Source organism: Comamonas terrae, from assembly GCF_001544075.1.
Classification (GTDB): domain Bacteria; phylum Pseudomonadota; class Gammaproteobacteria; order Burkholderiales; family Burkholderiaceae_C; genus Comamonas; species Comamonas terrae.
The window spans coordinates 1-111536 of record NZ_BCNT01000008.1 but is presented as its reverse complement, the minus strand read 5'-3'; the positions used below and the strand labels follow the sequence as shown (position 1 = coordinate 111536).

Genomic DNA, 111536 nt, shown 5'->3' with positions numbered 1-111536 from the left:
CCGCACGCTGAAGATGGTCGAGCACATGAGCGACGACGAGATCTGGGCGCTGCGCCGCGGCGGCCACGATGCGCAGAAGGTCTATGCGGCCTTCCATGCCGCCAACAACGCCAAGGGCCAGCCTACCGTGCTGCTGGTCAAGACCGTCAAGGGTTTCGGCATGGGCAAGGTCGGCGAAGGCAAGAACAACGTTCACCAGACCAAGAAGCTCGATGACGACGCGATCCGCGAGTTCCGCGACCGCTTCAACATTCCGATCCCGGACAGCCAGCTGGCCGACCTGCCGTTTTACAAGCCGGCCGACGATACCCCGGAAATGAAGTACCTGCACGAGCGCCGCAAGGCCCTGGGCGGCTACCTGCCCAAGCGCCGCGAGAAGGCGGACGAGCAGTTCACCGTGCCGCCGCTGGACACCTTCAAGGCCGTGCTCGAACCCACACCCGAAGGCCGCGAGATCTCGACGACCCAGGCCTATGTGCGTTTCCTGACGCAGCTGCTGCGCGACAAGGAAATCGGCCCCCGCGTGGTGCCCATCCTGGTGGACGAGGCCCGTACCTTCGGCATGGAAGGCCTGTTCCGCCAGATCGGCATCTACAACCCCCATGGCCAGCAGTACACCCCGGTCGACAAGGACCAGGTGATGTACTACAAGGAAGACAAGGCCGGCCAGATCCTGCAGGAAGGCATCAACGAAGCGGGCGGCATGTCCAGCTGGATTGCCGCGGCGACCAGCTACAGCCACAGCAACCGCATCATGATCCCGTTCTACATCTACTATTCGATGTTCGGGTTCCAGCGCATCGGCGACCTGGCCTGGGCGGCCGGCGACCTGCAGGCGCGCGGCTTCCTGCTGGGCGGCACTTCGGGCCGCACCACGCTGAACGGCGAAGGCCTGCAGCACGAAGACGGCCACAGCCACATCCTGGCCAACACCATCCCGAACTGCATCTCCTACGATCCGACCTTCGCCCATGAAGTGGCCGTGATCATGCAGGAAGGCCTGCGCCGCATGGTGCAGAACCAGGAAAACGTCTTCTACTACCTGACGCTGCTGAACGAAAACTACGCCATGCCCGGCCTGACCCCCGGCACGGAACAGCAGATCCTCAAGGGCATGTACATGTGCAAGCCCGGCCAGAAGGTTCCCGAAAGCGGCCTGCGCGTGCAGTTGCTGGGCTCGGGCACCATCCTGCGCGAATCCTTCTTCGCCCAGGAACTGCTGCTGGCCGACTGGGGCATCGCTGCCGACGTGTGGAGCTGCCCGTCGTTCAACGAACTGACCCGCGATGGCCAGGACGCCGAGCGCTGGAACATGCTGCACCCGCTGGAGGCCGCCAAGGTCCCGTTCGTCACGCAGCAGCTGCAGGGCCATGCCGGTCCGGTCGTCGCCTCGACCGACTACATGAAGGCCTATGCCGAACAGATCCGTCCTTACATCCCCAAGGACCGCGTCTACAAGGTGCTGGGCACCGACGGTTTCGGCCGCTCGGACTTCCGCGCCAAGCTGCGCGAGCACTTCGAGGTGAACCGCCACTACATCGTGGTCGCAGCCCTGCGTGCTCTGGCCGACGAAGGCAAGATCAACGCCACCACCGTGGCCGAAGCTATCAAGAAGTACGGCATCCAGGCTGACAAGGTCAACCCGCTGTACGCCTAAGAACCACCGGAGACATTCAATATGGCATTGACAGAAATCAAAGTCCCCGACATCGGTGACTTCGCCGAAGTCGGCGTGATCGAAGTGCTGGTCAAGGTGGGTGACACCATCAAGGTCGAGCAGTCGCTGATTACCGTGGAGTCCGACAAGGCCTCCATGGAGATTCCCTCCAGCCATGCCGGCGTGCTCAAGGAGCTCAAGGTCAACCTGGGCGACAAAGTGGCCGAAGGCACGGTGATCGCCGTGGTGGAAACCGCCGACACGGCAGCGGCTCCCGCGCCGGCCGCAGCTCCTGCCCCTGCGGCCGCTGCACCGGCTACCGCCGCAGCCCCTGTGGCAGCCGCCGCTCCTGCGGCCGCTGCTCCCGCGGCAGCCAGCACGCTGGACATCAAGGTGCCCGATATCGGCGACTTCAAGGACGTGGCCGTCATCGAGATCCTGGTCAAGGCGGGCGATACCGTGACGGCCGAGCAGTCGCTGTTCACCGTGGAGTCCGACAAGGCATCGATGGAGATTCCGTCCCCCGCTGCCGGCACCATCACGGCCCTGAGCATCAAGATCGGCGACAAGGTCAACGTGGGCGACGTCGTCGGCCAGATGAGCGTGCAGGGCGCTGCGCCCGCACAGGCGGCGGCCCCTGCGGCTGCTCCGGCTGCCGCCCCCGCTGCTGCGGTGGCAGCTCCCGTGGCCACAGCCGCACCGGCTGCTGCCCCAGTGGCTGCGCCGGCTGCCATGCCTGCGCACAATCCCACCGTGGCACCTACCGGCAGCCTGCCTTACGCATCGCCTTCCGTGCGCAAGTTCGCCCGCGAACTGGGCGTGCCGCTGGCCGAGGTCAAGGGCTCGGGCAACAAGGGCCGCATCACCCAGGAGGACGTGCAGGCCTTCACCAAGTCGGTGATGGCAGGTGCCGTGCAGACGCTGGCGCAGCAGGCCGCTGCTCCGAAGTCGGGCGGTTCCGGCGTCGGCCTGGACCTGCTGCCCTGGCCCAAGGTCGACTTCGCCAAGTTCGGCCCCATCGAACGCAAGGAGCTGTCGCGGATCAAGAAGATCAGCGGCGCGAACCTGACGCGCAACGCGATCATGATTCCGGCCGTCACCAACCATGACGACGCCGACATCACCGATCTCGAAGCCTTCCGCGTCTCCACCAACAAGGAGAACGAAAAGAGCGGCATCAAGGTCACGATGCTGGCCTTCCTGATCAAGGCCTGCGTGGCCGCGCTCAAGAAGTTCCCCGAGTTCAACAGCTCGCTGGACGGCGATGCGCTGATCTACAAGCAGTACTACCACATCGGCTTCGCGGCCGATACGCCCAACGGCCTGGTCGTTCCCGTCATCAAGGACGCCGACAAGAAGGGCGTGCTGCAGATCAGCCAGGAAATGGGCGAACTGGCGAAGAAGGCCCGCGACGGCAAGCTCGGCCCGGCCGACATGACCGGCGCCACCTTCACCATCTCGTCGCTGGGCGGCATCGGCGGGCGCTACTTCACGCCCATCATCAATGCGCCCGAAGTGGCCATCCTGGGCGTGTGCCGCTCCAACATCGAGCCCGTGTGGGACGGCAAGGCCTTCCAGCCGCGCCTGATGCTGCCGCTGTCGCTGACCTGGGATCACCGCGTGATCGACGGTGCCGCTGCCGCGCGCTTCAACGCCTACCTCGGCCAGATCCTGGCGGATTTCCGCCGCATCCTGCTCTAAGAAGCGGCTGACAGGCAGGCCGATTTTTAGTGAAATCGGCCTGTAGCGCTTATCTGAACTGCGCAAGCAGCTATCTTTTTAGATGCATTGCGCTTCACCTTGCCAGCCCTTTAGCGACATGAGTGAGATGAAGAACCTGAGACAGCATCCCATCGAGCATCTGCGTGGCGTCATTCCCGGTATCCGGCCTTTTCCGGATGCGGCTGACGTCTTCGCCGAGCCGGTCGAGAAGTACGCGCGGCATTTTCTGCCGCTGGTCACCATCGACCTGGCCTTGCTCGACGATGCCTGGAGCGGGCCTATTCATCTTGTCGCCCCCTGCGAGCCCTACGAAGGGCAAGTCGGGGAATGGGGGGGCGAGGAGTTTGGCAACGCGCTGCTCAAGCCTGACTGGCTGGCTTTCAAGCTCAACGAACAAGGCAAGTACGAGCTGCTGGGCGACTGGCGCTACTTCATGCTGGAGCAGGATAGGGCCGACTGGGCGGAAAAATCGCTCGACTGGCGCGAGGTGCGCACCCAGCATCGTGAACTGGTCAAACTGGGCGTGGAGCCACCGTTCGAACTGCACCACGAGGCCAAGTACTCATGGCGCGATGTGATGGAGTTGCATTACGCAACCCAGCACGCGGCATATGAGCAGGCCAGGCGGGACTTTCTGGCCCATGGCTGGAATGCTGCGAACGAGTGGGACGACCCCGCTGAAGTTGCCAAGCTGCCACTGTATGAGCCAGGCACCGATTGCTACGAAACCAGTTCCGGGCGATATCTGCTCGGCGTGCTGGGCGGCCCTTCCTGGGGCGGCAACTGGAGCAATCTGACGAATGAGCTGCTGAGCGACATCGGCACGGACGATGGCATTCACCCCATCCACCCCGAAACCGGCGCGCATTTCGAGTTCATCTGCAGTGCCAATGCCGATGCGTTTGCCGCAACCGGCACCGAAACCCTGCTTTTCTACGAGCCTGAAAGCCGTACTGTATTGCTGACTTTTGACTGGAGCTAAGGCGTCAGCCGCCAGGCTTCAACCCGGAAATACCGTTTTCAGCTGCCCGAGCGAATCGGGCGGCGCAGAGACAAAAACCAAGATAGGAGCGCATATGAGCCTCATCGATATCAAGGTGCCCGACATCGGCGACTTCGCCGAAGTGGGCGTGATCGAACTGCTGGTGCAGCCCGGTGACACCGTGGCCGTGGACCAGTCCCTGATCACCGTGGAGAGCGACAAGGCCTCCATGGAAATTCCTTCGAGCCACGCCGGCGTGGTCAAGGAGATCAAGGTCAAGATCGGCGACAAGGTCAGTGAAGGTTCGGTGATCCTCGCACTGGAAGCCTCCGATGCAGGCGCTGCAGCACCGGCTCCGGCCGCTGCAGCTCCTGCACCTGCGGCCGCTCCTGCACAGACGCCCGCCGTGGCGGCACCTGTCGCAGCGCCTGTCGCCGGCAACTACAGCGGCCAGGTGGATGAAGACTGCGACGTGGTGGTGCTCGGCGGCGGCCCTGGCGGCTACTCCGCCGCCTTCCGCGCGGCGGACCTGGGCCTGAAGGTCGTGCTGGTCGAGCGCTACAAGACGCTGGGCGGCGTGTGCCTGAACGTGGGCTGCATTCCCTCCAAGGCGCTGCTGCACGTGGCCGCCGTCATGGACGAGGTCAAGCACCTGGAAGTGGCCGGCATCAAGTTCGGCGCGCCCGAAGTGTCCATCGACACGCTGCGTGGCCACAAGGAGAAGGTCATCGGCAAGCTGACCGGCGGCCTGGGCCAGATGGCCAAGATGCGCAAGGTCACCATCGTGCGCGGCTACGGCAACTTCGTGAGCGCCAACCACATCGAAGTGCAGGAAACCTCCGGCGACGGCCAGGAAAAGACCGGCACCAAGAAGGTCGTGCAGTTCAAGAAGGCCATCATCGCTGCGGGCTCCGAGGCCGTGCACCTGCCTTTCCTGCCCAAGGACGAGCGCATCGTCGACTCGACCGGTGCCCTGGCCCTCAAGAGCGTGCCCAAGCGCATGCTGATCCTGGGCGGCGGCATCATCGGCCTGGAGATGGGCACCGTCTACAGCACGCTGGGCGCACGCCTGGACGTGGTGGAAATGATGGACGGCCTGATGCAGGGCGCCGATCGCGACCTGGTCAAGGTCTGGCAGAAGATGAACGCGCCGCGCTTCGACAACATCATGGTCAACACCAAGACCGTGGGTGCCGAAGCCACGCCCGAAGGCATCAAGGTCACGTTCGAGCCTGCCAAGGATGGCGTCACCGTGCCCGAGCCGCAGACTTACGACCTGGTACTGCAGGCCGTGGGACGCACGCCCAACGGCAAGAAGATCGGTGCCGAGGCGGCCGGCGTGGCCGTGACCGACCGTGGCTTCATCAACGTCGACATCCAGATGCGCACCAACGTGCCCCACATCTTCGCGATCGGCGACATCGTGGGCCAGCCCATGCTGGCACACAAGGCCGTGCACGAAGCGCACGTGGCTGCCGAAGTCATCGCCGGTGAACTGCAAGGCAACAAGGAGCTGGCCTCGGCCGCCTTCAACGCCCGCGTGATCCCCAGCGTGGCCTATACCGACCCCGAAGTGGCCTGGGTGGGCCTGACCGAGGACCAGGCCAAGGCGCAGGGCATCAAGGTCAAGAAGGGCCTGTTCCCCTGGGCTGCTTCCGGCCGCGCCATCGCCAATGGCCGCGACGAAGGCTTCACCAAGCTGCTGTTCGACGATTCGCCGGAAGCCCACGGCCATGGCCGCATCCTGGGCGGCGGTATCGTCGGCACGCATGCGGGCGACATGATCGGCGAGATCGCCCTGGCCATCGAGATGGGGGCCGACACCGTGGACATCGGCAAGACCATCCATCCCCACCCGACCCTGGGCGAGAGCATCGGCATGGCCGCTGAAGTGGCGCACGGTTCCTGCACGGACGTGCCTCCGGCACGCAAGTAAGCGTTTCAACGCTTGCTGAAGCAAAGGCAGCCTTCGGGCTGCCTTTTTTCGTTTGAAATGGCTGCCTGTGCCGGTTGATTTCCTGATCGGGAAATATGATTGCTTTCCGCCGTGTCTGCTTACATAATTTCCCGAACGGGAATTTTCATCTCCGATCACATATGACCACCATCCATACGGCAGACCAACTGGGCACAGCCCTGCGCACGGCCCGCAAACAACTGGGGCTGACTCAGCCGCAACTGGCGCTGGCAGCCGGGGTGGGCACGCGTTTTATTGTGGATCTGGAGTCAGGCAAGCCGACGGTGCGGCTGGAACATGTGCTGCGCGTGATTGATGCACTGGGGGGGGAGTTGCAGCTGGCTGGCTTGCCGGTTGCTGCGCCTGAAGGCACTGCAGAACGAGCCGCCGCGGTTGAGGAAAGGAGGGGCCATGGCGTATGAACTGGAAGTCTGGCTGTTTGAACGGCGCGTCGGCAGTCTGTCGCTGGTGAACGGGCGGCTGAGCTTTACCTATGCGCCCGACTGGTTGGCGTTGCCGCAGGCTACCGCCTTGTCCCAATCTCTGCCCTTGCAGGCCCAGTCGTTTGACGACCACCAGACTCGGCCTTTCTTTGCGGGATTGCTGCCCGAAGGGCAGATGCGCAGGCTGATTGCCCGGCAGTTTCAGGTGTCGGGCCAGAACGATTTCGCGCTGCTGGACCATATCGGCGGCGAATGCGCGGGAGCCGTGACTTTTCTGGAGCCGGGGTATGCGTCGCCTCGGATTGGCGCGGTTGACGATGTGGAGTGGCTCGGCGATGACAGACTGCTCGCTTTGCTGGATGAGCTGCCGCGCCGCCCCATGCTGGCCGGAGATGACGGGTTGCGGCTGTCACTGGCCGGGGCGCAGGACAAGCTGCCCGTGGTTTTCGACGGCCGGCGCTTTGGCCTGCCGCGCAACGGCGCACCCAGTTCGCATATCTTGAAACCCCCCATCCATGCGGTGGAGGACAGCGTGGCCAATGAGGGCTTTTGCATGCTGCTGGCCGAAGCGATGGGGCTGCGCCCGGCGCAAGCCCGTATCCACCAGGTGCGGGGCCGTTCCTTTCTGCTGGTGGAGCGCTATGACAGGGCCCTGAATGATGCAGGGTTGCGCCAGCGCCTGCATCAGGAAGACTTTTGCCAGGCGTTGGGCGTGGCGCCCGAGATGAAATATCAGAACGAGGGGGGCCCGGACTTGGGGCAGTGCTTTGCACTGCTGCGTGGTGTGACCCGTCCCAGCGCGCCGCAGGTGCTGAGGCTGCTGGATGGCGTGATCTTCAATGCCCTGATCGGCAACCATGATGCGCACGGCAAGAACTTTTCACTGCTCTATGGGGGCAAGTCTCCCGTGCTGGCACCGTTTTACGACCTGCTTTCGACGGCGATCTACCCGACGCTGACGCCCAGGATGGCGATGAAAATCGGCAGCAAATACAAATTCAGCGAGGTGGAGGCTCGCCACTGGGAGCAGTTTGCAGAAAGTGCCGGGTTGGCCAAGGCCGCAACCCGAAAGCGTCTGCAGACCTTCGCAAAGGAGCTGCCCCTGGTCGCGCGGCAGCTGCAGGGAGCCCCGCAGCACGGTTTTGCGGGCAATGCGGTGGTCGAGCAGATTGCCGGGCTCATTGAGCAACGCTGCGCCTTGACGGCGAAGCGGCTGGCGACTGGCGAATTAAACGCCTGATCTGCAACAAAGTTACCCAAAGGACTTCTTGCAAAAAAATTCCTGATCGGGAATTTTTTTAGTCAAAGAGGCACTCAAGAGTGAATATTTCCTGATCGGTAAATATTCACCTTTTCCTGGAAACCTCGGATCAGCGACCACGCAATCCGCCAAGGTGGCGGACGCAAAGAGCCGAGACTTGGCTCAAGCCGCAATCACCTTGACCTCGTAGCCCTTGCCTGTGGCAATGACCTGCAGCAGGCGGTCGATATTCGGATGGGATCCGGGGTGGGCCCTGGCATCTTCGGTGTGCTCGGCAAAAAGCTCCAGGCCTTCCTGGGCCGCGGCGGCGTTGATGCTGCCGTGCTTGGCCGCAAGGGCGTTGTAGACCGTGACCGAACCGGCCTTGCCCGGGGTGTTCGGAATGGTGGCGGCGAGCTGGCCGTCCGTGTCTATCAGCTGCAGTTCGGCGATATGGGCAATGGGCGGCAGTGCGCGCAGGTTGTCAGCAAAGGCCATGGTGTTCAGGCTTGTAAAACGAAAAGCGCTTATTGTGGGGGATGCCGGCGGTTCAGTTATCGAACCGGCCGTCATGGCCCCAGCCCATGCCAAGATGCTGATACCTGGGTTGGAGACGGTGAACGCATGCCGAATCTGTGCTGCTTGCCTTTTTTGCTTCCAATTGGATAGCTGCTGGCGCTTGTAGGGCGGGCGCTGGAGCCTGATTTGATCAAAGTGCCTCGGCATCCCCAGCCGGCAGATGGGGTTCCAGCTGGCGGAGGGCAGCCTGCAGGCGCTGCTGCTGTGCGTCGTCGGCATGGTCGCTGTCGTGCAGCTCGGCGATCTGTTCTTCAATCGTCGCATGCATGGCCTTGGCCAGTGCCTGCCAGTCGCCGGGGGCTGCCAGCTGCCGGGCGGCCTGGGGCAGATCGCAGGCCGGCGAGCAGGCCAGCGACAGCTTGCGCACTGCGTTGAGCGCAAACGGCGGACACAGCAGGATCTGGATGGCGACGGAGCGCGCGGTCCGGGCCTCGGTATGGCCCAGACGGCCGTGGCGCACGCAGAGCAGGGCCAGCCACAGGGTACTCAGGTAGATCAGCGCCAGCGCCACAAGCTGCGCCGTCTCCGAATGCAAGACGAAGAAGGAGGCCGGCAGTGCGCCGAACAGAAGCAGTGCCAGGAGGTACAGCGGCAGGACAAAGGGCGCAAAGCTGGCGGCATGCCGGGCCAGTTCCTGCACGGCCGGGGATTCGTCCGGCAGCCGGATATGGCCCGGGTTCCAGCGCAGCCGGTAGACAGGCTGGTGTGGCTGCAGCACGGGCGGCCACAGCAGATAGGCGCGGCGCAGCTCGAAGCCCTGCGTGGCCAGTTGCGCACGCCAGCTGTTGCTGCGGGTACGGCGCAGCAGGCCTTCGCCGGCCTGCAGGCCCACGGCGGCGTCGTACAGGTAGAAAATGCAGATCGCCAGAAGAATCTGCGCCTCCGCGCTCACGGTGAAATACACGGCAATCGGACTTTCGCAATGAAGAGGCTGCCCCGCTGAACCAAGGGGCGGAAAAGGCAAACCCCGCGATCTTAGCGATGCGCGGGGCCGGAAGCTGCGGTGCAGGCGGGACTTATGCGGCGTTCTTGTCGCGCTTGAAGAACTTGCCGATGCCGGCGAACAGCGCCACGAAGGCGGCGGCAATCAGTTTCCAGGCGCCGGCCAGGAAGCCGCCGATCACGGCCCACAGGCCTTTCTTGGTGGCCACGGCCGCGGCTCCGCCCAGCACCAGCGCACCCAGGCCGATGGTGGCCAGCTTGTCGCCGTTCTTGAATTCGGAGTAGGCCAGGCCGCTGTTGTAGCTGAATCCCGTCAGCACCTTCTTGAATTCGTCGGTGTTCTTGGCCAGAGCCTCGGTATCGGAGACCAGGGTGGCGCTCATCACGCCGGTGCGGCCCAGGATGCGCGAGGTGTAGTTCACATTGCGCTGGCCCGACTCATCGCGCAGGCGCAAGCCCCATTCCAGACGGCGCGTGCCTTCGTCGTAGTGGGGCGGCACCTGCCAGCCTTCGGTGTACAGCGCTTCCAGGCCCAGCTTCTTGCGCTCCTTGTTGCCGGCCTCGTCGCCGGCCTGCATGGACTTGAGCAGCGCCGCCGCGTCGATCTTCTCGTCGTCCTTGATATAGCCGGTCTCGTCGAACGAGAACACGGCGAACCAGTCCAGCGACCTGGGCGCGATCAGAAAATGCTCGCTGGTCGGCGGGTTGCCATACATCTGCAGCAGCTTGGAGGTGTCCTGCTCGCCCAGAAAGGCATAGCCGGCAGGAATCTTCACGCTGGCCTTGCCGGCAATCTCGCCTTCGCCCTTGTCGATCCAGTGCAAGGCCTTGATCTGCTCGGGCAGCTGCTGGCTGTCGTCATTCTGGGCCCAGAGGCCGAAAGACATGGAAAGGCCCACAATCGCGGCTGCGATGGATTTGAACATGGTGATTTTCCCCGTTGTTATGAGTTGGTATGCGTTGTGCCGCGGCAAGGCCGCAGGCGCGCCTGGCGCCTGGCTGTACCGGCCTGACACAGGACTGGTGCGCGATTTATAAACGCAGAACGCGGCCCGAAAGTGGTTGGCAAAGCAAATAATCATGGCGTCCCTGTAGGCGCTTTTCGCCAGTTGGCGCTGGGCGCCGCAGATCCGATGCCGGGCGCGAAATGGGCAGGAAGGGGCCAGCCGCACGGGCTTTGGCTGAAACACTGCTGACCGATTCGCAATATTGATAGCTGCCACCGCTTGCACAATGGGCCGCACGACCCCAAAGGCTTGAAATGTGCAGAGCCGGGCCGCCTCCATGGAGATTGCTATGTCCACCACCAACGAATCCTCGCCGCTGCCGTTCCTCGAAGGGCGCGCGCATCTGGGCCTGGGCTCCTGGCATCTGGGCCAGGGGCGTCGTGACTGGGATACCGAAATGCAGGCGCTGATTGCCGGCGTGCAGCTGGGCCTGAGCGTGATCGACACGGCCGAAATGTATGGCGATGGCCTGTCGGAAGAATTGATCGGCGATGCGCTGCGCCAGCTGCCCCCAGGCAGCGGGCAGCCCTTTCTGGTGAGCAAGGTGCTGCCCCACAACGCCAGCCGCCGCGGCGTGGTGCGTGCCTTCGAGGCCAGCCGCCAGCGCCTGGGCGTCAGGTGCATAGACCTGTATCTGCTGCATTGGCGCGGCAGCACCCCGCTGGCCGAGACGGTGGCTGCATTCGAGGAGCTCAAGGCCGAAGGCAAGATCAGGCACTGGGGTGTTTCCAATTTCGACACCGATGACATGCAGGAGCTGTGGCGCATTCCCCAGGGCCGCAACTGCGTGGTCAACCAGGTGCTCTACAACGTGCAAAGCCGCGGCATCGAGTACGACCTGCTGCCCTGGTGCAGGGAGCACGGCGTGGGCGTGATGGCCTATTGCCCGCTGGGCCACAGCGACCTGATCGGCGACCCGCTGCTGGCCGAGATCGGCGACAGGCACGGCGTCGGCGGCACGGCCGTGGCCCTGGCATGGGCGATGCGCAGCGGACAGGTGATCGCGATTCCCGAAAGCGGGTCGGCCGAGCATATCCATGACAATGCCGCCGCGCTTTCGCTCAAGCTCGATGCCGATGACCTGGCACGGATCGACGCCGCCTCGCCGCCGCCGCGGCGCAAGCAGCCGCTGGATATTCTTTGAGTCAGAGGAACAGCGCTCCCGCCAGCGCGCCCAGGCCCACCACGGATATGGGCGCGGCGCGCCCCCAGACCAGCAGGCCGAAGCACAGCAGGGCCAGCGCCATGTCGGCGCGGCCGTGGATGGCGCTGGTCCACACCGGGTCGTACAAGGCTGCCGCCAGAATGCCGACGACGGCGGCATTGATGCCGGCCAGCGCCTTGCGCACGCCCAGGTTGTCGCGCAGGCTTTCCCAGAATGGCAGTGCGCCCAGCACCAGCAGCGCCGCGGGAACGAAAATGCAGACCAGGGCCAGCAGCCCGCCGGGCCAGCCGCGCAGGCCGGCGTCCAGCGGCAGCACGGCGCCCAGATAGGCGGCCAGCGTGAACAAGGGGCCGGGCACGGCCTGGGCCGCGGCATAGCCGGCCAGGAAGCGGTCGGCATCGATCCAGCCGGGCTCCACGACTCCGGCCTGCAGCAGGGGCAGCACCACATGGCCGCCGCCAAAGACCAGCGAGCCGGCCTGGTAGAACACGGCCGCAGCCTGCACGGGCAGAGAGGGATGCCGCCAGGCCACCAGGGGCAGCAGCACGAGCAGGGCCAGAAACAGCGTCAGCAGCACGGCTCCGGCTGTTCTGGAAATACCGAAATCGATCGATGCGGTCCGGGCCGTCACGGCCGGGGGCGGCAGCAGGCAATAGCCCGTCGCGGCCGCTGCGGCGATGACGGCGCCCTGTGTCCAGGCCCCGGGCCACAGCAACAGCAGGGCGGCGCACAGCACGGCCAGGCCGGCGCGCGGCCGGTCGGGGCACAGGTTCTTGCCCATGCCGTGAACCGCCTGGGTGACCACGGCCACGGCCACGATCTTGAGGCCGTGCAGCACGCCGGGCGTCAGCCAGTGCGCGCTGCCGGCCGCGCCCAGTGCCAGGGCCAGCAGCAGCAGGGCCGAGGGCAGCGTGAATGCCAGCCAGGCCAGCAATGCGCCGCCCCAGCCCGCGCGCAGCATGCCCAGGGCCATGCCCACCTGGCTGCTGGCCGGGCCGGGGAGGAACTGGCACAGCGCGACCAGGTCGGCGTATTGCGCATCGCCGAGCCAGCGGCGGCGCTCGACGAATTCCGAGCGGAAGTAGCCGAGATGGGCGATCGGCCCGCCGAACGAGGTCAGCCCCAGCTTGAGAAAGGCCAGGCCGACCTCGCCAAGGCGATGCCGGGGTGCTGGCGCAGAAGAAACGGGCTCTGGCATGTGGGTGTCGGGTTGTTGGACAGTGCCCGCTAGTGTGCCCAAATATGCCGGGCACAAAATGCTGGCGAACCGGCCGCCCGTTTGCCCTATGCTTCAAGTGATTGACATATCAGCTACAACCAAGGCGCTGCAAGGAAAATGGTGAAGGAAACAGGACGGGAAACAGGGCCGAAGAACGGGTTGAATCCCTCATGGATCGTGGTGGGGGCCGGCGTGAGCGTGGCCCTGCATGTGGGCAAGCTGCCGCCAGCCGTCGCCGCGCTGCAGCGCGAGCTGGGCATATCCCTGGTGCAGGCAGGATTCCTGCTCTCCACCGTGCAGGTGGCCGGTATGTTGCTGGGCCTGGCGGTCGGCCTGGGTGCGGACCGCTGGGGGCTGCGGCGCAGCATGCTGTGGGGGTTGGCATTGGTGGGGCTCTCCAGCATGCTGGGGGCTGCAGCAACGGGTTTTGGGGGATTGCTGGGATTGCGCGCGCTGGAAGGCCTGGGTTTTCTGCTGGTGGCCATGCCGGGGCCTGGGCTGATACGCCGCCACGTAGCGGCCCGCGAGCTCAGCGCGCGCATGGGATGGTGGGGGACCTACATGCCGCTTGGCAGCGCGCTGGGGCTGCTGCTCGGGCCCTGGGTGCTGCAGGCCGCGTCATGGCAGAGCTGGTGGTTGCTATTGGGCGCCGTTTCCCTGTGCGCGGCGCTGGCCGTCTGGCGCGGGGTGCCGGCCGATCCGCGGGCAGGGGGCGAGCCTGCGCATGCCGGGGCAGGCGTGGGGTGGCGTCCGCGCCTGGCACTGACGCTGCGCAGCCCCGGCCCCTGGCTGGTGGCTTTGAGCTTTGCCGTGTACTCGGGCCAGTGGATGGGCGTCATCGGCTTTCTGCCCACCATGTATGCGCAGGCCGGCATGGGCACCAGGCTGGCCGGCATGCTCACGGCGCTGGTGGCAGCGGCCAATATGGTGGGCAACATCGCCTCGGGCCGGCTGCTGCAGCGCGGCTGGCCGGTGCGGCGTTCGCTGCAGACGGGCTTTGTTCTCATGGGCCTGAGCGCGCTGCTGGCTTATGTGCAGTTCGATGGGCAGCCCCTGGCGCCGCTGTGGCTGCGCTTTACAGCCGTGATGGTGTTTTCGGCAGCCGGTGGCCTGATTCCCGGCACCTTGTTCACCTCGGCCGTGCATCTGGCGCCCAGCCAGAACACGGTATCCACCACGGTGGGCTTCATGCAGCAATGGTCCTGCGTGGGCCAGTTTGCCGGCCCGCCCGCCGTGGCGGCCGTGGCCACCCTCATGGGCGGCTGGCAGTGGACCTGGGCCGTTACGGGCCTGATGTGCGCGGCGGGCTGGCTGCTGGCCCTGGGCGTGCAGCGGATCTGGCTCATGCGCTCCGCACCTGCCCCCTGATTTCGAAGAGGTTTTGATCTGCCTCTGAAGACGGCCAGGCGGGTTTTCCCGGTTTGCGGTTAGGCTGGACGGGTTGTGAAACCGGGAGACTTCCATGCACAAACGCCAGTTTCTGATGACCGTCGCCGCATCGGGCGCCAGCCGCGCAGCCTTGCCGGTGTCGGCACTTCTGGGCGCCTGCGCCACCGGTGCCGGCAATGGCACAGCGGATGCCATCTACTTCGGCGGCCCGATCCTGACCATGAACGATGCGCAGCCCCAGGTCGAGGCCGTGGCCGTGGCGGGCGGCGTGATCCGGGCCGTGGGCAGGCGGGAGGCCGTCTTCGGACTGCGCGGCCCGGCGACGCGCATGGTGGACCTGCAGGGACGGACGCTGATTCCGGGTTTCGTGGATCCGCACAGCCACCTGGGCGGTGTGGGCCTGCAGGCCATTTCGGCCAATCTGCTGCCGCCGCCCGATGGCGACAATTCCTCCATCGCCGGGCTTCAGCAGACCTTTCGCCGCTACCTGCGGGAGTCGAAGGAGCCGGCGCAGCTGGGCATGGTGTTCGGTTTTGGCTACGACGACTCGCAGCTGGAGGAAAGGCGCCATCCCACGCGCGAGGATCTGGACCAGGTGTCGATGCAGCTGCCCGTGGTGGCCATCCATCAGTCGGGGCACTTCGGCGCCTTGAACTCGGTGGCGCTGGCGCGGGCGGGCATCACGGCCGGGACGCCGGACCCCGAAGGCGGCGTGATTCGGCGCCAGGCCGGCAGCCGCGAACCCGATGGCGTGCTGGAGGAGAATGCCTTTTTCCGGACCCTGGGCCGCCTCATGCCCCGGCTCACCACCGAGCAGGCGGTAGGCTGGCTGGAGCAGGCGCAGCAGCTATATCTGCAGTACGGCTACACCACGGTGCAGGACGGGCGGGCCGACCCGCAGGCCGTGGCCACGGCCATTGCCGCCGCGGAACGCGGCAGGCTGCTGGTGGATGTGGTGTCCTACCCGGACATCCTGCAGCTGGGCGAAGGCGCTTTCATGACCGGAGCGTACTATGGCCGCACATACAAGAACCGTTTGCGCATCGGCGGCGTCAAGCTCACGCTGGACGGCTCGCCCCAGGGCAAGACGGCCTGGCTGACCCAGCCGTATCGGGTGCCTCCGGCCGGGCAGCCGCCGGGCTACAAAGGCTATGGCGTGCTCAGCGATGCCCAGGCGCATGCGGCGGTGGCCAGGGCAGTGGAGCATGGCTGGCAGATCCTGGTGCATGCGAACGGGGATGCGGCCATCGACCAGTTCATCGGCGCAGTACGGGCCGCGGGGCCGCAAGTCAGGGCCCGGGACATGCGGCCGGTGCTCATCCATGGCCAGACGTTGCGGCGGGACCAGGTATCAATGCTCAAGGAACTGGGCATCTTCCCGTCGCTGTTTCCCATGCACACCTTCTACTGGGGCGACTGGCACCGCGATTCCGTGCTGGGCGATCCGCGCGCGCAGAACATCTCGCCCACGGGCTGGGTGCTGGAGGCGGGCCTGCGCTTCACCTCGCACCACGATGCACCGGTGGCGCTGCCGTCCTCCATTCGGGTTCTCGATGCCACGGTGAACCGCACCACCCGTTCGGGCAGGGTGCTGGGGCCCGAGCACCGGGTATCGCCCTGGACTGCGCTGCAGGCGCAGACCCTCTGGTCGGCCTACCAGCATTTCGAGGAAGACCGCAAGGGATCGATCGAGCCGGGCAAGCTGGCCGACCTCGTCGTTCTCTCGGACAACCCCATGACGGTGGAGCGCCACAAGCTGGCATCGATCCAGGTGCTGGAGACCATCAAGCAGGGGCGCAGCGTCTACCGCGCCAATGCTTGAGGTGCTCCCGATAGGGGAACGTCCGGCGCTTTTGCAGAATGCGCTGCAGCCCGTTTTGAGCTGAGGCTTACGCATCGCGCGAGCCGATCAGTGCACGCAGCGCGTTTTCAAGCAACTGGGCATTGTCCCGCGCCAGCGCCCATTCGGGTGCCAGGCCGCTCGAGCCCTCGGTGATTTCGGAGGGGCGTGGCGGCATGAAGGCCAGCGGGTCGTCGGCCTTGAGCGCCACGACGGTGTCCTGCTCGGCCAGATGGATGCAGCTGGCGACCAGCCAGCGGCAATAGCCGAGCAGCCCGGCCGGCGGCGGGGCCTGGGTATGGGAAAGGCCGCGGTTGAGGCTTTCGGCCAGCAGCAGGCAGGTGGCGTACAGGCGCACCGCATGGCGGTCGTAGCGGCGCGCGACAAAGGCCAGCCGGTCCGCATTGAGTCGGCCGCGCAGCGACCAGCGCCGGGAACTGTGGGCCTGGCCCACGGCTGCGCGCAGGGCCGCCAGCGATTCCTGTGCCAGCGAGAGCTGGCCCATGGCGGTTTCGGCTGCCGCCGGTTGGGCCTGTTCGCAGGCGTTCAGCGTCAGCTCCAGACCGTTGGCCAGCTGCTTGAGGAAGGTGGAGGCCGTGCGGCCCATGTCCTTGATGGGATCGGAGGTGAACAGCACCTGGCTGCACAGCAGTCCCACGCTGGCCCCGACCAGCACATCCAGCAGGCGCGCGCCGCCGGCCATGCCGGGGCCCATGACCAGCACCAGCACCACGGATACGCCGGCCTGGATGGGAACCACGGGCGCGGGCCCGATGGCGGCCCCGAGCAGGATGGACAGAAAGGTGGCCAGGCTGAGCAGCAACAGAGGATGCTGGGATGGCAGCTGCCAGACCAGATCGCCGATGACGATGCCCAGCGTGCAGCCGACCAGCAGATTGCGCGCCTGCTTGAGATGGCTGGGCAGGCCGGGCGCCAGGCAGATCACGGCCGTGACCACGGCAAACGCGGGCCGGGGATGGTTCCACAGGCGCTGGGCCAGTATCCACGACAGCGAACAGGCCAGCGCGGCGGCGACGGCATCGCGCATGGCCAGGCGAGCGCGCGAGGGCAGGGTGGTGCGGGCACGTCGCCACGCCAGCGAGATCGGGGAAGTCCAGCGCACGCAAGGTCTCCGGTGGGCAGGCAGGATTGCGTGCCCAGCATCGTATTACGGCTGGCGGGGCATGGCTGTAAGGCGGATCCGCCGATCTCACAGCCTGCGAAAACACAGGCGCACGGCGCATGGCCGGCCAGCGCCTGCACCTGTTTTCGCGGGCCAGCCCTTACCCGATCTCCTCGCGGTACTGGGGCGCCGCGCTGCGAAAGCCCCCTGTGACGATGCCCAGATAGCACAGTCCCAGCGTGCCCCAGACCAGGCCCGAGATCAGCGAGGTGGGTTCCACCTCGAGCCACATGGCTCCCACGCTGACAAAGCCCAGAACCGGCGTGACAACGTAGCGGAGCACATCGCGCAGCGTGCGCCAGCGGCCCTGGCGCCAGACGTATTCGGCCATCACCGAGAGATTCACGAAGCTGAAGGCCGTGAGCGCACCGAAGCTGATCAGCGCCACCACGTATTCCAGGCTCAGGAAACCGGCGGTCAGGGCCACGGCGCCCACCAGCAGGATGTTGTACGACGGCGTGAAGGATCTGGGACTGATATGGCCGAAGAAGCGCTTGTGGATCACGCCGTCGCGCCCCATCACATACATCAGGCGCGAGACGCCGGCATGGGCGGCAATGCCCGAGGCCATCACCGTCACGATGGCAAAGGCCAGCACCACGGACTGGAACAGCGCGCCGCCGACCAGGTAGAGGATTTCGGGCTGGGTTTCGTCCACGGCCTTGAAGTACTGCCGGGGATCGCCGGGAAAGTACAGCTGCAGGAAATAGGTGGCGGCGATGAAGATCAGCCCGGAGATCAGGGCCGTGAGGAAGATGGCCTTGGGCAGTGTGCTCTCGGTGTTGCGGGTTTCCTCGGCCAGCGAACTGAGCGAGTCGAAGCCGGTGAAGGAAAAGCACAGAATGGTTGCGCCCGTTATCAGGGCGCCGATGTCCGCCTGGCTGCTCCAGAACGGCGCAAGGCTCCACAGGCCGTGGCCGCCGCTTTCGGCAATGGCCCCCAGGGCGTTCTGGCCCGCCCGGAGCTGGTGCCAGACCATGAAGGTGAAGATGGCAATGACCAGCAGCTGGAAAAAGACGATGAGCCCGTTGAGATTGGCCACGAAGCGGATGCCGCGCAGGTTTACGCCCACCATCAGCGCCGTCAGCCCGACGATCCAGACCCAGTGGTTGACCTCGGGAAAGATGGCCGTGAGGTAGATTCTGGCCAGCAGAATGTTGACCATGGGCGAGAGCAGATAGTCCAGCAGCGAGGACCAGCCCACCATGAAGCCCACATTGGGGTGGATGGCCTTTTGCGCATAGGTGTAGGCCGAGCCCGAGGACGGATAGCGGCGGATCATGTGGCCGTAGCTCAGCGAGGTCAGCAGCACGGCCAGCAGCGCCACGAAGTAGGAGGTGGGCACATGCTGCAGCGAATCGCGCGAGACCATGCCGAAGGTGTCCAGCAGCGTCATGGGCTGGATATAGGCCAGGCCGATGATGACCACATGCCACAGCAGCAGCGTCTTTTGCAGGCGCACGGGAGAGGGGGCCGGACGAGCGTTCGCGGAGGCAGGCGCGCAGTCGGTCAATGCATTCATCCTTTGCAAGAACAAAGGCCGGACAAGCCGGCCTGAAACGAGAGATGCGTGGCGATGCCGGCCACGCAGCGTGCCACGGTGTCGTGAATCTTCCGAACCCGGATCCGCCTGGCAGAAGATGGCGATAGGTGCAGGGCCGCGGTCTGCAAATAGGCGCGCGGTGCCCGTCCTGCCGGCGAAAAACCCGCAATTATCGTGGCTGGCCCGGAATCGGGCTTGGCCTGCCGCAAATGCCTGCAGCTGCGACGGACTAAGCGGGCAAGAGCAGTCCGTCTTCGGTCAGCGGCCCTGGAGCAGGCCTTCGATCACCTGCCACTCCTCGGTGCTGACCGGCGTGATGGACAGGCGGTTGCCTTTTTGCAGCACGCGCATGTGGGCCAGTGCAGGCTGCTCGCGCAGCTCCGCGATCAGCAGCGGGCGCGTCTTGCGCAGCGCCTGTACATCCAGCGTCAGCCAGCGTGGCTTGTCGGGTGAGGATTTGGGATCGTAGTAGGGGTCGGCCGGGTCGAATTGCGAAGGGTCCACGCGCAGATTGCCTGCAATGCGCGCAATGCCGTAGATGCCCGGCTCGGCGCAGCTCGAATGCCAGTACAGCACGCCGTCGCCCACCTGCATGTCGTCGCGCATGAAATTGCGGGCCTGATAGTTGCGCACGCCGTTCCACGCAATGGTGGCATCGGGGGCGCTCAGCGCATGGTCTATCGAATATTCGTCGGGCTCGTTCTTCATGAGCCAGAAGCGGCGTGTGTCTTGGGAGGCAGGCATGGCGGAGATCATAGCCGTGCTTGCGTTGCGCCTTAAAGCGCCGGGTCGTCGGAGCGCTTGCGGCGGCCCCAGGGGCCGCGATCGGGCAGTTGCCAGTTGCGCGGCGGCCTGGCGCCTGGATCGGAAGGCGTGACGCGGTCGCGCAGATGTTCCCAGGTGTCGTCGAGGTCGGCGCTGCTGCGCTTGACGGTATGCGCGGCACGGCGCAGGCGGGCGGGAATGTCGAGCTCGGCATGCTCGACCACGCGGATGCAGTCCTGGATATGGCGCTCGCCCAGGTAGCGCAAGGTGGCATAGCCCAGGGCGGCGGCGGCCACCTGGCCTGCCAGCGGCACATAGCGCGCGGCCTGCCTGGTCGTCATGCGCATGCCGGCCACGCGCGCCAGGCGCATGACCACGTCGCGCGTGATGAACTTGCCGATCACCACCGAGCCGACCATGGCCACGGCCTTCTGCACCTGCTCGCGCTTGCCGGGGCTGAGTTCGTCGAGCTGCTCGGGGGTCAGGCCGAATTCCTTGTTGATGCGCGGCAGCAGGCGTGCGAGCAGCGCGGCATCGACCGCCCAGTCCAGCCCCGGAATGGGCAGAGAGCTGGCGGCCGCGCCGATCAGGGCGCGCTTCTTGAGCAGGCTGCGCGCGCGCTCGGCGGCCTGGGCGACATCCTGGCGGCCGCTATGTACCGAAGGGATGGGGGAAGTGGGTTCGGACTTGCGAGGCCACATAGAGATCCAGCGGGGAAATCAGGGGGAAAACGGTGCGACGGTGACGGCGCTGCAGGGCAAGGGGCGGGGCCGACGCACCGATCATGGACCAGTGCGCCGGAAAGAAGAAGTGCGGAATGCCTGCAATCAGGTTTTGCTGCGCACTGCGTTGTAGATCAGCAGCAATACCACGGCACCGATGACCGAGGCGATCCAGCCCGCGGACTCGCCGGCCTGGTACCAGTTGAGGGCGACACCGATGTAGGTGGCGACGAAGGAACCGGCGACCCCCAGCAGGATGGTCATGATCCAGCCCATGCTGTCATTGCCCGGCTTGATGGCGCGCGCGATCAGGCCCACGATGAGGCCGATGAAGAGTGTGCCTATGATGGACATGGCGGGTATTTCCTTCAGGAGTCAGTGCGATGAAACGACTCTAGGTTTGCCCCTTCCGGCCTCCTGTCGGACACCACGCTTTGTGCACGTGTATGCGGGCCTGATTCTTGCAGGGATCTTTCGGGCTGGCTTCCGGCAACCTAAAGTACGGCGTTTGCCAAAACAAAAAAGCCTGCGGCTGCAGGCTTTTTCGGGAAGGTGTCCGCTGCAGGTTTACTGCTGGGCAGAGGCCGCCATGCTCAATGCGGCAGTGGCCGTGTCCGCGCCTTCGGCGCCTTCCACACGGCGGGCTCCGTCGAAGCGGCGGGCCCAGTAGGCAGTCTGCATGCTTTCCACGCGCACGCTGGCGCCGGTGCGGGGAGCGTGGATGAACTTGCCTTCGCCCACGTAGATGCCCACATGGCTGAAGGCGCGGCGCATGGTGTTGAAGAACACCAGATCGCCGGGCTTGAGCTCGTTGCGGTCGATGTGCTGGGCGACCTGGGCCTGTTCCTCGGCACGGCGGGGCAGCATCTTGCCCACGGTTTGCGAGTAGATGGCGCGCACGAAGCCGCTGCAGTCGAAGCCGGTCTCGGCATTGTTGCCGCCAAAGCGGTAGGGCACCCCGAGGAAGCCCATGGCCGTGACGACCAGATCCGAGGTTTTCTCGGCCACGTTCTGGCGGGCTTCGCGGACAAAGTCGGAAGTCCGCTCGGCAACGGCGTGGCGCGCTTCGCGCAGCTGGGTGATAAGGCCGCGGTTGACCAGCAACTGGGCAGAGTCGTCGTCACGAGGCTCGCCGGGTGCGGCGTGGGCGGTGACGCTGACGAACAATAGAGCAATGAGCCATCGAGACATGGGGCGAGAGGGTAGCAGGTTTTTTTGTAGGACAGGGCTGATAAATCCCCCGAACCCTGCAGGTTTTTGGTTTCTCGGCAAATACGGGGCTGAACCAAGTCCCGCAAGCGACAGCAGCTAGCAAAAACAAAGTTGTAGTCGGCCGAACATGTGGGCCCGGCTCCTACAGCGCAGGCGCTCCAAAAGGGCGCGCCGCGCAGGCGTCCGTGGCGGGCGACAGCTGCGACAATAGGCGATTGCTGCCGGGCTGTCGCGCCCGGCCTGTCCACAGATCCATGGAATTGCAGAGGCCGGCTGCCGGCCTTCGCAAGCCCTACCTCCCGAAAGAATCAGCCATGCTATTGGAAGCATCCGAGTCGCAACTCGTCCTGGTGGACTACCAGGACAAGCTCATGCCCGTGATCCACGAAGGCCCGCTGGCCCTGGGCAATGCCATCAAGCTCGCCAAGATGGCCCAGTTGCTGGAAGTGCCCGTGTGGGGCACGGAGCAGAATCCCTCGCGCCTGGGTGCCAACAACGCCGAACTCAAGGCCCTGTGCCGCAAGACGCTCGAGAAGATGTACTTCAGTGCCGTGCCCGAAGGACTGGGCGAATGGCTGCGCCCACCGGCCAAGCCCCAGGGCGGCAATGCACGCAGCCTGCCCAAGCATCTGCAAAAGCCCCAGCAGCAGGCACCCGAGCGCAACATGGTGGTGATTGCGGGCTGCGAGACCCATGTCTGCCTGCTGCAGACGGCGCTGGAGCTGCTGGAGGACGAGTTCGACGTGTGGGTGGTGACGGATGCCTGCGGCTCGCGCACAGAGCGCAACCGCGACGCGGCCTTCGACCGCCTGGCCGGGGCCGGCGCCGAACTGGTGACCACCGAGATGGTGCTGTTCGAGTGGCTGCGCAGCTGCGAGCATCCGGATTTCAAGGACATGCTGACGCTGATCAAATGAAGGCATGGCCCATGTATGGCCTGCGGGGCCGACACGGGCCGATCAGCAAACAGAAAGCACCTTCGGGTGCTTTTTTTGTATCTTGTGTTCCTGTGCGGACGGGCCGGGAGCCAAGCCGGCAGGGGCGGCTGTCAGTTTTCGGCAAGTCTGTGATGAATAATTATGAATGCAGAAGGCTTTCCGCCAAGCATGGAGAGCCAAGGAGACAAGCGATGAGCACGCGTTTTGAAGAGTTCTACCGCCGGTCCATCGAGGACCGCGAGGGTTTCTGGGCCGAGCAGGCCCAACTGATCGAGTGGCACCGGCCGCCGCAGCAGATCTGCGATTACGGCCATCCGCCGTTTGCCCGATGGTTTGCCGGCGGGCTGACCAATCTGTGCCACAACGCGGTGGACCGGCATCTGGCCGCACGCGCCGGCCAGAACGCGCTGATTGCCATCTCCACCGAAACCGGCGCCGAAAAGGCCTACAGCTACCAGGAGTTGCATGCCGAGGTCAACCGCATGGCGGCGGTGCTGAAGGCGCTGGGTGTGCAAAAGGGCGACCGCGTGCAGATCTACATGCCCATGATTGCCGAGGCGGCCTTTGCCATGCTGGCCTGTGCACGCCTGGGCGCCATCCATTCGGTGGTGTTCGGCGGCTTTGCCTCGGGAGCGCTGGCCTCGCGCATCGACGATGCGCAGCCCAAGGTCATCGTGAGCGCCGATGCGGGCTCGCGCGGCGGCCGCGTGGTGGCCTACAAGCCTTTGCTGGACGAAGCGCTGCAACTGTCCGCACACCGGCCCGCGGCCGTGCTGATCGTGGACCGGGGCCTGGCGCCGGCGCCCATGCGCGCGGGGCGCGACCACGACTGGGCCTCCCTGCGCGCGCTGCACATGGATGCGCAGGTGCCTTGCGAATGGGTGGATGCGACGCACCCCAGCTACACGCTCTACACCAGCGGCACCACGGGCCGTCCCAAGGGCGTTCAGCGCGACACGGGCGGCTATACCGTGGCGCTGGCGGCCAGCATGAAGCACATCTTCGCTGCCCAGCCGGGCCAGACCTTCTTTTGCACCAGCGACATCGGCTGGGTCGTGGGCCACAGCTACATCATCTATGCGCCGCTGATCAACGGCATGGCCACGGTGCTCTACGAAGGCCTGCCGGTGCGGCCCGATGCCGGCACCTGGTGGGGAATCGTCGAGAAATACCGGGTCACGCACATGTTCTCGGCACCCACGGCGATACGCGTGCTCAAGAAGCACGACGCAGCGCATCTGCACCGCCACGACCTGTCCAGCCTCAAGGCGCTGTGGCTGGCCGGAGAGCCGCTGGACGAGCCCACGGCCGCCTGGATCAGCGATGCCATCGGCAAGCCCATCATCGACAACTACTGGCAGACGGAGACCGGCTGGCCCATCCTGACGCTGTGCAACGGCGTGGAAAAGCAGGACACCCGCTTCGGCAGCCCCGGCAAGGCCGTGTACGGCTACAACGTCAAGCTGATCGACGACGCCACGGGCCAGGAGTTGACGCAGGCGAACCAGAAAGGCGTGCTCGCCATCGAGGGGCCGCTGCCGCCGGGCTGCATGCAGACTGTCTGGCGCGACGACGAGCGCTTCGTCAACACCTACTGGAAGAGCATTCCGGGCCGGCTGATCTACAGCACTTTCGACTGGGGCATACGCGACGAGGATGGCTATTACTTCATCCTGGGCCGCACCGACGACGTGATCAACGTGGCCGGCCACCGCCTGGGCACGCGCGAGATCGAGGAAAGCATCGCCGCCCATGCACAGATCGCTGAAGTGGCCGTGGTCGGCGTGGCCGACAGCCTCAAGGGCCAGGTGGCACTGGCCTTTGCCGTGGTGCGCGATGCGGCGCTGACGGACGACGCGCCGGCGCGCCAGGCGCTGGAGGCCGAGATCATGAAGCTGGTCGATTCGCGGCTGGGCGCGGTGGCGCGGCCCTCGCGCGTGCTGTTCGTCGCCGCCTTGCCCAAGACGCGCAGCGGCAAGCTGCTGCGACGTGCCCTGCAGGCGGTGGCCGAAGGGCGCGATCCCGGCGACCTGAGCACCATGGAAGATCCGGCCGCGCTGGCCCAGGTGCAGCAGCAGCTGTAAATATCGGGTGCCTCGCCGGGCGCCGCGAATCCAGGGCCCGCGGCTGTGAAGCGCGGGCCTTGTTGTTTGCAGCCTAAAATCGGCCGATTACATTGCGCGGGCCAGTGCCTTGCGCCATGGGATTGAAACGCTACGAGAAAGACCCGCCGTGCAAGTTGCATCCTCCATCTTCAAAGCCTATGACATCCGCGGCATCGTGCCGGCTACCCTGACCGAAGAGGTCGCCAGGGGCATAGGCCGCGCGTTCGGCATGGCGGCCCTGGCCGAGGGCGAGACCACGGTGGCCGTGGGCCGCGACGGCCGCATCTCGGGCCCGGCGCTGTCCTCGGCGCTGATGCAGGGCCTGACCGACGTGGGCGTGCAGGTGATCGACATCGGCATGGCAACCACGCCCATGCTGTACTTTGCAGCCTCCACGCTGTGCAGGAGCGGCATCCAGGTCACGGGCAGCCACAACCCCAAGGACTACAACGGCTTCAAGATGGTGCTGGCCGGCCGCGCCATCCATGGCGAAGAAATTCAGGCGCTGCGCCAGCGCATGGAGCGTGACGACTGGACCATCACGGGCAGCGGCCGGATTCGCCAGGCCGATGTGCTGGCCGACTACACGGCACGCATCCTGGGCGATGTGAAAATCTCTCGCCCCATGAAGGTCGTCGTGGACTGCGGCAACGGCGTGGCCGGCGCCTCGGCACCGGCCATTTTCCGCCAGCTCGGCTGCGAGGTGATCGAGCTGTTTTCCGAAGTCGACGGCGATTTTCCCAACCACCACCCCGACCCCAGCAAGCCCGAGAACCTGCGCGATGTGATCAAGACGCTGCAGACCACCGATGCCGAACTGGGCCTGGCCTTCGATGGCGACGGCGATCGCCTGGGCATCGTGACCAAGGACGGCCAGACGATTTTCCCCGACCGCCAGATGATGCTGTTTGCCCGCGATGTGCTGTCGCGCGTGCCCGGCGCGCCGATTCTGTTCGACGTGAAGTGCACGCAGCGCCTGGCGCCGGCCATCGAAGCTGCGGGCGGCCAGCCCGTGATGTACAAGACCGGACACTCGCTGGTGAAGGCCCGCATGAAGGAGCTTGATGCGCCCCTGGGTGGCGAGATGAGCGGCCATATCTTCTTCAAGGAGCGCTGGTACGGCTTCGACGACGGTACCTACGCCGGTTGCCGCCTGCTGGAAATCCTGAGCCGCGACGCCGATCCCAGCGCCGTGCTCAATGCGCTGCCCACCAGCCATTCCACGCCGGAACTCAATGTGGGCTGCGCCGAGGGCGAGCCGCACCGCCTGGCGGCCGAACTGCAGGCCCTGGCGGCCAGCGAATTTGCAGCGCCGGCCCAGGTCAGCACCATCGATGGCCTGCGCGTGGACTGGCCCGACGGCTTCGGCCTGATCCGCGCCAGCAACACCACGCCGGTGCTGGTGCTGCGCTTCGAGGGCCACAGCGAAACCGCGCTGCAGCGTATCGAGGAACGCATGCTGGCGCTGCTCAAGCGCGTCAAGCCCGATGCGCAGGTGGGCGGCGCTGCCCATTGACGCGTTCGATCTTCCGGCCTTCGGTATGCCCAGGGCGTTCCTGACTCCGGCGCGCTGCGCCTACAGTGCTCTGGTCTGGCTGGCCCAGCCCCTGCTGCGCCGCAAGCTGCGCCGCCGCGCCGTGGCCGAGCCCGGCTATGGTGTGGCGGTGCCCGAGCGATTCGGCCGCTACGCGCCGGCCGATCTGGGACGGGACGGGCGCGGGCAATGGGTGTGGATCCATTCGGTGTCCCTGGGCGAGACGCGTGCGGCCGCCATTCTGGTCAGGGCCTTGCGCGAGCGCCTGCCCGGCATGCGGTTGCTGCTCACCCACAGCACGGCCACGGGCCGCGAAGAGGGCGCCCGGCTGCTGGCCGAGGGAGACATCCAGGTCTGGCTGCCCTGGGATACGCTGGACGCCACGCGGCGTTTCATTGAACAGTTCCGTCCCGCCGTGGGCGTGCTCATGGAAACCGAGGTCTGGCCCAATCTGATCGCGGCCTGCGCCGATGCCGGCGTGCCGCTGGCGCTGGCCAACGCGCGGCTCAATGCCAAATCCGAAGCCGGGGCCCTGCGCATGGCGCCGATTGCCCGGCCCGCCTATGGCGCGCTGGCCGCCGTCTGGGCCCAGTCCGAGGAGGATGCTCAGCGCCTGCACAATGTGGGGGCGAAGGTGGATGCGGTGCTGGGCAACCTCAAGTTCGATGTGCTGCCCGACGCGGCCCAGCTGTCGCTCGCGGCCGGCTGGCGCCTGCATCTCACGAAACCTGTGGTGGTGCTGGCCAGCAGTCGCGAGGGCGAGGAGGCGCTGCTGCTGGCGCAGCTGAAGCAACTGGGGGCTGCAGCGCAGGCGGTGCAATGGCTGATCGTGCCCCGCCATCCGCAGCGCTTCGATGCCGTGGCGCAGCTGATCACCGACGCGGGCTTCGGCCTGTCGCGGCGCAGCCGGTGGGAAGGCGAGCCGCCCGGGCAACAGGGCGCCGTCTGGCTCGGTGATTCGCTGGGCGAGATGCCTTTGTATTACCGCCTGGCGGCCGTGGCCTTGATGGGGGGCAGCTTCGAGCCGCTGGGCGGGCAGAACCTGATCGAATCCCTGGCCTGCGGCACGCCCGTGGTGCTGGGGCCGCATACCTTCAATTTCAGCCAGGCTTCCGAGATGGCGGTACAGGCCGGCGCCGCCGTGCGCAGCGCCGATATGGCGGTCGGCGTACAGGATGCACTGGCCCTGGTGCAGGCGCCGGGGAAGCTGGGTGACGCCGAGGCATGCGCACGCGACTTCATGCACCGCCATCGCGGGGCCGCGGCAGCCACGGCCCGGGCCATCGAGCAGCTGATGCGCTCGAATGCTCCCATATCAGGAGCTGCTAGCGCCCGATCTGCCTGATATTCGGATTGAAATATCCATGAAAAAGCCGCCAGGCAAGCGCTGGCGGCTTTTGTTTTGATAGTGCACTCAGCGTTTGGCCGACCTGGCTGGCAGCTTGGGCGCGGCGGCGCCGGAGACAGCAGCCGGCGCGCTGCCCGGCGCGGGGGCAATGGCCGGAGCGATGGTCAGCGCATCGATGCCGCGCAGGTCGTCGTCGCCGAGCACGCCCGCGGCCTGGCGCAGCTTGAGCTGGCCCAGCAGCACCTGGTAGCGTGCATTGGCCAGATCGCGTTCGGTCTGGTAGACCTGACTCTGGGCATTGAGCACATCGATATTGATGCGCACCCCCACGTCGTAGCCCACCTGGTTGGCTTCCAGCGCGCTTTCGCTCGAGGCCAGCGCGGCTTCCAGGGCTCTGACCTGGGCCTGGCCCGACTGCACGCCCAGAAAGGCCGTGCGCGTGGCCTGCTCCACATTGCGGCGTGCGTCATCGAGCTGGGCGCGGGCCTTTTCTTCGAGGGCCACGGTTTCCTTGATGCGGTTCTGCACTGCAAAGCCGGCGAACAGCGGCATGTTCATGACCACGCCGATGCTGGCCGCATTCGTGCGATAGCCCAGCGGAATCGCGGGCGTCATGCTGCCGTCCGGATAACGGTTGACCTGGTAGCCGGCCTGCAGGTCCACCGTGGGCTTGTGGCCGGCCTCGGCCTTCTGGATATCGAGCCTGGCGATGTCCAGGGCCAGCTGGGCCTGGCGGATCTGGGGCTGGTTGCCCAGGGCCGTATCCACCCAGGCCTGCATGTCGGCGGGCTGCAGCGGCGGCAGGGTCACGGGCCTGGCCATGGGCGTGGGCTGCACGCCGGCGCGGCCCACCAGCTGGTCCAGTGCCACGCGCTTGACCTGCAGGTCGTTCTCGGCCGCAATTTCCTGTGCCGTGACCAGGTCGAAGCGGGCCTGGGCTTCGCGCGAATCGGTGATCGTGGCCGTGCCCACCTCGAAATTGCGTTTGGCCGATTCCAGCTGCTGGGTGATGGCCTTTTTCTGGGCCCGGGCCACGTTCAGCGAATCCTGCGCGGCCAGCACATCGAAATAGGCCTGGGCCACGCGCACGATCAGGCCCTGGGCCGCGCTGTCGAGCTGGGCACGCGCCACATCCATGCCGCGCTGGCCCTGCTCGTAGGCGATCTTGTTGGCCGGGCGGTACAGGGGCTGCTGGGCGCTGAGCTGCAGGTTCTGCTGGTTGGTGTTCATGCTGCCCGGCACCTGCATGGTGGGCGGCAGCGCGCCCGAGACATGCACGTCCACATGCGTGCGGGTGGCGCCGGCCTGCAGGCCCACGCTGGGCAGCAGGCCCGACAGTGCCTGGTCGGCGCGGCTGGTGGCGGCGCGGGCATCGGCCTGCTGCGCCTGCCATTGCGGATCGAAGCCGCGGGCCTGGGCCACCAGTTCCGACAGCGTCTGCGCGCCGGCGGCCGCGCTGAGCAGCCAGGCGGCCATGCCCGCAGCCCTGGCGGCCCATGCAGGGGCCGTGGCCGCCGCCTTCCTGCCGGACCTGGGCCGCCGCGCTGGTTGCGGCGTGCCGAGGGCATCGAGGTCTTGAGGAAGAGGGCTTGGCCGGGGCTGTGTCATAAGGTGGTATGGGGGCAGGTCTCGGTCAACAGGTGAAGGTGTCAGTAGCGTGGCACGCCGGCATCGCGCTCGCGGGACCAGGCATCGATGCCGCCCGTGATGTTGGCGACGTTCTCGAAGCCGTTGTTGAGGAGGTAGACGGCCACGTTCATGCTGCGGGCGCCATGATGGCACAGGCAGGCGATCGGCTGGTCCGGGTCCAGCTCCTGCAGGCGCGAGGGAATCTCGCCCATGGGAATGCAGCGCAGCTCGAACCGGTCGGCCTGGCCGTCGCCGCGCACATGGGCCTGGGCGACTTCCCAGGGCTCGCGCACGTCGAGCAGCACGGGGCGGGACGGCCCGGTGCCGTGGGCGGCCAGCCAGTCGTCGAATTGGGAGGGGGAGACCTGTGGCAGCATGTGCAATTTCCTGTAGCGGCTGGCGGCCGGGCCGTCGGGAACGGCTGCCAGCTGCTGGTGAGAGAGGGCAGAGGGCGGCTGCCTGCCCTGCCGAAGAATCCGCCTGTTACCGGGCCTGCGCGGCGGGCCGGTGCGGCTGCGGCGGCTTAGAACGAGAAGCGCGAAGGCTCTTCGAAGTTTTCCAGGCGCGAGGCCAGGGTGTCCCAGGGCTGGCGCACCTGGACCTGGTGGCCCTTTTTCTCCGCCACGGTGAAGCGCATCACCGGCAACTGGCCGACGATGGCGCCCAGGCGGCCGCCGTCCCTGAGCAGATCGACCAGGGCATCCGGCACCTTGGCCACGGAGCCGCTGAGCACGATGACATCGAACTGGCCCAGGGCCGCAGCGGCGCTGGCACCGTCGGCCAGCTGCACTTCCGCATTCTTGACGCCGGCGCCCAGCAGATTCTCGCGGGCCATTTCGGCCAGCTCGGGCACGATTTCCAGCGTCACCACTTCCTTGGCGCGGGCGGCCAGCAGCGCGGCCATGTAGCCGGAGCCGGAGCCGATCTCGAGCACGCGGTCGCCGGGCTTGACGGCCAGGTCCTGCAGCATGCGCGCCTCGATGCGGGGCGCCAGCATGTGCCAGCCCTTGGCGGCGGCTTCCTCGGGCGAGCCCAGCAGCGGGATCTCGATGTCCATGTAGGCCATGTTCACGTACTCGGGCGGCACGAAGTCTTCACGGCGCACCTGGCCCAGCAGTTCCAGCACCTCCTCGTCCAGCACGTTCCAGGGGCGGATTTGCTGTTCGATCATGTTGAAGCGGGCCTGCGCGTGCACATCGCGCGGGTCGACTTGGCTGTTCATAGGCAGAGCCATGGGGGAAATCTCCGGAGAAAGACTTATCAGGACAAACCAGGGATTCTACGAGCCTCCGGGGCCTTGTGGATGAGTGGGCGGTTTTTTGTTGCCGGGCCGCGGCCCAGGCAAAAAGCCGCCCCCTCGCGGGCTGCAAAGACACGGAATGACAGGGCCTGGGCTATTGCTTGTCGGCGTACAGGCGCCGCCTGCACCAGGCCGCCAGGTCGTCCAGGTAGCAATAGACCACCGGCACGACCACCAGCGTCAGCAGCGAGGAGGTGATCACGCCGCCGATCACGGCCTGGCCCATGGGGGCGCGCTGCTCCGAACCTTCGGTCACGGCAAAGGCCAGCGGCACCATGCCGAAGATCATGGCCAGCGTGGTCATCAGGATCGGGCGCAGGCGCACGCGGGCGGCCAGCAGCAGGGCTTCGGCGCGCGGCAGGCCGGGCACGATGGCGCCCGTAGCGGGATCGGCGTGGGGCTCGCGTGCGCGGATCGCGAAGTCCACCAGCAAGATGGCATTCTTGGTCACCAGGCCCATGAGCATGACCACGCCGATGATGGAGAACATGGACAGGGCCGAGCCGAACATCAGCAGGGCCAGCACCACGCCGATCAGCGTCAGCGGCAGCGAGGTCATCAGGGCCAGCGGCTGCAGAAAGCTCTTGAACTGGCTGGCCAGGATCATGTAGATGAAGATGACGGCCAGCGCCAGGGCCGAGACCGCATAGCCGAAGGATTCGGCCATGTTCTTGGCCGCGCCGCTGAACTGGTAGCGGTAGCCGGGCGGCAGCGGCAGGTCGGCCAGCGCCTGGCGGATGTCGGCCGTGACCTCGCCGGCCGAGCGCATGTAGACATTGGCATTGAGCGCGACTTCGCGGTTGAGGTCGCGGCGGTTGATCTGCGTCGGCCCGCTGCCCTCCACCACGCTGGCCACCTGGTTGAGCCGCACGATGCGCGTGCCGCCATCCGTTGCGGCCAGGGCGAACGGCAGCCGTTCCAGGTCCTGCGGCGTGCTGCGCGACTCGGGCGGCAGGCGCACGTTCACGTCATAGGTCTGGTCGTCGCTGGCGCGCCAGTTGCCCACGGTCTGGCCGGCCACCCAGGTGCGCAGGGCGCTGCCCATGCTGCCCACGCTCAGGCCCAGGTCGGCTGCGGCATCCCGGTGCACCGCGATCTGGATCAGCGGCTTGTCGGGCTTGAGGCTGGAGTCCAGGTCCACCAGGCCGGCAATGGGGCGTATGCGGCGCTGCACTTCGGCGCTCAGGCGGCCCAGCTCCTCCAGGTCCGGGCCCAGCAGCGAGAATTCGATCTGCTTCTGACCGCCCACGGGCTCGCGCAGGCCCACATGCGTGACCTCGATGCCGGCGATGCCGCGCAGCTTCTCGCGCAGCTCGGCCGAGATCGCATCCACATTGCGGCTGCGCTGGCTGCGGTCGTTCAGGCGCACATAGATGCTGGCGTAGTTCTTGCCCTGGGCCGTGCCGGTGTTGATCGTGGTCAGCGTGTAGCGCACCTCGGGCAGGGCGCGGATGACGGCATTGGCCTGGCGGGCCTTGGCCTCGGTGGCCTCGATGGAAGTGCCGGCCGGCGTGTTGAAGCTGACCGTGGTCTCGGAAAAATCGGCCTTGGGCACGAATTCCGTGCCCAGCAGCGGCACCAGGGCCAGGCTGGTGATGAAGATCAGCACCGCGGCGATCAGCGTCGACAGCCTGTGCGCAAGCGACCACCGCAGCAGCGACTGGTAGAGCTCCGAGAGCCGGTCCGTGCTGCGCTCCACCCAGGCCGTGAGGCGGCCCAGCGTGCGGCCGTAGAGGCTGGTGTCGCCATGCTCGCCATGCGCATGGATGGCCGGGTCATACCAGACGCTGGATAGCATCGGGTCCAGCGTGAAGCTCACGAACATGGAAATGAGCACCGCTGCCACGATGGTGATGCCGAACTCGTGGAAGAACTTGCCGATGATGCCGCCCATGAAGCCTATGGGCAGGAACACGGCCACGATGGACAGCGTGGTGGCCAGAACGGCCAGGCCGATCTCCTGCGTGCCGTCCATGGCGGCCGCGTAGGGCGGTTTGCCCATCTGCACATGGCGCACGATGTTCTCGCGCACCACGATGGCGTCGTCGATCAGCAGGCCCACGCACAGCGACAGCGCCATCAGCGTCACCATGTTGATCGAAAAGCCGAACACGTACATGAACAGGAAGGTGCCGATCAGCGCAATGGGCAGCGTCAGCCCCGTGATCACCGTGGAGCGCCAGGAGTTCAGGAACAGGAACACGATGAGCACTGTCAGCACGGCGCCTTCGATCAGGGTCTGGCGCACGTTCTCCACCCCCACGCGGATGGAGCGCGAGTTGTCGGCAATGGCCTGCAGGTGCACGCCGGGCGGCAGCTCGGCCCCCAGGGCCGCGATGGCGGCATTGAGCGCGTCGACCACGTCGATGGTGTTTTCGTCCTGGGCCTTTTGCACCGACAGCAGCAGCGTGCGTTCGCCGTTGTACAGGGCCAGCGACTCCAGCTCCTGGGCGCTGTCCTGCACGCGCGCCAGCTGGCCCACGCGCACGGGGGCACCGTTGCGTTGGGCCACGATGATGCTGCCGAAGGCCTCGGGATTCTGGATGCGGGCATCGATCTGCACCACGCGCTCCTGGGCCAGGGAGCGTATGGCGCCTATGGGCAGCTCCTGGTTCTCGGCGCGTATGGCATTGGCCACCTGCTCGGGCGTGATGGCATAGGCCTCCAGCGCCTGCGGCTGCAGGTAGATGTTGATCTCGCGCCGCGTGGCGCCCACCAGATTGACGGCGCCCACGCCGCGCACGTTCTCCAGGCGCTTCTTGAGCACCTGGTCGGCCCAGCTCGTAAGGCCGATAGGGTCCAGAGACGCCTGGCCGGGCTGCGCATCCGCCAGCACCGCCACCGACCATACGGCCGTGCTGGCCGGGTCGAAGCGCATCACGCGCGGCTCCTTGACCTCGTCGCGCAGGTTGGGGCGCACGGCGGCCACCTTCTCGCGCACGTCGTCGGCGGCGCGGCGGCCGTCCACCTGCAGCTGGAACTCGATGATGACGACGCTGGAGCCCTCGTAGCTGCGCGAGGTCAGCGCATTGATGCCGGCGATCGAGTTCACGCTTTCCTCGATCTTCTTGGTGACTTCGCTCTCGACGATCTCGGGCGAAGCGCCGGGGTAGGCCACCGAGACCACGACCACGGGAAACTCGATGTTCGGAAACTGGTCGACCTTGAGCCGCTGGTAGGAAAAGACGCCCAGCACCACGAAGGCCAGCATCAGCATGGTGGCCAGCACGGGGTTCCTGAGGCTGATGCGCGTGAACCACATGGTCAGCGGCCTCCAGGGGAAGAGCCGGAAGGCGCCGGGGCTGCAGCCTCGTCCACGATCACGGCCGTGCCTTCGCGCAGGCCGCCGGCGCTGCCGCCCAGCACCAGGCTGCCGGCTGCAAGGCCTGAGGTGATCTGCACCCAGGTGGTGCCGTCCAGCGAAGTCTGCCGGCCCAGTTGCACAAAGCGGTGGGCCACGCGCTGGAACGCGGCGCTGCCCGGTTCATTGCCGGGTTTGCCTTCCGCCGTGTCCGGCTGCAGCACCTGCACATAGGGCCGGGGCCTGTCAGTGCGCACGGCGGTCAGCGGCAGGGCCAACTGCTCGGCCTGGCCGGTTACGATGAATCCTTGCAGAAAAAGCCCGGGACGCATATCTGCCAAGAGCAGGCTGCTACTGTTTTTGCTGCCTTCGGCAGGGGTGGGCGGCAACATGCTCAGATAGGCGGTCACGGTGCGCGAGCCAGCCTGGGCGCTGGGGTTGATGCGCGCCACCCTGGCCTGGACCGGGGCCAGATCGGCCGCGGCGCCCGGCACCTGCAGCTGTGCCATCTGGCCCACTCGGACCTGCACGGAATCGGCGGGCGCGAGCTGGACCACGATTTCCAGCTGGCTCGGGTCCACGATCTCCACGATGCGCGCCTCCACGCCCACGCGTTCGCCAGTCTGTACAAAGCGCTGGGCGACCTGGCCGTTCATGGGGCTGGTGATCGCCGTATCGCGCACGCTTTTGCGGGCGCCATCGGCCGCCGCCTGGGCCGCGGCCAGATTGGCCTGCGCGGCATCGAGGTTGGCGCGCGAGGTCGCCAGTGCCGTATCGGAGATGAAGCCCTTCTTCACCAAGGCCTGGTTGTTGTCATGCTGGCGTTGGGCGATGGCCAGCTGCGCGCGTGCCGCATCGGCCTGCTGCTGGGCCTGGCGCCAGCGGGCATCGACCTCGGTGGCGTCGATGCGGGCCAGCAACTGGCCTTTCTTCACGGCATCGCCCTCGCGTACCGTCAGTCCGCGCAGTTCACCGGCCACATAGGCCTTGACCACGGCGGAGTGGACGGCCTGGACCACGCCGCTGGCAGGTACGGTCAGCGCCATGGCGCGCGGCTGGGCGGCGATCACTTCCTGGCCGGAAACATGGATGGGCAGTTCCCGGGATTGCGTGGCCTCGGTCGTCGCGCGTTGCTTTTTCTGATAGTTGCCGGCAACGCGGATGCCGAGGGCCGCGAGCAGGGCAACCGTCAACAAACCGATGAGCCAGCGGCCGTAGCGCTTCATGAAATGGGGTTCCTTGGGGACTGGATGGGGAAGGCCTGCCTTGTCCCGGCTTTCCCGGGAAAGCCTGTTTCGGGCAAAACCCCGCCATCCTAGCGGGGGCGGCTGCGGCGGTCACGCGGGTCGGCCCCCGGACTGCGGCAAATCTGCATCGCGGCGTAAGCCATGGCCTTTGCACGCTGCGGCCGGCAGATCGTTGCAGATGCGCTAACCTCACGGGATGCCCGGAAAAGGTGTCCGGGTGGGGGATGACGATGGCCATTGAGACGATTTATCTGGGCGGAGGGTGCTTCTGGTGCACCGAGGCCGTGTTCGACCGCGTGCGCGGTGTGACGGATGTGGAAAGCGGCTATGCCAACGGCCATCTGGAGCATCCGAGCTACGAGGCCGTGTGCACCGGCGCCACCGGCCATGCCGAGGTGATCCGTGTGCAGTTCGATCCGGCCGTGATCGGCCTCAGGGATCTGCTGCTGATCTTCTTCGGCACGCACGATCCGACCACCCTGAACCGCCAGGGCAACGACGTGGGCACGCAATACCGCAGCGGCATTTACACCACCACGCCCGGGCAGGCAGAGATTGCCCGCGGCCTGATTGCCGAGCTGCAGGCCGCCAAGGCCTACGATGCGCCCATCGTGACCGAGGTGCAGCCGCTGCAAAGCTACTGGCCGGCCGAGGACTACCACCAGAACTATTTCCTCCAGCATCCGCAGCAGGGCTACTGCGCCTTTGTGGTCGGCCCGAAGGTGCAGAAATTCCGCCATGCCTTCGGCAAATGGCAAAAGGACTGAGCCCGCGGGCTTGGGCGGTGGATCGAGCACCGGCAGCTGTCGGCAATCGGCTTACACTACGGGTCCCTACCAGCGCAGCTTCGCCGCTTGGAACTGCGCTTTGCATAGTCCCGTCCCTTGAAACCGCCTTTCTTTTCCCAAGCCCGCGCTGCGGCGGCTGACCGGCCGCCTGGGGCATTGCGCGTGCATGCTGGAGGAGGGCACGCACGACTGGACCGCTATGGGCTGATGCTGTGGCTGCTGCTGGCCCTGGTGCTTGGCCCGTTGCTGGGGCAGATGCACCGCGTGGTGCATGCCACGGGTCTGCATGCGGTACAGGCCGGTACCGCCGGCCTGGCGACTGCGGACGGCTGCAAGGCCGCTTCGGCGGATGCCGGTGCCGCAGGCTGTGTACCGCACTCCTGGGTCCATGCTCTGTTCGGCGGCCACGGTCCGGCAGAGTGCCAGCTGCTGGACCAGCTCAACCACAGCTATGCGGGCCCGCCGACGGTGGCCTGCTTCGAACCCGTCGCTCCCGAAAGTGCGCTGCCGCTGCCGCATGCACAGGCGGCGCCGGACCATCTACCTGCCGCGTTCTTCGACGCGCGCGCTCCTCCCGCCCTTCGCCTGCGCAAGATATAGCCGCCTGCCGCTCCAGAGCGGTTGCACGCTGCATGCCTGTCCTTGCCGACAGCACATGGCCGTGCCATCCGCTGCCCATGCCGAGCTTTCCGCAGGCAACAGGGCCGGCGCGCTTTTCTTGCAACTTCACATTTCGTAGCTGGCTGTGCTTGTTTTACGGGCTCTGCAGCCGGTTTAGCTTGATATCCGCACAGGCCTGATCGCTGGATTGCCGCGATTGGAAGGCGTGTGCCTTGTGGAGTCTGCAATGCAGTCACCTGTTCGTTTCTTTCCTGTTTTCTCTTCTCCTTGCGAGGCTTTCTCTCTGCAGGCTGCCGCGCAGCGCAATACCCGCAACCTGCCCCCGGCCGCGCTGCGCCCCGTCGTGCTGGCCGGCCTTGGCCTGTGCGCGCTGATCTGCGCCTCGCCGGCCATGGCTCAGTCCGCCGCTGAGGCCCCCGCCGCTCCAGCCGCGACCCAGGCGGGCACCGGCGATGGCGCCACCCTGGGCGAGGTCACGGTGTCCGCCACCGGCATGGCTGCATCGGACATGGCCACGCCGGTGCAGGTGCTCGACGCCGACGCGCTGCTCAAGCGCCAGGCCGCGACGCTCGGCGAGACGCTGGCGGCCGAGCCCGGCATCAATGCCAGCCATTTCGGCGCCGGCGCAAGCCGACCCATCATCCGCGGCATGGACGGCGCGCGCGTGTCCATCCTGAGCGACGGCTCGGACCTGCAGGACGCCTCCACCGTCAGCCCCGACCACGCGGTGACCAGCGAGCCCATGCTGGCCCGACAAATGGAAGTGTTGCGCGGCCCCTCCGCCCTGCTGTACAGCGCGGGCGCCATGGGCGGCGTGGTCAATGTGCTGGACAACAAGATTCCCACCGCCGTGCCTGCCAACGGCATCGAAGGCTCGGCCCAGCTGCAGGGCAGCACGGCCGATGGCCAGGCGGCGGGCGCGTTCTCGCTGACCGGCGCCACGCCTGCGAAAAGCGGTGCCGGCACCCTGGTGCTGCATGCCGAAGGCGTGGCACGCAACGCCGGCGACTACCGCGTGGGCAGCGGCTGGAGCCAGGGCGGCAAGGTGGCCGGCAGCTTCAACCGCACCGATACGGGCAGCCTGGGCCTTTCCTGGGTCACGGATAAAGGCTACCTGGGCCTGGCCTACACGCGCCAGGCGGCGAACTATGGCCTGCCGGGCCACAACCACAGTTTTGAAGGATGCCATGCGCATGACGACCATCTGCACTGCGGCGCCCACGACGGTGGCGACGGGCACGACCATGCTGCAGGGGGCGGCGACGCCGGCGGCGTGCCCGTTGTGAAGCTGCTCAGCGAACGCTGGGATCTGCGTGGCGAATGGCGTCAGCCCACCGCAGGGATCGCGGCCGTGCGCCTGCGCGGCGGTTTCACCGACTACCACCACGACGAGGTGGAGGATGGCCAGGTGGCCACCAGCTTCAAGAACCGCGCGCACGATCTGCGCATGGAAGTGGAGCACGAACCCATTGCAGGCTGGCGTGGCACGCTGGGTCTGCAGACCATGCAGCGGCGCTTCAGCGCCCAGGGCGAGGAAGCCTATATCCAGCCTACGGACACGCGCCGCGACAGCCTGTACCTGCTGGAGGAATACCGCTGGCAGGACTGGAGCCTGCAGGCCGCGCTGCGCCATGACCGCCAGAGCATCGAGGCCCAGGCCAGCGACGAAAAGCGCAGCCACCGGGCCACGTCCCTGTCGCTGGGCACGGTGTGGAAATTCATGCCGGGCTACAGCGCCACGGCGTCCTATACCAACGGCAGCCGCATGCCCACGGCCGAGGAACTGTTCGCCAACGGCCTGCACATGGCCACCTCCACCTACGAGCGCGGCAATGCCGATCTCAAGCGCGAGCGTTCCCAGGCGCTGGATCTGAGCGTAGGCAAGAACGCAGGCGACACGACCTGGAAGCTCAGTGCCTACCACTACCGCATCAAGGACTACATTTACGGCACCACGCTGGATGAGCTCGATGGCCTGCAACTGCTGCAATACACCCAGGGCGATGCGCGCTTCACGGGCTGGGAAGCCCAGTTGCGCCAACGCCTGTCCAGCCAGTGGGCCGTGACGGTGTTCGGGGACGGCGTGCGTGCGCGGCTGGACAACGGTTCGCCGCTGCCGCGCATTCCGGCCCAGCGCTGGGGCCTGCGGGTGGACGGTCGCATCCAGGGCTGGGACACCATGGCCGAGTGGGTGCAGGTGCTCAGGCAGAACCGCACGGCTGCCTATGAGAGCGAAACCCCTGCCTATGGCGTGCTCAACCTTGGCGCGAGCTACCGCTGGAAGTCCGGCGCCAATACCTGGCAGGTCTATGTGAAGGGCCAGAACCTGACCAACAGGCTGGCCTACGCCGCCACGTCGTTCATCAAGATGCAGGCGCCGCTGATGGGCCGCAACCTGACGGCCGGTGTGAAGGTGGACTTCTAAAGCCGGAGCCCCCGGGCTGGGGCGTTGATCTGCATGCTACAGATAGTGTTGCAGGTGGCGCAGGGCCCGTGTGCTTTCCACGCCGATCTGTGCAATGACTTCGAGCTCGGGGCGTCCGGCGCGCAGCCATTGCACGATGGCGGTATTGCGCAGTACCTGCGGGCCTACGCGCTGCAGCGGCGCCTTCTGGGCATCCTCGGGCTGGGCCTGGTGCGCGCGCTGGATGATCTGCGAAGCCACATGGAACAGCATGCGCACCGACAAAGGCCCGCCGCGGCGCGAATAGAACACCAGTGCATCTGCTTCCACGACGCCCGGGCCGCGCTGGGCGCTGCTGAAGCGGCGCCAGTCGGCCAGGGCGCCGGCAGTGTTTTCGGGCAGCGGCAGCATGCGCTGCTGGGCGGCCCGGGCGCCGTCTATGCGCAATGCCGCAGGCCGTTCCCGTCCCGATGCAGGAGACCAGGGCTGCTGGTCGGCATCGAGCAGGTCGCGCCACAGCAACGCTCGCACTTCCTCGGGCGCCAGCGCCAGTTCATACAGCAGCAGCACAATGGCCCGGTCGCGCGCATTCTGGTAGCCATCGGCGGGAGGAAAGTGGCGCGGCAGACTTTGCCAGAGCAGGGGAGGCAGGCAATGCCCCTTGCCGTCTTCGGCGGGTGGGCGATCATCCGGTTCCAGGCCGGAAGCCGGATTGGCCGTGATCCAGCCATGCGCAAGCGCATGTTCGTAGACGCGCTCCAGCAGGCGCCAATAGCGCCTGCGCGTCACGTCGCTGATCTGCCTGTCTGGCTGATGATGGGCCTGTTGACCAGCGCGCATCTGGAGAAAACGCTGCACATCGACGGCCGTTGCCTCATGCCAGGCCTTGCTATTCCTTGTGGAAGAAGCGGTTGGACGAGGAGTTTTCGGCCTTGCGGTGAGGGTGGGGCCCATGCCCTGACGCTTGCCTGGATGGCGGGCGGCGGCCAGATGCCCCAGCCAGGCCATCCAGACATGCTCATAGCCGCCGTCCGGCGAGGTGTCCAGCGGATTCCAGCTTTTGCTGCCTTCATGGGTCAGCCAGTCCTGAAAAAGCTCCAGTCCGTTCGGAAGAGAGGCTGAAGAGGCAGAACTATCCTGGGACATCGATGCATCGTTCATGCAGGAATTTTAATGTAACTTACATGAATATTTCAATCCATCTTCACTCACGAAAAGGGACGTTTCTGCCATTTCTGTCTCCAGTAAGGAGGGGCTTTCAAGCTGTGCCATGGAAGAGCTGTGTCTTCGAACAAAGGCCCTGCACAAGGGCCTTTGTTCTCTTGCCCCGATTCAGGGCGCCAGGCGCTCGCGCAGCCAGACGCCATCTTCCAGACGGTAGCAGAGACGGTCGTGCAGGCGGCTTTTGCGACCTTGCCAGAATTCCCAGCGATCGGGCATCAGGCGGAAACCGCCCCAATGCGGAGGACGGGGCGGATTCAGCAGGAACTGCGCACCGTACTTGGCGGCATTGGTCACCAGCACGCTGCGGCTGCTGATCACCTGGCTTTGCGGGCTGGCCCAGGCACCTATGCGGGAATCGAGCGGGCGGCTGTTGTAGTAGGCGTCGCTTTCCTCGGCACTGACCTGCTCCACGCGGCCTTCGATGCGTACCACGCGCTCCAGTTCCACCCAGTGGAACTGCAGGGCCGCAAACGGATTGCCGGCCAGTTCCCGGCCCTTGCGGCTGTCGTAGTTCGTGTACCAGACGATGCCACGCTCGTCATAGCCCTTGATCAGCACGATGCGCGTGCTGGGGCGCATGTCGCCGCCCACGGTGGCCACCGTCATGGCATTGGGCTCGGGCACCTGGGCGCGCAGGGCTTCCTGCAGCCATTGGTCGAATTGCTGCAGGGGATCGGTATGGGAGGCGGATTCGCTGAGCTCGGCGCGTTCGTAGCTTTTGCGCAGATCGGCGATGGAAGAAGATAAGCTGCTCATGTTCTGCATTGTGCCGCGCCTGCCGCTTCAGATGCCCGCATGCAAATCCGAAAGCCATGAACTCATCCCTGCCCACACCACCCTGCATCCTGATACTCGCCGCCGGCAGGGGAGAGCGCTTTCGCGCCTCGGGCGGCAGCACACACAAGCTCGACGCCCTGCTGGGCGGCCCGGGCAGCCCCACGGTACTTGAAAACATACTGGCCGGCGTGCAGGCCAGCGGCCTGCCCTGGCATCTGGAGCGGGGGCCGCATCCCGGCATGGGCGACAGCATTGCCGCGGCCGTGCGGGCCACGGCCGGCTCCGCGGGCTGGCTCATTCTTCCGGCCGATCTTCCTCTGGTACAGCCCGCCACCCTGCGCATCGTTGCCCGGGCGCTGGTGGAGGCCTCGGCGCAGCATCCCGAGGCGCTCACCGTGATCCAGCCCCGGTTCCAGGGCCGAAAAGGCCATCCGGTTGCTTTTTCCGCCGCGGCCGGGCCCGCCCTGATGCAGCTGACCGGCGACCAGGGCGCCGCCAGTGTGGTCCGCGAGGCCATGGCTGCCGGCTTGTGCACAGCGCTGCCGACATTCGACGAAGGTTGCGTGCTCGATGTCGACACGGTCGAGGCCATGGAACAGGCGCGCGCTCTCTGGGCACGGCAGCAGATACCGGGGAGGGAATGAAAAAAAGCGTGCCCCGGAGCACGCTTTCTCAGGGAAAGAGCCGGATCTCAGGCGCCGCGCTCGATCACCGCGCAGGCCACGCGCGCGCCGGAATTGCCCGTGGGCTGGGTGGTGTAGTCGTCAGGGTCGTTGTGCACGATCAGGCCGCGGCCCAGAATGCCGCTGGTGCCGCGGTCCAGGGCAATGCTGCGGCTGGTGAAGTCGATCGTGGCCGTGCCCTGGGCGTCGGCCGTCAGGCTGGGCAGATCGCCCGCGTGGTGGACGGCTCCATCGAACTTGCCATGGGCCTGCTGGCCCGGATTGAAGTGGCCGCCCGCGCTCAGGCCGTCGCCGCTGGAGCAGTCGCCTTTTTCATGGATATGGAAGCCATGCACGCTGTTGGGCGCCAGGCCCTGGACCGTGCCCTTGACCTGGACCGAGCCATCGCCGCGCGGGAAGAACTGCACCACGCCGTTGACCGAACTGCCCTTGGTCGGCTCCAGCCTTGCGATCGCCTGCACGCCCTTGCCGCCCGATGCACCAGGCGCGGCCGCCATGCCGTCGCCCGAGGCGGAGCCCGCCGGTTTCGGGGCCGAGGTCGAGCAGGCAGCAAGCGCCAGGACGGAGCCCAGCAGCAGGCCGGCAAGAAGAGGGCGCGGGCTTGCGCCGCGGGAGGATGTCAACGACGGGTTCAAACGCATGCTTGTTCCTTTCATGAACTGGTTGGTATTACACGTCCATCAAGAATCCCAAGCTTAACGGGCTTGCACGATTGATTTGCAATATCTTGTGCCAAGGCCTGCAGCTATGGAAATGCAAGTAGGCAGCGCTTGTTAGATAAGGTTTCTGGCATCTTTTAGCCTTAAATGCCCAATGCAGATTGCGCTGAAAGCTATTATTTGTGCAGCAAAAATCCTACGCCTGCCGCTGAGACTGGGGCCTGTCGGCCTGCACACCGATCGCCGGGGCATTGGCGGCGGCCGCCGCCGCCATGGTGCCGCAATGGTCGTCATAGCCCAGCAGGCGCTCCAGCGCACGGTCATTGATGCCCATGCGCATCAGCTCTTCGAAAGTGGCGCGCGCATAGTCCCGCGTCGTGCCGTAGATGCCTCGCGCCTGGGCAAAGATGCGGCGGTATTCTTCGGGCGCCAGTTCGCCGGTGTGGTGCGGGCTCTGGCGCGACAGCGTGAAGGCCAGTGCCCTGACGGGCCCCTGCGCCGTCTGGCACGGCAGCCAGCGCGGGTCGTACACCGCATTGGGCATTTCCCGCTGCCACAGCTGCTGCATGACGGACGGGCCCTGCTCGCGCGGAATGCGGAACACCATGCCCTGGCAGCTGCCGCCCGACAGAATGCCGAATACCAGCCCCGGGCATTGCGGCGTGCCGCGGTTGATGGTGCTCCACATCTTGAGCGCCCGATGCCAGCCGTAGACGCGCGCCGGGCGCCGCTCCGTGAATTCGAAATCGGGACGCCAGATCAGGGAGGCGTAGCCGAATACCCACAGGTCCTCCTGCCCGCCCCATTGCGCCATCACCTCCTGCAACATGGGTGTGGCGTCGCGATAAACGGCAGAGGACAAGGGCAGGGCAGACATAGAAACTCCATCAGGCACTGCCCGGGCCCGGCATCAGCCGCCATGCGGACAGGACAGTTCAAAGCATATGCCTTGTTCAACGCACGTTCACCTTCCCGGTGCACACGGCGGGGCGGCCGTTCACTAAAAAACAACATCTGCATCCCGATACGCAGGCTGGCCCTGGCCTCGCGGTCCGCCTCGCTCCACGCCTTGGACGGCCCAGGCCCTACAATCGCTTGTTTTTGCAGCCGGGCCGGCGTGGGAGACGCCTGCTGTTGCTGCCGCAGGACATCTGCTTCATCACTTTCGACAACCACGGAGGATTTTTCATCCATGTCTTTCAACAGCTCCGACGACGACAGCCAACAACGTTTTGCCCTGGGCTTTCTGTTTGCCCTGATCGCCCTGGTCGTTTCCACCGTGGTGGGCGTTGTCGTCTACCAGCGCGGCATCCCGCATGCGCCCAAGGCAGCCGCCGACGCCGCGGCCGGCAGTGCCACCAACGTACCCGTGGTGGTCGAGGAAGACGTGGCCACCGTGGTGGTCGAGAACGGCGTGGTCAAGTTCTACTTCGCCTCCAGCAAGTCCGAACTGGCCGAAGGCGCAAATGCTGCGCTGGCCGATGTGGTCAAGGGCGTGCAGGAAGGCAAGCGCGCCGTGATCTCCGGCTACCACGATGCCACCGGCAGCGCTGAAGCCAATGCCGAGCTGGCCAAGCAGCGCGCCCAGGCCGTGCAGGCGGCCCTGATTGCGCTGGGTGTGGCCGAAGACAGGATCGAGCTCAACAAGCCCGAACAGACGCAAGCCAGCGGCAGCAATGCCGAGGCCCGCCGCGTGGAAGTGATTCTGGCCGAGTGAAACGCAGGGGCTGGCCCTGAACAGGGCCGGCCGGAAAAGCAAAACGCCCCGGTGCCAGTCGGCATCGGGGCGTTTTTCATTGAGGCCTTATTCAGGCATTGCGCAGTGGATCGCTTCCATGGCTGCGCGAATTTTCCTGAATTAGCTCGATCTTGTAGCCATCGGGATCGGTCACGAAGGCGATCACCGTGGAGCCGCCCTTGACCGGACCGGCCTCGCGGGTCACGTTGCCACCGGCTGCCTTGATTTTTTCGCAGGCCGCGTAGGCGTCGGGAACACCCAGCGCGATATGGCCGTAGGCCGTACCCAGCTCGTAGCTGTCGGTGCCCCAGTTGTAGGTGAGCTCGATCTCGGCCTGGCCGGGATTGCCCCCATCGAACCCCAGGAACGCCAGGGAGTATTTGTACTCGGGGTTCTCGGAGGTACGCAGCAGCTGCATGCCCAGAACCTTGGTGTAGAAGTCAATAGAGCGCTGGAGGTTGCCAACGCGCAGCATCGTGTGAAGGAATCTCATGCACTTATTGTGCCGCAAGTGCCGATAGCGGTACCTCGGGAAGGGAACCACGTCCGGATGCCCATCCACAGGCACTGCGGCCGCTCCAGGCAGCCACTGGTCTTGGCTGGGTTCTCGATCCTGGCTGCGATCGGCTCGGGCAGGACCGCGACGCATGGGGCACTCCATGCGAGCACGGATTGTGTCTTGCATGAAGTCTTCTCCAAGAGCGTGCGTTAGTGCGAGAGCCGGGACAGCACGGCGCGAGTCAGCAGCTCAACCCCCAGCAGGAAATCTTCCATCTCCATGGCTTCATGGGGGTTGTGCGAACCGTTTTCGTTGCGGATGAATACCATGGCCGACGGTACGCCGGCATTGGCAAACACGGCCGCATCGTGGCCAGCGCCGCTGGCCATGCGCTCCAGCTTCATCCCTGGCGGCGCAGCTGCCTCGATGCGGCGCAGCCAGGCCGCATCCATGGTGGCCGGCTCCGTGAACAGGCGCTCATCGAATTCAAAGCGCACACCACGGGCACGCTCTATGGCCTGGCACTCTTCGCGCATGAGGGTGTAGAACCTCTCCAGTGTCTGCGTATCCTGGCTGCGCACCTCGAAGCTGAAGGCCACTTCCCCGGGAATGACGGATACAGCATGCGACTGCGCAGAGGTCGAGCAGATGCCCGTGGTCATCACCATGTCCATGCCCATCTGCAGCAGCACGCGCCAGTGTTCGTCCATGCGCGAAAGCAGCTCGGCAACCGCGAGCAGGGCGTCCTTGCGCAGCCAGCGCGGCACGGCGCCGGAGTGCCCGGTTTCGCCGATACAGCGGATCAGGTTGTGGCGGACATTGCCGCGAATTCCGGTGACCAGTGCCACGGGCCAGCCGCGATTGACCATGATCGGGCCCTGCTCGATATGCAATTCCAGATAGGCCGCGATATCGGTGAGATCAATCAGCGGCTGCGCCCGTTGGATGGCCTCGATATCGGCGCCGCAGCGCGACATGGCTTCGCTGAGCAGGCCGACCCCATCGCGGTGAGGCCGCTTCAGGGTTGCGGGAGGAAGTTTGCCCAGCAGGGACAGCGAGCCGAGGTAGGCCTTGCCGTACCAGGCGCTTTCCTCGCCGCGCAGGGCCAGCACACGCAGCGGCGGAGCATCTTCATGGCGGCCGCGCAGCGCAAGCAGCATCAGCATGCCGGCCACAATGCCCGCCAGTCCGTCGAAGTTGCCGCCTTGCGGGACCGAATCCGCATGCGAACCGATCACCAGAAAAGGGGCATTCCGCGTTTCCTCCGGCAAGCTCAGCCACAGATTGCCGGCCCGATCCCATTCATGGCGCAGACCCAGTTCTTCGGCCCGCTCCTCCAGAAGGCGCAGCGCGGCAGTCTCGCCTGCGCCATAGCTTTCACGCGTGACGCCCAGACCGTCACGGGTCGCTCCGTGGACCTCGGCCAGCAGGGACTGCGCCAGCGCAGGGATATCCACCAAGGTATTGCAGGCCATCATGCTCCGGTACCTCCATGGCGGATGGACCAGGCCACGGGTGACGCCGAGAAGTCCGCGAGCGTGGTCTTCTGTTCTGCGCCGAGCTGCCCGCTGGCCAGCAGGGCGGCGTGCAGGTGGTTCCATGTCGCCAGGGCATGCAAGGACAGGGCCTGGCCTGCCTCTGTGCCTGCCTGCGGGGCATAGAGGGCATAGTCGAGCAGCACCAGCACATCCTCGACCACCGGGCCTGCCCGGCGCAGGGCAGCAACGGTACCGGCCTTGGAACGACCATCGGTCGTCACATCGTCCACCAGCAGTACTTTGGCATCGGCCGGCAGACGGCCTTCGAGCTGGGCCGTGATATCCCATCCGACGGGGCGTTTGCGCAGATAGAGCATGGGCAGCTCCAGCCGCTCGGCCAGCCATGCGGCAAATGCGATACCCGAGCTTTCGGTGCCTACGATGGCATTGATGCCGCGATTGGCAATCACCGGCCGCACCAGGCGGGCCGCGATGTCCATGATTTCGCGGCGCAGCGCAACATCCGATATCAGGACTCGCGCATCCACGTAAACCGGGCTGGCCCAGCCCGAGGTATAGATGAACGGTTGGTGCGAGGCGATGCGTACGGCACCAAGGTCCACCAGGGCCTGGGCTACGCGCGGTGCGTCGGAATCGGAAAGAAGCATGGGCATGTCCGTGTCAAAACGGGCATGTTAAGAATGCACGCCTTCGGCAAGAAGTGTCTAAAATTCCTCGAGCCGTTCCAAAACGTGATGGCTCGAGCGGCATGTAGGCATGCCGCACACTTGATATTTCATCCAGCGCCTCCTGCCCGGAACTGCTCCCCGTCGCGTGAGCTTCCGGCTTCCCTTGCCCATGTCCGAATTCGCCTCATCGCGCAGCTTTTTGCGCCAGATCGATCTTTCCTCCCTGGATCTGTTCGTATTGATCTGCGAGTGCGGGAGCATTGCACGTGCGGGGGAGCGCGGCGGCATGGTGGCTTCTGCGGTGAGCAAGCGTGTTGCAGAGCTGGAGTCCCTGGCCCGCACACCTTTGCTGCTGCGCCATGCTCGCGGGGTACGACCCACTCCTGCAGGAGAGCTGCTGCTCGAGCATGCGCGCACGATTTTGCTGGGTGTCGAACATTTGCGCGATGACCTTGGCGAATATGCGCGCGGCATACGCGGACTGGTCCGCCTGAGCGCCAATGCCTCCGCCGTGGAGCAGTTCCTTCCCGAGGATATTGCAGTCTTCGTGAAGCGCCATCCCGATATCCGAATCGATTTGCGCCAGGCAACCAGCCGGTCTGTTGCACGCGCCGTGCGCGACCACATGGCTGATCTGGGCGTCTGCAGTCCCAGTGATGAGGTCGAAGGGCTGGAGTCCATGCCTTACCGGCGCGAGCGCATGGTGCTGATCATGCCCCGCGACCACGCTTTGGCGAGCCATCGGAACCTTGCCTATGAAGAAGCGCTGGACTATGCCCAGGTCGGGCTGCGCGACAGCAGCCTTGTTCAGGAAATGCTCGACAGGGAGGCCCGTGCCGGCCGGCGCATGCTGCGCCAGCGCATCGAGGTCGACAGCCTGAGTGCCATGTGTCGCATGATCGAATGTGGACTGGGCGTGGGCGTCATGCCCGAAGGTGCCTACCAGAGGCTGGGGGAGGCGCGAGCCCTGCATGCGGTGCCGCTGACCGATACCTGGGCCGAGCGCAGTCTCAATCTGTATGCGATCCGCTTTGCCGATCTGTCTGCACCAGCCCGGCACTTTGCCGCAGCGCTGGTGCAGGAGTGCTGATCCGGGGTGGGTCGCAAGCGCTGCCGCCCGTTTTGCCTACACCACCGGCAAGTCCATCGCGGCCGAAGGCGGCTTGGATCCGGCCCCGGTTGACTACCGCTACGGCTGCCGCAGCGGGTTGTACCAAGCCCTGCGGATCGACACCCATAGGCGGTGCCGTCGGCTTTGTGGCCCCAGAGAAGCACCGAAAGCGAACTGCCTGCAGCCGAGAAGCCCGGCATGCTCGTCGAGCATCGGGCTCAGACCGTGAGCAGCGCGGAGGGCGGACAACTGGGCCTTCAGTGCGCCGGCGTTTCGCACTTCAATGCGTCCTGGAGAAAGGGCCAAGAGCGTGCGCATGGCTCGTGCAGACAAGAGCCTTGCCACGCCCTTGCTTCTTACTTGCCCATGCCATCCTTCGACATGGAGTCTTTAGCCATCCCATCCTTGGTCATTTTGTCCATGGACGATTGACTCTCCTTGCTTGTGGTGCTCTTGCTCATTCCTTTGTCCATGCTCATGGCGTCCTTGTGCTTGGCATTCTTGTCCATGGAGGACTTTTCCATGCCCATTGGGTCCTTGCCCATGGCGTCCTTGGTCATGGCGTCGGCCGCGAAGACCGTGGGGGCGCCCAGAGCCAGACACATGGTGAGCGCGGTGGTGGTGAATACGTTTTTCATGATGGTGCTTTCTAGGTTGCGGTGGAAAAAGGCGGCATGCGCCGCGGGGGAACCGGGGAAGCCGGGTCAAGCATTTCGTCAGCTGCCGCCGAACCAGTTGTAGCCCTGGTCCTCCCAGTAGCCGCGGTTGAAGGTGTTGCTCACGAAGATGGCATGTATATGCTTGGGGTTCTTGTAGCCCAGCTTGGTGGGCATGCGCAGCTTCATCGGGAAGCCGTACTTTGGCGGTAGCGGCCGTCCATCCCAGTCGAGTGCCAGCAGCGTCTGGGGGTGCAGGGCCGTCGCCATGTCGATGCTGGTGTAGTAGTCGTCCGCGCATTGGAAGCCCACGTAGCGTGCACTCAGGTCCGCACCCACGGCGCGCAGAAAGTCGCCAAAGCGTGGGCCGCCCCATTTGCCGATGGCGCTCCAGCCTTCCACGCAGATGTGGCGCGTGACTTGCGTGTACTGCGGCAGTGCGCGCAGCTCTTGCAGCCTCCAGCGGCGCTTGTCGGACACGAGACCCGTGACTTCCAGAAGAAAGCTTGTCGCATCGACGTGCGGCACCTTGTCTTCGCCGTAGAAGGCGTTGAATGGAAAGGGCCGGGTGATCATGGAGTCGGGGTAGGTGGGTGCCAGGCGTGAGGAGCTGAACAGCCAGCCCTGTACCTGATCGTTGAAGCGGGAGATCCTCATCAGCGCCGCTTCGGCAGTCGCGCTGTCGTCGATGCGGCAGCCGCTCAGCAGCCCCAGGCCGCCCAGCGTAAGGCCGCGTGCCAGAAACCGCCGGCGCGAGGTCAGCGGCAGTTGCTTGGCGAGCAGGCTGCGGGCCTCGGCAACCACGGCCTCGGCGTTCTCCCGCTGCCAGATGGAGGTACTCATGACGTGGTCTCCTTGGCGGTTGAGCGCAGGGTGGTGCGCCCCAGCAGCATGACGAGCAGCGAGCGCGGCACGAGTACGACCATGAGAAGGTGTATCGCAACAAAGCAGACGATGGCCGCCATGCAATAGAAATGGATGTGCCGGGCCATGTCGTAGCCACCCAGAAGCTCGCGCAGCAGCGGGAACTGCACCGATTTCCAGGTCACCAGGCCGCTTGCCACCAGCAGCATCAGGTCCGCCACGGCAAACAGATAGGCAGCACGCTGCACCTGGTTGTAATGGCGTATGTCCGCATGCGACAGGCGGGCCGTCAGCGCGAGCCAGGCGTCGCGCAGCACACCGCGTGCCGTGACGGGAAGCATGCGGCGCGCAAACCTGCCGGTGACCAGGTTGAGCGCCAGGTAGGCCAGCCCGTTAAGCACCAGCAGCCACATGCCGGCGAAGTGCCATTGCAGCGCTCCGCCCAGCCAGCCGCCCAGCCAGCCGCCCAGCGTGATGCTGCCGGGAAAGGCGAAGTCGAAAATCGGCGAGGCGTTGTAGATGCGCCAGCCGCTCATCACCATGACCACAGTGGCCACGGCATTGAGCCAGTGGGTGATGCGCAGCCACAGCGGTTGCGGCGGGGCGCTACGTTTCGAGGGTGGATGGTCAAGGGATGGCATGGGCGCATTGTTCGGCGCGTCTGGTCCCCAAATCCTCACCGAAAGTTCAAAAAAACGTGATACCTCGGCCTGCCTCGCTGCGGGAGAATGTTCCGATGGACACCCCGAAACGCATCCTGATCGTCGAGGACGATGACAACATTGCCGAGCTGTTGCGCATGCACCTTAGCGACGAGGGCTATGACGTCGAGCATGTTGCCGACGGGCGGCTGGGCCTGGCCGCGGTGGAGCGCGGCGGCTGGCATGCGCTGGTGCTGGACCTGATGCTGCCAGGAGTGGATGGTCTGGAGATTTGCCGGCGTGCACGCGCCATGACTTTTTATGTCCCCATCATCATCACCAGTGCCCGCTCCAGCGAGGTGCATCGCATTCTGGGCCTGGAACTGGGAGCCGACGACTACCTGGCCAAGCCTTTTTCCGTGATGGAGCTGGTGGCGCGGGTGCGCGCGCTTTTGCGGCGCAGCGAGGCGCTGGCCCGCAATGCCAGGCTGGAGGCCGGCGTGCTCTCGCTGGGCGGACTCAGCATCGATCCGATTGCGCGCGAAGCCCGGGTGGATGGCCAGCCCATTGAACTGACGCCGCGCGAGTTCGATCTGCTGTATTTCTTTGCCCGCCAGCCCGGCAAGGTGTTTTCGCGGCTGGATCTGCTCAATCAGGTCTGGGGCTACCGGCACGACGGCTATGAGCACACGGTGAATACGCATATCAACCGGCTGCGCACCAAGATCGAGAGAAACCCGGCCGACCCCAAGCGCATTCTCACCGTATGGGGCCGAGGCTACAAACTTGCGGAGGATGCACTGTGATGTTGCAGCGACTCTCGCTTTCGCAGCGGCTGTCGGCCGTATTCGTGGCGTTGCTGCTGGCTTGCTGCGCGGCTTCGGTGGCGCTGCAGCTGCGCGGCAGCGAAAAGCACGAGCAGGAGGTCATCCAGCGGCTCTCGCAAGACCTGGCTCCGCAGATTGCACGCTACCCGGAGCTGATAGAGCCGCAGGGCCTGAACCCTTCGGCCGTACATGGGCTGTTCGACAAGCTCATGGCCGTGAATCCAAGTGTCGAGGTCTACCTGCTGGATGAGCGCGGACGCATCCAGTCCTATTCAGCGCCGGAGGGGGCGGTCAAGCGCTCGCAAGTGAACCTGGCGCCGGTGCGCCAGTTGCTGAGCGGCGGCGCACTGCCTGTCTTCGGGGACGATCCACGCAGTCCCGATGGCAAGAAGGTCTTCAGCGTCGCGCCGCTGAAAGCCGCAGGCCGCGATGCGGGCTATGTCTACGTGATTCTTCAAGGTGAGAATCGCGAATCCCTGGCCTCTCACGTGAACACGGGCAGTGCGGCGAACACCATGCTGAGATCCATGGCTCTGGTCGCGCTGCTCGGCATGGTGGCGGGGCTGGCGGCGTTTCGCCTCATCACCCGGCCATTGCGCACGCTGACGCAAGCCGTGCGCGGCCTGGAAACCCACGGCATGTCCTGGCTGCCGCAGGCCCGGCCGCTGCTGCGGCAGGCCGCGCGAGGAGGCAGCGAGATTGAACTGCTGAGCCAGAGTTTCGAGCGGCTTGCGCAACGCACACAGGAGCAGTGGCAGGCACTTCGCAACCAGGACCAGCAGCGGCGCGAGCTCTTTGCCAACCTGTCACATGATCTGCGCACGCCGCTGACTTCGCTGCATGGCTATCTGGAGACCTTGCGCATGAAGTCCGAAGTGCTGGAGCCGCAGGAGCAGTGCCGTTATCTCGACATCGCACTGGAGCAAAGCTGCAAGGTCGGTCGTCTGGCCCAGGAAATGTTCGAGCTTGCCCGGCTGGAGTACGGTGTGGTCAAGCCGGAGATGGAGCAGTTTTTTCTTGCCGACCTGTTGCAGGACGTGTTCCAGAAGTTCGAGCTTGCGGTGGAGGCCAAGAAACAGCGTCTGATGGCAGACATTGCTCCGGGGCTGCCTCCAGTCACGGCCGATCTGGCCATGATCGAGCGCGTGCTGGTCAATCTGATCGACAACGCGATACGGGCTACCGCCGAGGGCGGAGCGATCACTGTGCAGTTGCAGCCCCATGGACAGGGCGGTACCGAGGTCATGGTGAGGGACACCGGTCCAGGCGTCTCTTCTGCATTGCAGGCGTATCTGTTCGAGCGCCCTGTATTTACGGGGACCGTAGGGCAGGACGCACGCTCGGGGGGCTTTGGGCTCATGATTGTGCATCGCATCCTGCAGCTGCACAAAAGCACGATCCAGCTGATGTCTCAGCCCGGCGCAGGGGCGGTGTTCCGGTTTGTGCTTCGCTGAGCCGCCATTGCTCTTGGCCTTTGTCCGGGAGATGATTCAGGCCTCTTCGACTGAAGAGGTTTGCCCGGAAAGGCCAACCCACGGTTTCAACTGCCGCGGTGTGAACAGGGATGATTGCTGGGCTGCCTCGCATGCATCTTGCACGCGGCTTGACGTATTTGTCGCTCAACGCTTGACAATCCTTGACCTTGAGCCTTAACGACAGGCGTGAAACACGCTGTAACATTCTGCCGCATGCGGCATGTCGCATCGGCCAGCACCGGATTCCAGACAAGGCTGCACGTACGCTCCAGCTTCTTCGAAGCGGCAAATGGTTGCTGTGCCACCGTCGCTTGTTCCCATGTACCAGCCTGTTTATGCCCGCAACCCTGCTTGAATGGTCTGTGCCCGCAGCAATCCTCTTGTGCGCTATTGGACTCTGTGCCGCACACTTCGTTGGTTTCAGAACCCTCCAGTGGGGAGCCGCGCTTGGCTGCCTGAGCATTGGGTACGCCATCATGCTGGTGCAGGCCAGCGAATTTTCCCCCTACAAACAGGCCGTCGAGGATGCCTTCATTCTGTGCGGCGTCATGTTGGCATGCCGCGCGCTGCAGAGCCGTCGCTGCAGGCAGACCTCTCTGTACGTTGATATTGCGGTTCTGCTGGCTTCAACAGCGATGGTAATCGTCTCGGTGGTCCTGTTTGCCAGTGCCAAACTGGAATCGTTCTTCGTCCAGGCCTTTTGCGCATTGGTGATCTGGCGAGCCACGCTCTCCTTCTCAAGACGGATTGCAACTGCGTCCGACAAGGTGCTTACCGTCGCATTTCTCTTCATCGCGTTAGTGCTGACTGGTCAATGCATCTTGTATATCGCTGCTCCGACACCTGATCTGGCATTGGGAGAATGGAGACTTTCCGTCTGGGGGACTTTGATCCAATACACGGGACTGCTCGGAAGCATTGTCCTGACCTTTGCAGTCTTCATAGCCACGAGTTACGACGCCATAGAGAAATATCGTCACCAGGCACATACCGATGCATTGACGGGCCTGCTGAACCGGCAGGGTCTTGATAGTCGACTCGACTCTGTTTTCAGGCCTGCCTTTCCAGAGGCTGCGACGCCGACGGGAGTGATCATGGCCGACATCGACAATTTCAAACGCATTAACGATATCTTCGGCCACGCGTTTGGCGACATGGTACTGGCGCGATTTGGCTCTCTTCTGCGGCAGGAAGCAGACCCGCAAGCATGCGCTGCCAGGATGGGGGGAGAAGAATTTCTGTTGCTGTTGCCCGGCGCAGACCTGGAAAGCGCTACTGCCGTCGCCGAGGAGATCCGTGCAAGTTTCGTATCTCTGCGCTGGGCCCCGCACGCTCCCGATGCACGTTTCACGGCCAGCATGGGCGTGACCGTGGTCGAAGCAGATGAACCTTTCGCCAGCGCGCTCAAGCGCGCGGACGATTTGCTCTACGCAGCAAAGCGACGCGGGCGCAATTGTACGGTTTGGAATGTCTAGGGTGTGGCGCGCCAGGGTCTTGTGTTTCGGGCGGATTCAGGCGCAAACAGCCGCGGTGCAAAGATGAGCCAGGATGCGATTCACAGGGGAAATAGAACCATAACGTTTCCTGTGCGATCTCAGCCACGGTGGCGCCACAACGTCACGGCTTCTGGAATCCGCGTCAACTGGCCCACTGGAATGACTCCGTCAATGCGATGCTGGTAGAGCACGGGGCAGGCGCCACCCACCCATAGCTGGATCGACTGCGGCAGCTGATGGCGCAAAGCTCGCAGATTGTCTTGCACAAAGCGTGCCGAGTTCACGTTACTGAAACTCAGCGCGATGACGTCTGCACGATGAGCGAGTGCTGCATCTGTCAACTCTTCCAAAGGCGTCTGCGTACCCAGCGACACACACTCACAACCTTCAAGCGTCAGCAAGGCCTCGACCATGAGCAGACCAAGACCGTGCTGTTCTTGCGGCAATGTGGTCAGAAGCACTTTGGGGTACTGCGCATTCGATAGAGGAGTGAGCGAAGTGATCGTCTCTCGAAGCAAAGAGCTGACCACCTCGGTGTAGAAGTGCTCTTCGAAGACCTTGAAACGCCCTTGCGCCCAGGCTTCGCCGACCGCTTCGCTCAACGGGGCGACCAGCTCGGTGACAAACGGTGCGACCCCCATCCGCATCTGCGCATGGGCCAGCGCATGGCGAAGTGCCAGGGCCGAATGCTCGCCAATCAGGTCCAGAAGGGCAGAAACCGTGGAATCCGTCTGCACAAAACCATTTTTTGTCTTGGACAGACTCGGTGCAACGGTGTAACCGCTTTCAGCGAGCAATTGCGCCAGGTCGGTGGCACTGAGGCCCACGACCTTGCCAGGTCGCATGCCGGCATCGAGCAGGCGCCGGATCTGCTTCAACTGCAAGACCTGGCTGGAGTCGTACACCCGGTCCCCTGTGGAATCACGGGAGGGCCGTGGAAAGCCATAGCGTTTTTCCCAGATCCGCAGCGTGTCCTTTGCGATACCCGTCTCCCGCTCGACTGCAGCAATCCGCAGCATTGGGGAGGCATCTCGCAGCGTCTGGCTGCAGTCAAAGGTAGCTTGAATAGGCATAGGCAATTCAGGGGATAGCGAAAATTGTCTAGGACAAAAAATGATTTGTCCAGTACATTGATTGTTACAAAGTTTGACAACCTGTCTGCGCTCCGTGCCCGTTGTCCCTCGATGGCTCGGCAGGCTATCTCGCCATCTTGTGCTTCCACAGCTTGCGCAATTTCAGATGCGCGGCGCAATGCAGATGCCTCACGCAAAGCGCCAGCCGGCGCGTCGATGGCTTGTCAATTTTTTCAACCGACCGGATGAATTGCCTTCTTCCTCGCAGACCATATTTCCAAATGTCAATAAAAAACAAGCTGCTATTGTCTTTTGGGTTTCTTATGCTGATTCTTTTCGGACTATCTGGAATGGCCGTGCGCACCATCGCATCCACCCAGGAGAGTTTCGAGCACTTTGTCTCCAATGATTTTCGGCGCGCTGGCTTAGCGCGCGAAGTACAGGCCGCGGCCGATGCTCGCGCGGTTGCCGCCCGCAATCTGCTGCTGGTGTCTGAAGATACCGACATTGCTGTGGAGAAAAATGCCGTAGCGCAAGCACACGAACGTATGCAGGAGCGCTTGGGCCAGCTACGTGCGCTGCTGCAAGCCCCGGATGTTTCCGCTGAGGAGCGCAAGCTGTTTGAGTCCCTGGAGCAGATCGAAGCCCGCTATGGCGTGGTGGCCCAGGCTATCGTCGAGTTGACCTTGCAAGGTCAGCGCGAAGCTGCCATTCACAAGCTGACTTATGAATGCAGGCCTTTGCTGGCCGAATTGATGCGCAAGACCAGCGCCTATGTGGCATATATCCGTGGCTTGGGCGAGTCGAATGTGGAAGCTGCGGCGCGGATGTATGCGGCCGAAAAGACATTTTTGCTGTCCGCGTGCGGCCTGGCCCTCGCGATTGCTGCTGTCCTTGCCTGGCGCATCACCCACGGCCTGATGCGTGCGTTGGGCGCCGATCCTTCGGAACTGCGCGCGGTGGCCAGGCGCGTTGCGGCAGGCGAACTGAGCGAAATAGTGCTCGATGAGAAGGTACACCAAAGCAGTGTATTGGCTTCTTTGGCGGACATGCAGGTGGCACTGGCGCGGATCGTGCGCAGAGTGCGCTCCTCGGCAGAAACTATTGCAGCAAGCTCGGCTCAAATTGATTCAAGCAATACTGATCTTGCACAGCGCACCGAGCAGCAGGCTACCCGGCTACAGCACAGTTCGTCGACCATGGAGCAATTGCACGGCACTGTAGTGCAGAACGCCGAACATGCTCACCAGGCCACCGCTCTTGCGTCTACCGCGAGCCAGTCCGCAGAACATGGAGGCCAGGTGGTACGCGAAGTAGTGCAGACCATGGAGGACATTGCTGCGAGTTCGCGCCGCATCGAGAACATCATTGGAGTGATTGACGGGATTGCTTTCCAGACAAACCTCTTGGCTCTGAATGCTGCAGTGGAGGCTGCACGCGCGGGCGAACAAGGGCGCGGGTTCAGCGTGGTCGCCTCGGAAGTGCGCGTGCTTGCGCAGCGCAGCGCAGAAGCTGCAAAGGAGATCAAGCAGTTGATTGACGCCAGCATGTCCAAGGTAACCCAAGGTGTGACGCATGTTCAGGACGCTGGCGTAACCATGGAACAACTGGTGCACGAGGTCAAAAGCGTAGCAGGCTTGATCGCCGAAATCAGTGGGGCTTCGCGAGCACAGACGCAAGGGATTGGTGAAGTGACGGCCTCGGTTTCAGAGCTTGATATTGCGACCCAGCAGAACGCTTCTCTGGTGGAGGAAATGGCCGGCGCATCGAGTAGCCTGCGGGACCAGGCCAAGCAGCTAATGGCCGCCGTTTCGTTGTTCAATGTGAACCAGACTGCCATTCCAGGAGATAGTGGCGAGCTTCCGAACATGCAGTACAGGTCGATGCCGACATCAACTGCGGCAAAGGCTTTCGCTGCGCCAGGAGCGGTGTGATTCCTGTCAGCCCCATCAAACCGCTGTGGCGCAAAGCGTGCGTGCCCTGGGAATGGCCGCCAGCATCTGGCGCACGCCCTCCGCATACGGCGTCTTGCGGATCGGCCCGATCAGCTGCTGCAATGCCGAGTCGTCCATGATGAGCGGCTCGGTCATCAGGTAGTTCATCTCGACCATCTCGCGCATGAAGGGATTGAACAGGCCGATCAGGCGCAGCATCGTCTTGCCCGCGACGCGCAGTTGGAGCTTGTGGCCGGTCTGGCGCTCCATCTCCGCGACCAGTTCGCGCTGGGTTATGGCGCCGGCACCGGCAAGGTGCCAGATCCTGCCGAACGCGGCAGGCGTATCGACCAGCCGTGCCACTACCGGCCCCACGTCCGGCACGAAGACGAACTCATGGGGCCGATTGAGCGGGCCCACCATGTCGGCCGTGCCGCCGTTCACCGCCGCCAGCGCGGCGCGGTGCAGCAGGCTGGCCTCCACGCCGGGGCCGTAGAAGTCCGGCAGGCGCAGCACCGTGGCGCGGATGCGGCCGTCGGCGTGGGCCTGCATCAGCAAGTCCTCCTGCGCCTTGCGCATGCGGCCCTTGAAGGTGTGCGGCTCGCGGGGATGGTCTTCGCGCACCGGGTTCGACTGGGCCCGGCCGTAGGGATACACCGTGCCGATCAGGATCAGGTGCTTGACCCCGGCGGCTACCGCGCCCTCCAGCGTCTTGCGCATTAACTCGGGGTGCAGCTCGAACTGCCAGTAGTTCACGCCCACCATGTAGACCAGCGTGTCCACGCCCTCGGCGGCGGTGCGCACCGAAGCGGGTGATTCCGGATTCCAGGTGACGACCTCGGCCAGCGGATCGGTAGCGAAAGCCTTGCGCAGGCTTGATTCACTGCGGCCCACGACGCGGTAGGGACGGCCCTTGGCACCGAGCGCGGCGGCGATGCTATGACCGATGACGCCGGCGGCGCCGAACAATGCGACTTTGGACATGGTGATTTTTCCTTTCTGAAGAAGAGGTTCAGCGGGGCAGTGAGACCACCCGTCCGACGACTGCTTGCAGATAGCCGTCCAACAGTGGCCGGACCGGCACATGCAGCCATGCCTCCAGCGCCAGGGCGGTGAGCGCCGCGACCGCAGCGCCCAGAAGCGGGGCCTGGGCCGGTGCCCCGTAGCGGGGACGGGGCGATGGCGGCGGCTTGGTTCATCAAAGACTCCTGGACATGGGGTGGTTGGGCTGCGAATGGCTGCAGTGTGCGCAGGAGCAGGTAAAAAGAAAATTGCCTAGAATTCGCTAGCAGCTATAGAAATTTGCATACCATGGCCAATAACGAACCGAACTGGGAGTGGTACCGGAGCTTTCTCCAGGTGCTGGAGACTGGCTCGCTGTCAGCCGCGGGCCGGGCGCTGGGCCTGACGCAGCCGACCGTGGGCCGGCACATCGACAGCCTGGAGGCGGCGCTGGGGCTCAAGCTCTTCACCCGCTCCTTCGACGGCTTCGCGCCTACGGACGCCGCCGAGGAGCTGAGGCCCTATGCAGCCGGCATCGCCGCCACGGCCGCGGCCCTGCGCCGGGCGGCCAGCGGCCATGGGTCAGGCGTTCGCGGCACGGTGCGGCTGACGGCCAGCGAGGTCATTGGCGTCGAGGTCCTGCCGCCCATCCTCGCGGCGCTGCACGGCGAACATCCGGAACTGGTCATCGAGCTGGTGCTGTCCAACCGGGCCGACGATCTGCTGCACCGCGAGGCGGACATCGCGGTACGCATGTTCCAGCCGGTGCAGGAGGCGCTGGTGGTCCAGCGCATCGGCGGTATCGAGCTGGGCCTGCACGCCCACCAGCGCTACCTGGCGGCCCGCGGCATGCCCAAGTCGATGGAGGCCTTGTCCCGCCACGTGGTCATCGGCTTTGACCACGAGAATGCCTACATTCGCAGCCTTCGAGAGAAGATTCCTGCCTTCTCGCGGGATCGCTTCGCATTCCGGGCCGACAGCGACCTGGCGCAGCTGGCGGCAATCCGCGCAGGCATCGGCATCGGCATCTGCCAGTCGGCACTGGCCGCCCGGGACAAGCAACTGGTGCGGGTGCTGCGCAGCCAGTTTTCGCTGACGATGGACACTTGGATCGCCATGCACGAAGACCTGCGGTCCAGCGCGCGCTGCGCGGTGACTTTCGCGGCACTGGCGGCGGGCTTGGCGGCATACATCAGCGCTGATTCGCCTCGAAATGCCGTGTAAGAGCCTGCTATGGTGCTGAAGTGGGGCAGATACGCGGGTAAGGTGCTCTGAACATCATTAGAAAGCCGCAGGGTATGCGGCTGGATGCTTTGGTAGTCCTGGGAGAAGTACTCTCAGTTTAGGAGCGACAGTTATTAAACATAATATACAAACCTCCTTGGGCTGCAGCCGTGCCAATGGCCCCTGCGGCGAGGGCGGTACCTATGAGAAATTTGCGCACCATGCGCGATTTGCAGGCGCTTTCTCGTTCGCCCTCTAGGGCTGCAATCACCATCCATTTTTGAGCGTCTTCACCTAATTCTTCTGCCAGTGCGCCGGCAATCGAAGGGCTCAAATTGCCTCTCTGCTTTGCAGAATTGAGGGCATTTCTCGAAAGATTTAAGCGTTTCGCCCAGCCTCCTGCTGAGTCCTTGTCTAGGGCTCTTTGCAGTAGTTCCATGGTCGTTTGCATCTTTTCTCCTTGTTTGTTGCGTACTCGCTACGTGTACATGCTAATACTTAGTTTGTACATGTGACGAGTACATGCTAAGTTTCGGGCCGTCTGTACATGTCAAGTGTACGTTTTAGGAGCGGCCATGCCTCAAAACACTTCCCCTAGTTACGTCCCCGGCGCCGATGAGGGCACCGCCGAAGGCTTGGCCGCTCCAGGCCGTGCTGGTGCCGGGGGCACCAACAGTAGCGTGAGTGTTCTTGCCATCGTCGGCGAGTTGGGCTTGCTGCTTTTCATGTTGCTGGGTTGCCTTCTGATTCTGGGGGTCAACTGCTATTTCCTTGGTCTGGTGTTGCGGGCGCTGCTTGTACGTCTGTTTGGGTGGGGTCTGTGATGGCACTCATTCCTTCTCATGCTCCAGCTGCTGGTCGCAATGAGGGCCAATGGCTTTCCATTGCTGACTTCCTGGCCCGTCAAAACCTGCGCGCAGTGCTGCAGCAAAGGGCGCGTAGCGCCGCCGCGCCAGCTTTAGCTGGCGGGAGCGGCGCGGCAGCGCTCAAAACCCTCCCCGTTGGTAATCACGGGGAGATCGTTGCCAAGGAGCGGAGCGTATGACCCGTCCCGTTTTGGTCATGGACGGTAATGAAGTCAAGCTCCGCCTGCAGGCTGAGCGTCGTCACTCCGGTGGCCTCGTGCACGTGGACTGGCTCCGCTTTACTTGCGAGCTGCGCTATGCACCTGTGCCCCAGATGGAAGTGCTGTTCCCTTCTCCGGTCGCAGATACGCTGGAGAACCCGCGCAGCATCGCTGAGGTGGAGCATGCCAACTATCGGCGCGCCAAGATGTTCCGCATCCTGCGCGATATGCCTGATGTGGATTTTGCGGCCAGCGCCCAGGCCCACGCCCTGGCGCAAAAGGTCTGCAAGTGCCTCGGCCCTGAGTTCAGCATTGAGCCTGAGCTGAAAAAGGGTCATGACTTCTATCGCTTCCGCTGGTCGATCATCCGCAACGATGCCGAGGTCGCCTGGGTCGGCTTCCTGGCCTCGGGCGACAGTCCACGCCAGCAAGCCCAGGCCAAGACCATCCACGCCAACATCTACGGCTCGGCCTGCACTTTCGCCCGTGGCGACTGGCGCCATCGCATGGCGAACCTGATTGAAGAGGTCGAAGGCAAGCTGACTCGAATCGACTACGCCCTCGACTTCTTCGACGGCATCCGGGGTGGCCTGGAGCGAATCCGTGATGACTGGCATGCAGGTCTCATGGACGTGAACGGGCGCAGGCCCAAAGCCAATACGGTCGGCCCCTGGGTCGATGGCGGTCGCGGTCGTTCTTTCTACTTCGGCAGCAAGGAAGCCGGCAAGCAAACCAATGTCTACGAAAAAGGCGTGCAGCTCTTTGGCGAGCTGGATGCCACCAATTGGGAGCGCGTGGAGCTGCGCTACGGCAACAAGCTGCGTGATCTTCCGGTAGATATGCTTCGCCGCCCTGAGGATTTCTTCGCGGGTGCCTCTGACTGGCACCAAAAGATGCTTGCCGAACACGGCGAATACAACGAAGGCGAGGGTGTCAAGGTACGCCCCAAGCAAGCCATTGAAAGCGTCCGCGCCGAAGTTACGCGCGCCGTGCGCTGGCTCACAAATACCGCAGGTGCAAGCGTTGCGCTCGCATTCGAATTTCTGGGCGCTGATGAGTTCATGGAAATCGTCACCGGCCGTAAAAAGCCCGGTCGTCTTTCAAAGTTCTCCAACGAAGAAATACGCGCTGCATGTGCAGCGCTGAACCCCCAAGTTTTTCAACCCAAAGTCCGGTCTATCGGACTGCCAGCCTAAAGGAGCGGCTCCACCATGAAGATGAAAAGCGATGCACTGCTGTTCGGTATCGAATCCAGCAAGGGCGATTTTGAAGGCACCAAGTACGACTCGACTAAGTTCCACCTATCGGTCGACCTGGGCCAAAAGGGCAATGGCGAAACCATCGGCATCGTCACGCGCCCGTTCAAGTTCGGCGACAGCACCGAACTGCTGAAGTGGAAGCACCTCGGCCAGTACATGAGCGCTGGCAAGCCTGTGCCGGTTGAGTGTGAATTCGATGTTGTCGCGAGCGCTGACGGCGTGAAGCTGACCCTCTTGGGCATCAAACCTGCCACGCAGGCCAGCGGCAAGGCCGCTGCAGCTCAAGCCTGATATGCCGCGCTACGTCATCCAGTCGGCCGCAACTGGCCGCTTTCTAACGGCGGACCCTGAGGGCGGTGAGCCCATGTGGGTCTCTCTGCTTCAACAGGCGGGCGGCGGCGTGACGGATGACCGTGAGCGCGTTGCCCAGCTTATGGCCGATTACTGCGAGCCCGAGGACTTCCCGCAAGTCGTGGACCTAGACCGGCTCGGCACTGCCAACGATTACACGTGAAGGAGAAATGAAATGGACGCGTTTTGCTGTGAGGGTTGCGGTATCCCGCTGACTCAAGACATGTTGGTCGATGCGGATGGCATTGAGGAAATGGAGGAGCACGAAGCTTCGAATATGCCCGGGGCTTGTCCTGAGTGCGGACAGATTCAGTGGGATACGTGGTGAGAGTGTTCTGCAAGCCTCGCGTGCGGGGCTTGCGGGTCCGCTCTTGGGCCTATCAATCGAAAAGGAAATTCCTATGTTCAAGAAAATCGCTTCCCGCATCGCTGCTGCATCCGCTGTCCTGGCCGTCACGGCCGGCCAGGCCATGGCCGAACTGCCCACTGAAGTGAGCGGCGCTGTCACTACCTACAAGACTGACGCGACTTCCGCTATTGGTATGGTGATGGGTGCCGGTGTGGTCATCTGGGGTCTGAAGAAGCTCGGCCAGAAGATGGGCTGGCTGTAATCAGCGAGGGGGCTGGTATGTCCGATACGCAAACCATCGTCGTGCAGGTCACGCCGGCCCCGCCGAATCCGGAAACCCTGGCTGATCTGTCCGATCTCGCAATGCTTTTTTTCGTGGCCTGCGCCGCGATTTTTTGCCTGCGGCGGCTGCTCGGCCTGTTCTCAACTGATTCACATCGTGATTAATGCCAAGCTCTATCGAAATCTTATTCGCGCTGGGGTTGTCGCTGCTGCTTTGGGTCACGTGGCATTGAGCCACGCTGGATATACGCAGCTCTCTGCGCCTGTCGGTTGGAGCCCCGGCGTGGGTGCTGCTGCGACGTATAGCGTTTCAAAGTCTGCGGCTGAAGTTGCTATAGCAGAGTTGGGGCGCATCAATGCCAATGCTGCTCTTTCGGTTAATGGCAAAACGGTATCTATACCTGCGAAGTTGCCTTTGGCTAGAGAGGCTGTGAAAAAAGTGGCAGCTGTTGCAATCTTTACGCATCCAGCTTTGCGTACTGCCGCAGCTGTTGCGACGTGGCTTGGCGCTGCCAATCTCGCATACGATGTGGCAAAGGGATGGACGCAGCAGCAGCCGGCCGAGGTCGGCTCGTGGTATATCAATGGCAAAGGGCCGTACGGAAGTGCGGAGGCTGCTTGTCGTGCATATATTACGGAGTCGTCTTACACCCCTGGGCGCATGATTTTCGATCACGTCCAAGCTGTTAATAGCGATACCTACAACTGCTATCAAAAAGATACGTATTCGCCTAATGCGCCTCCATCTGTTGTAAGTCGTCAAGCTACTCGAGGGGGTACTGATCTTCGCTGTCCTGATAAGTGGTCTTTGAGCGGTAGTACTTGTGTTAGTCCAGCCTTGGATCAGCCTAAGTTTGTTGAGATCCTGCAGCCTGATCCGCGCGTCGATGTTGATGATTTGCCTAACGTTGTGTGGCCTGCATCTTGGCCGGTGAAGCTGCCTGAAGTTCAGCCTACATTCATACCAACTGGGAACCCTGTTCCTAACCCTAAATACAATCCTAATCAGGCTCCTAGTACGACAAATCAGCCATATACGCAGCCGGGCGTGAATGTTGTCCCTGCGCCTACGGCGTCGAATCCTTGGCAAGTGGATGTGCAGCCTGTTAATCGGCCAGTTCCGGGCCCTGAAGCTAAGCCGGAACCGACACCGAACGTTAATCCAGATGGTAGTGCGAAGCCAGATCCTGGCGATCAGCAGCGCGAACCGAAAGATGAGGATAAGCAGGACCTGTGCGAAAAGCATCCTGACATCCTTGCCTGTCAAAAGGTCGATACCGATGTGCCCGACGACAAGATACCGAAGGCGCAAAAGAGCATTACCTTTGCGCCGGAAAACGCTTTCGGCGGTGGCTCCTGTCCGGCTGATCAATACGCGACTGTAGGTGGTCAGCAGCTCAAGGTCGTTGATTGGTCGCGCGATTGTCAATACATCGTCGCCAACGTGCGGCCTTTGGCTTTTGCGATCACTGCTTTGATTGTTGCGGGCATCTTGGTGGGGGCGCTCAAGCCATGAAAGTTGCAGCTTTCCTCATGTCGCTGGTGGAGCCGCTTTTCGCCCGGCTACTCGCTGCGCTGGGCTTCTCGGTGGTCTCCATCGTCGGCGTCACGGCGTCCATTGACGCTATCAAGACCCAGTTGGTCAATAGCGTCAATTCGCTGCCTGCGGACATGCTCAATCTCTTCTTGCTGGCCGGTGGCGGTTACTGCCTGGGCATGATCTTGGGTGCGATAGCCTTTCGCGTCACGCTCTGGCAAATACAGAGCGCTACAAAAGTCCTTGGAGTGAACCCAGGATGATTACCGTAATTACCGGCACGCCCGGCGCGGGCAAGACCCTCTACACGATTGAAAAATTGCTGCTGCCCCAGGTCGGAAAAACCATCAAGGGCAGGGACGAGGAGGGCAACGAGATTGAGCATCCGCGCACCATCTATACCAACATCAATGGCCTGCAGATTGACCATGAGCTGATTGACGGCGGTGATGTAGAGGGCCTGCGCGATTGGCACAAATGGGCAAAGCCCGGCGCTCTCATCGTGTTTGACGAAGTGCAGAAAGTCTGGCCGCCGCGGCCGAATGGCGCCAAGATTCCTGAGGACGTGCAGGCCCTGGACACGCACCGCCACATGGGCGTTGACTTCATCCTTATCACCCAGAACGTCCTTAATGTCGATCGCCATATTCACGCCCTTGGTGGCCGGCATTTGCACGTGCGTCGCGTGGCAAACATGCCGCTGGCCACGGTGTACGAATGGGATCATGTCAGCCGTGGCTTGCTGTATTCCAAGGCCATGACAAAGTCGCCCTGGAAGTACAGCCGCAAGGTGTTCAAGCTCTACAAGTCAAGCGAGTTGCACACAAAGCAGCCGCGCAAGATACCGGGCCTCGTGTGGTTCATCCTGGCCGGTTTTGCGAGTGTGGCCTACCTTGCTCCGACCACGTTGGAACGGATCGGCGGCCGTATCAGTGGTAAGCAACCCGAGGCAGTTGCGCAAGCGGAAAAGGGCGCTGCGGCGGGGTCTGCTGCAGCCCCTGCAGCTCTCTCTGTGCAGCCTGCCGTAGCGCCTGCAGCAGCTCCTGTCAGCGTGGCCGTGGACGAGCGCGTTGCCTTCATCCCGGCGATATCTGACCGGCCCTGGACGGCGCCTGCATATGACCAGCTGCGTGTCGTGGTGCGTATGCCCACGATCGACGGAGCTATCTGCAATGCAAAGCAGGGCTGTATCTGCCTCAACGAGGGTGAGCGTCTGGACGTATCCAGCGAGGCCTGCAGCGAGTGGCTCAAGGGTGCCAAATTCAACCCCTATAAGCTGCCGCCTAAGACGCCACCGGCGCCTGTGCCTGAGGCGAGGGGCAAGGCGCAGGATGACGAACCGGCACAAGCGTCATTGCCGCTGCCTGAGCCAAAAAAAACGGCGTCCAATGAAGTGACGCTGCATGACGTCACTCGTGCCGCGCGGACTGGACGCTTAAACGAGCTGGGCCAGCTTTAGGCTTGCGGTGTTAGTTCTGTCTCATGGCCTAGCATGTCAACCAAGTAGGCGGCGCCTTGCTCGTCCTGTACCTGCACTGCACGATATCCGAGGAGTTTTGCGGCTCGTGCCGTGAACAGCTGTACATCCCACGATGCATCGGCTGCGTCTTCGGCCGCGATGTTGTCCAGGTCATAGACTGACTTGGATTCTTCGATTAGCGCTTCGGCATCGTCTGTGTTGATGTCCAGGCGTGCGGCCAGCTCTGTAACCAAGCCGTCTAGCTTTGCCGCATCATTGTGGTAGAACAGCTGGCCCGCTTCGATCACGTCTGCATCTGCCAGATCAAGGCTGTACACCACTGCGGCGGAAGCGGTCATCGTGTATACGCTGTTCGAGAAGAAGAGGAATTCGCCAAAACGGCCATCGGTGGTTATCTTCTCAATCTTGGTGGGGCTGGTGTGGAAGAGTTGCATTGTTGATCCTGTCGATGATGCGTAGTTTAGTGAGCGAGCTGGGCCAGCTTTAGGCGATGACGATTTCGCCGCGCTCCGCCTTCCCGCGCAGCACCATTTTTCGATAGTTGTTTGCGCCCTCGTATTCGCCGCGGCTGACGATTTGCTGTAGACCTAGCTTGAGCTGGCCATCCTTAGCAAACTTGAGGAAAGCGCGCGCGCGTGCCTGGGCGTCCTTCCACCATTGAGGAATAGGGCGCGGCTCGTGGTACTCAATCAGGCCGCGCGCCTTCATTGCGCGGGTGATATGCGCGCGATTCTCGCGGCCGAGGCGCGTCGTGGGCCGTGCACCATTCCAGACGGGACGACCGAAGGGCAACACCAGCTGGAGCGCCAGAGCTTGAGCGTACTTCCTGAAATTTGCTGCGATTGCCATAACTGCCTCCTTTGGGTACCGGGCCCCTAGATTCGGAGCCGGGTCGTCATCTGTCTGCTGCCCGTTGAACTGTCCCTTGCTTGCACCGTTCCCCTGAGTTCCTCGCCGTGCCTTTAGCGGTATCAGGATGGGTTTTCGGAGTGGGGAAGCTTTGTAAAGCGCAGCTTTATGAATACCCCCGGAGAAAAGCCAAGGCCGAAGGCCGCTCCTGATTTAGCGTAGGCCGAAGAGGCGAGAACTCTGGGGAATGGTGCTGGGCGCGGTGTGTGACGGGCAGCTGACGCCGCGCGGCGAGCGCCTATAGGGCTTTAGCCCTCATGCTTTGGAAATTGCGCGGGAGCGCTCCTGTCCTATGATTCGGCCAAGAGAGGTGAAGTATGGGAATTCAGGATAGAGATTACTGGCGTGAACGCTATAGAGCGCGAGGCAACGTGGACCCGGAACATTGGCGTCAAGATGAGCTGACGTCGTTAGATGTTGATTTCCGCCCTCCCAAAAATAATGAGCTAAATTTTGTTGGCAAGCTCTTTCTGACGATTTTTGTAGCTCTGATTTGTGTAATTGCCTATAGGGGTGTGAAAGACCGCCTATCTAGACCTGAGCCAGTGCGTGAAGTGGTTGGTCAGCGTCAAGGTGCACCATCTGCTGCGCCTGCATCGCCTGCTGGGCGCAGTGCAGAGCCTCCAGTAGTGCGGGCTCCATCGAGCGAGGGTCAGGTCTACCGCTGTGGTAATGCCTACAGCAGTCAGCCATGCGAAGGCGGTAAGCCGGTGATTATCTCTAGTCCTGTTGCGTCTGCCGGTGATGCGTCTGGTATGCGCGAAATCTATCTCTGCAAAGACTTCCAGGGCCGACTTTTTTGGGAAAGTACTGCCTGCTCCCTAAATGGGCGATTCATGGAGCGCATAGCTAGTGTTCCAGCGAACGTTTCTTGGGAACAGCAGGTGGTAGTTGCGCAACAGCAGTGGGCTAAGGCTAGATCTGTAGCGTCTGAGCAGATTGTGTCGGTGGCTCCGCGGCAGGCCGTGGCTAAAGCAAATGCTTCAGAGTGCCAAGCTCTTGAGGACCGTGTGAATTGGCTGGATTCGCTGGGCCGTGCTGGTGGCGGGGTCTACACCATGGACTGGATTCGCGAGCAACGTCGTTTGGCGCGTGATCGTCAATTTCGCATTGGCTGCTAGCCGATCCGGAAAATCGGGCTGTTTGCGGCCAAATCTGGCTTGGTTAACTCCTTTTCCATAGTCAACATTTGCTTGACTAATTCATTGTTTTTGCGCTTGAGACTTTGTGCTAGTGCAAAGTACTGGGCCGCTTGGTTTGTAGCGGTTGCGTTTGCGGTCTGGATGCCCCAGATTGATTCCCAGAACAGGGCCAAATGAATAGCCCGAGGTGCTTGGCCTCGGGCTTTGTATTTGCGCAGCGTCGCTGGCGTTATGTCTAGCAGCCGCGCCTTTTGTTCGATGGTGCCTGGGACGTTGTCTAAAACGGTAGCGAAGTGGGGCAGATGCGCTGGGTATGGTGCTCTGAACATCATCAAAAAAGCCGCAGGTTATGCGGCTTGATGCTTTGGCAGTCCTTGAAAAAGTGCTCTCACTTTAAGATTTAACATAATATACATCGTATCTAGTAGAAAAGCTCTAAAAATAGGAGCGCTAGAGCTCCAGTTTTCAAGGCTTTCAGTAGTCCCATGGGACTACGTTTTTACCTCTTCCTCTTAACCAATTCCGCGAGAGTTACAAATAGCTCCCGTTGACGCACGGTTCGGACTCTAAGGACTTCGCTGCCAACTGTCAAACATTTTTGTTTGACCCGTCATCTTTTTCCGGCATCGGCGCTGCGTCCGCTGCTACAAAGTCGCAAGCACTGGACACGTTCCGAGCCCCCGCAGGAGCCGCACGGCATCCAGTCTGAATCCACCATGGAATCGTTCACATTGTCGACGTCTCCACATCCAACTGGACACGTTTGTGGATCAAACCCATGGCTGCAAGAACCATCGTCACGCAGCATCTGCACGGTCTTCGCTCGTTGAGCAGGCGTTGTGTAGCCGTGTTGAACAGCGATCTCGATGGCGCGATCGAGCTGCAGCTCGGGCACCTGCAGCAGCGCCAGGTCGATGCTGGCCCCCACGCGTAGCTCGTAGGTCTCGTACACCTGGCCACAGCCTTGATTGGCAGCGTCCGACAAGGCTGCGCACTTCGCTGCCCAGTCGTTTTCCGAGAAGACTTGCGCCTCGCGAGCTGGTGCCACTTCGAGCGCTACGACGCTTGGAGACGTAGTAGTAGTTCTTTGTATAGAAGACCCTTGTATATAGAGTGCAGGAAACGGCAAATCCAGTTTGCAGGTTTCGGCAGACGTTTTGGGCTCAAGTTTGCAGGTTTCGGCAGCCAATTGAGGCTCCAGTTTGCAGGTTTCGGCAAGTGGTTTCGGGGCTTGCTTGATGACTTGGCCAAGCCATTGGCCATCGACGTAATCGAGTAGCCCATCCAGGACGGCCTGCCTCTCGTCATTGGTGATGGGGCGACCTGGGCATTGCGTGGGCAAGGCCCCGCCAGATCCGCCGCAGTTCCTGCACTGGGTACGATCGTGGCCGATGCTGTGGAGTGAAAAAACAGCGGCCCGTGGCACTGGCCGGTCGGAGTCCATCATGGTGCGATCAATGTGCTCAAGCTCGGCAATGACGGCTGGGCAGACCGGCATCAATCCATTGCCTGGTGGCCAGCGCTGCAGCCACATGACCTGATCCGGGTATTTGAGGCCGAGCTTGGCGTGGCGCCAGGTCAAGCTGCCCTCGGCAAAAGCACTGAGCACGTTCCATCGGTGCCGCAGCCGAAACCAGAAGCTACGCGATTTCCATAGCTCTAGGCGCTTGTCTGGCGGGGTGTTGTCGCCAATCTCGTAATCAGTTGAGCAGGTGGATTTCATGTCAAACCATCTTCAATGCGGGATTGCTGGGGGGGATGGGCTGGACCCACCGGCCTGGGCTGGTGAGGACAACACAGGACAGATGGGCCACTACGGTGCCGCGGCTGTGGATCTCATAGCGGACGATGTTTGTGCGATTCGCGGCTGGCAGGTGCCAGCCACACTTGATGACCTCCCTCTGGGTCTTGGTGCTGAGCTCGTCGACGGTGAGATCCTCGTGGCCGTCCTCACGGTCGCCATGGCGTGCGTACTCCTTGAAGATCTTGGGCGATACCAGGGCCATGCCCTCCTCCACGAAGTGAATCGCCGCGCCGGTCTCGTTGAACTTGAGCTCGCGATTGACCAGCCCCATTTGCACCCACTGCATGAAAGCCAATGCCAGGGGGCTGGGCTCGGGTGGCGGCTTGTCGGGGTTTGCGTCGATGTCGGGCAGCGGCTGAAGCAGAAGAACCGGCCCCGGTGTTGCTGCGGCCGCCGGCGGCGCACTTGCAGTGGCGGTGCGCCCCTTGAGCACGGGCAGGTCATCGAGCTCGTCCAGCTCAGCGGCCATGCGCTTGAACTCGGCACTGACGCTTTGAGAGCGCGGCACTTGGTCATGGCGTGGCTCGGGGGCGGGATTCTTTGGTGCGCTTGGCGCGGGCAGCGGCGCAGCTGCTGCAGGTTTGACAGAAGGCGGCCTTGCGGCCGTAGTTGCGGCAGCTTGGGGCGGCTGGTGCAAGGTGGCGGGCTGAGGAGGCGCAGCTGGTGGTGACACCGCTGCGGCATGCTGGAATGGTTGCTCCAAGGGCGCTGCGCCCTTCTCTGCCGGCTGTGGGTACTTGGCCGGCTTGTTCTTTTTGCCAGGCCTGTCCGATGCTGTTGCAGATTCGGATGGATCGAGGAAGTAGCTGCCCTCTTTGTCGCCAAGCAAATACGCGGCTTCGCCGTTGTCGAGGCTGTCGTAGTCCAGCTTCAATGGGGTGGGCACGCCGGATCTCGATGCTGCCCCAGCTTCAAACTCTTCGTAGGCTGTATCAGCTTGGGTCTGTTGCACTGGCGCCGTAGGCGCCCTAGCTGCCAAGACTGCCGCAGTTTGGGATGGAGTTTCTGGTGCAGGTGTCTTGGTTGCTGCCGCAGGGGTTGCCGCTGGCCTGGGCTTTGCCGCAGCATTTGGCGGCTTGGTGAAAGTGGGCTCTCGCATGATGGCGGCATGCTTTTTAGCTTCTGCCGCATCCTGGGGCCGTTGCTTCGCAGGCTTTGCCGCAACCTGGGATGGTTGGGCTGAGGATGCCGCAGCTGCTGGTGCATTGGCATCGATCGCCGCCGCAGATTCCGATGCGCTGAGAGTTGCAGCAGCTTGATGTTCGTCTTGCCCTGCTCCATCCTTGCGACGGTCGCGGATCTCCAGCCGCCCGCGCATGGCAGCCGGGTACTTGCTCTCGTGGTTGAACAGCTTGGCCAGAGGGAACTTGAGCATGGCAAAGTCATGCATGTAGGCCCCCTGCTCTGACCCATCCTCGGCGTAACCGTGCACTGTGACATGCCAGACGGCCTGGCCGCTGGCAGGGTTGAGCTCGATCGCGCCGTAGTCCTGCCAGGTGTCGAACAGCCGGTCGTTCTTTGCGTTGCCAGGCACGCTTTCATCGGGCTCGTTTGCTTGGATGTGCTCTCGCACGGTATCGGCGAGGCGCTTGGCCACGAACCAGATCGCCCCCTCGAACACCCAACCTGCCGCACCGTTGCGATTCAGGGGGAGCTGTGTGCCAGCTTGGAGCATGGTCCTCATGGACTGCATCAGCAGCTCGATGAGAGGCACGGCCTTCGCAGTGGCGAAGCGAGCCTTGGAGCCTTTTTGCAGGGCACGTTGCGTTGAAAGCTGGTCGGCGCGCTTGACGATCTTGGCGACGAGACTGTCCTTGTCCTGGCCGGCGAGGTATTGCTCCAGGGCATCCAAGGCGGTGGGCGTGTGCGCCAGGAATCGAAGCGCACTTTCTGGCGCAATGCGGGGTAGCAGCAGCTGGGCCAGCTTGGCATGAGCGCTGTAATCGCGCTGCCCCTTGGGCGCAAAGTCCACCAGGTACTCGGCAGTGCGCTGGCCTGCGATCTGTGACAGGCTTCCGCCTGCAGGTGCCCAACGGATAGGATCGCTCTCGCCAACTGGACGCCATGCAATGCGCAAGTCGGTCATGGGCTTGGCGATGTCATGCAGCAAAGCGCAGAAGAACACCACGTAGGTCCACTGATCGCGCTGGGCGTCCACGATCTCGATCTGGCTTCCGCCTGGCAGCAGATGGGCATTGCGCCAGGTCATGGCCGCAAGCAGCATTTCGATGGTGTGCGATAGCAGGCCGCCTGCGTGGGCGTGGTGGTGGGCTTCGGAGGCCGGCATGAGCTGCACGAACTCGGCGTACCGCCGAATCGCTGGCAGCAGGTCCCGTTCCCAAATGGCCTGCGACTGGTGCGACTGGCTCCAGATCTGGGTGATAGCCCGTTCTGCGCGGACCGTGGCCAGCAGCTGCTGGGCGTTAAGCACGCGCAACCATCCGGGCTCACTGCCTGCGATGTGGATTTCGTCGGGCTTGAGTGTCTGGTCTTGAGCCCCCCTCCCTACTGGCGCATCAGGCGGCGGTAGCGGATCTGCAGGCGCAGGCAGCACGGGCTTGGCCTTGCTCCAGGGCACCATTGCAAGCAACTTTGAAGCAATACTCTTCACGCGCACTCCTCTTGGAGCAGGATTCGAGCGAAGTGCCGGGCACGCGCTGACTTGCCATCGGTGGGTGTCCAGATAGACAGCTCCTCCCCCGGCTGGCCCAGTGCGAGGAAGTCCATGAAACTCTGCTCCAGCGGGTCCCATTTGATGCGTGAGGCGATGCCGTCGCGGCCCCAGTCACCGCATGTTTGCACGAACGGCTGCGCCACGACTCGCATGACAAAGCTGTGCCAATTCTTCTCTTGCTGAGGTTTGGGCACATGCGGCATTTTGGGATGGTCAGCAACCAGCTGCAGCAGGATTGAGCGCACGCTCAAGATTGGATCAAGCTCCTCTTCCAGATGCTGCTCCAGCCCCTCGAAGCGACCCAACCAGCGCATGAGCGGGTTGGTTTTGCTGGCAAGGCCAAGCAGTTGCAGGCTGTCTGCGATGGCGAATATCGAGCAGCCACGATCGAGCGGATCTCGGCCTAGAAATGGTGGATCACTGTTGGCTCTCTGCTGGATGTGCTGACTATGTAGGTGCGGTGCGCGGGCGAGGTCGTCCATGGGGCGCAACCGTACCTAGTGCGCCCTCAGCTGTCAGCGCGAAACCCTGCGGTGATGACCGGAGGCTTTTCGCTTGTATTTCTTTCCAGGATATGCTAACCGTGTAACACCTTAATACAACTTCAACTATCCGTAATGACATTGGCAAACTTAGCGCATGTCCACGCGTCCTTCACAATCACCCAAGTCTTCTGTTACTGGCCTACGTCGCCGTGTGTTTTTGTTTTACAGATCTAAAATCAATGAAGATGGCGACTGATTTTTTAAGTTTTTGAAACAAGGCGACTGCCAGAATTCCTTTTAATAATTCTTATGAATGCTTGAGCTGATCTAATGAATATATTATATTTCCATGAATGTCGTTAATAATGTTGCAGTTTTCTTCAAAGATTATTGGAATGTACTCTTTGAATTCTGAAACATTTTTAATTCCATTTATCAACGCGAAGCGAACTGCCGACTGGCATCTTGACGCACCAAATAACATAATCTGGCTATATAGGTTGAGCTCATTCTTTGTGAAATCAGTACTCCTGAATCCGGCATGAACAGAATCATTTCTGAATACCCGAATCTTTTCAAAAATGTCGATGAGTTCCTTATTCCAAAAGTCGTAGCTTGGATGTGCCCTTAGCTTAAGAAGAGTAGTCACTGAAACGTCACTTCTGTTTTTTCCGTTGGGAAATCCTAGAAACCAACGAACAGAGCCACCAATATTATCATTTTCCGTTTCCTTTATCAGAGCTTCAACTGCGAAACAGTAGAATAGCGTCTTCAGTTGAGCATTTTTTTCGTGTTTGCTGTTTCTTACCCAATGCAATGATCGTTGATAACGTTTGCTAAGTTCATTGTCTAACGAAAGAATGTGATTGACAAAATCTATTTGTTGGATGCTGCCCTGAGAAACCACGAACGCCATTGATGGCTCAAAATCGGTGTTTGTTATCGGGCTAATCGATCCAGATTCCAGATTTTTAACGAATCCTATCTCGGAAAGTTTGAAGTTAGAAACGGAGAAATCGACAGACTTGAGATCCAATATTTCTGAAAAAATGCTGTCAGCATAACCTGTAGCCACTGCATTATCTTCCGCTTCGACAATAGTTGCAATTCTTGCGCAGATTGCGTAATGATTAAAGTCCTTTCGGTTCTCTTGAGCGGATTGCCTTAGTGTTTCAATCTCATCCTCAGAGTCTGACTTATTTGATCTAATCTCTACTTGTCCGTAAACCTTCGTGTGAGGGATAGAAATGCTGTTGCTATCGAGAACTCTTAATACTAGAAACTTACCCACACTTATGCTCCGTGATCAGATTTAGAAAATGTTGGAGGAGAATCCTTCTTATCCGCGCTTCGAATGGTCTACTTAAAATCAGTCTATTTTTATCAAAATATTCAATTAGGCTTCTGGCGATTGAGTAGCTCTTAAAATTTACGCAAGCCTCAACAACTATTTGCAGATATTCGCTCTTTATGCATTTTGACAGAAGAAATAAACAACATTCTTCAACGTTTTGAACATTGTTTACCGAGATGTAGTATTTCAGCCTAAAGAAAGCTATTTCTTCATCGCGAGGTTTTGAGTCAAATAGCAGCTTATCAAATCTTCTAACGCCTTCGTTATCAAATGTGGCTATTGACAGGTCGTAACCCAATTTAACCGCCCTGGGGTGGCCAGGCTTTATTAAATATAGTAGATGAAAATAATATTTCGCTTCAATAATTTTGCCTTTTGAAGCCAGATGGTCTATATATTCTGTTAATCTTTGAACATACTTAGGATTTTGTTTTATTGTTTCTCGAAATTTTCATTCAACTGCTTCCAAAGATAACTCCATGTTTTCAGTATTGACTTGCTTCTCTTTACCTACGTTTAGGACGCCTTTGAAGCAACGATAGTGAATAATTCTAGGCCTATTGAATATTTTGTCTATTCTGGCGCATGTCACAGTTATGGGGCTCAGTTCATGTAACGGGTGCTGTGGCCTAGTCAAAAGCGGGCACCATAGCGACTTGGTCCATTGCGCATCTCTACCATTTCGCCGGCAACTGGCCTCCCAGGCCAGCTGCCGGCGCCCGTTGCCCGTATAGGCCATTTCCAGTACCAGTAAATCCTTTGCGCATGCTCCGAAATTTGAGGAGCATGCGCGCCCTTTGAGTAGGCCCTGTACCCAGTAAAACCGTTTGTCCAGTACGCGAGGCGGCCCCTGCCGCTCGCCATCCTTTACACCCTTAAATTACCAACCATTTATTCTTCACTGTGTCAAGCGTTAACCGTTAGGCATGTAACGCACGGTTTCCGCTGGTGACAAAGCGGCAGCTCTAAGAACATTCGGCCCGGCGACTGACGCATTGCGTCGACACCCCCGGGCCACTGATCTTCTTCGCACACCTCCTCTTGGTTGTGGTCCGGGTTCTTTTTACGGAGTTCCTACGGTCCATGACCCGCATGCCCAGATTCTTTGCCAGCATGGCTTTGCTGGCCATGGCCTCAGCCCAGGCCACCCCTCAGCTTGTTGATGGCAACAAGCGCCTGCAGTTGGGCCGCTACACAACTGCCGAAGCCCTGCCACAGCCGCATCTGAATGAGCCGTTGGCCCTGGTGGCCCAGCTCACATTCCCGCGCGAACAGGTGACGACCGTTGGCGAAGCCATCGAGTACACGCTGCTTCGTACGGGCTATGCCCTGGTGGATTCCCAATCACTGACTTCCGATGCGCGCCGCTTCCTCGGTCTGCCGCTGCCCGAGGCTCAGCGCACGCTGGGCCCGTTTTCTGTGCAAGACGTGCTGAATGTGCTGGTGGGCACAGCATGGCGCTGGCACACCGATCACATCACCCGACGTGTGTGGTTCACCCTGGCCAACGCTCCAAAGCCACGCCGATTGGAGCCCATCGTCAGCCCTAGCAGTACGCCTCAGCCGAAGGCGTCCGTCAAGGAGTGAGCATGTCGGAACAAAGCACTGTCGATGGAGAAGTACAGTTGACTGAGCCAAGCGTGCCACCGCCGCCGCCTCCCGATGTGGCAGATTTGCCGCCTGCGGTTTCTGTGGCTCCCGAGGTCACAGGCGTCGATGATTCAGCGGTCGATCATTCTTGGTTGAGCGAGCTTGAGACTGCCGCTCCTCTTAGTGGTGCCACTGCAACTGCGGCGGCTGCTGCTGCGCCTTTAGAGGCGGAAAAGCGGCCAGGATTCCTCGCCCGCGCATTTGGTCGCGCACCAGCTGCAGCAAAGCCACGCAAGGCCGAGGTGCCCGTGAGTGTTGAGTCCAGCGAAATCCCCTCTCGACGCAAGTCGACGAACCCATGGGTGCTGCGCACAGTCGGCATTGCGGCTGTCGTGGGAATATTGGCAGTGGGGTACCTTCAATACGGGCCGAAACGTCTACCAGCACTGGATCTGCTTGGCTCATCGCTTCCCGAGGCCGGCCTGGTGACGCCGCAGCCTGCTTTCGATGCTTCCGAGTTCGATCCGCGCCTGGCTGACACCTCCCCACTGCCCCTTGCGCCCTTGGCTGATGCGGCTGCGGCACCTATCGGCGGAGCATCAGCTGGCGATGCGGACCCAATCCCCGTGGGCATGCAGCCAGAATTCGATCCAGAGGCGGTTATGCGGCAGTCTGCAGCTGATGCAGGCGTTGCCAGCCTGGCGGACGTGGGTGCTGTGCCGCAAGCCGTGGCTAACGTGGCTCCCCAGCGAACTGAGGCCGCTGCTGTAGCACCGGCTGGTAGTGCCCCTATTACTGGCGCACCCGCGCCTACTATGGCGGTGGGCCCCACTGCAGTAGCGCCTGCAACACCAGTTGGCGTCGACCCCCAGATGCTCGATCGCATGAAGCGCATGGAAGACATGATGTTGCTGATGTCCCAGCAGTTGGCCGCGATGCAGCAGGCCAACGCGCTTGCTGGCAAGACCTCTGCGGCACCGGCACTGGCTCCTGCTCGTGCTGTAGCGCCTGCAGCCGCACAGGGCGCCCCCGTCGAGCAGCCGTCGCCGCGCCCAGCGCCCAAGCGCGTAATGGTGAAGGCGAAGCCGGCTACTCCCCGCCAAGCAGCAAAGGTCGTTGCCGCGAAGCCAGCTGCAGCTCCTGCAGGTGCCCAGCTTGTGTCCGTCGATATGTGGAACGGCGAGCCTTCGGTCGTGGTCGCCTCGGGCGTGCCCGGTGATCGCCGAGTGCGTGTCTTGCGCCCAGGTGATGTGGTCAATGGTCTGTCGCTCAAGTCGGCAGATCCTGTGTCTCGCACAGCCACATTCGTGGCTCCAGGCAGCCAAGGCCTGACCCTTTCAGTGAGCAATGGAGGCTGATTCATGAAAAAAATTGCCTTTATTGCCACCGTGGTCGCATTGCAGCTGAGCACGGGCGCCCTTGCGCAGCTGCGCACTGGCCGCACTGCAGAAGCAAGCTCGCTGCCCAGCACGACTCAACAGGGCCGCTCGCAACTGGACGAGACAGCGCGTGCTGTGCAACAGATGTGGGGTCTGACTGCCGATGAGATGCAGCGCGCCAAGGTGCTGTCGCTGGGACCTCGTGCTAATTTCTCGGTCAAGGAGCTCTCGCCCCTTGAGGTGCTGGGCATTCATGCTCGCAACGATGCAGAGCGCCGTCAGTATGCCGAGCGCATGGCGCGGATCTTCCACCAAGATGTGGAGCGAAGCATCTTGTGGGACCGTGAAATGCAGGCGGCTATGGCCCGCCTGTATCCCAACGAGCCGATGGTGAACTATGACGGCCTGCCGCGCGTGCAGTCGTCTGTAGGTGCAGCCGACATGCTGAACGTGCCGCGCACGCAGATCATCGAGCGCGCTTCGCCAGCTCCTGCCAACCGCGGAAAACGCTGATATGCGCTGCCGCTTCGCCATCCTCGCCCTTGGATTCGCTTGCAGCGTGCCGGCCCTGGCCGGCGTGGAGCTGGAGATGATCCACGACAGCGGCAAATCTGTGCCGTTGGCGCCCTATGTGGCCCAGATCGTGGGCGGCACAGATGAGGCGAATGTGCTCGACGGGCTGCGTTTCCCGTTTCGCAGCCAATTGCGCGGCGGGGTGCTCAAGCAAGACGGCGTGAAGGTCTTCAATGGCCAATGGCTGACTCAGCCCATGTTCGTGATCGGCGCGGACGACGCGTCTTTGCGCTGGGTAGCCTTCAATCACAAGAAGCTGATACAGCTCAATGCAGTCGGCATTGTGGTGCAGGCAGCAACGCCTGCCGCATTCAAGCTGCTCCAGCAAGTGGCCAGCCCCTTGCAATTGGCTCCGGATACAGGGGCATTCCTTGCAGACACTTTGATCGCCAAGGGTGCGCCAGTTTTTCCGGTGCTGGTGCACAGCAATGGCCGCGCCTACCAGATCCTGCCTCAGCGCACGTTTGGAGTGGCTCCATGAGCGAACTCGGCCTGGTGCATATCGGATTGGAAGGCGCGGTGAAAGCATGTGCCAATGCTCGGCTGTTGCGCGTTTGGCAGGTTCAGCTTGGAACGCCTTTTGCGGCTGCGCAGTCCCAAAATGTTCCAAGCCTTCACGGCATGTTCCAACTGGAGGGCATGCAGTGACTGACGGGACCATGGAAGGCGTGCTGAGGCCGCCAGTCGAAGCATTGAGCGCTGCCACAGCTTTTGGGATCGCTGGCGTGGCTGCAGCCGCACCATGGGCGCTGATGATGCCCCACTCGCTGGGCGCAGTCTCGGGCGCAATCGCTGCCGGCTTCGGATGCGTGCGAGCGCGCCAGGCCTTCCAGGTCTATAGCTATCAACGCGGGCTGAAGTTCACCAAGATGACGCGCTTGGCTCCCCACAAGCTTCCCGTCAACCTCAAGGAGCATTTTTACCTGGGCGAAGGCTTCGAGTGGACGCAGTTGCACACGCAGCGCTTGCTGGACGCTCGTGAGACAGATGTTCAGCGTTTCGTGAAGGCCTCGCCAACCGAGCTCAAGCTCGCCGCCAGCGGCGAAAGGATGCGCAAGTGGGCGCAGGCCAAGAACGACAGCTTGCTGGCCAGGGTACTGGAGCGTGCGCTTGATGTCGGCGGTACCGCCAACCCCTTCGCCACTGGCGTGGACCTGGGCGGCAACCCTGTGCTCCATGGCGTGGGAGTGCAGAACGAAAAGCCGGTGGTGTTGCGCCAAGGCTCGCGCTCTGGCCACTTGCTGGTGATGGGCACGACTCGCGTGGGCAAGACGCGCCTCTTGGAGCTTCTGTGCTCTCAGGACATTCATGCCGGTCATGTGGTGATCGTCATCGACCCCAAGGGCGACGCGGAGCTGATGCTTCGCATGCATGCTGAGGCACGACGCGCTGGTCGCCTGGATCAGTTCTATATGTTCCATCTGGGCTACCCGGAGATTTCTGCGCGCTACAACGGCATTGGCAATTTCGCGCGTATCACCGAAGTCGCTGGCCGTGCCACGAATGCCCTGCCCTCCTCGGGCAACTCGGCTGCCTTCAAGGAGTTCAGCTGGCGGTTCACCAACATCGTGGCTCAGGCCCAGGTGGCACTCGGTCGCATTCCGACCTACGAGACGCTGCTCAAGGACGTGACTGGCATTGACCCGCTGTTCATGGACTACGCGGGCATGACGTTTCGCAAGCTCGCGATTGACCATCCCCAGCGCTTCGGCAGCTATCAGGACCGCCTGGTGGAGCTGGAGCGCGCTATCGTGGCAAAGAAGGCTCCGGTTCCAAGAAGCCTGCAGGATCGTTCGCCCGATCAGGTGGCGATGTATCTGCTCATCAAGGAAGCACGACTGGACGACAAGGTACTGGTCGGCCTGGCAGCCGCATTCAGCTACGAGCGTTCGTTCTATGAAAAGATCATTGCCAGCCTGGGGCCATTCCTCGAAAAGCTCACATCGGGTGCCGTGGGCAAGCTCATCAGCCCCGACTACTTCGACCCGAACGACAAGCGGCCAATCTTCGACTGGATGACGGTGTTTCGCCAGGGCGGCATCGTGTATGCCGGTCTGGATGCCTTGTCTGACTCCGTGGTTTCGTCTGCCGTGGGCAACTCCATGCTGTCCGATCTGGTCTCGACCGGCGGCAAGCTCTACAAGACAGGCCTCGACCCACACGGCGACGGCAAGCTGCAGCTGCCGACTGTGTGTTGCCATTTCGATGAGGTCAACGAGATCGCAGGCCCCGAGTTCGTTCCGATGGTCAACAAGCTCGGCGGATCGGGCTTTCGCATCACTGCGTACACCCAGTCGATGTTCGACATCGAGGCGAAGGTCGGTGACAAGGCCAAGGCTGGCCAGATCCTCGACAACTTCAACCACCTTTGCATGCTACGGGTGCGCAGCAAGGCGACAGCGAGCCTGCTGACGGACCAGGTGCCACAGGTCAACGTGACGGTGCTCACGCCAGTATCGGGCGTGTCGGACACGGCTGCCCAGGGCAATGGCGTCGATTTCACCAGCCAGAACAACGACATAGCGAACAAGTCGAAGGCGCCGCTGATCGAGCCTTCTGACGTCCTCTCGTTGCCACAGGGTCAAGCGTTTGCGCTGCTGGAAGGCAATCGCTGCCACAAGATTCGTATTCCTCTGGCTGATACCAAGGACGACCCGTTCATACCAGCTTCGCTCAAGGCGGTTGCTGAGGACATGAAGCGCCGCTATCGCACGAGTGAGACGTGGGCCGCAGAAACCGACTGGCTCAGTACACAGCCCTTGGGCGCTGGTGCAGGTGGGCTGATCGATACGGATCTCGCTTCTGCCTTTGATGACGATATGCCTGGCTACGCCATGGCAGGCGCAACTTCGTCCGCCGTGGCCGGCAACGTGATGGGACCGCACTCATGACGGCTCCGAACTCGCCCGCCAGAAAGCCAAGCACACACGGCCCTGTTGGCGTGGCCGTGTTGGTTGGCTTTGGACTATTCAGTGTGACAGTGTCCTCGTGGCTCATCGGCCTGGTGATTGAAATCGGCGGTGGCTATTTCTTCTGGCGTGGCCAGGGCATCCGCCATGCCCAGGAGATGGTGCAGCAGGATCTGCGCTATATCGCAGCCGCTCCACGCAGTCTGCTAGTGCCAGACACCGTGGACTTTTCGCTCCGTATCGTGAAGTGGGCTCGTATGCCCTACGAGCGTCTTGGTGCGCTGCGCTGGTATCAGCGCAACTTGGCAGCCCAGCAGGCTGGCACGGACGCGGCACTGCCTAGCTTTCTGGGTCAAAGCGTGCAGCCCCAACTCAAAGGGGTGGCCAAGGCTGGTGCGTCGTTCATCCACATGCTCAGCGAATGGGTGGTCATCAGCATGTTTGTCCTGCAGGACGTGCTGCTGCGCCTCTGCACAGCAGTTTTTGCGCTCCCTGCATTTGCCCTTGCCTGCCTGATGGGGGTAATCGACGGCTTGGTGCGCAGGGATCGACGCCGTTGGCAAGGCGGCCGCGAATCTTCGTTCGTCTACCACCATGCCAAGCGGTATGTGGGCTGGGCGCTTACGGGCGGCTTTGGCTTGTACTTGTCCTGGCCATTCGGCGGCTTCAATCCGGCCTACATGGTGCTGGTATTTACCGTGCTTGTGGCATTCACCCTATCGACAACGGTAGGCGCATTCAAGAAATACGCATGACATTGAATTTGAAGGAGATATTGATGAAACGCTCTCGACATTCGCTATTTGCAGTTCTGGTCATCGGTGTGCTTGCCACTACCGCATCGGCCTGGGCTGATGTGGCCGACGACGAGCTGGAGCGCGAGCGCCTGGCACGCATTGCGGGTGAGATTGAGCAGGTTCAGCTCATGGTTGCAGACGCAGAAAAGGCAGCGCCGACTGGCCAGCGTGTGAAGTTCCGATATGACTGGCTGCAACGTGACCTGGAGCTGCTGCGCGCGGGCGTGACAAACCATGTGGATGCACCCCGACAACCTCGCCCAGTCTCTCCTCTACGTGGCGACTATCGGCAATAAGCCAGCCTGAGCTCGACCATGAATTCGGAAATGGCAGCGGGATTTATGCAAGGGGCTGGCTTTAATGCTCAGAACTTGAAGTACCTGCTTTTTGTCGTGGTGTTTGCGATGGTGTTTTCCATTGGCGCATGGCTCGGTACGCTGGTATTGAAGGCTTATGGAGATGGAGAGCTGGATGCACCGGAAGCCATGAGGGCGTGTATTGGAGTAGCCATTACCGTTTTGTTAGTGGTAGGCGTGGTGGGATCAATCATTTTCTAAAAAATCAATTAATCGATTGGAGAAATCATGAAGAAGCATTTGAAAAAAATTAACTCTGGCATCGCATCTATCGCACTGGCTCCGGTTGTGCTGCTTGCAACCTGCCCTGCATTTAGCGCTCTGCCGACGATTCAACCTCCTGCAGGTGGAAGTATCGGCGGCGGCACTACACAAGAAGGTGATATTCTTGGGCAAATTGGTGCGTATTTCAAACTCGGAATGACTATTCTGGGTTTGGTTTTGGCTGCAATTGCCTTTCTGTTCGTTGTTACCGCCTCTTTGCAACGCTACCGTGATTACACAGCGGGCAAGATCCAGCTGGGTGATCTCAAGGAGTTTGTAATTGTCAGTGTGATTATCATCAGCTTGGTGATTTTGATGGTCAACTACGCAGCTCAATCTTTGGCCTAACATGGCTGCACACGACTCTCGCCCCCAAGGAAAGGCGCCTGTCCAGGCGCCGCTGACAGATCGCGTTAATTCCGAGCCACCAATTATCAATGGAATGGCGGCTAGCGAGGCTGGATATATTGGGGGCGTGACTTTCGCCGTCAGCCTGTTTATCGGCGCTGTTGTGGCATTTAGCACCGGACTCTGGATAGTAGCGCCCATTCTGTGCGTTGTCGTTCCGTTTATGGTGCTTTGGTATTCTTCACTGTATCTGCAAGAGGTCAAGCGAAACCGCCCTGAAGGCTTCTATCTCCACTCGATGCATTTTTATCTTGTGTCACATAAATTGGCAAAGCCTAAATTTCTGGTCCATGACGGCCGGATGCAGTTGGGTTGCAGCTATCGCATGAATTCGATCAAGGCTGAAGCCAAATCATCGGAAACTAAATAATGAGCAGTGGTGATTATCTGGACGCGCTTGCGTCCGAGCGCAGCCATAACGCGAAGCTTACGAAAATAATCTTTGCAGTCGTGTTTTTCGGTGTGGCCGGGATGTGGTTCGCGTCGCGCGTTCCTAAAAATATCGACTTACACGTCGCACCCGATATTAAGGCGGGTGACACGATACGGGTGATTGATGGGCAGTCGCCAGTGCCGTCTACAAATGCCTACGGTTTTGCGTATTACATCTGGCAGCAGATTAATCGCTGGCAAAGCGACGGCTCTCAAGACTATGGCAAGCAGATTTATGCGATGCAGTTTTATCTGACTCCGCGTTGCCAGGCGCAACTGCAAACCGACATGCAACAGCGTCACGCCAAAGGCGAGTTGCGCCGCCGTACTCGCCAGATTAGCGAGATCCCCGGCTTTCCGTACAGCGAAAACCGTGTGATCCGTGAAGGCTCGGATGCTTGGACGGTGCTGCTGGACATGCAGGTTCAGGAGACCTTCGCAGGGCAGCCGGTCAAGGACGTATTCATTCGGTACCCGCTGCGCGTGGTGCGCTTTGATGTGGACCGTGAGCGCAACCCATGGCGTCTGGGCTTGGATTGCTTCGGCAGTAGCCAGCCCGCACGCCTCAATCCTGCGGAGCTCAAGCCTGGCGCGCCGGTTCAAGCGGACCTGAAAGCACCGCGTCTGCCCGGAACTATTGCCCCTTCGAGCCTGCCTCGTGACACCTCTGTCGATTGATCCACATGATCCAACGTCGTTCTCTTTCGATCTGCCTCCTGGTCGCCCTGCAGCTTCTGCATGGCAGCGTCGCTGCTCAGCAGGTCGAATCGCTGGCGGGCAGTACCGAGACGCCCGAGTTCAATGAGCCTATTGACCTGGGGCAAACGGGTGCAGCAGCTGCAACACCAGTTGCAGGAGCCAATGCAGGACGCGCCCCAGCTGGCGGGCGCATGGTGGCAGGCGTTAGCGTGCCCGCACCGCTGGCGAATACTGCCGTAGGTTCCGCCAGGCGCGCAGCTGCCGAAGCGTCTCTTCGCCGCGTTGGCCCAGCTCCTTTGACTTCTGGCCCCGCCGAGCGTGCTGTGTTTGCGCGTGAGCCAGTCCGGGTGAATCTGACGGTCGGCCAGGAGCGCCTTGTGACCCTGCCAGCCGATGCGTTGCTGCGCATGCCCAGTGACATGGATAGCGTGGCGCGTATCGAGTCGATCGCCGGCACGATCTATGTGACTGCGCTCGTGCCATTCACGGCGATCCGAATCATTGCCGAGCTGGTGGATAGCGGCCAGCAGATTCCGATGGATCTGATTGCGACAGCCACTCCAGACGCCAAAGACTCCAAGGGCAAGGTCGTGTCCACGCAGTCCGCTAAAGGCGAGCTGCAGGTTTCTGTGATCGAGCCCGCGACCGTTCCGAACCCCATTGGTGGAGCTGCATTGTCTGGCGGCCAGTCTCAACAGCAAGAGAGCGTTGCTGCGGACATGGTGCAGCTCACTCGACATGCTGCCCGCCAGCTCTACGCACCTCGACGCTTGGCTGGTGGCACGCCAGGTGTGAGCCAGGTTGGCGTAGGAACCGAACCCGTGCCGACACTGTTCCGTGGCGCTGCCGTGGACGCTGCGCCCATAGGCCAGTGGAAGTCGGGAAACCTGTATGTGACTGCGGTGCGCGTCACCAACCGCTCGCGCTTTGCCCTGGAGCTGCCCTTGGAGAGCTTGCGCGGACGCTGGCTCTCGGCCACAGCCCAGCATGGCCGGATCGGTGCTGCCGGTACAGACACCGACACCACGGCGGTCTACCTGGTGTGCGATCGCACTTTCGAGTCTTGTCTGTGAGGCATCCATGGCAGTGAAAAGCAACAAACTCACCCCTGTTCTTGTCATCGTGGCCTTCGTCATCGTCGGTGCGGTCATCGTGATGCGCCAGAACAATGCACCGACCGCTGCACCCATGGCCGCAGCCCCCCTGCCCAAAACGGCAGGCGCAGATGAGGACACCCCCAGCGAGACGCTGGCCACAGTGGTCGCAGCCAACAAGGATCTGCGAGCAGATATTCAGGAAGTGCTCCGTGCTAACCAGGATTTCAGCAAGCGCCTGGAGCGCTTGGAGAAAGGTGCACCTGCAGGTGCCACGCCGGCTGGGGCGGTCGGTGGCAGCACTAATGACACAGATCCAGCCCCATTGGATGTCTTTAAGCCCATTGGCGACGCGATCGACTCTGTTACAGGGGTTGGCTCAGGTGGTAGTGGCGGAGGCCATCGACCCGCCGGTGGTTCCCAGGATCTAGGCTTAGCTGGCGGCAGCACTTCCTACAAGGTGGTTCCGCCCATGGGCTACACCACCGAAACAACTCAGCATCAGGGGAAGATGGTTACGCGCTATGTGCGCGTAGCGCCGGACGGCACGCAATCCATGCCCAGTGCGGTCAGCGCGGCCCAGGCCGCACAAGCTGCTCAGGCCACTCAGGCAGCCTCGAAGCCCCAACCCGTAGCTTATTTCACGCTGCCGGAGAACTCCACGCTGGCGGGCGTCACCGCGATGACCAGTTTGATCGGCCGTGTGCCGGTCAATGGCCGTGTGACGGACCCCATGCAATTCAAAGCCATGGTCGGGCGCGACAACTTGGCCACCAACGGCTGGGAGTTGCCCGAAGACCTCGCCGGGATGATCGTTACCGGCGTGGCCGTAGGCGATATGGCGCTTTCGTGCACCGAGGGAAAGATCCGCAGCATGACTTTCGTGTTCAAAGATGGTGCGATCCATACGGTTTCGGCGCGTCGTGCGCCGCAGACCCAGGCAGGTGCCGGCGTCACAGCCATCGCTACCAATGGTTCCACAGACCTTGGATTCATCAGTGATCTGTACGGCAACCCCTGTATTCAAGGCAAGTTCGTGACCAATGCGCCTGCTTACCTGACCGACATCATTGGTGCCAAGGGCTTGGGCGTGGCCGCCGAGGCCTTGGCGCAGGCCCAGACCACCACCATGGCCAGCAGCAATGGCACCACCTCCTCGATCACCGGAAATGCCGGCAGTTTTGCACTGGGCCGCATGGGTTCTGGAGCCACCGATGAGCTGGTGCGCTGGCTGACTGAGCGCCTCAAGAGCTCGTTTGACGCGGTGGTCACGCCCGCTGGCCAGCAGCTGGTCGTGCATCTGGACCGCCAGATCGAAATCGACAAGCCCGCCAACCCAAGAAAGATCGTGCACCGCACGCAGTCCCCCAATGTCCTGTCTGGAGCCCGCTATGGCCTCGAATAATCCCCTTCTTCTTGCCATCGTGCTTCCCGCGCTACTGGCTGGTTGCACGGCTATTGGGTCGCGCGAGTCTCCGCTGAAAGAGGCTACGGCTGGCAGTCCGACCCTGGTGGATGTGTATCGGGGCAAGTTTCAGCCCCCGCAGTCAGCGGCTTCCTCTCGTGAGACGGCGCGGGACCGCCTGGAGCGTGCGTCGACTGCGCGCCCGATCGCGCGCGGCGACGAAATGACACAGCGTTACTGGTCGGCCCTGGAGCCTATGCAACAGCGCTTTGCACGCGTACCCAACCCGGATCTGGTCATGGTGGTCTATCCCCACCTGGCCAAGGGCCGCTACCCCGTGCCTGGCTATGTCACGGTTTTCCCAATGTATGAGTCAACGGAGTACGCCATGCCCGGTGAGGTGGCCGAAGAGCTGCAACAAGGCCGCGCCGCATTCTCACGCGGCCGCACTGCTCGGGAGGCCGGCCAATGAGCGGATTGCTGGAAATGCTGGGCCTGTCTGGTGGTACCAAAAGCAAGCACAAGCGCCGGCTCATGACGGCCGCCGACCGCAAGCAGATGGCCGCCCGTCCGCCCTCCTTCACCGAGCTGCTGCCTTGGATCAAGTTTTCACCCAAAGACCGCAACTTTGTGATGCGCGACGGCAAGACCTTGGGCGCGCTGTTCGAGCTGGGCGCTGTCGCTACGGAGGCGCAGCCGCTGGAGTACCTGAAGGAGCACTGCCGCAAGATTCAAGAGGCCATTCAGGCGATTCCCGAGGTCGACTCTTCGCCTTGGGTGGTGCAGTTCTTCCTGAGCGATGACCGAAACATCGACGGGCTTAACCAATACCTTCACGACTACATCCTGTCCCAGCACAAGGACGCCAAGCGCGCGCAGGCCATCATCGACTCGGAATACACGCAGTCCGTGCTGAAGGAGTTTCGCAGTCACCTGTCGCAGGTTTCCCGAGAGCAGGGGCTGTTTACCGACACCTTGGTGACGGGCCAGACCTGGCGTGGCCAGCAGCGGCGGGTTCGCTGCTGCATCTATCGCCAGTTTGATGACTTGGTCAATGAGCGCCGCATGGCCGAGCAGCAGATGGAGGCTGTGGCCACCACCTTGCTGGCCACGCTGAACGAAGCCGGCGTGACGGCGCGGCGTGCCAACGGCAAGGACTTCTACGAGTGGATGCTTCCATTCTTCAACCGTAATGTGCCCTGGGCCAGCACGGGCGCCGAGCTGTTCCGCGGCGCGCCCTATCCGGGTGATGTGGCTCCAGAGGGCATCTATGACTGGGACTTTTCCGAGTCGCTAAACCTGTCTGAGCCCTCGTGCAACCAGGAACAAGGCTGCTTCGAATTCGATGGCCAGCCGGTGAAGTTCCTCACGCTGCAGAACCTTCGTGCTCACCCTAGCATAGGGCACTTCTCCGCAGAAAGCCGGATCGGGAACGAAGCCTATGCGCGGTTTGACCGGCTGCCGCCTGGCTCGATGCTGTCCGTGACGGTGACGATTGCTGCCCAATACCAGGTCGAGCGCCACGTCGAGGACATCAAAAAGGCCTCCCGTGCTCAAAACGCCGTGGCGCAGGAGACCCATAGAGAGTCGGAGCAAGTGCTCCAGCACATGGCCACCGGGGACAAGCTGTATCCGATGTTCATGGGGCTGTACCTGAGCGGCAAGACTCATGCGGATCTGGATGCGGCTGTTTCCGAGGTCAATGCCCAGCTGACGCCGACCGGGATGCGTTTCATCGAATCCCGAGAGGACCTTGTGGCGCATGACGCATTCCTGCGTGCATTGCCATTCGCATTTGATCCCACGTTCGACCTGCGAAGCATGCGACGGTCGCGCCTGACGTTTGCGAGCCTGATCGCCGCCATTTTGCCGGTCTACGGGCGCTCACGCGGAACGGCCAACCCCGGCTTTTGGTTCTGGAACCGGGGCGGCGAGCCGTTGTGGATCGATCCACTCAACAAGATCGACCGCAAGAAGAACGCCCATATGGTGGTGTTCGGCCCCACAGGAGCGGGCAAGTCGGCGACGTTGAATTACCTGTCCATGCTGGTCATGGCCATCCACCGCCCACGCCTGGTGATCGCGGATGCAGGCAAGTCTTTCGATCTGATGGTCAAGGACATGGCCACCAAAGGCTTGAGCGTGTATCGCGTCAACTTGAGCGGCGATACAGACGTATCACTGCCTCCATTCGTGTACGCCAGCGAGCTGCTGCAGGACAAGGAGATCATGGAGTCCTTCAAGGCAGCGGAGGAATACTTCGGCGCTGGAGCGGGTATCCCCTCCGAAGAGGATGCTGAGCTCGTAGGTGCCGAGCGACTGATGGAGTCGGTCAATGAAGTGATGGAGCCTGATGACGCCAACGACGACTCGGACGAAGAAAAGCGCGACTACCTAGGCGAGATGCTCATCTCGGCCATCATGATGATTACGGGTGGTGAAGACGCCGAGCTCAAACGCATGACGCGCGCCGACCGCTATCTGGTCACCAGGGCCATTATTCGAGCCGCAGTGCGCGTATCCAACGAAGGCAAGCCCCATCCTCTGACACAAGACGTCGCCCTGGAGCTGACGGCCATGGTCAAGGACGCATCTCTGTCGGAGCACCGCCGCGCGCGCGCCGAAGAGATGGGCCATTCGATGATGACCTTCACGACAGGCCTGCGCGGCAAGCTCTTCAACCGCCTGGGCCAGGACTGGCCCGATGCCGATGTAACCCTGGTGGAAATGGGCACACTGACCAAAGACGGCTATGAGGATGCGCTTGCTGTGGCCTACACCAGCCTGCTGGACTCGGTGCAGTCGCGCGCCGAGGCCGCTCAGCATGAGGATCGCCCCCTCATCATGCTGACCGATGAAGGGCACTTGATTACCACCAACGAGCTGCTTGGCCCGAAGGTGGCCAAGGGCACCAAGATGTGGCGAAAGCTCAATGCCTGGTTCTGGCTGGCCACGCAAAACCTGAAGGACTTCCCTGGCAGCATGTCCCGCGTGCTGTCCATGTGCGAGTTCTGGATGTTGCTGACCATGGACAAAAACGAGATCGAGGAGATCGCGCGCTTTCGATCGCTCACACCTGAGCAACGCCACATGATGGAGTCTGCCGTCAAGGAGCCGGCGAAGTACACCGAAGGTGTGCTCATCAGCGCGAACAATCAGTGGCTGTTCCGAAACGTGCCACCGGCGTTGCCAATCGCGCTGGCAATGACCGAGGGCCACGAGAAGGCCGAGCGCCGCCGTCTCATGGACGAGCATGGTTGCACCGAGGTTCAAGCGGCCTACCGCGTGGCGGCACGCCTGCAGGAGGCGCGCGCATGATGCGGTCCTCCCTCACTGCCCTGGTGCTGCTTCTTTGCGCTCATGGCGCGCTGGCCCAAGGCTCTATCGGCCCTTCGGTGACAACCGTGGAGGTCTTCGCCAATTCGGCCACGGTGGTACGGCCGCCGTTTCGCCAGCCTGGCTACGTGCTCAAGGTCTATCGCGTGGACGCCATGGCTCAGCTTGAGCAGCAGCTCAATGCAGGGCTGCCCAAGAACGAAGCCGACGCCATGGCCTATATGCGTCAGCACGAGGCCGAGATCCGTCGCCGCTACAAGGACCAGATCACCAATGCGGCCTCCGGCATGACGCTGGCCGTCCAGTACCGATTGGACCGGCTCCCGGCCATCGTCATCAATCGCGCCAAGGTCATTTATGGAGTTGCGGATGTGGACCGCGCCATCGAACTGTTCGCCGCGGCTCAGCAGAGGCCTTCCCGATGAAAAAACGAGCTTCCCTAAATCTCAGGCTGCGCCGTCTCGTCGCGGCCGTCAGTACGGCCTCGATGTGCGCTGTGCTCACACCGGCCACCACCATGGCAGGAACCACCACCCCGGCCATCATCGCGAATACGGCCAAGGCGGCCTTGTCTTGTGTGTCGTACTCCGTCGAGGGCGTGTGCTTTTTCTTGAGCTGCGGCTGGACCGGATGCTGGATTCGGACCTCGATCAAGATCTCCCACTATGTGCCAGATGTGGTGGTCAGCACCTACAACGAACCGCTGCGCCACCCTTGGACCGACATCGGCACGGTCGTGGCCACCACGTTGACAACGGCTGGATCTGCACTGACAGGACGGCTGCTGGACTCGTCCGCCGGCGGCCTGGACAGCAACTCAGCCATGGCGAACTTCAAAGGGGCGGATGCCATAGGCAATCCTGCCGGCATGTTTGCCAGCATGCTCGCGTCTGGCGGCATGTTCACAATGCCTAAGTCCATCGCATTTCCCACGGTTAGCGAGTTGGCCAAGTTTCCCTCGAAGGAGCTACCCAATATTGGGCGCCAGTGGACCCAAGTGCCTGCCAGCATTGCAGAAACTGTGGCATCTGATGCCAAGGGTCTGTTGAGCTCGGAATCATTGCTGGCCAGCCTTGGAACGATCCTCAAGACCATCGAGGGCGTGAAGCAGGTGATGGAGATCGCCGAGACCGTGCAGCAGATCCAGGCGGGCATCGCCGGTCTGCAGCAGCTCTCCGAAATTCTCTCGGGCAGCACCGGAGGTGCCCTCTTCTGTCCTGGCGGAGCCAGCTATTTCAACCTGCACTTCCAAAGCGAGCTCGATGCGCCTTTCTGGCGCGGCATCGTGCCTGTGGAAATGATCTATCCGCAGGCCTGGGTACCCGGACTGGGCGAGATCGGCTCAGGCTATACGCAGACCTGGGGCAACCTGTACCCACGTACCGGAGAAATCATCCAGTCGCACCCCGTGAAGGCTTCTGCAGTGCTAGCTGAGCGTGTCGCCTCGATCATCTACAAGGAAGCTCAGCCTCACATCTACTCGCGCGTCCAGCCCTCCGGGGGCTATCGCTACTTCAACTATGGCGAGAAGCGCAAATGGCAGATGTTGTATCCGCAGGCTTGGTCCGGGTGCCAGCAATTCGGCCAGAACGACTCGCTGTCGCTGACTTCGTTCGGGGATGGAGCCACCAGCTCCGATGACGGCTACGCCTGGAACCTTTGGCAAAAGTACACCTGCTGCCGGCGTCGTGGTGTGTATCTCTACTCCGTGCCCTGACCTCCCACTCCAATTTCACTATGACAATCGCACACTCCTCTTCTCTGCGCTTCAAGCGGATCTGCGCGGCCGTGACCTTGGCCTGCGTGCTGGCTCCCTCGGTCGTGACACCTGCGGCCGCCCAGACGATTACCTCGTCGGGTCTCTACTATCGGATGGGCGGGGGCTCGCCGATCAGCGCTGCCCCCCATCGCAGCGCCTTATCGATGCAGTTGGGTGCCGGCGTCCGCGCGAACTATTCCTGCGGGAAGTTTGACATCGGGCTCTCGTGGTCGGATCTCATGAATAGCATCCAGAACCTGGGTGCGACGATTACCGGGGCCGTGCAAGCCGGTATCTCGGCCCTGCCGCTGTATTTCCTCCAGCGCGCGCAGCCAGGCCTCTATCAGCTCTTCCAAAACTTCAGCCAGAAGGCGGATCTGCTGGTCTCTGCATCGCTGAAGACCTGTGAGGACATGGAGGCGATGATCAAGAATGGCCAGGACCCTTATGAGGAGTACATAGCCCTGGCCAAGGGCGATGCCTGGAAGGTCAAGGCCAATACGGGCGGCAGCGTAGTCAATGCCAAGCTCGATATCAACAAGAACGAGGCGGGCCAGCGTGCCGGATTGCCATGGGTATTTGGCAGCCGAGCCGGGGGTGCTGGGACCCCTCCTATCCAGCCAATCCGCGACCTGGCCGTCGCCGGCTACAACGTCACCATCAACAAGGCAGCCAACTCCCTGTCGACGGCGAACTACGGCAGCTCCTCGCTGGCATCGACGCGCCTGGTCCAGGCCTTCAAGACCCCGGACGATCTGGCTCGCTGGAGTGCCGAAGTCCTTGGCGATCAGAAAATCTATATGTGCACCCAAGGCTCCGATTGCCCGAGCCCCACCATCACCTCGACGGCGACCGGCCTGGCCCCGAAATTTGAGCGCGAGCTGGACGAGGTACTGCCCACGATGCGAAATATGGGCTTCAGCACTTCAAGCAGCCATGCCGACCTGGCCAAAGTCAGCGCTCCCGGCATGGCCGTGAGCCCACAGCTGATGGACGCCGTGCGCAAGCTGCCGACTGATGTGCGGTCTGTGGCCATTAACCGCCTGGCCCAGGAGGTTGCGGTCTACAAGACCATCGATAAGGCATTGATCGCGCGTAACGCGCTGATCTCTGGCATGAGCCTGCCCGAGGCCACAGGCGCTGCTCCCGTTAGATCCGAGGTACAGACGAAGATTGACCGCCTGACTCAGTACATCAACGACATGATGTTTGAGTTCCGCATACGGAAAGAAATGACCGGCGAGACAGCTTTGTCGATTATGGGCAACCAGCAGCAAGCCGGGGCCGCGTCGATGGATGTGCAAGGCGGCACGCGTGCAGATCCTGCGCCGTTGGTCGACGGACGTGTGAGCACAAGATGACCGGCACCGAAAAAGTCGAGGAAGCGTCTCAGCCGGTTCCAAAGCGTAAGGGGCGGCTTCGTCGTTGGCTGCCCTGGCTCATCTACGGTGCCTTGATCGTTTTGATTGGCGGCACCTTGTTAACCTGGCTGCTCAAGCTGGAGCCCTCACAGGTCGTCTCTGTCTCAGCATGGTTTCGCAAGGGCGCGCAACTCGGGACGCTTACTCAGACCGCACTGTGCAGCTGGGTGATTGTCAGTTGGCGTCCGATCGTGGCCTGGGGATTCAGACGCGGCTACGTGGCCAAGCATGAGCTGCGGGCGGTGCTGGCTATGCGCTGGCGCGTTGCCGGCATGCTGACGATGTACCTGGCACTCGTGCCAATAGGCGCGGGCAATATTGCCCGATTCATCATGGGCCTTATCTCCTGATCGATATGCAGCTCGATAGCTATCTTGAACTTTTTACGACGCTCTACGGCTGGGCATTCGCCAACCTTCTCGGCGAAATTTTGACCGGAACCGGCCTGGCCGCCCTGCCCTTCGCGCTCATCGTGTTTAGCGCGTGGCATAGCGCTAAAGAAGAAGGCGCAGGGTTTAACGGCGTGCTGGCTCTCATCGAGTCCATACAGACCAAGCTGATTACAGCATTGCTGGTTATGGCCCTGTGCTTCGCCACCACGCCTCTCACCTCGCTGCACAACATCAATCTCAGCTACAAGCCAGAGCGAGCTGCAGATGGTTCTGAGCCTCAGGTCGTGTCGACCCAAGGTGGGACGAACTCGGGCTACGACCGAGCGATGGCCGACGCGGTGAATGGGTCTTTTGCCCGATCGGGAAACCTGTCCTATGTCCCCTTGTGGTGGTACAGCGTCATGGGGCTGTCCTCTGGCATCAATGGCGCTTTTCGCGCGGGTATGACCAGCTCTGAGCGCGATCTGCGCGTCGTAGCAGATCTGGCCAGGATGGCCACAATTGAAGATCCGGCTCTGTTGCACGATGTGCAGCGCTTCTACAGCGAGTGCTTTGTGCCGGCACGGAGCCAGTATTTCTCGATGGACAAGAATCAGATCTCAGCAAATGGCCGAGGCATTCTCGCTGAGGGGAGCATCTATGGCCCTACGGATGTGGACTGGGTGGGCAGCCAGTTTTTCCGAACAGAGCCCGGTTTCTATGACGTGATGCGCTCATATAACCCGGTGCCTGGCTGGAGCATCGACTTCAATCGCGATAGCGAATACATGCAAGGCGGCGCTTCGGATCAGGGCTTTATGAACCCGGACTGGGGGCGCCCAACCTGCAAGCAATGGTGGGAAGCTGACGCTGCTACAGGAGGAGTACGTGAGCGCCTCACCAGCAACACCTCGACATGGCGGAGTCTCTTGCAAGTCGCCCAAAACACTATCACGTTCAGTTCGACAGATGAGGCCAAGGATGCCATGGCAAAGCTCGCTTTTGAGAAGGCCAACCCGACATTTGTTAGTCCTGACAAGATGCTGGGCGACGACTATGGCAAGGGCACGAACGCGTGGCGTACCGTCACAGGGGGGATTAGTACCATCGGGGTGGGTAAACAGGCATTTGAATCCTCACTCGGCATGGTCCCATTGTTGAATATGCTTCCCATGCTCCAAGCACTTGTACTGATGGCGTTGTATATGTTCCTGCCATTTATCGTAGTCATTAGTTGCTACGATTTAAAAGTGATGGTGATTGGTGGATTGGCAATATTCACGGTCAAGTTTTGGGCCGTCATGTGGTTTGTGGCTCGTTGGCTTGACGCTCATTTAATCGAGGCGATGTACCCAGGTTTGAGCGGATCTGCATTGATGCAAGAGATTACGCAAAGCGTGAGCTCAGGTCAGCCGCAGCTATATAAGCGCATGATTCTTAACACGTTATTGGCGCTGATGTTCATTGCGCTTCCATTCATTTGGAGCTCCATGATGGCGTGGGTCGGTTATCGACTTGGGTTTGAAAGTTCAACTCTCAATAAGGGAGAAAATCTTTCTTCCAACGCTGGCAAAGGCTCATCAATTAGACTGAAGCGCTGACGATGAGTTAGCGGTTTTCTTCTTCTGTGTAACGGTGCAGATCGGCCAAGCCTACCTCACCGTTGTACATTGCGGCATAGACATCGTTGACCGAGGTGATGATGGGGGCATCTTCTTCAGTCGCCTTTGGCGAAGTGAAGAAAGCCCAAGCAGCATTCCAGAGCGAACCAAGCACTAGACCGCCAACGATGAGGAAGACTCGCCAAAGCAGGCCGATGAGAGCGGTAAAGAGTTTGAGCATAGGGACTCCATCGAAGTGAAATGGATCTTCGTGGCTCCCTGTGCGATCGTGCATCGCACACGACCCAAATTGAGTGGCCTCCACATCCTTCTGGATGTGCGCCAAGCAGATCACATACCTGGCGAGTCCAAATCTTGGCCGTTAAAGCGCAAGCGTGTCAGATGGTAACGGGTTCCATGACTGATGTAAAGGTGAACTAAGCACCGGCAATCTCCACTGGGCCAATCCCGAGGTAGACCTGCGTACCTGCTATATCGGTGACCGACCAGCGGTCATTGTCCAACTGAGTGACTTGGTAATTTTCAGCGGTCAGCGGCAGGCCCATTTCTTCTTGGTAGCCCAGCCATGTCTCATAGCGTAGTACAGCTGAAGGAACGAATGTGCTTGTATCTGCTTTGATTTTCATGAGTTCTCGATCATGCACCGTAGGTGCTGTGAAGCGACTTAGCCATAGCGAATGAGTGTAGATTGACGGAAGTATTTCTCATATGGTTATCGCTCGTAACCCTTACTTTTCGTTTTATTCACTTCATTCTCGATAGATTTTTCGAGGGTTTGAATTTCCCTCTCCGCTGCTAGTTCCACCTCGGAGATAGATCGCTGTAGATCTCGAATGTCATCGAAAACAACAGCAGCTCTCAAACCTTCGGCATCAATGGAAACGGCAAGTCCGCCACACGTTCCGTTTGACACTTTCGTTAACTGGTCGACGTAATATTTAAATTGTTCGTGATCCACACCAATTTCAGTTGACGGAGTACTAATATAGTCCAAGCAAAATTTACCATCGCCGATCCAGTTATGATTTGTTGCTGGCTTGATAATAATGTCAATATATGGTAAAAATGCAAGACATTTCTTTTTACTATCGGAATATTCGCTGGCAACGCTCAAGAAATGGCAGCGTTTTGAAATATCATTGAAATTTGAATCTTTGAAAGATTCCAATTTATCCCGGAGAGATTTTTTACTTGCCTTGGTTTTTTCGCCAGCAATTTCTTTAAACTCTCTTTTGAACTCAATAATAATATTCCGTCCTCCTACAGAGGTCAAAAGGTCACCAATGGTTTTTTCGCCTTTTCGTGTTTGCTGATATAGCTCGATACCGACCGCAGTTTTTGCCCCTTTTGAGACTGCACTGAACATGTAGCCAAGGGTAAAGAGAAAGGTTCCGATGTAGACATTTTCGTAGGTAGGTTTCACTTTATCTCCTGGGGTATGAGGCAAACCAGAGATCATGCCCGAAGGATGGGGTTCCCTGGGGAAGTTCCGGTTCCAATTGGCGCTCACCTGAACTCCCTGCTTTCCGTTGTGAGCCGTCCTAGTAGGTGAGACAGGTCCGCCAGCCGCTCGGCGATCAGATTGCATACCTGACCCTGCCGCTGCCAGCGACCTTCCACGGCCAGCAGGCGCGACCCTAGTAGCACCTGGCGCTGTTCATCGCGCACATCGCGCCACACAATGACCTGTGTGCAGCCTTCTTCGTCCTCCAGGGAGACAAAAACCGTGCCGTTGGCCGTGCCTGGCTGTTGCCTCAGCGTCACGATGCCGGCAGTTCGCACCCGCTCGCCGCTGACGACCGTGCGCAGCTGCCTGGAAGTCTTCAGCTTGTACTTGTTCAGCCGCGGCCGCAGAAGGTGCATGGGGTGACTGCGCAGCGTCAGGCCTGTCGAGGCGAAGTCCCATAGCACTTCCTCTCCTTCCGGCGCTGCCGGCAGTTCAAGGAAAGCTTCGTCAACGGTGGCCACCTCCAGCAGCTCGGGCGTGGCGTGCATGGCTGCGGCATCCCACACCTGTTGGCGACGGTGCCCAGATAGCGTGGCCAGGGCACCTGCAGCGGCTAGAACCTTCATCTCGTGTTGCTGTAGACGCACACGCATGGCAAGTTGCTCAGCGGTGTCGAACGGTGCTCGATGACGCTCCTGTGCAATACGCTGCGCGCTGGTGCTGCGCAGGCTGGAGATAAGGCGCAGGCCAAGCCGAACAGCTGGCTTGGATTCGATGTCTTCGATCGTACAGTCCACCTCGCTGTGCATCACGTCGACGGGCCGTACTTCGACGCCGTGGCGGCGCGCGTCCTGGACCAGCTGGCTGGCGGAATAGAACCCCAGCGGCTGACTGTTGAGCATGGCCGCAAGGAATGCGGCAGGCTCATGGCGCTTGATCCAGCAGCTGGCATAGACCAGCAGAGCGAAGCTGGCCGCGTGACTTTCTGGGAACCCATATTCGCTGAAACCTTTGATCTGCTCAAAAATTTGCTCTGCGAACTCGCGCTCGTAGCCGCGTGAGGTCATGCCGTGCACGATCTTGTCGTAATACTTTTCGAGGCCACCTTTGCGCTTCCAGGCTGCCATGGCTCGGCGCAGACCATCGGCCTCGCCTGCAGTGAAACCTGCCGCAAGCATGGCCACCTGCATGACCTGCTCCTGAAACACGGGCACGCCCAAGGTGCGGCCCAAGGCCTCCTTTAGCGCTTCGCTCGGGTAGCTCACGGGGTCAATGCCCTGACGTCGGCGCAAATACGGGTGCACCATGCCGCCCTGAATCGGGCCAGGCCGCACGATGGCCACCTCGATCACCAGGTCGTAGAAGCGCCTGGGTTTTAAGCGTGGCAGCATCGTCATCTGCGCGCGGCTCTCGATCTGGAACACGCCAACCGTGTCTGCACGGCAAATCATGTCGTAGGTAGCCTTGTCCTCTGCAGGAATGTCCTGCATCGAAAAATTGAACCCACGGCGCCGACTGATGAACTCCAATGCTCGGCGGATGGCCGACAGCATACCCAGGGCCAACACATCAACCTTGAGCAGGCCTGCTGCATCCAAATCATCCTTGTCCCATTCGATCACTGTGCGATCCGGCATCGAGGCGTTTTCTACCGGCACCATCCTGCACAGCAGATCTCGCGTGAGCACGAAGCCGCCCGTGTGCTGGGAAAGATGCCGTGGGAAGCCGATCAGCTGCTCCGTCAACGTGATGAGCTGCTGCACGGCCAGCGAGCTCGTGTCCATGCCGAGCTCATCGAAACGCTCCTGACGAATGCTGCGGCCGTCAAACCACTGTTGCCCCTTGGCAATGGCGTCGACCACTTCGAGCTCGAAGCCCAAGGCCTTGCCCACATCGCGGATGGCGGATCGAGGCCGATAGGAAATGACGGCAGCCGTCAATGCAGCGCGGTCGCGGCCGTACTTCTGGTACAGGTACTGAATGACCTCTTCCCGGCGCTGGTGCTCAAAGTCGATATCGATATCGGGTGGCTCATTGCGCTCCCGGCTGATAAAACGCTCGAAGAGCACAGACATGCGCGCGGGATCTACCTCCGTAACGCCCAGGCAGTAGCAGACCACGCTGTTGGCTGCAGAGCCCCGGCCTTGACAGAGGATGTTGCGCGACCGGGCAAAGGCCACGATGTCATAGACCGTGAGGAAGTACGGTTCATACTTCAACTCGCAGATCAACTCCAGCTCGTGCTCGATCTGGTGCTGTACCTTCTCTGGGATACCGCCTGGCCAGCGCCGCCCTGCCCCTTCGTAGGTCGCCTGGCGCAAATAGCTGGCTGCCGAGTGCCCTGCAGGGACGACTTCATCAGGATATTGGTAGCGCAGCTCGTCCAGACTGAATTTGCAGCGTTCAGCGACCCTCAGCGTTTGAGCCAGCAGCTCGGCGGGGAATGTCTGAGCCAGCCGCAACCGGCTGCGCAAGTGCCGCTCCGCGCTGCGCTGGAGCGCATAGCCGCATTCAGTGAGCGGCTTGCCGACGCGTGTGGCCGTCAGCACGTCCTGCAGGGGCTTGCGCGAGCGCACATGCATGTGCACGTCGCCCACGGCCACGAGCGGCAATGCGGTTAGATCGGACAGCTCCCGCATGCGATGGAGCCACAGCTCATCATCCAGCCGGCGCACCAGATCCACGCCGATCCAGCAGCGGCCCGTGAAATGTGTCAAAGCCCAGCCGCCCATGGCTGCTAGCTGTGGGTCGGTCGCGCAGCGCTCTGGACACAGCAGCACCAGGTTGTCTCGAAGCTCCTTCCCGTCGATCTCATCGAGATCGAGCCGATAGGTCCCTTTTTCGGAAGAGCGGCGTAGCTTGGTGATGAACTGGCACAGGTTGCCGTAGCCGTTGAGATTCTGGGCCAGGACCACCAGGGTGAATCGTGCCTCGCTGCTATCACGCGGCTGGATGCTGAACTGTGCGCCCAGCAGCAGCTTTAAGCCCGCTTGTTTGGCTGCAACGTGTGCGCGCACCACGCCCGCCATCGAACACTCGTCTGTAATGGCCAGGGCGCTGTAGCCGAGCTCCTGAGCACGCTCTACGAGCTCCTCCGGTCGGCTGGCCCCACGCAGGAAGGTGAAATTGGAGATGCACCGCAGCTCCGTATAGGCAGGCAGGACGTTTTCCATGACGGCCGCTCTTTCTCAGGCGTAGTGCCCGTGCAGGAACCAGGCGGTTTGGTCGCCGGCGAGGCGTGCCTGGAAGATCCAGAGCAGACCTGCATGATCGCTGCGGGCAACCCAGTAGTCCCGCTGCACGTTCAGTGGGATTTCTTCGCCATTTCCCTCTTCATGGCCACGATGCCACCAGCCGCCCTCCACTCGATCAGGACCAAGCAGCAGCTGCAGGGTCCCTTGATAGATCGGGCGATTGGCGCGCTCTATCAGGCGTATGGGCTTGTCCAGCACCCAGCTGGGAAGCGGCAGCTCGTGCACAAGGTCGGACTTGGAAGCTCGGCGAGCTTCGGTCGAGCCCCACTCCTGCGTCCATTCGAGACGGTGATCGGCCGTCAGCTGTGGCCGACGCACCGCGCCATCACCCAGCCGTGCCTGGATTCGCTCTAGGGCCAACTTGGTGGATTGAGCTCTATTTGCAACCTCCGGGATCAGCGAGCGGCTTTCCTCAACAATGGGCTGCACCTCGGTAGCCAGGATCTCCAGCTCACCAGCTGGTGCGAGCAGCTCGACCTTGGCCAGATGCTCGCCGAGCAGCCGAGCGAAGTGCTCGACGTTCTGTGTTGGCTCCGCTGTACGGATGGTCAGTTCACCTCCGGTACCGGCATCGCGAGCACGCATGTCGTCATGACACCACCGCAATGTGAACGCAGTAGCTCCCAGCTGACGAGCTTTGAGCCAGCCTGCCATCTGCAGAAGCAGCCGCCGCGCCCCGAAAAGCATGGCAGGTGCCAGATCCACGCGACACATGAGCTCCAGCCGCGCTCGAAAGGTCTCAGGCACTGTCGCCCAGGCGTAAGCCTCCGGCCGTAGGCCATATGCGCGGTCCATTGCTTCAAGAAGCTCTTTGTCGAAGCGACGTACGATGCCGCCGCGCGGCAGCGCACGCACTTGACCAAGGGTTCTGCATCCAACCCTCGCCAGGGTCGGCTGATGCTTGGCCACCGCAGTGATTCGCTCCAGCAACAGCTGATCGAGCAGGCGCACTAACGGCTCGTGGAACCCATCGCTCACACCTTGTCGTGCCAACGCAAGCGCTGCCAGGCCTGTCGGTGCCCATGCAACGCTGGCTCCGAGTTCTCGCGCTCCAGACTCCACCAGCGAATGCAACGCCGCTGTACCGCCGAATAGCCGCATACTTGCCTCGACCTCCAGCAGTACGCCCTCTTCGACCATGGCCACGCGCGGCGTGAACTGCAAAGCCCAGACCGCTAACGACTGTAGATCAATGGGCGATGCGGAGCTTGGAAGCGATATGGGTATGAGAGCTGCCCAATGCATGGCGCACCTCCTGTGGAATGCTTGGCACTGGAATGCCAAGGTTGCGCATACGAGGCGGAATGATGGAATTTAGATTGCCTGGAACAGCATTCAGGTGCATTACTTCGACGGCAGCACCACCCCGGCGTTTGCGGATCTGCACATCAATGTCCCAGCCCTGGCCGAGAGACACAGAGAGCCGGAGCGGTGCCGGCGAGGCGTCGCGTAGGGCTGACTCGGGACGAATCAAGAACACTAGTGCATCGCATGCATGCGCGTGAACCTGCAGGCGGCGGATCTGGTCCTGCCTTGCTTGAGGAAGCCAGGCAATCACAGCACCGTCTGGCTCAGATTTAATGAGTTGCTCTGTGGCCCATAACCGTTCAGCCGGCCCCTGGGCATCAATCCAGACAAGTTGCTCTGGAGCTAGACCGAGCTGAGCAAGGCCCATTGCGAGTGGAGTCTTCGGAGGAGCAACCAGATAGACCCGACTACCCTTGTCCGCCAGCAGCTCAGGCAAGGCCGGCCCGAGCAACCGCCATTCACACAGTGCGGCCTGGGGCAACAGCAACTCGCTCAAGCCATGAGTCGGCCAGCCTCCACCGGGCAACGCGGCATTGAGCTCCGTAAAGCCAGTAGGGAAAGCTCTGCCGGTCGACCTTGCTACCTCTGTGCCGCGCCAAACCGCCTGCGCAAGATGCGACGGCAGATGCCAGCGGTCATAGTCACCGGGATCGTGTGTGATGGAGTGGGTTGCGGCATTCATGGCTTTTACCTGTATGGGCATACAGTATAAAAGCCTTGATGCAGATTTGCACCTGGATGTTGGCGTCGCTTAACCAGTGCTGCGGATTGAGGAGCAGCACTGCAGGTCTAGGTGCTGCCCGTGCGAGTTCAGGAGGCAGTGCATGGTGGCCTCTGCTTATCCGATGGGCAGGCAGGGCTTTACCTGCCGCTGATCAACTTATGGATGAGATCGCGCCTGTCTCCAATAGCCAGTGTATTAATCTGATCTTTGTTGGCTTGGTAGTGGGCAACAGCACGAGTAATTTCACCTTCGCTGACATCGCGGTGCAGTCGGTCCAGTCCACACCCAACAACGCAACCTATTTCGGTGTCGTAGCGTTCTATAAGCAAATCACGGTATTTAGTCATAAGGCAAACTCTCATCATCGAAGCGCTGCCGAAGCTTCGTGCTGCAGCGATTTACGCTGGCTTCATGGGCTGGCAGCGCCAAGGGCGATCAATGCAAAGGCGGTAGATAGGCCACGTTCAACTGTGTGGCCATGTCGGCGAGGCGTCGATCTGCAGTCCAAAGTAAGGCGCCAGGAGTGATAAGCGTAGAGGCAAGCAGCGATAGATCTACTAAGCCGCAGCCCTTGCCGAAAAGCTTGTTCTGCTCCAGAAATTCCAAAGTCTCTGGAATTGATGCCTCCTGGCTCGGCCGCAGCATCGCCAGAGCCGCCAGCGTGTCGGCACGCGGTGCTGGCGGCGTACCACAGGCCAGCTCTGCATGCACCATGGAATGCATCAGCACGCTGTCTTGCATAAGCAATTCCTGCAGGTGAGTGTCTGCCTCACGAAAATGTCTCACCCACACTGATGTATCGACTAGGACGGACACGGGCATTAGCGTGAGTCCTCAGCATCCGCCTCACTGCCACGGCGCGGCACATCGGGCATATTTGGCGCGGCACCGCCGAGCGCAGCCAAACGCTTACCTGCCTCGACACGTGTGAAGGTTTCCAGTGCGAGTCGTACCAGTTCCGGCACAGCAATACCGGGTGCCGCGACGGCGCGTGCGCGGTTTACGACATCGTCATCGATCGTGAAAGTCGATCTCATCGCTACTCCTTAAGCATCAGAACTGATGCAGTTTCGCATCAAACTGGATGTTTGTAAATCGCATTTGTACTGCACAATACAAATATGCAACCTAAGTCTACCGAGCTCGACCTTGCGCATACACGCCGCCTGGCGCCAACCCAGGAAACCTACAACGAGCTGCAGATGGCTTACGACCATTTCAATGCACGCCTGTTTGAGGGGCAACTGCCTAGCTGCTTGATTACGCTACAGCGGGAAAAACGTACTTTCGGATATTTCTCGGCAGCCCGCTTTGCCTCGGCCGACGGCTCCACGACCGACGAGATTGCACTGAATCCGACCTACTTTGCAGTGGTGCCAATCATTGAGACGCTCCAGACCCAGGTCCATGAAATGACGCACTTGTGGCAGCACCATTTTGGCAAACCAGGCCGAGGCCGGTATCACAACGAGGAATGGGCGCGAAAGATGGAGAGCATTGGACTCATGCCCTCCTCTACCGGGCAACCTGGTGGCGCGCGAACGGGTGATTGCATGGCGGACTATGCCATCGAGGGTGGCCGCTTCCTAGCTGCATGCCAGGAGCTGCTGACCGCAAATTTCACGCTCAGTTGGTACGACCGATTTCCCTCTGCCGATCATGTGATCGCTGGCCAAACCAGTATGGCCAACCACATTCAAGGCATCGAAGGACCAAGCCCCCCATGGCCAGCATCCCTGCCCTCGCCGAGGCAGTTAAGCCCACGGGCTTAGCTGTTGCCGCCACTGCAGGGGAAGACGGAGTTCTTACTACGCCCGCCAACAGATCCAATCGGGTGAAATATAGCTGCAGCGGATGCAAGAATCCGATCTCGGTATGGGGACGGCCAGGGCTAAAGCTGATCTGTGGCGCGTGCAGGGGCAACTTCACAGCTGTTTAGAGCAAAGCTGCGAGCGCTGGCCTTAATTGACCATCATTACGATACGCGATGACCGACCTGCTTGTTTTGACGACCGTCAGGAAACGACCAGAAGCGGAAATCCGAGTAAAAAATTAGGTCGCCAACTAGCCGTCGTTCAAATCTGACCTGAATTTGCTGCTCGACTCCACTGGCATCAAGTTCCTGGGCGAAGGAGAATGGAAATGTAAAAAGCATGGGGCGGAACGTCGACGTCAATGGCGCAAGGGGTACATCGGCATTGATTCCCAAAGTGCGAGCCGTCTGCGTGACCTTCAACAACGCAGCGATGCGGTGGCGGTGCCGCACTTGTTGGCACAACTGCCGGCAGATGAGTCATTGCTGACCATTACCGGTGATGGCGCCTATGACACACAGCCTGTCTATGCCGCCGTGATGGAGCGCAATGCCATGCCCATCATCCCTCCGAGAAAAATGCCTGAATGCCCGAATGCGCTATGAACGCAAGTTATGAAAGAGTTGGAGTGGCTATCACCACAGCAGCCTGTTGTAGACCAAGATGCATTGCATTAAACACCTGGGCGAGCGGGTCATGTCTAGAACTTTCGAGCACCAGGTCAACGAACTGCACATTCGAGCCTCCATTCTCAATCAGTTCACTGAACTGGTCTGTCCGCAAAAAGTGGCGGTGGCATCGTCACGTCTTGGGTCAGGGGAAGTTTGGCCCGGAACTGATTTATGCAACAGTGCCGTTTATATCCAGAAGTAAATTATCTAGCTTTGGCGGCTGGCTTGATCGGTTCTAGGCATTTCCTCAAGCCAGTCTTCTTTCATGTATTAATTGCCTGTTATTGTGTCATTTATAGGTAAGCGTGGACTAATCCAGCTATAGCTCGAGTTGATAATACTTCGGGATGGATCGTAACTATTCCAACGTAATGCCATTAGATCCGACATGGTCCAAGCGAGCCAGTCAGCTCTAAATGGTCTATCGGAAATATTTTTAGAAGCCACATCAGTTCCTGTTGATGTCCATATTATTGTGGGTATTTTATAACCGGATGCAGTACTGGGGCTGTGACCAACTTTATTTGTTTGATGACCAACCTCCTGCCCGTGATCAGATACGTAAATAACGGACTTGTAGTCCTCTGCGCTGGATGGGGAACTTTTTATTTTTTCAAAGACAGATGCAACTACAGTGTCTTGATAAAGAATAGCCGAGTCGTAGTCGTTTCTAAATTGCTGAACCCACATTGAGCGCTCAGCGACCGACATTACTTTTGATACTTCATCATCGGGAAATTGAGGCTGCTTTTCTGGGTACCGGAGACGATAATGAGGATGAGCCCCCAGCATATGTAGAACAATCAACTTTTGGGGATGTGGATCTTTAAGAGCTTCTTCATATGAAGGCAATAAAATCTCATCAAGTGAATTGCTAGATCTTCCTGGTTTATTATTTTCCATGGAAGTCACGTCGGCCATAGCTGCGTGCTTCTGCGTAATTGCAATATCGTCATGATTGCTTATCCACCAAGTCTTATATCCTGCTTCTTTCGCGAGAGCAATAATATTTAACTTCTTATCTGTTTCACCGGTTGTGAAGTTCATCATGCTATCGATGGCCGGAATAGTAGTTGCTTCCGTGGACCATGAATTACGAATAACGAGAAATCTATCGCCTATATCTTTCTGAAGCTTTTCAAGCATCGGTGTCGTATTCCTTTCATAGCCATAAATTCCCATGTTATCTCGATTTATGCTCTCGGAAATAACAAGAACCACGGTGGATTTATCTTTCCTAGCAATTGAAGGAATCTCATTTTTCGCCAACCTTTGTGCTAAGGCGCGCTCTTTTCCATATGACGTCCAGCTTTCTTTCGTAACCTTTACGGATTCAGCCAAATTAGACCAAAAGATAAGAGGATTTATTTTTCTCCATGGTTTACTTATGTAAGAAACGGCCGATATTAAGATGATGATGGATAAAGCGATCAACTCAATTTTAGAGACCTTTGTTTTATTTCTGGCCCCTTTTAAAGACAACCAAAGAGCAATTGCCGCTGAAATTATTAAAATAATACTGGATCCACTGAAATCACGGATGTGTGTGGATATATAGCCTCCAATTTCCGATGTATTTGTGTTAGCAAGTGCACTTACCACCATCGTGCTATCCGGCGCAGCAGCGTACATTGAGATGAGATGCGCTCGAACTGCTGAGTCCAATAAAAACACAAGAACAAAGCTCCATACAAGCAATGCTCTAATTAAGTTCAACCTTGAGTTATTAATTGGAATTAGTAATAGCAATAGTGTCGGTATAAGTAGAATACTTATCTGTAATATTTTTCTACCTTCATATCCTAGAGATGCAAAAACAATTTGCATCGCAAGCAGAGAAACAATAGTTAACCATAGCTTATGGCGATTGGTAGATTTTTGTAAAAACAAAGCTATTCTTGATCGGTGAAGTTTAAGATTATCTTCGGATGCTGGTGCGCTCATAGAAATCCTATTAACCCTAATAGAAATATCGAGATTCGATTTGGAATAGGGGCACAGAACTCTATGTGTGCAATACCGACAGAAATCTGACATCCAGATTACATTTTAGTAATCAGGTTAATTCACGCTGTAGATTACAAAAATATCATGTTGCAGACTATATTGCGTAAAGTGCCTGTCTATATATTTGATGTGTCTGGGTAGAAAGGCGCTCAGACACTCTTCAAGTAATTGATAAAGGACTCTTCATCATGAAAACTAATCTCGCAATTCTGGCTTCGATCCTGCTGTCCTCAGCCACCGTCGGGATGACAGCATCGGCAAATGAAAGCAGTTTCGTTGGTCAGTCTGGAAGCACGACTGCAAAGACCAACTCGACTACACGCGGTGCAGACAAAACATTTGGACGAGCAGGTGCTGCGTCTCAGGTCACACGCGTTGTTGACACAACACGAAGCACTCAATATCTCAATCTTGTGTGTGGAGAGACGGTTGCGTTCACCAATGGCGGGGAACAGTTCATCTGGAAATTTGATGTGATGGGTCACAGGCCCATCGAGTTGTCGAAGATCGCACCCGCAGCGTTTGCAGGCAGCACGCTAAAGATCTACGTTGCAAACAATGAGCTCGAACGCCATTGATTGCTGCTCTTGTCTACCACAATAGAAAGCCATGAGAGCCTGCCGCATCCACTCGGTCAATTGGTCGGCGCATGGCTCCCTAGTGCGCGCCGTCGATATGGCGCTGGGGGCGAGTAGACGCGCTGCTTGTCGTGGAGCTTGTCTCCAGTCTTGCAAGAACGCCGCATTCAGAAAGCGCCTTTGGAGCGCTGCAGCTTGCACGAATGGTCTGAAGTTCAGTGACGAGAGCATTCAGTTCTTGAATGCGATGAGTGACATGTTCTATGTGTGTGTCCAAGAGTGCATTGACTTCTGCACAGTCCTTCGCAGATGACTCGCGTAGCAAGAGCAAAGCACGTACTTCATCAAGTGTCATATCCAGTGACCGGCAGCGTCGAATGAAGGCAAGTTGGCCTATGTGCTCCGCCGAGTACATCCGGTAGTTGTTTTCAGCTCTAGCAGCCGAAGGCAACAACTTCTCGCGTTCATAAAAGCGAATGGTCTCAACCGCCGTACCAGTGACCTCAGCCAGTTCACCAATCTTCATGGACCACCTCGAAATGAGTTGACTCTATACCAACTACAGGGTTTTAAATTGCCACATTGTCAACAGGAGATCGAGTATGAAGCACCCAAACATTGATGACAACACGCTTAGTACCGCCACAACGGATTGCTGCAGCTCACACACTACCCCGAGCCCGGTGGCAGCTCCGTTGGATAGAGGGCTAACTTACCGCATTCCGACAATGGACTGCGCTGGCGAGGAAGCTGAGATACGTCGTGCACTTGAACCAATTGCAGGTATCCGGGGACTCCGATTCCAGCTCTCGCAGAGGACTCTCAAAATTGACGCGGACACTGATGCCCTTGCTGCCGCATTGTTGGCGATCACTGAAGCGGGCTTTGAGCCAAAGCTGATCTCATCAAACACGGCGGACTCAAGCCATGCAGCTGGAGATGGCCACGACCATGAGCTTGTGCGTGGCACAACTCCAAAGTTGGTCGCGGCGCTTGCTCTTGCTATCGCTGCTGAAGGTGTCGGCTACTTCGCGCCAGAAACCATGGCTTGGAAAGTCGCCGGCTTTGCGGTCGCCGCGATTGCGATTTGGCTTGCGGGCTTTGACGTCTATAAAAAAGGGTTTGGAGCACTTCGTCGTGGCAAGCTGAACATCAATGCATTGATGACTGTTGCTGTGACTGGTGCGTTCGTCATCGGTCAATGGCCTGAAGCGGCGATGGTGATGGCGTTGTATGCCATCGCCGAGGCAATCGAGGCGAGAGCAGTCGATCGGGCCCGCAATGCCATTCAGGGGTTGCTTGCGATGGCTCCGGACCAAGCATCGGTTCTCCAAAGTGACGGTAGTTGGCTAACCGTCGCAGTTGCACAAATCGCAGTGGGCTCGACGCTGCGAGTCAAGCCAGGTGAGCGCGTTCCTATGGATGGAGTCGTTCAGACAGGGCAAACGAGCATCAACCAGGCCCCCGTAACTGGTGAAAGTATCCCCGTTGACAAGGCGGCGGGTGACCCAGTGTTTGCAGGCACCATCAACGAGTCTGGAACCTTTGAGTTTGAAGTTACTGCATTGGCCTCCAACTCGACGTTGGCGAGGATTATTCATGCCGTTGAGCAAGCACAAGCGACTCGAGCGCCTACTCAGGGGTTCGTTGATCGATTTGCTGCAATTTACACACCTGCAATTTTCGTTATCGCCGTAGTCGTAGCATTGGTAGGCCCCTGGCTACTTGGCTGGACGTGGATGCAGGCCGTCTATAAGGCACTGGTTCTGCTAGTTATCGCTTGCCCCTGCGCACTCGTCATTTCCACACCAGTGACGATTGTGAGCGGCTTAGCGGCAGCAGCCCGCCGTGGTATTTTGATCAAAGGCGGTATCTATCTGGAAGAGGCGCGCAAGCTTAAGGCAATCGCGCTGGACAAGACCGGAACAATTACTGAGGGCAAGCCGCGCCTTGTGGACTGGTCGTTGGTTGATGCCGCGAGCAGCCTTGATACCGCGGAGTCGGTGGCAGCAGCTCTCGCTGGTCACTCAGATCATCCTGTGTCTCGCGCCATCGCAGCGGGCCTGAAGCCTAACAGCGCAGACATTCAGAACTTCACGGCACTTGCTGGACGAGGTGTGCAGGCCGAACTGAGTGGAACAGTCTATGTACTAGGGAATCATCGCTTGATTGAGGAACGTGGCCAATGCTCCTCAGAGCTTGAAGCCACGCTCAAGCGGCATGAAGAATCCGGCCGTACTGTCACATTGCTTGCCGACCCAGAACGAGTCATCGCGCTGTTTGCAGTTGCCGACACGATTAAGGACTCCTCTCGTGAAGCAATAACTGAATTGAAAGCGCTTGGTATCACCCCAGTCATGCTGACTGGAGACAACCAAGCCACGGCCTCGTCAGTTGCCGGTGAAGCTGGTATCGACCAAGCGCGCGGAAACCTGTTACCGGAGGACAAGCTAGCTGCCATCAAAACGCTCCAGAGCCAATACGGGCTCACCGCTATGACGGGCGATGGCATCAATGATGCCCCAGCGCTGGCTCAAGCCGACGTCGGGGTCGCCATGGGTGCTGCCGGTACAGATACAGCGATGGAGGCAGCTGACGTCGTCGTGATGAATGATGACTTGCGAAGGATTGCAGAGACAGTGAAGCTGTCTCGGTCCACCCATGCGATCCTTTGGCAAAACATCACTCTCGCTCTTGGTATCAAGGCCGTATTTCTAGTTTTGGCAGTGTTCGGGAATGCGTCCATGTGGATGGCGGTATTCGCAGACATGGGGGCAAGTCTCTTGGTTGTCGTCAATGGACTAAGGCTGCTTGGAAAAGTGCCAAAGTCCTGAATTCAATAGAGATTTTCGTGTGCACCAACTTGGAATGTGAGGATAGTCATGAGCTTTTTTGAACGCCTACTCGGAGGCCATCACCGATCTGGTGGCGATCATCATGGGAATGGTCATCATCAAAAACGGACACCTGTCGCCTGCAATGACCCAGCAGTGCCCGGTGCCACCATTTGTCCCAACTGCCGAGCTCAAAGCTCTCCCCAAGCACGGTTCTGTCAACAGTGCGGAAGCGGGCTAGCCCCCCAGGCCTGCAATGCATGCGGCGTCCAGATGGCGCTTGGATCGCGTTTTTGCGCAAACTGCGGAAAGTCTGCTTAGAACTTTGGAGAACAGCTGATCGGTGGGTTGATCTCTGTTCTCCTGAAGGTTCAGATTACAGAAAGGTGTCAAAAATGTAATCTTCAGACCATGTAAATGGCTGAATAGTGTCAAAAATGTAATCTTGCGGGGAAGGCAATTTAGCTACCATTGAGGCTTCGAAATTTACTAGAAAAATCCTATGGATTCTCTTAGATTCGAGGATGCCGCTCTATATCTTAGAGTTAAGAGGATGGAAGTATTAGCAAGCAATATTGCGAATGCTGACACTCCTGGATATCAGGCGAAAGATATAGACTTCAAGGCTGCGCTTGAAGAGACGCAAAGGCAAATGCTGACAGTGCAGTCTACGAATAAGTCTCACCTCGGTAACATAGCTCCAACATCAATTGATCCTCAGATTGCATTTCGCCCTGTTTCTCAGAATGCCATGGATAGAAATACGGTTGATCTCGATCAAGAGAGAGCTTCATTTACAGCTAATGCCATCCGTACGCAATTCGCTATGAGTCAAGCTGTCGATGAATATGTAGAGATGGGGCAAATGCTATCGAAATTAGTATAATTTTATTAAGTTGGTCATTCACAGAGCGCATTTACTTGCGCTCTTTTTTTAATTCAAGTGGTAGTGAAAATAAAATTCGCGACAAGATTATTTTCAAAAATTTCATTGTTGGAAATAATGAATATGTTCAAAAGCGATAAGATGGAAGATGTCAAATAATATAAATAAAAAATTCTTTGTAAATCATTTGCTGATTCCGATTACTTTCCTGGCGCTAACTTTTTATTATTTCATGTATCTAGGAGGAGATAGTCTCGTTGCCGCGAAGATATACGCACTCCAGGGTTATGAATGGTCATTGAATGATCATTGGGTTACAAACAAATTGCTTCATAAGGGTGGAAAGCATCTGAGCACCCTAGCAATCGTTGTGATCATTGCACTATATATATTTGTACTTGCCTCCAAATCTGAGCAGCGAAAAAAATGGCGGTCTCCGCTGCTTTACCTGATTTTATCTTGTTTGGTCAGTGTAATTTTGGTGAGCCTTCTTAAGGCATTAACAAATATGGATTGTCCATGGAATTTAAATCAATTTGGTGGCGATCGCCCTTTTATTGGTCTTTTCGAGCACAGGCCTCAAGAAATGGGGAGCGGAAAATGCTTTCCGGCTGGTCATGCGAGCGCTGGCTATGCCTGGGTTAGTTTATATTTCTTCTTTAAGATGATCATCCCTAAGTATCGATGGTTAGGATTGCTGTGCGGCATTATGGTTGGGTTGACATTTGGTATCTCTCAACAATTGAGAGGAGCCCATTTCATTTCTCATGACATTGCCACGATTTTCATTTGTTGGTTGATTGCCACACTTTTGTTTATATTCTTTAGCATCAAGAAATATACTGTTAAAAATGGAAAACAACTCGAAAGCCAACATCTTTAATAATATTCAAAAGAATAGAAAAGGATTTTCTAGAGTCTGGCATGCATCAAAGTACTCATGGTCGGGTATAAAGGATGCGTGGTTAGAGCCTGCATTCCGCCTTGAGGTGATATTGTTTATGATTTCGCTTCCATTGGCTCAATTGATTGGGCGATCCATGATGGAGAAATTGCTTCTGATCTCTTGTATTTGGTTTTTGATGATCGTTGAAGTAATTAATTCTGCGATAGAGTCTGCAATAGATAGAGTAGGATTCCAATATCACGAGCTTTCCAGGAAAGCCAAAGACTTGGGGAGTGCTTCTGTATTAATGACAATTATTTTTTGCCTGGTAGTTTGGGGTTCTTTGATTTATAAAAATACTATTTAATTTTCGCCGTAGGTGCTGGAACGCTTCACCGTGATGCGCATCATGCATCGCATAAAACGAGTCTTCACGCTTACAGCGGAGGGAGCGAGCTCCAGCTCTTGGTCTGCATCCTGCATGTTAGCTCTAGCCTCGCGAAGATTTCTCGGACTACTGCGCGCGACGACGCCTGGATTTTTTAGCCTACGAACCTTGTTGTGCGGAGTGGAAAGACTGATGAAGGTGAATCCTGCATCGACAGTAGAGCGTTAACTCGATCCTAAGTCACTGCAACTACAACTCCTGACCAGCCTGTGGGGCACAGGCTCTCCCGCAAGTCCCTCTCCCTCCCAAGCTCGCCAGACCAGGATCTCTCTGTCGTAGCAGTCCTTTGCGAAGGAGGCTGTGACTGCCCCCCGAATCGCACTTGATCTCAAAGCCGTCAGAGCACCTGCGCATGTTGCTCATCGGCACACTGACTTGACCAGCGTGAATGCGGCTCGAATGCCGCCGCTTGGGCTCTTTGGCCAACACCAGTCGATGCTGCGCCATGGCCCAGTGGATGCGCGCTTTTGGTTCGGCGCCTGTTGCCCTTGCGATCGCCTCTCTCGATCGAGCAGCGCACCGCCGCGGCGATAGCCTCGGCAATGTGGCGCCGCAGGTCGGCCAGCAAGAGCTCATCCGGGGTTGGAGTTCGGCTTCTGCGGCTGTCCTGCCAGTGGCCAGAGCGGTGATGCCGCACATGCAGAATCGAGCGCGACACGCCCTGCACCGAGCAGACCGACGTCATTGGTCGTTCACAGGCAACAAGGGCGAGCGCGCAATCCACTTTTTTCTGCGGCGAG

108 protein-coding genes and 3 pseudogenes (1 of these 111 running past the window's edge) are annotated in these 111536 nt (G+C 61.0%); 64 read left to right on the top strand and 47 right to left on the bottom strand.

The features are described from left to right. The 6 genes from aceE to Cte04_RS13320 form a co-directional block, all read left to right on the top strand. Positions 1-1657 carry the 3' portion of a pyruvate dehydrogenase (acetyl-transferring), homodimeric type gene (gene aceE, locus Cte04_RS13345; RefSeq protein WP_066478333.1) on the top strand. The gene continues 1058 nt to the left of window position 1, outside the view, so the window shows 1657 of its 2715 coding nt (coding positions 1059-2715); its start codon lies off the left edge, out of view; the stop codon is at positions 1655-1657. Positions 1658-1678: 21 nt separating this feature from the next. After that, positions 1679-3358: a dihydrolipoyllysine-residue acetyltransferase gene (aceF, locus tag Cte04_RS13340; protein ID WP_066478329.1), complete on the top strand. Its 1680-nt coding sequence runs from the start codon at positions 1679-1681 to the stop codon at positions 3356-3358. A gap of 127 nt (positions 3359-3485) precedes the next feature. Next, positions 3486-4361 (top strand): hypothetical protein, encoded by an 876-nt coding sequence (locus Cte04_RS13335; protein ID WP_066478328.1) that lies wholly within the window; start codon positions 3486-3488, stop codon positions 4359-4361. Positions 4362-4455: 94 nt separating this feature from the next. Then, the gene (lpdA, locus tag Cte04_RS13330) at positions 4456-6297 is read left to right on the top strand and encodes a dihydrolipoyl dehydrogenase (protein WP_066478327.1); all 1842 of its coding nucleotides are present in this window, start codon (positions 4456-4458) and stop codon (positions 6295-6297) included. 161 nt (positions 6298-6458) lie between these two features. After that, positions 6459-6740 carry a type II toxin-antitoxin system RelB family anti-toxin gene (locus Cte04_RS13325; protein WP_066478326.1) on the top strand — a complete coding sequence of 94 codons (282 nt, stop codon included), beginning with the start codon at positions 6459-6461 and terminating at the stop codon, positions 6738-6740. After that, complete coding sequence (locus Cte04_RS13320; RefSeq protein ID WP_066478323.1) at positions 6730-8001, top strand: type II toxin-antitoxin system HipA family toxin; 1272 nt, start codon at positions 6730-6732, stop codon at positions 7999-8001. Before Cte04_RS13325 ends, Cte04_RS13320 begins: the two co-directional genes overlap by 11 nt. A gap of 183 nt (positions 8002-8184) precedes the next feature. On the opposite strand, the gene Cte04_RS13315 is transcribed toward Cte04_RS13320, so the two are convergent. The 3 genes from Cte04_RS13315 to Cte04_RS13305 form a co-directional block, all read right to left on the bottom strand. Then, positions 8185-8499 carry a DUF2322 family protein gene (locus tag Cte04_RS13315; RefSeq protein ID WP_066478319.1) on the bottom strand — a complete coding sequence of 105 codons (315 nt, stop codon included), beginning with the start codon at positions 8497-8499 and terminating at the stop codon, positions 8185-8187. Between the two features lie 211 nt (positions 8500-8710). After that, the gene (locus Cte04_RS13310; protein ID WP_066478316.1) at positions 8711-9484 is read right to left on the bottom strand and encodes a hypothetical protein; all 774 of its coding nucleotides are present in this window, start codon (positions 9482-9484) and stop codon (positions 8711-8713) included. A 112-nt stretch (positions 9485-9596) separates the two neighbouring features. Continuing rightward, positions 9597-10448 carry a DUF2167 domain-containing protein gene (locus tag Cte04_RS13305; RefSeq protein ID WP_066478314.1) on the bottom strand — a complete coding sequence of 284 codons (852 nt, stop codon included), beginning with the start codon at positions 10446-10448 and terminating at the stop codon, positions 9597-9599. Positions 10449-10818: 370 nt separating this feature from the next. On the opposite strand from Cte04_RS13305, the gene Cte04_RS13300 reads away from it, so the two are divergent. Further along, a complete protein-coding gene (locus tag Cte04_RS13300; protein WP_066478312.1) occupies positions 10819-11673 on the top strand; it encodes an aldo/keto reductase in 855 nt (284 codons plus the stop codon). Between the two features lies 1 nt (position 11674). Here Cte04_RS13300 and chrA read toward each other — a convergent pair whose 3' ends face one another. Continuing rightward, positions 11675-12892, bottom strand: coding sequence for a chromate efflux transporter (gene chrA, locus Cte04_RS13295; RefSeq protein ID WP_066478310.1), 1218 nt, complete (start codon positions 12890-12892; stop codon positions 11675-11677). 138 nt (positions 12893-13030) lie between these two features. Between chrA and Cte04_RS13290 the strand changes: the two genes are divergently transcribed. Next, entirely contained in the window at positions 13031-14281 is a 1251-nt protein-coding gene (locus tag Cte04_RS13290) for an MFS transporter (RefSeq protein WP_066478308.1), read from the top strand. Positions 14282-14375: 94 nt separating this feature from the next. Continuing rightward, complete coding sequence (locus Cte04_RS13285; protein ID WP_066478304.1) at positions 14376-16124, top strand: amidohydrolase; 1749 nt, start codon at positions 14376-14378, stop codon at positions 16122-16124. A 67-nt stretch (positions 16125-16191) separates the two neighbouring features. On the opposite strand, the gene Cte04_RS13280 is transcribed toward Cte04_RS13285, so the two are convergent. The 6 genes from Cte04_RS13280 to Cte04_RS13255 form a co-directional block, all read right to left on the bottom strand. Beyond that, entirely contained in the window at positions 16192-17265 is a 1074-nt protein-coding gene (locus Cte04_RS13280; protein WP_245633370.1) for an FUSC family protein, read from the bottom strand. A gap of 160 nt (positions 17266-17425) precedes the next feature. Beyond that, positions 17426-18847 (bottom strand): APC family permease, encoded by a 1422-nt coding sequence (locus tag Cte04_RS13275; protein ID WP_083526658.1) that lies wholly within the window; start codon positions 18845-18847, stop codon positions 17426-17428. A 279-nt stretch (positions 18848-19126) separates the two neighbouring features. Then, on the bottom strand, positions 19127-19612 hold the full coding sequence (locus Cte04_RS13270; RefSeq protein WP_066478776.1) for an EVE domain-containing protein: 486 nt from the start codon (positions 19610-19612) through the stop codon (positions 19127-19129). A 32-nt stretch (positions 19613-19644) separates the two neighbouring features. Next, the gene (locus Cte04_RS13265) at positions 19645-20334 is read right to left on the bottom strand and encodes a hypothetical protein (protein ID WP_066478294.1); all 690 of its coding nucleotides are present in this window, start codon (positions 20332-20334) and stop codon (positions 19645-19647) included. Positions 20335-20460: 126 nt separating this feature from the next. Then, positions 20461-20709 (bottom strand): GlsB/YeaQ/YmgE family stress response membrane protein, encoded by a 249-nt coding sequence (locus Cte04_RS13260; protein WP_066478291.1) that lies wholly within the window; start codon positions 20707-20709, stop codon positions 20461-20463. 213 nt (positions 20710-20922) lie between these two features. Beyond that, positions 20923-21546 (bottom strand): C40 family peptidase, encoded by a 624-nt coding sequence (locus Cte04_RS13255; protein ID WP_066478289.1) that lies wholly within the window; start codon positions 21544-21546, stop codon positions 20923-20925. A gap of 335 nt (positions 21547-21881) precedes the next feature. Between Cte04_RS13255 and Cte04_RS13250 the strand changes: the two genes are divergently transcribed. From Cte04_RS13250 to Cte04_RS13235, 4 genes are all read left to right on the top strand, one after another. After that, entirely contained in the window at positions 21882-22484 is a 603-nt protein-coding gene (locus Cte04_RS13250) for an isochorismatase family protein (RefSeq protein WP_066478286.1), read from the top strand. 212 nt (positions 22485-22696) lie between these two features. After that, positions 22697-24589 carry a propionate--CoA ligase gene (locus Cte04_RS13245; RefSeq protein WP_066478283.1) on the top strand — a complete coding sequence of 631 codons (1893 nt, stop codon included), beginning with the start codon at positions 22697-22699 and terminating at the stop codon, positions 24587-24589. A gap of 148 nt (positions 24590-24737) precedes the next feature. After that, positions 24738-26126 carry a phosphomannomutase/phosphoglucomutase gene (locus Cte04_RS13240; RefSeq protein ID WP_066478282.1) on the top strand — a complete coding sequence of 463 codons (1389 nt, stop codon included), beginning with the start codon at positions 24738-24740 and terminating at the stop codon, positions 26124-26126. A 25-nt stretch (positions 26127-26151) separates the two neighbouring features. Further along, the gene (locus Cte04_RS13235; protein ID WP_066478772.1) at positions 26152-27489 is read left to right on the top strand and encodes a 3-deoxy-D-manno-octulosonic acid transferase; all 1338 of its coding nucleotides are present in this window, start codon (positions 26152-26154) and stop codon (positions 27487-27489) included. 69 nt (positions 27490-27558) lie between these two features. Here the strand turns inward: Cte04_RS13235 and Cte04_RS13230 are convergent, their stop codons facing one another. The 5 genes from Cte04_RS13230 to Cte04_RS13210 form a co-directional block, all read right to left on the bottom strand. Next, positions 27559-28968: a TolC family outer membrane protein gene (locus Cte04_RS13230; protein WP_066478281.1), complete on the bottom strand. Its 1410-nt coding sequence runs from the start codon at positions 28966-28968 to the stop codon at positions 27559-27561. A gap of 173 nt (positions 28969-29141) precedes the next feature. Further along, the gene (locus Cte04_RS13225; protein ID WP_066478274.1) at positions 29142-29498 is read right to left on the bottom strand and encodes a rhodanese-like domain-containing protein; all 357 of its coding nucleotides are present in this window, start codon (positions 29496-29498) and stop codon (positions 29142-29144) included. 146 nt (positions 29499-29644) lie between these two features. Next, on the bottom strand, positions 29645-30355 hold the full coding sequence (locus tag Cte04_RS13220; protein WP_066478270.1) for a protein-L-isoaspartate O-methyltransferase family protein: 711 nt from the start codon (positions 30353-30355) through the stop codon (positions 29645-29647). A 160-nt stretch (positions 30356-30515) separates the two neighbouring features. Then, positions 30516-33683: an efflux RND transporter permease subunit gene (locus Cte04_RS13215; protein WP_066478268.1), complete on the bottom strand. Its 3168-nt coding sequence runs from the start codon at positions 33681-33683 to the stop codon at positions 30516-30518. A gap of 2 nt (positions 33684-33685) precedes the next feature. Next, the gene (locus Cte04_RS13210; RefSeq protein WP_066478264.1) at positions 33686-34948 is read right to left on the bottom strand and encodes an efflux RND transporter periplasmic adaptor subunit; all 1263 of its coding nucleotides are present in this window, start codon (positions 34946-34948) and stop codon (positions 33686-33688) included. A 251-nt stretch (positions 34949-35199) separates the two neighbouring features. On the opposite strand from Cte04_RS13210, the gene msrA reads away from it, so the two are divergent. The 3 genes from msrA to Cte04_RS13195 all read left to right on the top strand — a co-directional run bounded on the left by msrA (position 35200) and on the right by Cte04_RS13195 (position 38803). Next, positions 35200-35736, top strand: a complete 537-nt coding sequence (msrA, locus tag Cte04_RS13205; RefSeq protein WP_066478765.1) for a peptide-methionine (S)-S-oxide reductase MsrA — start codon at positions 35200-35202, stop codon at positions 35734-35736. Positions 35737-35919: 183 nt separating this feature from the next. Beyond that, positions 35920-36357, top strand: a complete 438-nt coding sequence (locus tag Cte04_RS13200; RefSeq protein WP_157081994.1) for a hypothetical protein — start codon at positions 35920-35922, stop codon at positions 36355-36357. A gap of 247 nt (positions 36358-36604) precedes the next feature. Beyond that, positions 36605-38803 (top strand): TonB-dependent receptor domain-containing protein, encoded by a 2199-nt coding sequence (locus Cte04_RS13195; RefSeq protein ID WP_083526656.1) that lies wholly within the window; start codon positions 36605-36607, stop codon positions 38801-38803. A 36-nt stretch (positions 38804-38839) separates the two neighbouring features. Here Cte04_RS13195 and Cte04_RS13190 read toward each other — a convergent pair whose 3' ends face one another. Both Cte04_RS13190 and pdxH read right to left on the bottom strand, forming a co-directional pair. Next, the gene (locus tag Cte04_RS13190) at positions 38840-39622 is read right to left on the bottom strand and encodes a tyrosine-type recombinase/integrase (RefSeq protein ID WP_245633369.1); all 783 of its coding nucleotides are present in this window, start codon (positions 39620-39622) and stop codon (positions 38840-38842) included. Between the two features lie 492 nt (positions 39623-40114). Beyond that, a complete protein-coding gene (pdxH, locus tag Cte04_RS13185) occupies positions 40115-40762 on the bottom strand; it encodes a pyridoxamine 5'-phosphate oxidase (protein ID WP_066478757.1) in 648 nt (215 codons plus the stop codon). 56 nt (positions 40763-40818) lie between these two features. On the opposite strand from pdxH, the gene Cte04_RS13180 reads away from it, so the two are divergent. Next, positions 40819-41427 carry a nucleotidyltransferase family protein gene (locus tag Cte04_RS13180; RefSeq protein ID WP_066478258.1) on the top strand — a complete coding sequence of 203 codons (609 nt, stop codon included), beginning with the start codon at positions 40819-40821 and terminating at the stop codon, positions 41425-41427. Positions 41428-41474: 47 nt separating this feature from the next. Here the strand turns inward: Cte04_RS13180 and Cte04_RS13175 are convergent, their stop codons facing one another. Further along, positions 41475-42107, bottom strand: coding sequence for a superoxide dismutase family protein (locus tag Cte04_RS13175; protein ID WP_066478255.1), 633 nt, complete (start codon positions 42105-42107; stop codon positions 41475-41477). A 214-nt stretch (positions 42108-42321) separates the two neighbouring features. Next, positions 42322-43002, bottom strand: coding sequence for a gamma-glutamylcyclotransferase (locus tag Cte04_RS13170; protein WP_174522926.1), 681 nt, complete (start codon positions 43000-43002; stop codon positions 42322-42324). Positions 43003-43317: 315 nt separating this feature from the next. Here Cte04_RS13170 and Cte04_RS13165 point away from each other — a divergent pair, with 315 nt between their 5' ends. Then, the gene (locus Cte04_RS13165; protein ID WP_066478251.1) at positions 43318-43842 is read left to right on the top strand and encodes an OmpA family protein; all 525 of its coding nucleotides are present in this window, start codon (positions 43318-43320) and stop codon (positions 43840-43842) included. 91 nt (positions 43843-43933) lie between these two features. On the opposite strand, the gene gloA is transcribed toward Cte04_RS13165, so the two are convergent. From gloA to Cte04_RS13150, 3 genes are all read right to left on the bottom strand, one after another. Continuing rightward, positions 43934-44356, bottom strand: a complete 423-nt coding sequence (gene gloA, locus Cte04_RS13160; RefSeq protein ID WP_066478248.1) for a lactoylglutathione lyase — start codon at positions 44354-44356, stop codon at positions 43934-43936. A gap of 215 nt (positions 44357-44571) precedes the next feature. Next, positions 44572-45840, bottom strand: a complete 1269-nt coding sequence (locus tag Cte04_RS13155; protein WP_066478245.1) for a hydantoinase/carbamoylase family amidase — start codon at positions 45838-45840, stop codon at positions 44572-44574. Next, complete coding sequence (locus tag Cte04_RS13150) at positions 45837-46508, bottom strand: orotate phosphoribosyltransferase (protein ID WP_066478752.1); 672 nt, start codon at positions 46506-46508, stop codon at positions 45837-45839. Before Cte04_RS13150 ends, Cte04_RS13155 begins: the two co-directional genes overlap by 4 nt. A 190-nt stretch (positions 46509-46698) precedes the next feature. Here Cte04_RS13150 and Cte04_RS13145 point away from each other — a divergent pair, with 190 nt between their 5' ends. Further along, positions 46699-47619 (top strand): LysR family transcriptional regulator, encoded by a 921-nt coding sequence (locus tag Cte04_RS13145; RefSeq protein ID WP_066478242.1) that lies wholly within the window; start codon positions 46699-46701, stop codon positions 47617-47619. Positions 47620-47996: 377 nt separating this feature from the next. On the opposite strand, the gene Cte04_RS13140 is transcribed toward Cte04_RS13145, so the two are convergent. From Cte04_RS13140 to Cte04_RS13130, 3 genes are all read right to left on the bottom strand, one after another. Further along, a complete protein-coding gene (locus tag Cte04_RS13140) occupies positions 47997-48278 on the bottom strand; it encodes a hypothetical protein (RefSeq protein WP_066478240.1) in 282 nt (93 codons plus the stop codon). Positions 48279-48356: 78 nt separating this feature from the next. Then, a complete protein-coding gene (locus tag Cte04_RS13135; protein WP_066478238.1) occupies positions 48357-49139 on the bottom strand; it encodes a molybdopterin-dependent oxidoreductase in 783 nt (260 codons plus the stop codon). Next, positions 49136-49801 (bottom strand): cytochrome b/b6 domain-containing protein, encoded by a 666-nt coding sequence (locus tag Cte04_RS13130; protein ID WP_066478236.1) that lies wholly within the window; start codon positions 49799-49801, stop codon positions 49136-49138. The genes Cte04_RS13135 and Cte04_RS13130 overlap by 4 nt, the downstream gene beginning before the upstream one ends. Before the next feature lie 95 nt (positions 49802-49896). Here Cte04_RS13130 and Cte04_RS13125 point away from each other — a divergent pair, with 95 nt between their 5' ends. From Cte04_RS13125 to Cte04_RS13115, 3 genes are all read left to right on the top strand, one after another. Then, positions 49897-50607: a winged helix-turn-helix domain-containing protein gene (locus tag Cte04_RS13125; protein ID WP_066478234.1), complete on the top strand. Its 711-nt coding sequence runs from the start codon at positions 49897-49899 to the stop codon at positions 50605-50607. Further along, positions 50607-52082, top strand: coding sequence for a sensor histidine kinase (locus Cte04_RS13120; RefSeq protein ID WP_174522930.1), 1476 nt, complete (start codon positions 50607-50609; stop codon positions 52080-52082). Before Cte04_RS13125 ends, Cte04_RS13120 begins: the two co-directional genes overlap by 1 nt. A 188-nt stretch (positions 52083-52270) precedes the next feature. Further along, the gene (locus Cte04_RS13115; protein WP_245633368.1) at positions 52271-53578 is read left to right on the top strand and encodes a GGDEF domain-containing protein; all 1308 of its coding nucleotides are present in this window, start codon (positions 52271-52273) and stop codon (positions 53576-53578) included. A 119-nt stretch (positions 53579-53697) separates the two neighbouring features. Here the strand turns inward: Cte04_RS13115 and Cte04_RS13110 are convergent, their stop codons facing one another. Further along, a complete protein-coding gene (locus tag Cte04_RS13110) occupies positions 53698-54672 on the bottom strand; it encodes a MerR family transcriptional regulator (RefSeq protein WP_066478229.1) in 975 nt (324 codons plus the stop codon). Positions 54673-54953: 281 nt separating this feature from the next. On the opposite strand from Cte04_RS13110, the gene Cte04_RS13105 reads away from it, so the two are divergent. After that, positions 54954-56606 carry a methyl-accepting chemotaxis protein gene (locus Cte04_RS13105; protein ID WP_066478227.1) on the top strand — a complete coding sequence of 551 codons (1653 nt, stop codon included), beginning with the start codon at positions 54954-54956 and terminating at the stop codon, positions 56604-56606. A gap of 15 nt (positions 56607-56621) precedes the next feature. Here the strand turns inward: Cte04_RS13105 and Cte04_RS13100 are convergent, their stop codons facing one another. Then, positions 56622-57590 carry an NAD-dependent epimerase/dehydratase family protein gene (locus Cte04_RS13100; RefSeq protein WP_066478224.1) on the bottom strand — a complete coding sequence of 323 codons (969 nt, stop codon included), beginning with the start codon at positions 57588-57590 and terminating at the stop codon, positions 56622-56624. Positions 57591-57917: 327 nt separating this feature from the next. On the opposite strand from Cte04_RS13100, the gene Cte04_RS13095 reads away from it, so the two are divergent. Further along, positions 57918-58832, top strand: coding sequence for a LysR family transcriptional regulator (locus Cte04_RS13095; RefSeq protein WP_066478746.1), 915 nt, complete (start codon positions 57918-57920; stop codon positions 58830-58832). Positions 58833-58950: 118 nt separating this feature from the next. Here Cte04_RS13095 and Cte04_RS13090 read toward each other — a convergent pair whose 3' ends face one another. After that, positions 58951-59283 (bottom strand): hypothetical protein, encoded by a 333-nt coding sequence (locus tag Cte04_RS13090; RefSeq protein ID WP_217997579.1) that lies wholly within the window; start codon positions 59281-59283, stop codon positions 58951-58953. Between the two features lie 124 nt (positions 59284-59407). On the opposite strand from Cte04_RS13090, the gene Cte04_RS13085 reads away from it, so the two are divergent. The 9 genes from Cte04_RS13085 to Cte04_RS13045 all read left to right on the top strand — a co-directional run bounded on the left by Cte04_RS13085 (position 59408) and on the right by Cte04_RS13045 (position 65135). After that, a complete protein-coding gene (locus Cte04_RS13085; protein WP_066478222.1) occupies positions 59408-59656 on the top strand; it encodes a hypothetical protein in 249 nt (82 codons plus the stop codon). 217 nt (positions 59657-59873) lie between these two features. Next, the gene (locus Cte04_RS13080; RefSeq protein WP_066478220.1) at positions 59874-61094 is read left to right on the top strand and encodes a replication initiation factor domain-containing protein; all 1221 of its coding nucleotides are present in this window, start codon (positions 59874-59876) and stop codon (positions 61092-61094) included. 15 nt (positions 61095-61109) lie between these two features. Beyond that, the gene (locus Cte04_RS13075) at positions 61110-61448 is read left to right on the top strand and encodes a hypothetical protein (RefSeq protein ID WP_066478218.1); all 339 of its coding nucleotides are present in this window, start codon (positions 61110-61112) and stop codon (positions 61446-61448) included. Position 61449: 1 nt separating this feature from the next. Then, positions 61450-61671, top strand: coding sequence for a hypothetical protein (locus Cte04_RS13070; protein ID WP_066478214.1), 222 nt, complete (start codon positions 61450-61452; stop codon positions 61669-61671). 238 nt (positions 61672-61909) lie between these two features. After that, positions 61910-62119, top strand: a complete 210-nt coding sequence (locus Cte04_RS13065; RefSeq protein WP_066478212.1) for a major capsid protein — start codon at positions 61910-61912, stop codon at positions 62117-62119. 17 nt (positions 62120-62136) lie between these two features. Further along, on the top strand, positions 62137-62304 hold the full coding sequence (locus Cte04_RS13060; RefSeq protein ID WP_157081992.1) for a hypothetical protein: 168 nt from the start codon (positions 62137-62139) through the stop codon (positions 62302-62304). After that, a complete protein-coding gene (locus Cte04_RS13055; RefSeq protein WP_157081990.1) occupies positions 62297-63655 on the top strand; it encodes an IgG-binding virulence factor TspB family protein in 1359 nt (452 codons plus the stop codon). The genes Cte04_RS13060 and Cte04_RS13055 overlap by 8 nt, the downstream gene beginning before the upstream one ends. Then, the gene (locus Cte04_RS13050) at positions 63652-63939 is read left to right on the top strand and encodes a DUF2523 domain-containing protein (RefSeq protein WP_066478206.1); all 288 of its coding nucleotides are present in this window, start codon (positions 63652-63654) and stop codon (positions 63937-63939) included. Before Cte04_RS13055 ends, Cte04_RS13050 begins: the two co-directional genes overlap by 4 nt. After that, positions 63936-65135, top strand: coding sequence for a zonular occludens toxin domain-containing protein (locus Cte04_RS13045; protein ID WP_066478203.1), 1200 nt, complete (start codon positions 63936-63938; stop codon positions 65133-65135). The genes Cte04_RS13050 and Cte04_RS13045 overlap by 4 nt, the downstream gene beginning before the upstream one ends. Here Cte04_RS13045 and Cte04_RS13040 read toward each other — a convergent pair. Both Cte04_RS13040 and Cte04_RS13035 read right to left on the bottom strand, forming a co-directional pair. After that, complete coding sequence (locus tag Cte04_RS13040) at positions 65132-65590, bottom strand: AcrIF11 family anti-CRISPR ADP-ribosyltransferase (protein ID WP_066478200.1); 459 nt, start codon at positions 65588-65590, stop codon at positions 65132-65134. The genes Cte04_RS13045 and Cte04_RS13040 overlap by 4 nt on opposite strands. Positions 65591-65639: 49 nt before the next feature. Next, positions 65640-66005, bottom strand: coding sequence for a hypothetical protein (locus tag Cte04_RS13035; protein ID WP_066478196.1), 366 nt, complete (start codon positions 66003-66005; stop codon positions 65640-65642). A 377-nt stretch (positions 66006-66382) separates the two neighbouring features. Here Cte04_RS13035 and Cte04_RS13030 point away from each other — a divergent pair, with 377 nt between their 5' ends. After that, positions 66383-67186 carry a hypothetical protein gene (locus Cte04_RS13030; protein WP_157081988.1) on the top strand — a complete coding sequence of 268 codons (804 nt, stop codon included), beginning with the start codon at positions 66383-66385 and terminating at the stop codon, positions 67184-67186. Here Cte04_RS13030 and Cte04_RS13025 read toward each other — a convergent pair. From Cte04_RS13025 to Cte04_RS13005, 5 genes are all read right to left on the bottom strand, one after another. Next, positions 67183-67539 (bottom strand): hypothetical protein, encoded by a 357-nt coding sequence (locus tag Cte04_RS13025; RefSeq protein ID WP_245633367.1) that lies wholly within the window; start codon positions 67537-67539, stop codon positions 67183-67185. The two genes, Cte04_RS13030 and Cte04_RS13025, sit on opposite strands and share 4 nt — an antisense overlap. 278 nt (positions 67540-67817) lie before the next feature. Then, positions 67818-68930 carry a hypothetical protein gene (locus tag Cte04_RS13020; protein ID WP_034356808.1) on the bottom strand — a complete coding sequence of 371 codons (1113 nt, stop codon included), beginning with the start codon at positions 68928-68930 and terminating at the stop codon, positions 67818-67820. Position 68931: 1 nt separating this feature from the next. Further along, the gene (gene mobH, locus Cte04_RS13015) at positions 68932-71622 is read right to left on the bottom strand and encodes a MobH family relaxase (RefSeq protein ID WP_034356825.1); all 2691 of its coding nucleotides are present in this window, start codon (positions 71620-71622) and stop codon (positions 68932-68934) included. Beyond that, entirely contained in the window at positions 71619-72167 is a 549-nt protein-coding gene (locus Cte04_RS13010) for a hypothetical protein (RefSeq protein ID WP_034356806.1), read from the bottom strand. The genes mobH and Cte04_RS13010 overlap by 4 nt, the downstream gene beginning before the upstream one ends. A gap of 310 nt (positions 72168-72477) precedes the next feature. Then, positions 72478-73461, bottom strand: a complete 984-nt coding sequence (locus Cte04_RS13005; protein WP_034356803.1) for a hypothetical protein — start codon at positions 73459-73461, stop codon at positions 72478-72480. Positions 73462-74607: 1146 nt separating this feature from the next. On the opposite strand from Cte04_RS13005, the gene pilL2 reads away from it, so the two are divergent. The 21 genes from pilL2 (at position 74608) to Cte04_RS12905 (ending at position 93918) form a co-directional block, all read left to right on the top strand. Further along, positions 74608-75111 carry a PFGI-1 class ICE element type IV pilus protein PilL2 gene (gene pilL2 / locus Cte04_RS13000; RefSeq protein ID WP_034356800.1) on the top strand — a complete coding sequence of 168 codons (504 nt, stop codon included), beginning with the start codon at positions 74608-74610 and terminating at the stop codon, positions 75109-75111. A gap of 887 nt (positions 75112-75998) precedes the next feature. Further along, positions 75999-76472: a hypothetical protein gene (locus tag Cte04_RS22005; RefSeq protein WP_245633366.1), complete on the top strand. Its 474-nt coding sequence runs from the start codon at positions 75999-76001 to the stop codon at positions 76470-76472. A 3-nt stretch (positions 76473-76475) separates the two neighbouring features. Then, positions 76476-77006 carry an integrating conjugative element protein gene (locus Cte04_RS12990; protein WP_034356796.1) on the top strand — a complete coding sequence of 177 codons (531 nt, stop codon included), beginning with the start codon at positions 76476-76478 and terminating at the stop codon, positions 77004-77006. Position 77007: 1 nt separating this feature from the next. Further along, on the top strand, positions 77008-77547 hold the full coding sequence (locus Cte04_RS12985; RefSeq protein WP_034356794.1) for a PFL_4695 family integrating conjugative element protein: 540 nt from the start codon (positions 77008-77010) through the stop codon (positions 77545-77547). Further along, complete coding sequence (locus tag Cte04_RS21765; protein ID WP_165571713.1) at positions 77544-77714, top strand: hypothetical protein; 171 nt, start codon at positions 77544-77546, stop codon at positions 77712-77714. Before Cte04_RS12985 ends, Cte04_RS21765 begins: the two co-directional genes overlap by 4 nt. An 11-nt stretch (positions 77715-77725) precedes the next feature. Further along, positions 77726-79957 carry a type IV conjugative transfer system coupling protein TraD gene (gene traD / locus Cte04_RS12980; RefSeq protein ID WP_066478190.1) on the top strand — a complete coding sequence of 744 codons (2232 nt, stop codon included), beginning with the start codon at positions 77726-77728 and terminating at the stop codon, positions 79955-79957. Continuing rightward, positions 79954-80730 (top strand): TIGR03747 family integrating conjugative element membrane protein, encoded by a 777-nt coding sequence (locus Cte04_RS12975; RefSeq protein ID WP_034356788.1) that lies wholly within the window; start codon positions 79954-79956, stop codon positions 80728-80730. Before traD ends, Cte04_RS12975 begins: the two co-directional genes overlap by 4 nt. A 23-nt stretch (positions 80731-80753) precedes the next feature. Continuing rightward, on the top strand, positions 80754-81068 hold the full coding sequence (locus Cte04_RS12970) for an integrative conjugative element protein, RAQPRD family (protein WP_034356823.1): 315 nt from the start codon (positions 80754-80756) through the stop codon (positions 81066-81068). 18 nt (positions 81069-81086) lie between these two features. Continuing rightward, entirely contained in the window at positions 81087-81329 is a 243-nt protein-coding gene (locus Cte04_RS12965; protein WP_034356784.1) for a DUF3262 family protein, read from the top strand. 27 nt (positions 81330-81356) lie between these two features. After that, a complete protein-coding gene (locus tag Cte04_RS12960) occupies positions 81357-81740 on the top strand; it encodes a TIGR03745 family integrating conjugative element membrane protein (protein WP_034356781.1) in 384 nt (127 codons plus the stop codon). Position 81741: 1 nt separating this feature from the next. Further along, positions 81742-82170, top strand: a complete 429-nt coding sequence (locus Cte04_RS12955) for a TIGR03750 family conjugal transfer protein (protein ID WP_052057629.1) — start codon at positions 81742-81744, stop codon at positions 82168-82170. Further along, positions 82170-82910: a PFL_4703 family integrating conjugative element protein gene (locus Cte04_RS12950; protein ID WP_034356778.1), complete on the top strand. Its 741-nt coding sequence runs from the start codon at positions 82170-82172 to the stop codon at positions 82908-82910. The genes Cte04_RS12955 and Cte04_RS12950 overlap by 1 nt, the downstream gene beginning before the upstream one ends. Before the next feature lie 5 nt (positions 82911-82915). Continuing rightward, entirely contained in the window at positions 82916-84004 is a 1089-nt protein-coding gene (locus Cte04_RS12945) for a TIGR03749 family integrating conjugative element protein (RefSeq protein ID WP_034356776.1), read from the top strand. Between the two features lie 7 nt (positions 84005-84011). Beyond that, positions 84012-85430 (top strand): TIGR03752 family integrating conjugative element protein, encoded by a 1419-nt coding sequence (locus Cte04_RS12940; protein WP_019042347.1) that lies wholly within the window; start codon positions 84012-84014, stop codon positions 85428-85430. Continuing rightward, a complete protein-coding gene (locus Cte04_RS12935) occupies positions 85417-85902 on the top strand; it encodes a TIGR03751 family conjugal transfer lipoprotein (RefSeq protein ID WP_019042346.1) in 486 nt (161 codons plus the stop codon). The genes Cte04_RS12940 and Cte04_RS12935 overlap by 14 nt, the downstream gene beginning before the upstream one ends. Further along, a complete protein-coding gene (locus Cte04_RS12930) occupies positions 85899-88748 on the top strand; it encodes a conjugative transfer ATPase (protein ID WP_066478181.1) in 2850 nt (949 codons plus the stop codon). The genes Cte04_RS12935 and Cte04_RS12930 overlap by 4 nt, the downstream gene beginning before the upstream one ends. After that, the gene (locus Cte04_RS12925; protein WP_019042344.1) at positions 88745-89191 is read left to right on the top strand and encodes a TIGR03757 family integrating conjugative element protein; all 447 of its coding nucleotides are present in this window, start codon (positions 88745-88747) and stop codon (positions 89189-89191) included. The genes Cte04_RS12930 and Cte04_RS12925 overlap by 4 nt, the downstream gene beginning before the upstream one ends. 62 nt (positions 89192-89253) lie before the next feature. Further along, positions 89254-90483: a TraU family protein gene (locus tag Cte04_RS12920; RefSeq protein WP_019042343.1), complete on the top strand. Its 1230-nt coding sequence runs from the start codon at positions 89254-89256 to the stop codon at positions 90481-90483. A 20-nt stretch (positions 90484-90503) separates the two neighbouring features. Next, the gene (locus Cte04_RS12915; RefSeq protein WP_019042342.1) at positions 90504-91886 is read left to right on the top strand and encodes an integrating conjugative element protein; all 1383 of its coding nucleotides are present in this window, start codon (positions 90504-90506) and stop codon (positions 91884-91886) included. Next, the gene (locus Cte04_RS12910) at positions 91883-92296 is read left to right on the top strand and encodes a hypothetical protein (protein WP_019042341.1); all 414 of its coding nucleotides are present in this window, start codon (positions 91883-91885) and stop codon (positions 92294-92296) included. Before Cte04_RS12915 ends, Cte04_RS12910 begins: the two co-directional genes overlap by 4 nt. A gap of 5 nt (positions 92297-92301) precedes the next feature. After that, entirely contained in the window at positions 92302-93918 is a 1617-nt protein-coding gene (locus Cte04_RS12905) for a conjugal transfer protein TraG N-terminal domain-containing protein (protein ID WP_019042340.1), read from the top strand. 7 nt (positions 93919-93925) lie between these two features. Here Cte04_RS12905 and Cte04_RS12900 read toward each other — a convergent pair whose 3' ends face one another. The 9 genes from Cte04_RS12900 to Cte04_RS12860 all read right to left on the bottom strand — a co-directional run bounded on the left by Cte04_RS12900 (position 93926) and on the right by Cte04_RS12860 (position 101709). Then, entirely contained in the window at positions 93926-94159 is a 234-nt protein-coding gene (locus Cte04_RS12900) for a hypothetical protein (RefSeq protein WP_230629839.1), read from the bottom strand. Between the two features lie 196 nt (positions 94160-94355). After that, positions 94356-94565 (bottom strand): hypothetical protein, encoded by a 210-nt coding sequence (locus Cte04_RS12895; RefSeq protein WP_034385147.1) that lies wholly within the window; start codon positions 94563-94565, stop codon positions 94356-94358. A gap of 86 nt (positions 94566-94651) precedes the next feature. Further along, positions 94652-95449, bottom strand: coding sequence for a hypothetical protein (locus tag Cte04_RS12890; RefSeq protein ID WP_131423883.1), 798 nt, complete (start codon positions 95447-95449; stop codon positions 94652-94654). Then, positions 95446-98559 carry an error-prone DNA polymerase gene (locus Cte04_RS12885; protein ID WP_019042336.1) on the bottom strand — a complete coding sequence of 1038 codons (3114 nt, stop codon included), beginning with the start codon at positions 98557-98559 and terminating at the stop codon, positions 95446-95448. The genes Cte04_RS12890 and Cte04_RS12885 overlap by 4 nt, the downstream gene beginning before the upstream one ends. Before the next feature lie 15 nt (positions 98560-98574). After that, on the bottom strand, positions 98575-99885 hold the full coding sequence (locus Cte04_RS12880) for a Y-family DNA polymerase (RefSeq protein WP_034356769.1): 1311 nt from the start codon (positions 99883-99885) through the stop codon (positions 98575-98577). Continuing rightward, on the bottom strand, positions 99830-100630 hold the full coding sequence (gene imuA, locus Cte04_RS12875; protein WP_122974731.1) for a translesion DNA synthesis-associated protein ImuA: 801 nt from the start codon (positions 100628-100630) through the stop codon (positions 99830-99832). The genes Cte04_RS12880 and imuA overlap by 56 nt, the downstream gene beginning before the upstream one ends. Positions 100631-100809: 179 nt before the next feature. Then, positions 100810-101019, bottom strand: a complete 210-nt coding sequence (locus Cte04_RS12870; protein ID WP_034356767.1) for a hypothetical protein — start codon at positions 101017-101019, stop codon at positions 100810-100812. A gap of 88 nt (positions 101020-101107) precedes the next feature. Further along, entirely contained in the window at positions 101108-101494 is a 387-nt protein-coding gene (locus tag Cte04_RS12865; RefSeq protein ID WP_019042333.1) for a type II toxin-antitoxin system VapC family toxin, read from the bottom strand. Further along, entirely contained in the window at positions 101494-101709 is a 216-nt protein-coding gene (locus Cte04_RS12860) for a DUF2191 domain-containing protein (protein WP_034356765.1), read from the bottom strand. The genes Cte04_RS12865 and Cte04_RS12860 overlap by 1 nt, the downstream gene beginning before the upstream one ends. Positions 101710-101793: 84 nt before the next feature. Between Cte04_RS12860 and Cte04_RS12855 the strand changes: the two are divergent. Further along, positions 101794-102611, top strand: a pseudogene (locus tag Cte04_RS12855) (SprT-like domain-containing protein). Between the two features lie 147 nt (positions 102612-102758). Continuing rightward, positions 102759-103359, top strand: a pseudogene (locus Cte04_RS22220) (IS5 family transposase); the annotation flags it as partial. Between the two features lie 68 nt (positions 103360-103427). On the opposite strand, the gene Cte04_RS22000 reads toward Cte04_RS22220, so the two are convergent. Continuing rightward, entirely contained in the window at positions 103428-105101 is a 1674-nt protein-coding gene (locus Cte04_RS22000) for a phosphoethanolamine transferase (RefSeq protein ID WP_230629841.1), read from the bottom strand. A gap of 251 nt (positions 105102-105352) precedes the next feature. Here Cte04_RS22000 and Cte04_RS12840 point away from each other — a divergent pair, with 251 nt between their 5' ends. Further along, a complete protein-coding gene (locus Cte04_RS12840) occupies positions 105353-105742 on the top strand; it encodes a CzcE family metal-binding protein (RefSeq protein WP_080571250.1) in 390 nt (129 codons plus the stop codon). Between the two features lie 79 nt (positions 105743-105821). On the opposite strand, the gene cadR is transcribed toward Cte04_RS12840, so the two are convergent. Then, positions 105822-106268, bottom strand: coding sequence for a Cd(II)/Pb(II)-responsive transcriptional regulator (cadR, locus tag Cte04_RS12835; protein ID WP_019042328.1), 447 nt, complete (start codon positions 106266-106268; stop codon positions 105822-105824). Positions 106269-106344: 76 nt separating this feature from the next. Between cadR and Cte04_RS12830 the strand changes: the two genes are divergently transcribed. From Cte04_RS12830 to Cte04_RS12810, 6 genes are all read left to right on the top strand, one after another. Then, positions 106345-108576: a heavy metal translocating P-type ATPase gene (locus Cte04_RS12830; RefSeq protein WP_066478179.1), complete on the top strand. Its 2232-nt coding sequence runs from the start codon at positions 106345-106347 to the stop codon at positions 108574-108576. A gap of 58 nt (positions 108577-108634) precedes the next feature. Beyond that, the gene (locus Cte04_RS12825; RefSeq protein ID WP_059441857.1) at positions 108635-108817 is read left to right on the top strand and encodes a hypothetical protein; all 183 of its coding nucleotides are present in this window, start codon (positions 108635-108637) and stop codon (positions 108815-108817) included. Beyond that, positions 108748-108897 (top strand): double zinc ribbon domain-containing protein, encoded by a 150-nt coding sequence (locus tag Cte04_RS22215; RefSeq protein WP_228744757.1) that lies wholly within the window; start codon positions 108748-108750, stop codon positions 108895-108897. The genes Cte04_RS12825 and Cte04_RS22215 overlap by 70 nt, the downstream gene beginning before the upstream one ends. A 181-nt stretch (positions 108898-109078) precedes the next feature. Continuing rightward, positions 109079-109462, top strand: a complete 384-nt coding sequence (gene flgB / locus Cte04_RS12820) for a flagellar basal body rod protein FlgB (RefSeq protein ID WP_019042325.1) — start codon at positions 109079-109081, stop codon at positions 109460-109462. A gap of 148 nt (positions 109463-109610) precedes the next feature. Then, complete coding sequence (locus Cte04_RS12815; RefSeq protein ID WP_034356759.1) at positions 109611-110345, top strand: phosphatase PAP2 family protein; 735 nt, start codon at positions 109611-109613, stop codon at positions 110343-110345. Beyond that, entirely contained in the window at positions 110314-110715 is a 402-nt protein-coding gene (locus tag Cte04_RS12810; protein ID WP_019042324.1) for a diacylglycerol kinase, read from the top strand. The genes Cte04_RS12815 and Cte04_RS12810 overlap by 32 nt, the downstream gene beginning before the upstream one ends. Before the next feature lie 418 nt (positions 110716-111133). On the opposite strand, the pseudogene Cte04_RS21760 reads toward Cte04_RS12810, so the two are convergent. Then, a pseudogene (locus Cte04_RS21760) lies at positions 111134-111536 on the bottom strand (hypothetical protein); the annotation flags it as partial.

Excerpts from the sequence above, each read along its gene's own strand:
- aceF (WP_066478329.1), top strand. The coding sequence starts at position 1,679 with ATGGCATTGACAGAAATCAAAGTCCCCGACATCGGTGACTTCGCCGAA.
- Cte04_RS13335 (WP_066478328.1), top strand. The coding sequence starts at position 3,486 with ATGAAGAACCTGAGACAGCATCCCATCGAGCATCTGCGTGGCGTCATT.
- lpdA (WP_066478327.1), top strand. The coding sequence starts at position 4,456 with ATGAGCCTCATCGATATCAAGGTGCCCGACATCGGCGACTTCGCCGAA.
- Cte04_RS13325 (WP_066478326.1), top strand. The coding sequence starts at position 6,459 with ATGACCACCATCCATACGGCAGACCAACTGGGCACAGCCCTGCGCACG.
- Cte04_RS13320 (WP_066478323.1), top strand. The coding sequence starts at position 6,730 with ATGGCGTATGAACTGGAAGTCTGGCTGTTTGAACGGCGCGTCGGCAGT.
- Cte04_RS13315 (WP_066478319.1), bottom strand. The coding sequence starts at position 8,499 with ATGGCCTTTGCTGACAACCTGCGCGCACTGCCGCCCATTGCCCATATC.
- Cte04_RS13305 (WP_066478314.1), bottom strand. The coding sequence starts at position 10,448 with ATGTTCAAATCCATCGCAGCCGCGATTGTGGGCCTTTCCATGTCTTTC.
- Cte04_RS13300 (WP_066478312.1), top strand. The coding sequence starts at position 10,819 with ATGTCCACCACCAACGAATCCTCGCCGCTGCCGTTCCTCGAAGGGCGC.
- chrA (WP_066478310.1), bottom strand. The coding sequence starts at position 12,892 with ATGCCAGAGCCCGTTTCTTCTGCGCCAGCACCCCGGCATCGCCTTGGC.
- Cte04_RS13290 (WP_066478308.1), top strand. The coding sequence starts at position 13,031 with ATGGTGAAGGAAACAGGACGGGAAACAGGGCCGAAGAACGGGTTGAAT.
- Cte04_RS13285 (WP_066478304.1), top strand. The coding sequence starts at position 14,376 with ATGCACAAACGCCAGTTTCTGATGACCGTCGCCGCATCGGGCGCCAGC.
- Cte04_RS13275 (WP_083526658.1), bottom strand. The coding sequence starts at position 18,847 with ATGAATGCATTGACCGACTGCGCGCCTGCCTCCGCGAACGCTCGTCCG.
- Cte04_RS13270 (WP_066478776.1), bottom strand. The coding sequence starts at position 19,612 with ATGCCTGCCTCCCAAGACACACGCCGCTTCTGGCTCATGAAGAACGAG.
- Cte04_RS13265 (WP_066478294.1), bottom strand. The coding sequence starts at position 20,334 with ATGTGGCCTCGCAAGTCCGAACCCACTTCCCCCATCCCTTCGGTACAT.
- Cte04_RS13260 (WP_066478291.1), bottom strand. The coding sequence starts at position 20,709 with ATGTCCATCATAGGCACACTCTTCATCGGCCTCATCGTGGGCCTGATC.
- Cte04_RS13255 (WP_066478289.1), bottom strand. The coding sequence starts at position 21,546 with ATGTCTCGATGGCTCATTGCTCTATTGTTCGTCAGCGTCACCGCCCAC.
- Cte04_RS13250 (WP_066478286.1), top strand. The coding sequence starts at position 21,882 with ATGCTATTGGAAGCATCCGAGTCGCAACTCGTCCTGGTGGACTACCAG.
- Cte04_RS13245 (WP_066478283.1), top strand. The coding sequence starts at position 22,697 with ATGAGCACGCGTTTTGAAGAGTTCTACCGCCGGTCCATCGAGGACCGC.
- Cte04_RS13235 (WP_066478772.1), top strand. The coding sequence starts at position 26,152 with ATGCCCAGGGCGTTCCTGACTCCGGCGCGCTGCGCCTACAGTGCTCTG.
- Cte04_RS13230 (WP_066478281.1), bottom strand. The coding sequence starts at position 28,968 with ATGGCCGCCTGGCTGCTCAGCGCGGCCGCCGGCGCGCAGACGCTGTCG.
- Cte04_RS13225 (WP_066478274.1), bottom strand. The coding sequence starts at position 29,498 with ATGCTGCCACAGGTCTCCCCCTCCCAATTCGACGACTGGCTGGCCGCC.
- Cte04_RS13220 (WP_066478270.1), bottom strand. The coding sequence starts at position 30,355 with ATGGCTCTGCCTATGAACAGCCAAGTCGACCCGCGCGATGTGCACGCG.
- Cte04_RS13215 (WP_066478268.1), bottom strand. The coding sequence starts at position 33,683 with ATGTGGTTCACGCGCATCAGCCTCAGGAACCCCGTGCTGGCCACCATG.
- Cte04_RS13210 (WP_066478264.1), bottom strand. The coding sequence starts at position 34,948 with ATGAAGCGCTACGGCCGCTGGCTCATCGGTTTGTTGACGGTTGCCCTG.
- msrA (WP_066478765.1), top strand. The coding sequence starts at position 35,200 with ATGGCCATTGAGACGATTTATCTGGGCGGAGGGTGCTTCTGGTGCACC.
- Cte04_RS13195 (WP_083526656.1), top strand. The coding sequence starts at position 36,605 with ATGCAGTCACCTGTTCGTTTCTTTCCTGTTTTCTCTTCTCCTTGCGAG.
- Cte04_RS13190 (WP_245633369.1), bottom strand. The coding sequence starts at position 39,622 with ATGCGCGCTGGTCAACAGGCCCATCATCAGCCAGACAGGCAGATCAGC.
- pdxH (WP_066478757.1), bottom strand. The coding sequence starts at position 40,762 with ATGAGCAGCTTATCTTCTTCCATCGCCGATCTGCGCAAAAGCTACGAA.
- Cte04_RS13180 (WP_066478258.1), top strand. The coding sequence starts at position 40,819 with ATGAACTCATCCCTGCCCACACCACCCTGCATCCTGATACTCGCCGCC.
- Cte04_RS13175 (WP_066478255.1), bottom strand. The coding sequence starts at position 42,107 with ATGCGTTTGAACCCGTCGTTGACATCCTCCCGCGGCGCAAGCCCGCGC.
- Cte04_RS13170 (WP_174522926.1), bottom strand. The coding sequence starts at position 43,002 with ATGTCTGCCCTGCCCTTGTCCTCTGCCGTTTATCGCGACGCCACACCC.
- Cte04_RS13165 (WP_066478251.1), top strand. The coding sequence starts at position 43,318 with ATGTCTTTCAACAGCTCCGACGACGACAGCCAACAACGTTTTGCCCTG.
- gloA (WP_066478248.1), bottom strand. The coding sequence starts at position 44,356 with ATGAGATTCCTTCACACGATGCTGCGCGTTGGCAACCTCCAGCGCTCT.
- Cte04_RS13155 (WP_066478245.1), bottom strand. The coding sequence starts at position 45,840 with ATGATGGCCTGCAATACCTTGGTGGATATCCCTGCGCTGGCGCAGTCC.
- Cte04_RS13150 (WP_066478752.1), bottom strand. The coding sequence starts at position 46,508 with ATGCTTCTTTCCGATTCCGACGCACCGCGCGTAGCCCAGGCCCTGGTG.
- Cte04_RS13145 (WP_066478242.1), top strand. The coding sequence starts at position 46,699 with ATGTCCGAATTCGCCTCATCGCGCAGCTTTTTGCGCCAGATCGATCTT.
- Cte04_RS13140 (WP_066478240.1), bottom strand. The coding sequence starts at position 48,278 with ATGAAAAACGTATTCACCACCACCGCGCTCACCATGTGTCTGGCTCTG.
- Cte04_RS13135 (WP_066478238.1), bottom strand. The coding sequence starts at position 49,139 with ATGAGTACCTCCATCTGGCAGCGGGAGAACGCCGAGGCCGTGGTTGCC.
- Cte04_RS13130 (WP_066478236.1), bottom strand. The coding sequence starts at position 49,801 with ATGCCATCCCTTGACCATCCACCCTCGAAACGTAGCGCCCCGCCGCAA.
- Cte04_RS13125 (WP_066478234.1), top strand. The coding sequence starts at position 49,897 with ATGGACACCCCGAAACGCATCCTGATCGTCGAGGACGATGACAACATT.
- Cte04_RS13120 (WP_174522930.1), top strand. The coding sequence starts at position 50,607 with ATGTTGCAGCGACTCTCGCTTTCGCAGCGGCTGTCGGCCGTATTCGTG.
- Cte04_RS13110 (WP_066478229.1), bottom strand. The coding sequence starts at position 54,672 with ATGCCTATTCAAGCTACCTTTGACTGCAGCCAGACGCTGCGAGATGCC.
- Cte04_RS13105 (WP_066478227.1), top strand. The coding sequence starts at position 54,954 with ATGTCAATAAAAAACAAGCTGCTATTGTCTTTTGGGTTTCTTATGCTG.
- Cte04_RS13100 (WP_066478224.1), bottom strand. The coding sequence starts at position 57,590 with ATGTCCAAAGTCGCATTGTTCGGCGCCGCCGGCGTCATCGGTCATAGC.
- Cte04_RS13095 (WP_066478746.1), top strand. The coding sequence starts at position 57,918 with ATGGCCAATAACGAACCGAACTGGGAGTGGTACCGGAGCTTTCTCCAG.
- Cte04_RS13090 (WP_217997579.1), bottom strand. The coding sequence starts at position 59,283 with ATGCAAACGACCATGGAACTACTGCAAAGAGCCCTAGACAAGGACTCA.
- Cte04_RS13085 (WP_066478222.1), top strand. The coding sequence starts at position 59,408 with ATGCCTCAAAACACTTCCCCTAGTTACGTCCCCGGCGCCGATGAGGGC.
- Cte04_RS13080 (WP_066478220.1), top strand. The coding sequence starts at position 59,874 with ATGACCCGTCCCGTTTTGGTCATGGACGGTAATGAAGTCAAGCTCCGC.
- Cte04_RS13075 (WP_066478218.1), top strand. The coding sequence starts at position 61,110 with ATGAAGATGAAAAGCGATGCACTGCTGTTCGGTATCGAATCCAGCAAG.
- Cte04_RS13070 (WP_066478214.1), top strand. The coding sequence starts at position 61,450 with ATGCCGCGCTACGTCATCCAGTCGGCCGCAACTGGCCGCTTTCTAACG.
- Cte04_RS13065 (WP_066478212.1), top strand. The coding sequence starts at position 61,910 with ATGTTCAAGAAAATCGCTTCCCGCATCGCTGCTGCATCCGCTGTCCTG.
- Cte04_RS13060 (WP_157081992.1), top strand. The coding sequence starts at position 62,137 with ATGTCCGATACGCAAACCATCGTCGTGCAGGTCACGCCGGCCCCGCCG.
- Cte04_RS13050 (WP_066478206.1), top strand. The coding sequence starts at position 63,652 with ATGAAAGTTGCAGCTTTCCTCATGTCGCTGGTGGAGCCGCTTTTCGCC.
- Cte04_RS13045 (WP_066478203.1), top strand. The coding sequence starts at position 63,936 with ATGATTACCGTAATTACCGGCACGCCCGGCGCGGGCAAGACCCTCTAC.
- Cte04_RS13040 (WP_066478200.1), bottom strand. The coding sequence starts at position 65,590 with ATGCAACTCTTCCACACCAGCCCCACCAAGATTGAGAAGATAACCACC.
- Cte04_RS13035 (WP_066478196.1), bottom strand. The coding sequence starts at position 66,005 with ATGGCAATCGCAGCAAATTTCAGGAAGTACGCTCAAGCTCTGGCGCTC.
- Cte04_RS13030 (WP_157081988.1), top strand. The coding sequence starts at position 66,383 with ATGGGAATTCAGGATAGAGATTACTGGCGTGAACGCTATAGAGCGCGA.
- Cte04_RS13025 (WP_245633367.1), bottom strand. The coding sequence starts at position 67,539 with ATGATGTTCAGAGCACCATACCCAGCGCATCTGCCCCACTTCGCTACC.
- Cte04_RS13020 (WP_034356808.1), bottom strand. The coding sequence starts at position 68,930 with ATGAAATCCACCTGCTCAACTGATTACGAGATTGGCGACAACACCCCG.
- Cte04_RS13010 (WP_034356806.1), bottom strand. The coding sequence starts at position 72,167 with ATGGACGACCTCGCCCGCGCACCGCACCTACATAGTCAGCACATCCAG.
- pilL2 (WP_034356800.1), top strand. The coding sequence starts at position 74,608 with ATGACCCGCATGCCCAGATTCTTTGCCAGCATGGCTTTGCTGGCCATG.
- Cte04_RS22005 (WP_245633366.1), top strand. The coding sequence starts at position 75,999 with ATGAAGCGCATGGAAGACATGATGTTGCTGATGTCCCAGCAGTTGGCC.
- Cte04_RS12990 (WP_034356796.1), top strand. The coding sequence starts at position 76,476 with ATGAAAAAAATTGCCTTTATTGCCACCGTGGTCGCATTGCAGCTGAGC.
- Cte04_RS12985 (WP_034356794.1), top strand. The coding sequence starts at position 77,008 with ATGCGCTGCCGCTTCGCCATCCTCGCCCTTGGATTCGCTTGCAGCGTG.
- Cte04_RS21765 (WP_165571713.1), top strand. The coding sequence starts at position 77,544 with ATGAGCGAACTCGGCCTGGTGCATATCGGATTGGAAGGCGCGGTGAAA.
- traD (WP_066478190.1), top strand. The coding sequence starts at position 77,726 with ATGGAAGGCGTGCTGAGGCCGCCAGTCGAAGCATTGAGCGCTGCCACA.
- Cte04_RS12975 (WP_034356788.1), top strand. The coding sequence starts at position 79,954 with ATGACGGCTCCGAACTCGCCCGCCAGAAAGCCAAGCACACACGGCCCT.
- Cte04_RS12970 (WP_034356823.1), top strand. The coding sequence starts at position 80,754 with ATGAAACGCTCTCGACATTCGCTATTTGCAGTTCTGGTCATCGGTGTG.
- Cte04_RS12965 (WP_034356784.1), top strand. The coding sequence starts at position 81,087 with ATGAATTCGGAAATGGCAGCGGGATTTATGCAAGGGGCTGGCTTTAAT.
- Cte04_RS12960 (WP_034356781.1), top strand. The coding sequence starts at position 81,357 with ATGAAGAAGCATTTGAAAAAAATTAACTCTGGCATCGCATCTATCGCA.
- Cte04_RS12955 (WP_052057629.1), top strand. The coding sequence starts at position 81,742 with ATGGCTGCACACGACTCTCGCCCCCAAGGAAAGGCGCCTGTCCAGGCG.
- Cte04_RS12950 (WP_034356778.1), top strand. The coding sequence starts at position 82,170 with ATGAGCAGTGGTGATTATCTGGACGCGCTTGCGTCCGAGCGCAGCCAT.
- Cte04_RS12945 (WP_034356776.1), top strand. The coding sequence starts at position 82,916 with ATGATCCAACGTCGTTCTCTTTCGATCTGCCTCCTGGTCGCCCTGCAG.
- Cte04_RS12940 (WP_019042347.1), top strand. The coding sequence starts at position 84,012 with ATGGCAGTGAAAAGCAACAAACTCACCCCTGTTCTTGTCATCGTGGCC.
- Cte04_RS12935 (WP_019042346.1), top strand. The coding sequence starts at position 85,417 with ATGGCCTCGAATAATCCCCTTCTTCTTGCCATCGTGCTTCCCGCGCTA.
- Cte04_RS12930 (WP_066478181.1), top strand. The coding sequence starts at position 85,899 with ATGAGCGGATTGCTGGAAATGCTGGGCCTGTCTGGTGGTACCAAAAGC.
- Cte04_RS12925 (WP_019042344.1), top strand. The coding sequence starts at position 88,745 with ATGATGCGGTCCTCCCTCACTGCCCTGGTGCTGCTTCTTTGCGCTCAT.
- Cte04_RS12920 (WP_019042343.1), top strand. The coding sequence starts at position 89,254 with ATGTGCGCTGTGCTCACACCGGCCACCACCATGGCAGGAACCACCACC.
- Cte04_RS12915 (WP_019042342.1), top strand. The coding sequence starts at position 90,504 with ATGACAATCGCACACTCCTCTTCTCTGCGCTTCAAGCGGATCTGCGCG.
- Cte04_RS12910 (WP_019042341.1), top strand. The coding sequence starts at position 91,883 with ATGACCGGCACCGAAAAAGTCGAGGAAGCGTCTCAGCCGGTTCCAAAG.
- Cte04_RS12905 (WP_019042340.1), top strand. The coding sequence starts at position 92,302 with ATGCAGCTCGATAGCTATCTTGAACTTTTTACGACGCTCTACGGCTGG.
- Cte04_RS12900 (WP_230629839.1), bottom strand. The coding sequence starts at position 94,159 with ATGCTCAAACTCTTTACCGCTCTCATCGGCCTGCTTTGGCGAGTCTTC.
- Cte04_RS12895 (WP_034385147.1), bottom strand. The coding sequence starts at position 94,565 with ATGAAAATCAAAGCAGATACAAGCACATTCGTTCCTTCAGCTGTACTA.
- Cte04_RS12885 (WP_019042336.1), bottom strand. The coding sequence starts at position 98,559 with ATGGAAAACGTCCTGCCTGCCTATACGGAGCTGCGGTGCATCTCCAAT.
- Cte04_RS12880 (WP_034356769.1), bottom strand. The coding sequence starts at position 99,885 with ATGCATTGGGCAGCTCTCATACCCATATCGCTTCCAAGCTCCGCATCG.
- imuA (WP_122974731.1), bottom strand. The coding sequence starts at position 100,630 with ATGAATGCCGCAACCCACTCCATCACACACGATCCCGGTGACTATGAC.
- Cte04_RS12870 (WP_034356767.1), bottom strand. The coding sequence starts at position 101,019 with ATGACTAAATACCGTGATTTGCTTATAGAACGCTACGACACCGAAATA.
- Cte04_RS12865 (WP_019042333.1), bottom strand. The coding sequence starts at position 101,494 with ATGCCCGTGTCCGTCCTAGTCGATACATCAGTGTGGGTGAGACATTTT.
- Cte04_RS12860 (WP_034356765.1), bottom strand. The coding sequence starts at position 101,709 with ATGAGATCGACTTTCACGATCGATGACGATGTCGTAAACCGCGCACGC.
- Cte04_RS22000 (WP_230629841.1), bottom strand. The coding sequence starts at position 105,101 with ATGAGCGCACCAGCATCCGAAGATAATCTTAAACTTCACCGATCAAGA.
- Cte04_RS12840 (WP_080571250.1), top strand. The coding sequence starts at position 105,353 with ATGAAAACTAATCTCGCAATTCTGGCTTCGATCCTGCTGTCCTCAGCC.
- cadR (WP_019042328.1), bottom strand. The coding sequence starts at position 106,268 with ATGAAGATTGGTGAACTGGCTGAGGTCACTGGTACGGCGGTTGAGACC.
- Cte04_RS12830 (WP_066478179.1), top strand. The coding sequence starts at position 106,345 with ATGAAGCACCCAAACATTGATGACAACACGCTTAGTACCGCCACAACG.
- flgB (WP_019042325.1), top strand. The coding sequence starts at position 109,079 with ATGGATTCTCTTAGATTCGAGGATGCCGCTCTATATCTTAGAGTTAAG.
- Cte04_RS12815 (WP_034356759.1), top strand. The coding sequence starts at position 109,611 with ATGTCAAATAATATAAATAAAAAATTCTTTGTAAATCATTTGCTGATT.
- Cte04_RS12810 (WP_019042324.1), top strand. The coding sequence starts at position 110,314 with ATGGAAAACAACTCGAAAGCCAACATCTTTAATAATATTCAAAAGAAT.